Below are 112,916 nucleotides of genomic sequence, written 5' to 3' on the forward strand. Positions count from 1 at the left end.
GAGAAGAAGCTCGTTGTCAGCTGCGCGGAGGCGGGCCAGTACAAGGCCTTCAGCGCCCAGTGCACCCACGCCGGCTGCGTCCTGGACAAGATTGTCGAGGGCGAGGGCAACTGCCCCTGCCACGGCAGCCGCTTCGACGTGACCACGGGCAAGGTGCTGCGCGGCCCGGCCACCGAGCCGCTGCCGGAGGTCCCGGTGAAGGTCGAGGGCGGCAACCTCGTCGCGGGCTGACGGGCGGGAGCGCCGCACCGGGCGCTCACTCCCAGTCCCACCCGATCCCCAGGATCCCGCGCCGCACCCCCTGCTCCACCAGGTGCACGGCCCGGTACGGTCCGCTCGGGTTCAGGTCCACGAGCCGCCCGCGCGGCGCGTCCGCCCCGCTGCGCGTGAAGCGGCGGCAGCGCACCGGCAGCGCGGCCTCGTCGAAGCGGACCTGGAGCACGTACTGCCCGCCCGTGTAGCTGAAGCCGCGCACGTACTCGGTGCTGCGGCCGGCGGTGCCGTCCTCGAAGCCGTAGCCGAAGACGTAGGTGTCCCCGGCGCGCAGCCGGGCGTCGAAGAGCAGCTCGGCGACGACCAGCTCGGCTTCGGGGTGGCGGCGGATCCGCCCGGTCCGGCAGTTCTCGACGGCCCGTACCCGGATCCGCCGCGGATCGCAGCCCGGGTCGCCGTGGTGCACGGCGACGTACCGGTCGACCCCGTCGCGGTGGGCCCGTACGACGTGCTGCGATTCGCGGCCGAGCATTTCCCCGGCGGGTCCGATCCACACCCGCTCGTGATGGCCGACGGTGTGCAGGCCGCCGTCCGCGGGCAGTTCCATGCCGGCCAGCAGCCCCTCCACGGTCGCGCCCACGCTGAACAGGGCCCGGTACGAACGCGCGGGCGGCCGGGCCGTCCCGGGCGTGGCGGCATCCGGCGCGGCCAGCAGCCGCAGCAGGGCCCCCTCGGGCAGTTCCAGGATCTGTTCCAGGGCCCGTACGGCCTTCAGCGACTCGGGGCGGCCCGGCCGCCGGGCGCCCTGCTGCCAGTAACTGAGGCTCGTCACCCCGAGCTTGATGCCACGGGCGGCGAGCCGGTGCTGCACCCGGTGCAGGGGCAGACCGCGGGCGGCGAGGGCGGCGCGCAGCGCGAGGTGGAAGGGGCCTTCGCGCAGCAGGCGCGGCAGCTCCCGGGCGCCGTCCGCGCGGGCACCGTCCGCGGCGGCGCCGTCCGCGGGGGCACTGTCCGGGAAGGCGCCGTTCGCGCTCGACCGCATGGCGGCTCCTCCTGTGAACGTTCACGCGACGGGGTGCGGGCGGTCCGGCGGGCGGCGCCCGCGGCCCCGGTGGGTCCAGGTGGGTCCGGGTGGGGTGAGGGCGGACGTTCACACTCTGGCCCCACCGTTCACACCGCGATGTCACGCCGTATTGAAGCGTGTTGACCTGTTCCCGACAACACCCCGATGCTCCTCCACAGCGTCCGGACGCGCTCCTCCATCCCCGCTCCCCACAACGGGAGGAACGCGATGCGCCACCGCAACCGGCGGCTTTCCCTCGCCGCCTTCGTCACCGCCCTGCTCCTCGCCTTGCCCACCGCTGCCGCCACCGCCGCCGATGCCGCCGCCGGTACGGGCACCACCACCGCCACCGCCACCACCACCGCCACCACCGCCGCCACCACCGCACCCGCCGGGAGCACGGCCCTGGCGTCCAAGCGGCTGAACATCACCATGCAGGCCCAGCAGAAGACCAACTGGTGCTGGGCCGCCGGCGGCAACACCATCGCCACCTGGTTCGGCCGCAGCTACAGCCAGAACCAGTTCTGCAACGCGGCCTTCAACCGCCAGCAGGGCTACGACTGCCCCAACAACCAGGCCACCCTCGGCAATGTGCAGACAGGCCTGCGCTGGGCCGGCATCAACTCCGGCTCCTACGTGAACGGCTGGCTCCAGTACTCCACCGTCCAGACCGAGATCAATGCCAACCGCCCGATCGAGACCCGCATCCAGTGGTCCAACGGCGGCGGCCACATGCACGTGATCTACGGCTACGACACCGCGAACAGCTGGGTGTACTGGGGAGACCCGTGGCCCTCCAGCGACCGCTACAACTGGGCCTCCCACGCCTGGTACGTGGACAACGGCACCTTCTCCTGGACCCACTCGCTCTACCGGATCGGGGCGTGACCTCATGAATCCCCGTGATCTCGTGCCCCTTCGTGACCTCATGAAGGCCCGTCTCGCCGCCGCGGCCGTCGCCGCGACCGCCGTAATGGCCCTGGCCCCCGCCCAGGCGTCCGCGGCGCCCGTACCGCAGCCCCAGGCCGCCACCGCCGAGAACCTGGCCGCCGCCGGGCGGACGGCGGCGGCCCCCGACACCCTCGCCACCCTGTCCCGCTTCTTCGCCCGCGAGGGCAAGGTCTCGCTCGCGGCCGCGCGGCCCCGCATCGAGGGCGAGAGCGTTCCCGTGCACTACCTCTCCCCGGAGTTCGTCGCCGGGAAGGCGGGCGCGAGCGTGGCCCGGCTGGAGTTCCTCGCCAGCAAGGCCGTCTCCTCGGACGGACAGCAGGCCGCCCTGTGGACCGCGAAGACCGAAGCGGGCTGGCAGGTGGTGAACATCGCCACCGGCGACGACGAGTTCCGCTACGCACGGCTCGGCGCGGCGAAACTCCCCGGCGGGACCGTGTTCCGCGAACCGCAGATCGACGCCTGGTACGTGGCCGGCGGCGACCGGGTGCTGCCCCTGGACGAGGACGCGGGCACGGCCGTCGGCGCGCAGGGCACGAGCCTGGCCGCCTACCGGACCCGGGTCGTCAAGGCCTACGGGGACAAGCTGCCGGGGTCCGCCTACGGCAAGGCCGGCAAGGCCGGTGGCTTCGCCCCCACGGAAGCCACGGCAGCCACGGAGGCCACGGAAGCCACGGCAGCCACGGAAACCACCGCGGCCTCCGCCACGTCCGGGCCCGACTCCGCCGGGCTCCCGATGGCCGCCGGAGCCCTGGCTCTGGCGCTGGGCGCGGCCGGCGCCGTGGCCGCGCGGCGCGCCCGGCGGCAGCGGGTGGTGCGGGCGTAGCCACCCGGGGGTCCGGCCGCCCGGCCGCCTGCCGGGCGGCCGGACCCTGCCGTGCGCCGGGACCCCGCGGGGCTGAGGTTGTCGGCGGGCGACAGTAGGGTGGTTGGCATGGCCGACCCTTCCAGCTACCGCCCCGAGCCGGGACAGGTCCCCGACTCCCCGGGGGTCTACAAATTCCGCGACGAGCACCGCCGGGTGATCTACGTAGGGAAGGCCAAGAGCCTGCGCCAGCGGCTGGCCAGCTACTTCCAGGACCTCGCCGGACTGCACCCGCGCACCGCCACCATGGTGACCACGGCCGCCTCCGTCGAGTGGACCGTGGTCTCCACCGAGGTCGAGGCGCTCCAGCTCGAATACTCCTGGATCAAGGAGTTCGACCCCCGGTTCAACGTCAAGTACCGCGACGACAAGAGCTACCCCTCGCTCGCCGTCACCATGAACGAGGACTACCCGCGGGTCCAGGTCATGCGCGGACCCAAGAAGAAGGGCGTGCGCTACTTCGGCCCGTACGGGCACGCCTGGGCCATCCGCGAGACCGTCGACCTGATGCTCCGGGTCTTCCCCGTCCGCACCTGCTCCGCCGGTGTGTTCAAGCGGTCCGCCCAGATCGGCCGCCCCTGCCTGCTCGGTTACATCGGCAAGTGCTCCGCGCCCTGCGTCGGCCGGGTCACCCCCGAGGAGCACCGCGAACTCGCCGAGGACTTCTGCGACTTCATGGCCGGCCGCACCGGCACCTACCTCACCCGCCTCGAACAGCAGATGCACGAGGCCGCCGAGGAGATGGAGTACGAGAAGGCCGCCCGGCTGCGCGACGACATAGGGGCCCTGCGCCGGGCCATGGAGAAGAACGCGGTCGTGCTCGCCGACGCCACCGACGCCGACCTGTTCGCGGTCGCCGAGGACGAGCTCGAAGCGGCCGTGCAGATCTTCCACGTCCGTGGCGGCCGGGTCCGAGGCCAGCGCGGCTGGGTCACCGACAAGGTCGAGGCCGTGGACACCGCCGGACTCGTCGAGCACGCCCTCCAGCAGCTGTACGGGGAGGAGAAGGGCGAGGCCGTCCCCAAGGAGGTACTGGTCCCGGCGCTCCCCGAGGACACCCCGGCCCTGAGCCAGTGGCTCGCCGAGCGGCGCGGTTCTCAGGTCAGCCTGCGCATCCCGCAGCGCGGGGACAAGAAGGCGCTGATGGAGACCGTCCACCGCAACGCCCAGCAGTCCCTCGCCCTGCACAAGACCAAGCGCGCCGCCGACCTCACCACCCGCTCGCGGGCCCTGGAGGAGATCGCCGAGGCCCTGGAGCTGGACGGCGCGCCGCTGCGCATCGAGTGCTTCGACATCTCCCACCTGCAGGGCGACGACGTCGTGGCCTCCATGGTCGTCTTCGAGGACGGGCTCGCGCGCAAGGGCGAGTACCGGCGCTTCCAGATCAAGTCCTTCGAGGGCCAGGACGACGTCCGCTCCATGCACGAGGTGGTCTCCCGGCGCTTCCGCCGCTACCTCCAGGAGAAGCTGAAGACGGGGGAGTGGTCGCCCGAGTCCCCTGGGTCGCCGGGTTCCCCCGGGGCCGCCGCGGGCGGGGAAGTCGACCAGGACGCGCCCGAGGACGACGGACGCCCCAGGCGCTTCGCGTACCCGCCGCAGCTCGTCGTGGTCGACGGCGGGCAGCCCCAGGTGGCCGCTGCCAAGCGGGCCCTGGAGGAGCTGGGGATCGACGACGTCGCCGTGTGCGGCCTCGCCAAGCGCCTGGAGGAGGTCTGGCTGCCCGGGGAGGACGACCCGGTGGTGCTGCCCCGCAGCAGCGAGGGCCTGTACCTGCTCCAGCGGGTCCGTGACGAAGCCCACCGGTTCGCCATCCAGTACCAGCGGGGCAAGCGGGGCAAGCGCCTGAAGGCCGGCCCCCTCGACGAGGTCCCCGGGCTCGGCGAGAGCCGCAGGCTGGCCCTGATCAAACACTTCGGTTCGGTGAAAAAGCTGAGACAGGCGACAATCGACCAGATCTGCGAGGTCCCGGGCATAGGCCGCAAGACGGCCGAGACCGTGGCCGTGGCCCTCGCCCAGGCGGTTCCCGCCGGTCCCGCCGTCAATACGGCGACCGGGGAGATCATTGAGGATGAGACCCCCGCGTCCGCGGGAGCAGCATCCGATCGGGGGACCGAGCAATGACCGAGCACGAGACCCGCCGTGACCGAGGATCCGAGCAGGATTCCGGAAGTGGCACCGCAGACACCGCAGACATCGCATCCGAGTACGACCGAGACGGAGCACAGGTGAGTACGGGCACGACAGTGGAGCCCGGAGATACCGCCGAGGCGGCCATCCCCGAGCTGGTGATCATCTCCGGTATGTCCGGGGCCGGCCGCAGTACGGCGGCCAAGTGCCTGGAGGACCTCGGCTGGTTCGTCGTCGACAACCTCCCGCCCGCGCTGATCACCACCATGGTGGAACTCGGCGCCCGCTCGCAGGGCAACGTGGCGCGCATCGCCGTCGTCGTCGACGTCCGCGGCCGCCAGTTCTTCGACGCGCTGCGCGAATCCCTCGCCGACCTGGAGACCCGCGGGGTCACCCGGCGGATCGTCTTCCTGGAGTCCTCGGACGACGCCCTCGTCCGCCGCTTCGAGTCGGTCCGCCGCCCGCACCCGCTCCAGGGCGACGGCCGCATCGTCGACGGCATCGCCGCCGAGCGCGACCTGCTGCGCGAGCTGCGCGGGGACGCCGACCTCGTCATCGACACCTCCAGCCTGAACGTGCACGAGCTGCGCGCCAAGATGGACGCCCAGTTCGCCGGGGACGAGGAGCCCGAGCTGCGGGCCACCGTCATGTCCTTCGGCTACAAGTACGGGCTCCCCGTCGACGCCGACCTCGTCGTCGACTGCCGCTTCATCCCCAACCCGCACTGGGTCCCGGAGCTGCGCCCCTTCACCGGTCTGAACGAGGAGGTGTCGGGCTACGTCTTCAGCCAGCCCGGCGCCAAGGAGTTCCTCGACCGCTACACCGAGCTGCTCCAGCTCATCGCCACCGGCTACCGCCGCGAGGGCAAGCGGTACGTGACGATCGCGGTCGGCTGCACCGGCGGCAAGCACCGCAGCGTCGCGATGTCGGAGAAGCTCGCCGCCCGCCTCGCCTCCGAAGGAGTCGAGACCGTCGTCGTCCACAGGGACATGGGGCGCGAGTGACCGGACGTACCATGCGGCTCCGCCGCCTGCGCCGCCTCACCACCGGCAAGGGTGAGGACGGCGCGGGCCGTACGGGCCTGCGCCGGGGCGAGGCCTCCGAGGTGGCGGCGCCCAAGGTCGTGGCGCTGGGCGGCGGCATGGGCCTCTCGGCCTCGCTGACCGCCCTGCGCCGGATCACGGGCGAGCTGACCGCCGTGGTCACCGTCGCGGACGACGGCGGCTCCAGCGGCAGGCTGCGCGAGGAGCTCGGCGTCCTGCCGCCCGGGGACCTGCGCAAGGCGCTGGCCGCGCTGTGCGGCGACGACGACTGGGGCCAGACCTGGGCGCGGGTCATCCAGCACCGCTTCCAGTCCCAGGGCGACCTGCACGAGCACGCGGTCGGCAATCTGCTGATCGTCGCCCTGTGGGAACAGCTCGGCGACCCCGTCCAGGCCCTGGACCTCGTCGGGAAGCTGCTCGGCGCCCAGGGCCGGGTGCTGCCGATGTCGGCGGTCCCGCTGGAGCTCCAGGCCCTGGTCAAGGGCCACGATCCGGCCCGCCCCGAGGACGTGGACACCGTGCGGGGGCAGGCCACCGTGGCGCTGACCCCCGGCGAGGTGCTCTCCGTCCAGGTGGTGCCGAGCGACCCGCCGGCGGTGCCGGAAGCGGTCGCGGCGGTGCTCGACGCGGACTGGGTCGTGCTCGGTCCGGGGTCCTGGTTCTCCTCGGTGATCCCGCACCTGCTGGTGCCCGAACTGCTCGACGCGCTGGTCGAGACGAAGGCCCGCAGGGTGCTCTCGCTGAACCTCGCACCACAACCCGGCGAAACAGAGGGCTTCTCTCCGCAGCGTCATTTGGAGGTTTTGGCCCGACACGCCCCTAAACTCGCCCTGGACGTGGTGCTGGCCGATCTGGCTGCCGTGCCCGATCGCGAGTCCCTCGCCGATGCCGCAAAACGGTTCGGCGCCGCGGTCGAGCTGGCGCCGGTCGCCCGGCTGGACGGCTCTCCGAAGCATGATCCGGAGCTGCTGGCCGCCGCGTACGACCGTATTTTTCGGATGCATGGAAGGATCGGCCCATGGCGATGACGCCCGCGGTGAAGGATGAGATCGCCCGCCTGCCTGTCACCCGCACCTGCTGCAGGAAGGCGGAGGTCTCGGCGATCCTTCGGTTTGCGGGCGGGCTGCACCTGGTGAGCGGCCGGATCGTCATCGAGGCGGAACTGGACGCGGGGATCGCGGCCCGCCGCCTGCGCAAGGACATTCTGGAGATCTTCGGGCACTCCTCGGATCTCGTGATCATGGCTCCGGGCGGCTTGCGCCGGGGCAACCGGTACGTGGTCCGCGTGGTCGCCGGCGGCGACCAGCTCGCCCGCCAGACCGGCCTCGTGGACGGCCGCGGCCGTCCGATCCGGGGTCTCCCCCCGCAGGTGGTCTCCGGGGCCACCTGTGACGCCGAGGCGGCCTGGCGCGGGGCCTTCCTGGCCCACGGCTCGCTGACCGAGCCGGGGCGCTCCTCCTCCCTGGAGGTCACCTGCCCCGGTCCGGAAGCCGCCCTGGCCCTGGTCGGCGCGGCCCGCCGGCTCTCCATCGCCGCGAAGGCCCGTGAGGTCCGCGGCGTGGACCGGGTCGTCGTACGGGACGGGGACGCCATCGGCGCCCTGCTGACCCGGCTCGGCGCCCACGACTCCGTGCTGGCCTGGGAGGAGCGGCGGATGCGGCGCGAGGTGCGCGCCACCGCCAACCGCCTGGCCAACTTCGACGACGCCAACCTGCGCCGCTCGGCGCGGGCCGCGGTGGCCGCCGGAGCGCGGGTCCAGCGCGCCCTGGAGATCCTCGCCGAGGAGGTCCCCGAGCACCTCGCCGCGGCCGGCCGGCTGCGCATGGAGCACAAGCAGGCCTCCCTGGAGGAGCTGGGCGCGCTCGCCGACCCGCCGCTGACCAAGGACGCGGTCGCGGGCCGGATCCGCCGCCTGCTGGCGATGGCCGACAAGCGGGCCCAGGACCTCGGGATCCCGGGCACCGAGTCGAACCTCGACCTCAGCGACAGCGAGGAGCTGGCCGACAACATGGTTGGCTGAGCAGGAAGCCCGGGCGGAAAGAACGCCTCCGAAAGGGGCTCGCGCGATCACTCGTGCGGGCCCCTTTCCGGTATGCCCCATTGACATGAGCATGTGCCGGTCGTGAGCCTGTCGTCCGAAGCTTTCGTGGCAGACGGGAGCTTTCGTGGCAGACGACGCCCAGGGGGGCACATGAGGCACCGCGCGAGATCGATCCTCGCCGCAAGCGCATTCGTCTTCGGCACCACACTGGCCGCACTACCCGCGGCGGCCCAGCCCCAGCCCGGCGCGGCGGACACGTCCGCCGCCGACGAGGTGCGGGTCTACGACGCCGACATCACCAAGGAGCAGGTCCCGCTGGTCCTGGCGGCCGGCCAGGACGCGCACGAGCTCTCCGAACGCGCCCCGGAGACCGGGACCGCCAAGGTCGAGCTCTTCCTCACCGGCGGTCAGGCCAAGGACCTGTCGGCCCAGGGGATCAAGCTCGCCGAACGCAAGGTCGCGGCCAAGGCCGCGGCGCGCACGCAGGCGGCCGGCGACGGGGTCTTCCGCCCGTACAGCGGCAAGGGCGGACTCCAGGAGGAGATCCTGCGCACCGCCCAGGAGAACCCGGGCCTCACCAAGGTCGTCTCCATCGGCAAGACCGTCCAGGGCAAGGACATCCTCGCCCTGAAGGTGTCCAAGAACGCCAAGAAGACCAGGGACGGCGCCAAGCCCTCCACGCTCTTCATGTCGAACCAGCACGCCCGTGAGTGGATCACCCCCGAGATGACCCGGCGGCTGATGCACCACACGCTCGACAGCTACGGCAAGGACCCGCGGATCACCAAGCTGGTGGACTCCACCGAGCTGTGGTTCCTGCTCTCCGCCAACCCCGACGGCTACGACTACACCTTCGCCCCCGACGGCCAGCGGCTGTGGCGCAAGAACCTGCGCGACAACAACGCCGACGGCAAGATCACCACGGGCGACGGCGTCGACCTCAACCGCAACTTCACCTACAAGTGGGGCTACGACAACGAGGGCTCCTCGCCCAACCCGTCGAGCGAGACCTACCGCGGCGCCAAGGCCTCCTCGGAGCCCGAGACCGTCGCCCTCGACGGGTTCCAGAAGCGCATCGGCTTCGACTACGGCATCAACTACCACTCCGCGGCCGAACTGATCCTGTACGGCGTGGGCTGGCAGGTGGCCACCCCCACCCCCGACGACGTCGCCTACGAGGCGCTCGCCGGCACCCCGGAGAACCCGGCGGTCCCCGGCTACTACCCGCAGGTCTCCTCCGAGCTCTACACCACCAACGGCGAGGCCGACGGCCATGCCGCCAACGCCAACGGCATGATGATGTTCACGCCGGAGATGACCACCTGCCAGACGGCCTCCGCGATCGACCCGGCCGACCAGTGGAAGCCCGAGGACTGCGCCTCCGGCTTCAACTTCCCGGACGACGAGAAGCTCATCCAGGCCGAGTTCGCCAAGAACATCTCCTTCGCGCTCTCCGTGGCCGAGAGCGCCGAGCGCCCGGACCAGCCGAAGTCCTCCCTGGGCCTGACCGCCGCGGACTTCACCCTGGACCCCTTCACCACCTCCTACGCGGCCCGGGGCGAGGACCAGGAGGTCGCCGTCACGGCCCGCAAGGCGCTGAAGGACAAGGAGCTCAACTACCGGATCAACGGGGGCCGTACCCACGACGAGGACCTCGAGGCCTGGAAGGGCGGCGAGACCTACGGCGGCGAGGACAACAACTGGTTCGACGAGTACCGCGCCGAGGTCGAGGGCGCCAGGCCCGGCGACAAGGTCGAGGTCTGGTTCACCGGCCGCGACCGCGGCAAGCAGGTCTCCAGCGAGCACTTCACGTACACGGTGGCCGCACGGCCCCGCGCCGACGTGCTGGTGATCGCCGAGGAGGGCGCCCCGGCGCAGCACGCGCAGGAGTACGTGGAGGCCCTGAAGGCCAACGGCAAGAGCGCGGCGGTCTGGGACGTGGCCGTCCAGGGCGCCCCGCACCACCTCGGAGCCCTCTCCCACTTCCGTACGGCCGTCCACTACACCGGGGCCAAGTCCCCGGGCGGCGACACCCAGCTGGCGGTACGCGACTTCCTCAACGAGGGCGGCAAGCTGATCGAGGCCGGGGAGCTGGCGGGCGGCAACGCCCAGGTCGGCCGCGCCGTGACCAACGACTTCAGCCAGTACTTCCTCGGCGCCTACGGCCGCGCGGGGGTCACCGGCCCCACCGGCTTCACCGGCGCGGGCTCCCTGAGCGGAGCCAAGGGCGCCCTCGGTGACGCCACGGGCAACCCGCTCGACCGCCCGGGCTCCTACACGGTCACCTCCGACACCCTGCCCGCGGCGCAGTTCCCGCAGTTCAAGAGCGCGCAGGCGGGCCAGTACGCCGGAGTCGTGAACCCGTACGCCCCTTACGCCGGCGCCTCGATGGCCTCGGCCACGCACGCAGACGACGACTGGAAGCGCCTCACCCGCACCATCGACCTCACCGGGGTCACCGCGGCCGACCAGCCGAAGCTCAAGATGGCGCTCAACTGGAACACCGAGGAGGGCTACGACCACGCGGTCCTGGAGTCCCGTACCGCGGGCGGCGACGACTGGACCACGCTGCCCGACCTGGGCGGCCTGACCACCACCACCGTTCCGGAGGAGTGCGGGGCCGGGTTCTTCATCAACGGCCACCCGTTCCTGCGCCGCTACCTCACGCTCGACGCGGGCGGCTGCGCCCCGCAGGGGACCAGCGGCACCTGGAACTCCTTCACCGCTTCCTCCGGCGGCTGGAAGCAGGTCTCCTTCGACCTGAGCGCGTACGCGGGCAAGACCGTAGAGGTCTCCCTCGCCTACATCACTGACCCGGGCTCGGGCGGCCGCGGGGTCTTCGCGGACGAGGCCCGCGTCTCGATCGGCGGCGCCGACCAGGCGGCCGAGGGCTTCGAGTCCTCGTTCGGCGTCTGGACCGCCCAGGGCGCACCTGCCGGAAGCCCCGATGTTCCGGGCGATTGGTCCCGGTCGGGCGAGCTGTTCAAGTCCTACGCCTCGGTCACTACGCGTGACACCGTGCTCTTGGGCTTCGGCCTCGAACACGTGCCGGCCGCGGCGGACCGCGCCGTACTCGTCGGTAAGGCGCTCCGCTCGCTGAACCACTGATCAGAGGCCCTGACCGCGCTCACCGTGAGTGACCGGGCACAAAGTCCCCGAGGTCCCGTACTCGTCCTGTAGTGCGGGGCTTCGGGGCGTGTCACAGGATGGCCGATGTCACTCCGAAGCTCACGGAGAGGTAGTGTCGTAAGCGGTCGGGGACATCCCATACAGCTCGCTGGCGGACAGGCCGGCGCACCAACGAGGAGATCGGTTCGTGACGATCCGCGTAGGCATCAATGGTTTTGGCCGAATTGGCCGCAACTACTTCCGGGCGCTCCTGGAGCAGGGAGCGGACATCGAGATCGTCGGTGTCAACGACCTGACTGACAACGCAACCCTGGTTCACCTCCTCAAGTACGACACGATCCTGGGCCGTCTCAAGGCCGAGGTCAGCCACACCGACGACACCATCACCGTCGGTGGCAACACCTTCAAGACCTTTGCCGAGCGCGACCCCGCGAACCTCCCCTGGGGCGAGCTGGGCGCCGACATCGTCATCGAGTCGACCGGCATCTTCACCAAGAAGGCCGACGCCGCCAAGCACATCGCGGCCGGCGCGAAGAAGGTCCTCATCTCGGCTCCGGCCAAGGACGAGGACATCACGATCGTGATGGGCGTCAACCAGGAGAAGTACGACGCGGCCAACCACCACGTCATCTCCAACGCCTCCTGCACCACCAACTGCGTGGCGCCGATGGCCAAGGTCCTCCTGGAGAACTTCGGCATCGTCAAGGGCATGATGACGACGGTCCACGCGTACACGAACGACCAGCGCATCCTGGACTTCCCGCACTCGGACCTGCGCCGGGCGCGCGCGGCCGCCGAGAACATCATCCCGACCACCACCGGTGCCGCCAAGGCCACCGCGCTGGTCATCCCGGAGCTGGCGGGCAAGCTCGACGGCATCGCGATGCGCGTCCCGGTCCCCACCGGTTCCGTGACCGACCTCGTCATCGAGCTCGAGCGCGAAGTCACCAAGGACGAGGTCAACTCGGCCTTCCAGAAGGCCTCTCAGGGCCAGCTGAAGGGCATCCTGGACTACACCGAGGACGCGATCGTCTCTTCCGACATCGTGAACTGGCCGTACTCCTGCACCTTCGACTCCTCCCTGACCATGGTCCAGGGCAAGAGCGTCAAGGTCATCGGCTGGTACGACAACGAGTGGGGCTACTCCAACCGCCTCGTCGACCTGACCGTGTTCGTCGGCGGTCAGCTCTAAGCACCAAGGCAGGCACCACGATGTGAGCACCGGGGCTCGGGCAGCGCGATGAAGCGCTGTACGGGCCCTGTTGCTTGTCTCGTACCCCTCTCGTCCCGCACGGGTAAAGTCCTGGGCTGGGAAAAGGAGTAGAAAACAGCATGAAGACGATCGACGAACTTCTCGCCGAGGGCGTTTCCGGCAAGCGTGTCTTCGTACGCGCCGACCTCAACGTGCCCCTCTCGAACGGTGAGATCACCGATGACGGCCGCATCCGCGCCGTGCAGCCCACCATCGCGAAGCTCGCCGAGGCCGGCGCCCGCGTGATCGTGGCCTCGCACCTGGGCCGCCCCAAGGGCGCCCCGGACCCGGCCTTCTCGCTGGCGCCCGCCGCCGCCCGCCTCGGCGAGCTGCTCGGTACGGACGTCGCGTTCGCCACCGACACCGTCGGCACCTCCGCCAAGGAGACCGTCGCGGCCCTCGCCGACGGCCAGGTCGCCGTCATCGAGAACCTGCGCTTCAACGCCGGTGAGACCGCCAAGGACGACGCCGAGCGCGGCGCCTTCGCGGACCAGCTCGCCGAGCTGGCCGACGTCTACGTCGGCGACGGCTTCGGCGCTGTCCACCGCAAGCACGCCTCGGTCTTCGACCTCCCCGCGCGCCTCCCGCACGCGGCCGGCTACCTCATCGCCACCGAGGTCGGCGTCCTGAAGAAGCTGACCGCCGAGGTCAAGCGCCCGTACGTGGTCATCCTCGGCGGCGCCAAGGTCTCCGACAAGCTCGCCGTCATCGACGAGCTGCTCGGCAAGGCCGACCGCCTCCTCATCGGCGGCGGCATGGCGTACACCTTCCTCTACGCCAAGGGCTACGAGGTCGGCATCTCCCTGCTCCAGAAGGACCAGGTGGACGTCGTCAAGGAGTACATGGAGCGCGCCGAGAAGAACGGTGTCGAGCTGGTCCTCCCGGTCGACATCCTCGCCTCCAAGGACTTCCCGGACCTGAAGACCAAGGCTCCGGCGGACTTCATCACCGTCGACGCGGACAAGATCCCCGCCGACCAGGAGGGTCTGGACATCGGTCCCAGGACCCGCGAGCTGTACGCCTCTAAGATCGCCGACGCCGAGACCGTCTTCTGGAACGGCCCCGTGGGCGTCTTCGAGCACCCCGACTACGCCGGCGGCACCAGCGCCATCGCGCAGGCCCTCGTCGACAGCAACGCCTTCACCGTCGTCGGCGGTGGCGACTCGGCCGCCGCCGTGCGCACGCTCGGCTTCGACGAGAACGCTTTCGGCCACATTTCGACCGGTGGCGGCGCCTCCCTCGAGTACCTCGAGGGCAAGACGCTCCCCGGCCTCGCCGCACTGGAGGTCTGACCCTTAATGTCTGAGAACACCGCCGGCCGTACCCCGCTCATGGCGGGCAACTGGAAGATGAACCTCAATCACCTCGAGGCCATCGCCCACGTCCAGAAGCTCGCCTTCGCCCTGGCCGACAAGGACTACGACTTCGTCGAGGTCGCGGTCCTGCCGCCCTTCGTCGACCTCCGTTCGGTCCAGACCCTGGTCGACGGCGACAAGCTGAAGATCAAGTACGGCGCCCAGGACATCTCGGCCCACGACTCGGGCGCCTACACCGGCGAGATCTCCGGCCCGATGCTCTCGAAGCTGAAGTGCGCCTTCGTGGCCGTCGGCCACAGCGAGCGCCGCCAGTACCACGGCGAGAGCGACGAGATCTGCAACGCCAAGGTCAAGGCCGCCTACAAGCACGGGATCACCCCGATCCTGTGCGTCGGCGAGGGCCTGGACATCCGCAAGGCCGGCCAGCAGGTCGAGTACACGCTGAAGCAGCTCGACGGCGGCCTCAAGGACGTCCCGGCCGAGCAGGTCGAGTCCATCGTGATCGCGTACGAGCCCGTCTGGGCGATCGGGACCGGCGAGGTCGCCACCCCCGAGGACGCGCAGGAGGTCTGCGGTGCCATCCGCGTGCGCCTCGCGGAGCTGTACTCGCAGGAGCTGGCCGACAAGGTCCGCATCCAGTACGGCGGCTCGGTCAAGTCCGGCAACATCGCCGCGATCATGGCCCAGCCCGACGTCGACGGCGCCCTGATCGGCGGCGCGGCGCTGGACGCGGACGAGTTCGTGAAGATCGTCCGGTTCCGCGACCAGTGACGTTCATCGTGAGTATGCGGTAGGGCGGATCCGTCGTACCCTTGCGGGGGCCGAGCAGGCTGAACCAGCTGCCGGCCCCCGTGCTCGTAATCGGCACTGCGGGAACGCCGGAAAGCCAGTAAGCCAGGAAAGTAGGAATCAGCCGTGATTATGGGGTTCGAGATCGCCTTGGTCGTCTTCAGCGCCCTGCTGATGCTGCTCGTGCTGATGCACAAGGGCAAGGGCGGCGGTCTTTCCGACATGTTCGGCGGCGGTATGCAGTCGTCGGTCGGCGGCTCCTCGGTCGCGGAGCGCAACCTCGACCGCATCACCGTGGTGGTCGGACTGCTCTGGTTCGCCTGCATCGTCGTGCTCGGTCTGCTCGTGAAGGCGAGCGGCTGAACCGTTCTGGCCATTCCGGCAGTCCGGTCGGCTCCCCCCGGCCTATCATGAGGTCCGGCGTCCTTGTCTGGAATGGGTAACTCCATTCCTGGACGGGCGTCCCGCCTTACGTAGACTTGGGCGCCCGCGACGGAATCCACTCACGCTTCGCGGCACCATCACGCAGGGAGTTACGACCGTGGCAAGTGGCAACGCGATCCGTGGTAGTCGGGTCGGAGCGGGGCCGATGGGTGAGGCCGAGCGCGGCGAGTCCGCGCCCCGCCTCCGCATCTCCTTCTGGTGCTCGAACGGGCACGAGACGCAGCCGAGCTTCGCCAGCGACGCGCAGGTACCGGACACCTGGGACTGCCCGCGCTGCGGGTTCCCGGCCGGCCAGGACCGGGACAACCCGCCCGCGCCGCCGCGCACCGAGCCGTACAAGACGCACCTGGCGTACGTACGGGAGCGGCGCACCGACGCCGACGGCGAGGCGATCCTCGCCGAGGCGCTCGCCAAACTGCGCGGCGAGATCTGACGCGTTCCCACCGAACGACCCACGTGCCATCCGGCCCGGCCCGCAAGAGACTTGTCTCTTGCGGGCCGGGCCGCTTTGTGTCGGTTGTGCCGCTTCCCATCCCTTAGGTTGGAACCGGCGGGGCACGACAGGACAGGAAGTGGGTTGATGTCCGAGATGAACGCAAACCAGGCCGCCGCGCGAAGCGCGTCAAGCGAGGGTGGTGGTGGGCGACGGGAGGGCCGTATGAGGCTCAATCGGACGGCCGAGTGGCACGCACTCGGCAAGCACCGGGACGAGTTGGGGCAGACGCATCTGCGGGAGCTGTTCGAGGCGGATCCGGGCCGGGGAACCGGCTACACCCTGCGGGTCGGGGACCTGCACATCGACTACTCGAAGCACCTCGTGAACGACGAGACGCTGAGACTGCTGCGCGAACTGGCCGCGGCGACCGGCGTGGCCGCGCTGCGCGAGGCCATGTTCCGCGGCGAGAAGATCAACACGACCGAGGACCGGGCGGTCCTGCACACCGCGCTGCGCGCACCGGCCGACGCGGTCGTCGAGGTGGACGGGGAGAACGTCGTCCCCGCGGTGCACGCGGTCCTCGACAAGATGGCGGCCTTCGCCGACCGGGTCCGGTCGGGGGAGTGGACCGGCTTCACCGGCAAGCCCATCAAGAACGTCGTCAACGTCGGCATCGGCGGCTCCGACCTCGGCCCGGCGATGGCGTACGAAGCGCTGCGCGCCTTCTCCGACCGGGGCCTGACGGTCCGTTTCGTGTCCAACGTGGACGGCGCCGACCTGCACGAGGCCGTGCGCGACCTCGATCCGGCCGAGACGCTGTTCGTCATCGCGTCGAAGACCTTCACGACGATCGAGACCATCACCAACGCCACCTCGGCGCGGGAGTGGCTGCTCGCGGGCGTCGGCGGCGACGAGGCGGCCGTGGCACGGCACTTCGTGGCGCTCTCCACCAACGAGGAGAAGGTCTCCGCGTTCGGCATCGACACGGCCAACATGTTCGAGTTCTGGGACTGGGTCGGCGGACGCTACTCCTTCGACTCGGCCATCGGGCTCTCGCTGATGATCGCGATCGGCCCGGACGCCTTCCGCGAACTGCTCGGCGGATTCCACGCCATGGACGAGCACTTCCGCACGGCGCCCGCCGAGGAGAACGCCCCGCTGCTGCTGGGCCTGCTGGGGATCTGGTACGGCGCCTTCTTCGACGCCCAGTCGCACGCGGTGCTCCCGTACAGCCACTACCTCTCCCGGTTCACCGCGTACCTGCAGCAGCTGGACATGGAGTCCAACGGCAAGTCGGTGGACCGCGAGGGCAATCCGGTGGACTGGCAGACCGGGCCGGTGGTGTGGGGCACGCCCGGCACCAACGGCCAGCACGCCTACTACCAGTTGATCCACCAGGGCACCCGGGTGATCCCGGCGGACTTCATCGGCTTCGCGCGGCCGGTCGGCGAACTGCCGCCCGCGCTGGCGGCCCAGCACGACCTGCTGATGGCGAACTTCTTCGCGCAGACGCAGGCCCTGGCCTTCGGCAAGACGCCGGACGAGGTCCGGGCGGAGGGCGTCGCCGAACCGCTGGTCCCGCACAAGACCTTCGCGGGCAACCACCCGACGACGACGATCCTGGCGACCGAGCTCACTCCGGCGGTCCTGGGCCAGCTGATCGCGCTCTACGAGCACAAGGTGTTCGTCCAGGGCGCGGTGTGGAACATCGACTCCTTCGACCAGTGGGGCGTGGAGCTCGGGAAGGTACTGGCCAAGCGGGTCGAGCCGGCGCTGACCGACGGCACGGAGGTACCGGGCCTGGACGCGTCCACGCGCGCGCTGGTGGCCACGTACCGCTCGCTGCGGGGCCGCTGACCCCGGCCCGGCGAACGGCGACAGGGCCCGCTCTCCTCGGGGAGGGCGGGCCCTGTCGTGTTCCGCGTCTACGGGGTCAGGCGGAGGCCGGGGGGTACATGGCCGGCGGGAGCTTCGCCGCGGCCGCGCGGTCGAGGAGCCACAGGGTCCGGGAGCGGCCGTACGCGGCGGCCGCCGGTGCCTGGACCTCGCCCGCGCCGCCCAGGGCGATCGCCACGGCTCCGGCCTTGTCCTCGCCGGCCGCCAGCAGCCAGACCTCGCGGGCCGCCCGGATCGCCGGGAGGGTGAGCGAGATCCGGGTCGGCGGGGGCTTGGGCGCGCCGTGGACGCCGACGACGGTGCGCTCGCTCTCGCGGGACGCCGGGTGCTCGGGGAAGAGGGAGGCCACGTGCGTGTCCGGGCCGACGCCCAGCATCAGGACGTCGAAGCGGGGGACCGGTCCGTGGTCCTCGGGGCCGGAGGCCTTCCGGAGCTCCGCCGCGTAGGAGGCGGCCGCCGCGTCCACGTCGGCCCCGTACGGGCCGTCGGAGGCGGGCATGGCGTGGACCCGCGCGGGGTCCACCGGAACGGAGTCCAGCAGGGCCTCACGGGCCTGGACGTGGTTGCGCTCGGGGTCGTCGGCGGGCACGTAGCGCTCGTCGCCCCACCACAGGTCGATGCGCGACCAGTCGACGGCGTCCCGGGCCGGGGCCGCGGCCAGTGCGGCGAGCAGGCCGTTGCCGTTGCGGCCGCCGGTGAGGACCACCGACGCGGTGCCGCGGGCGGCCTGTGCGTCGACGATCTTCGTGATCAGCCGGGCGGCCGCGGCCTGGGCCATCAGCTCCTTGTCCCGGTGGACGACGACCTGGGGAGTCGTCATACCCATGTGCTGCCGCCTTGTCGGTAGTTCTGAGTCTTGTGGTGCGGGTACGAACGCCGCTGCGCGGGGCTGTTCCCGAGTGGGGGACAGCTCCGCGCAGCGGGGCCGTTACTTCGCCGCGGCCTTCTTGGCCGGCTTCGCCGGAGCGGGCTTCGCCGCCGGGGCGTCCGCCTTGGCCGGGGCGTCCGCCTTGGCCTCCGCCTTGGCGGGAGCCGGCTTCGCGGGCGCCGGCCCGGCCGTGGGGGCCAGTCGGGCCACGCCGAACTTCAGCGAGGCCTCGTAGGTGTTGTCCGGGTCCAGGCGGCGGAGTTCCTCCGCCAGCAGCTCGGCCGTGTCGCGGCGCTTCAGCGCCACCGCACGGTCGGGCTGCCCCGGCATGCACAGCGTGGCCAGCGCCCCGTCCGCCCGGTCCAGGACGATCTCGCCGTCCTTGGTCTCCAGACGGACCGCGGTGAGCCCGGGGCCCGCCGAGGAGGTGCGCTTGACGGGGACCTGGAGCCGGTCCGCGAGCCACATCGCCAGCAGCTCGCAGCTCGGGTTGTCGTCCTCGCCCTCGACCGTCGCCAAGGACACCGAGTGGACCTGCTGGTCGAGCGCCGCCGCCAGCATGGAGCGCCACGGGGTGATCCGGGTCCAGGACAGGTCCGTGTCCCCGGGCGCGTACGCCGCCGCCCGGCTGCCGAGCGCCTCGATCGGGTCCTCGGCGGAGTAGGTGTCCGTGATCCGGCGCTGGCCGAGCGAGCCCAGGGGGTCGCCCGCCAGGTCCTGGGGAGCACCCTCCGGCCACCAGACGACGACGGGCGCGTCCGGGAGCAGGAGCGGGAGAACCACCGACTGGGCGTGGTCGACCAGTTCGCCGTGCAGGCGCAGGACAACCGTTTCGCCGGTGCCCGAGTCCGTCCCGACGCGGACTTCCGCGTCGAGACGGGCGTCGCGGCGGCTGCGCGGCGAGCGGCTGACCCGCTTGATGACGACGACGATCCGCGAAGGGTGTTCGCGGGACGCGTCGTTCGCCGACTTGAGCGCGTCGTACGCGTTCTCCTCGTCGGTCACGATCACCAGCGTGAGCACCATCCCGATGGCCGGCGTGCCGATGTCCCGGCGCGCCTGCACCAACGAGGCGTTGATCTTGCTGGAGTTGGTCTCCGTGAGGTCGATCTTCATGGCCGGCGCCAGCTCCGTCCGTCTCGTGCGAGCATCTCGTCCGCCTCGACCGGTCCCCAGGTGCCCGACGGGTACTGGGCGGGCTTGCCGTGCGTGTCCCAGTACCGCTCGATCGGGTCGAGGATGTTCCAGGACAGCTCGACCTCCTGGTGGCGCGGGAACAGGTTCGCGTCACCCAGCAGCACGTCGAGGATCAGCCGCTCGTAGGCCTCGGGGCTCGACTCCGTGAAGGACTCGCCGTAGGCGAAGTCCATCGTCACGTCCCGGACCTCCATGGAGGTGCCCGGAACCTTGGAGCCGAAGCGCACCGTCACGCCCTCGTCCGGCTGGACCCGGATGACCAGGGCGTTCTGCCCCAGCTCCTCGGTCGCGCCCGATTCGAACGGCAGGTACGGGGCCCGCTTGAAGACGACCGCGATCTCGGTCACCCGGCGGCCCAGGCGCTTGCCCGTCCGCAGGTAGAACGGGACGCCCGCCCAGCGGCGGTTGTTGATCTCCAGGCGGATCGCCGCGTAGGTGTCGGTCTTCGACTTGGGGTCGATGCCGTCCTCTTCGAGGTACCCGACGACCTTCTCGCCGCCCTGCCACGCCGCCGAGTACTGGCCGCGCACGGTGTGCTTGCCCAGGTCCTCGGGCAGCTCCACGGCGGTGAGCACCTTGAGCTTCTCGGCCACCAGCGCCTTGGGGTGGAAGGAGCCGGGCTCCTCCATCGCGGTCAGCGCCAGCAGCTGGAGCAGGTGGTTCTGGATGACGTCGCGGGCCGCGCCGATGCCGTCGTAGTAGCCGGCCCGGCCGCCGATGCCGATGTCCTCGGCCATGGTGATCTGCACGTGGTCGACGTACGACCGGTTCCAGATCGGCTCGAACATCGTGTTGGCGAAGCGGAGCGCCAGGATGTTCTGGACGGTCTCCTTGCCCAGGTAGTGGTCGATCCGGAAGACCTCGTTGGGCGGGAAGACGTCGTGCACGAGCTGGTTGAGCTCCTGTGCACTGGCCAGGTCGTGCCCGAACGGCTTCTCGATGACCGCGCGCCGCCAGGATCCTTCCTTCTGCGCCAGCCCGTGCTTCTTGAGCTGGGCGACGACCTTGGGGAAGAACTTCGGCGGGACGGACAGGTAGAAGGCGAAGTTGCCGCCGGTGCCCTGCGCCTTGTCCAGCTCCTCGATCGTCGACTTCAGCGTCTCGAACGCCTGGTCGTCGTCGAAGTCGCCCTGGACGAAGCGGCAGCCCTGCACCAGCTGCTGCCACACCTCTTCACGGAAGGGCGTGCGCGCGTGCTGCTTGACCGCGTCGTGAACCTCCTGCGCGAAGTCCTCGTCCTGCCATTCGCGTCGGGCGAACCCGATCAGGGAGAAGCCCGGCGGGAGCAGGCCGCGGTTGGCGAGGTCGTAGACGGCAGGCATCAGCTTCTTGCGCGACAGGTCACCCGTAACGCCGAAAATGACCAGGCCGGACGGCCCCGCGATGCGCGGGAGCCGCCGGTCCTGTGCGTCACGAAGCGGGTTCGCTCCGTTTACAGACAAAGTGTTCAGGCCTCCGTGGGGGCGAGGCGCTCAAGCTCCGCCTCGGTCGACTTCAGCAGGTCGTTCCAGGACACCGCGAACTTCTCGACGCCCTCTTCCTCGAGCAGCTGCACCACATCGTCGTACGAAATGCCCAGCTTCGCGACCGCGGCGAGCTCGGCGCGCGCCTGCTCGTACGTGCCGCGGATGGTGTCGCCCGACACCTCGCCGTGGTCGGCGGTGGCTTCGAGGGTGCCCTCGGGCATGGTGTTCACGGTGCCGGGGGCGACCAGGTCCACCACGTACAGGGTGTCCTTGTACGCCGGGTCCTTGACGCCGGTCGAGGCCCAGAGCGGACGCTGCTTGTTGGCGTGCGCCTTGTCCAGGGCGGCCCAGCGCTCGGTGGTCTGTGCGGACTTGTCGGCAGAGCCGAACACCTCTTCGTAGGCCTCGTAGGCCAGACGGGCGTTCGCGAGCGCCGCCTTGCCCTTGAGGGCCTTGGTCTCGTCGGTGCCGACGGCGTCCAGGCGCTTGTCGATCTCGGAGTCCACGCGGGACACGAAGAAGGAGGCGACCGAGTGGATCTTGGAGAGGTCCAGGCCCGCGGCCTTCGCCTTCTCCAGGCCCGCCAGGTACGCGTCCATGACCTCGCGGTAGCGCTCCAGCGAGAAGATCAGCGTGACGTTGACGCTGATGCCCTTGCCGATGACCTCGGTGATCGCCGGCAGGCCGGCCTTGGTCGCCGGGATCTTGATGAGCGTGTTCGGGCGGTCCACCAGCCACGCGAGCTGCTTGGCCTCGGCGATGGTCGCCGCGGTGTTGTGGGCCAGGCGCGGGTCGACCTCGATCGAGACGCGGCCGTCCTGGCCCTCGGTCGCGTCGTACACCGGGCGCAGGATGTCGGCGGCGTCGCGGACGTCCGCCGTGGTGATCATGCGGATGGCCTCTTCGACGGTGACCTTGCGGGCGGCCAGGTCCGCGAGCTGCTGCTCGTACCCCTCGCCGCCGCTGATCGCCTTCTGGAAGATCGCCGGGTTGGTGGTGACACCGACCACGTGCTGCTGGTCGATGAGCTCGGCCAGGTTGCCGGACGTGATGCGCTTGCGGGACAGGTCGTCCAGCCAGATCGCCACGCCCTCGTCGGAAAGGCGCTTCAGTGCGTCTGTCATGGGAATTGCATCTCCTACTGGTCTGGGTGCGGGAGTCAGCGTGCGGCGGCGGCGAGCGACTCGCGTGCGGCGGCGGTCACGGCCTCGGCGGTGAGGCCGAACTCGCGGTACAGGACGGCGCCGTCGGCCGAGGCACCGAAGTGCTCCAGCGAGACGATCCGGCCCGCGTCGCCGACGTAGCGGTGCCAGGTCAGGCCGATGCCGGCCTCGACCGCGACACGCGCCTTGACCGAAGGCGGCAGGACGCTGTCCTTGTACTCCTGGGACTGCTCCTCGAACCACTCGACGGACGGCATCGAGACGACCCGGGCCGGGACGCCCTCGGCCTGCAGCGCCTCGCGCGCCGCGACGGCGAGCTGGACCTCGGAACCGGTGCCGATGAGGACGACCTGCGCGGGGCCGCCTTCGGCCTCGAAGAGCACGTACCCGCCCTTGGCGGCGTCCTCGTTGCGCTCGTAGGTCGGCACGCCCTGGCGGGTCAGGGCCAGACCGTGCGGGGCGCCCTTGCCGAAGACCTTCGTGTGGCGGCGCAGGATCTCGCGCCAGGCGATGGCCGTCTCGTTCGCGTCGGCCGGGCGGACCACGTTCAGGCCCGGGATGGCGCGCAGCGCGGCGACGTGCTCCACCGGCTGGTGGGTCGGGCCGTCCTCGCCGAGGCCGATGGAGTCGTGCGTCCACACGTAGGTGACGGGCACGTGCATCAGCGCGGAGAGGCGCACGGCGTTGCGCATGTAGTCGGAGAACACCAGGAAGGTGCCGCCGTAGATGCGGGTGTGGCCGTGCAGGGCGATGCCGTTCATGGCCGCGGCCATGGCGTGCTCGCGGATGCCGAAGTGGATGGTGCGGCCGTACGGGTCGGCCTCCGGCAGCGGGTTGCCCACCGGCAGGAACGAGGAGTTCTTGTCGATGGTGGTGTTGTTGGAGCCGGCCAGGTCGGCCGAGCCGCCCCACAGCTCCGGGATGACCGCGCCGAGCGCCTCGAGGACCTTGCCCGAGGCGGCGCGGGTGGCGACGCCCTTGCCGGCCTCGAAGACGGGGAGCTTGTCCTCCCAGCCCGCGGGCAGCTCGTTGGCGTTGATCCGGTCGAACTCGGCGGCGCGCTCGGCGTTGGCGGTGCGCCAGGCGGAGAACTCCTTCTCCCACGCGGCGCGGGCCTCGCGGCCGCGGTCGCCCAGCGCGCGGGTGTGCGCGATGACCTCGTCGGAGACCTCGAAGGTCTGCTCCGGGTCGAAGCCGAGGACGCGCTTGGTGGCGGCGACCTCGTCGTTGCCGAGGGCCGAGCCGTGCGAGGCCTCGGTGCCCTGGGCGTGCGGGGCCGGCCAGGCGATGATCGAGCGGGCCGCGATGAAGGAGGGGCGCTCCGTCTCGGCCTTGGCGGCCTGCAGCGCGGCGAACAGCGCCTTCGGGTCGAGGTCGCCGTTCTCCTGCTGCGCGACGCGCTGGACGTGCCAGCCGTACGCCTCGTAGCGCTTGAGGGTGTCCTCGGAGACGGCCGTCTCCGTGTCGCCCTCGATGGAGATGTGGTTGTCGTCCCACAGCAGCACCAGGTTGCCGAGCTTCTGGTGGCCGGCCAGCGCGGAGGCCTCGTGGGAGATGCCCTCCTGGAGGCAGCCGTCGCCCGCGATCGCGTAGATCATGTGGTCGAACGGGGAGGCGCCCGCGGGGGCCTCGGGGTCGAACAGGCCGCGCTCGTAGCGGGCGGCCATGGCCATGCCCACCGCGTTGGCGATGCCCTGGCCCAGCGGGCCGGTGGTGGTCTCGACGCCCGCGGTGTGGCCGTACTCCGGGTGGCCCGGGGTCTTCGAACCCCAGGTGCGGAAGGCCTTCAGGTCGTCCAGTTCCAGGCCGAACCCACCGAGGTACAGCTGGGTGTAGAGGGTCAGCGAGGAGTGACCCGCGGAGAGCACGAAACGGTCGCGGCCGACCCACTCCGGGTCCGCCGGGTCGTGCCGCATCACCTTCTGGAAGAGGGTGTACGCGGCGGGGGCCAGGCTCATCGCCGTACCGGGGTGGCCGTTACCGACCTTCTGGACCGCGTCGGCGGCCAGGATCCGTGCGGTGTCGACAGCACGCTGGTCCAGTTCGGTCCAGTCGAGCTCTGTGGTCGTCGGCTTGGTGCTCACCGTGGGTCAGGGCTCCTCTCCACATGTCTGGTTCCCGGTGACGAACGGTGCACCGGCGCGATTCCGAGCCTACCCCCGCCACAGCGTGCAGCTATTCGAGTACCCGCGGTCCGCGCGTGACGTCTCAGCGCCGATCGGACCAACACGGGGCGACCGGGGGCGACCCCCGCGCGGGACGAGCCAATGGCTACGTCTAGAGTGGCGTGGTACGCGCAAGCCTTTACGCGACCTTCATGTTTAAAAGGTTCACGTCGGAGCTTGCTGGATTCTCTGTCAGGGGTGTGCGTGACGGCCGTCGAATCCCGTCCAGCGGGGGTGCTCGGGACGAGCCCCGGTCACCGGCCGTTCGGGGCCCGGGCCATGGCTTTCGTGGCACTGACCAAGCCGCGGATCATCGAGCTTCTGCTCATCACGACCGTGCCGGTGATGTTCCTCGCCGAGCAGGGCGTGCCCTCGCTGTGGCTGGTCCTCGCCACCTGCTTCGGCGGTTACCTGTCCGCGGGCGGCGCCAACGCGCTGAACATGTACATCGACCGCGACATCGACGCGCTGATGGACCGGACCTCGGGACGCCCGCTGGTGACCGGCATGGTCAGCCCGCGCGAATGCCTGGTCTTCGGCATCACGCTCGGCGTCCTGTCCACCCTGTTCTTCGGGCTGCTGATCAACTGGCTGTCGGCCGCGCTCGCGCTCGGCGCGCTCCTCTTCTACGTCGTCGTCTACACGATGCTGTTGAAGCGGCGAACCTCGCAGAACATCGTGTGGGGCGGCATCGCGGGCTGCATGCCGGTGCTGATCGGCTGGTCGGCCGTGAAGAACGAGGTCTCCTGGGCCGCCGTCATCCTCTTCCTCGTCATCTTCTTCTGGACGCCGCCGCACTACTGGCCGCTGTCGATGAAGGTGAAGGACGACTACGCGCGGGTCGGCGTGCCGATGCTGCCGGTCGTCGCGGGCAACAAGGCCGTGGCCAAGCAGATCGTCCTCTACAGCTGGGTGATGGTGGCGGTCTCGCTGCTGCTGACCCCGCTGGGGTACACCGGCTGGTTCTACACCTCGGTCGCGCTGGTGGCCGGCGGCTGGTGGCTCTGGGAGGCGCACGGGCTCAACGCGCGCGCCAAGTCGGGCGTGACGGGCGCGAAGCTCAAGGAGATGCGGCTGTTCCACTGGTCGATCACCTACGTGTCGCTGCTCTTCGTCGCCGTGGCCGTGGACCCCTTCCTCCGCTGATCTTTCGCCGGGTCCTTCGGCAGCCGGTCCTTCCTCCGCTCGTTACCGGCCGGTAGCATGCCCTCCATGGCAGACACCGAGGAGACCGCCGCCACGGCGGACAAGAAGCAGGACCGTACGGCCGCGAAGCTGGCCAAGCAGATCGGCGCGTTCGCCAAGCTGCACGGCGGCGCCGAGGGCCACCTCGCGCACATCGGCCAGGCGGGCACCCGGATCGTCCTCGTCGGCACCGACGGCGAGTGGGGCGATCTGGTCGCCCCGGCCTACGGCACCGCGCGGCTCGCGGCCGGGAAGGCCGGGCTGACCCTCCACGAGGAGTTCGACGGCGAATTCGCCGCGCGGGTGCGGACGGGGCCGTACGAGTGGTCCCGGATGGCCGGAATGCAGCTCGGCGGAACCGCGAATCCCGCGGCCTGATCCGGTCGATCTTGGCTTGATCATTGACCTGATCGTTTCCGCGTCACCCGCTCGGTCAACAGCGCGAGCAACACCTCACACCCCGCTCACCCGTTAGGACGTGTGGAAGCCCCTTCCTCACGTCCGCAACGGGATGCCCGGATGATCGAAACGCCGCCCCTGGTGGACCAGTACTGCCAGGGAGTGCTCCGCACGGAGCTGGGCCTCGCCACTTTCGAGGCCCAGCTGATCCCCTCGGCCGGCCCGCCCGCCGCCGGCACCACCTTCTTCGACACCCAGACCGGCTTCGCGGTGCGCCGCTGGTGCCCGCCGCTGCTCGGGCTCGAACCGCACTGCGCCCCCGCCCGCTACCTCGCCCGGCGGCGCGAACTGGGCGCCGCCGAGTCGGCCCGCCGGCTGCTGCGCGGCTGCGGGGTCGGGGCCCGGCTCGTCGACACCGGGGTGCCCGGGGACCTCACCGGGACCAAGGAACTGGCCCTGGCGGGCGGAGCGGAGGCCTTCGAGCTGGTGCGGCCGGAGCTGCTGGCCGAGCGGGCGGCGGACACCGCCGGGACCGTCGCCGCCTTCCTGGCCGACCTCGCCGGAGCGGTCCACCGGGCCGCCGCCGGGGCCGTGGCCTTCAGCTGCGGGGCCGGGGAGGAGGGGCGCGCCTGGGCGGCGGCCCTGGAAGCCGCGCCCGAGCCGCCCGGTCCGGGCGAGGTGCGGGGCGCGGCCGGGCGCTGGCTGGCCGGGCGGGCCGGGGGCGGGGCCGTACGGGATCCCGTACTCCTGCGGCACCTGGCGTGGAGCGCGGTGTCCTCGGGGCTCCCGCTCCAGCTGCACACGGGCGGGGATTCGGGGGAGCCGGAGCGGCTGACCGGGTTCCTGCGGGCGACCGAGGGGCTGGGGGCCCGGCTGGTCCTGCTCGGCGGGTACCCGCACCACCGGCAGGCGGCGGGGCTGGCCGCGGCCTTCCCGCACGTCCACGCCGACCTCGGCGCGGCGCTGGGCTCCACGGGGGCGCGGGCGGCCGCGGTCCTGGCGGAGTGCCTGGAGACCGCGCCGTTCGGGAAACTGATGTTCTCCGGCGGCGGACGGCAACTGCCCGAACTGCACGCGGTGGGCGCGCTGGCCTTCCGGGAGGCGCTCGGCCGGGTGCTCGGCGGCTGGGTCGCCGACGGCTCCTGGTCCTGGCGGGACGCGGAGCGGGTGGCGGCGATGGTCGCGGCGGGCAATGCCCGCCGCGTCTACCGGCTGGACGAACGGGGCTGACGGGACGGGGCTGACGGGACGGGACCCGCGCGCGGGTCCCGCCTCCGGAGGGTCAGACCGCCGCGAGCCGGGCGTCGTCGTCCTGCGCCGGGATGCCGGCCCGCTCGGACGGACGCTCGCGCAGGCTCAGCACCACGCGGAGCACCGAGATCCACACCAGGCAGGAGCCGAGCATGTGGGCGGCGACCAGGGCCTCGGGCACCTCGGTGAAGTACTGGACGTAGCCGATGGCGCCCTGGGAGAGCAGCACGATTAGCAGGTCGCGGGCGCGCGCCCGGGTGTCGACGGGGGCGTCGACCACGCGCAGCACCAGCCACATGGCGACGGCGAGCGCGCAGACCACCCAGGCCGAGATCGCGTGCACGTGGGCGGTGGCCGACCAGTCGAACGGCATCCGCTTGATCTCGCTGCTGTCGCCGGCGTGCGGGCCGGATCCGGTGACGACCGTGCCGGCCGCGATCAGGACGACGGTGGCCGCGGTCAGCGCCCACGCGAGCTTGCGCACCGGGGCGGGCACGCGCGGCCGGGCCGGGCCGTCACCCTCGCGGGTGCGCTGCCAGGTGATCGTCGTCACGGTGATCAGCGAGGTGGCGAGCATGAAGTGCCCGGCCACGCTGTAGGGGTTGAGACCCGTCAGGACGGTGATGCCGCCGAGGACCGCGTTGCCCATCACGATGGCGAACTGGAGCCATCCGAGCCGGGTCAGCGACCTCCGCCACGGCTTGGCGCAGCGGGCGGCGGTGATCGCCCAGCCAACGGCCGCGCAGAGCACGTACGTCAGCATGCGGTTGCCGAACTCGATGGCCCCGTGGAAACCCTGCTCCTGGGTCACGATCAGGCTGTCGCTCGTGCACTTGGGCCAGGTGTCGCAGCCGAGTCCGGATCCGGTCAGCCGCACCGCGCCGCCGGTGACGACGATGACGATGCTCATGAGCACGGCCGCCAGCGCGGCCCGCTGGACGGTCCGGGGTGAGGGAGTCCAGCGGCTGGCGAGGTATGAGAGGGGGGTCAACACGGCACTTATCGTACGCGGACACTTGTGCAAAGTTTCACGAGGGGGTGGCGGTCGTTCCGTCAGGGCCGATGACCAGCCGGAACAGGGCTCCGGCCGGGTCGCCTTCGGTGTGCCACCACACGCGGATGCGCCAATGCGCGGCCTCGCCCGGGTAGTCGGCCGAAGCCGCGAAGCCGTGTACCAATTCGACCCCTACGTCCTCGGCTGTCCTGTTTCGCACTTCCGCCCCGCTGTGCCAGGGATGTGGCTGCGCGTTCCACAGCCCGTCGGAGCCGCGGACCTCGACGCGCCACACCGCGACCCAGGGGGTCACCTCCAGCATCGTGTGGACCTGGTCGGGGTCCAGGCCCAGCCTCGCGGCGATCTCCTCCTCCGGGGCGCCCTGGATCCGGGCGCCCACCACGGCCTGGGGCAGCAGCCGTTCGGGCAGCAGCCCGCGCGTGCGCAGGCCCACCAGGGAGGCGAAGGGCAGGAAGCGCAGCCGCAGTTCGAGCTGGCGGCCGATGTGGTCCAGGGCCTCTTCGGCCTCCTGCGACTCGTCGGAGCCGGGATCGGCGAGCAGGAGCCGCCGGAAGGAGCCCTCGGCGTCGACCGCCCAGGCCACGGACTCCTCGGCCAGCCCCAGCTCCGCGAGCCGGTCGCCGAGGAACACCTTCGCCTGCGCGAGGCCCCGCTGATTGACCGGATCCTCCTGGTCCAGGGCCGCCCAGACCTCCACCGCGCCGTGTGTCAGGTCCCTGGCCCGATCGCCGGCGGCCTGCTCCATGGGAGTCGGGCCGCTCTCGGAGCCCGGGCCCAGCGGGTGCTTCGGCAGCCGCTCCCCGTCGCTGAGGGGCCAGGACAGCCAGACCCCCTGGTTGATCAGGCCCCGGGCGTACCAGCGGGCGTACTCGGCCGCGTGCCCGGCCGCCTGCTGCGAGAACCGCAGCCCCTCCTCGATCGCGGCCAGTGCCCCGGCCCTGTCCCCGTCGGCGAACCGGCGGGCCGCCAGGTCACCGAGGCGCAGACCCAGCCGGGCCGCGCACTCGGGGTCCGCGCGGGCCGGCTCGCGCAGGGCTCCGATCAGCTCGGCGAGCAGGGCGTCGGCCTCCGCCGGCTCCGCGTGCGCCGCGCCCGACCGGATCCGTGCCCACTGTTCGTCCAGCCGCAGAACGGCCTCCCGCTGCGCCATGCCGCCCCCCGGCGTCTGTGGTGCGCTCCCCTGTGGAGGCGACCATCCTCCTGCCAGGGGAACGCACGGGGGAAGGGATTCACTCCCAGCGGAACGTGCGCGCCGCGGCCCCCAGGCCGAGTACCGCCCAGACCGCCAGGATCGCCGCGTCGCCCCACGGCAGCGCGGCCCCGTGCTGGAGCACCTCGCGCAGCCCGTCCGAGAGGGCGGTGATCGGGAGCAGGCCGAGGACGGACTGCACCGCGCCGGGGAACTTCTCCATCGGCACGATCACCCCGCCGCCGACCAGGAGCAGCAGGAAGACCAGGTTGGCCGCGGCCAGGGTGGCCTCCGCCCGGAGGGTGCCGGCCATCAGCAGGCCGAGCCCGGAGAAGGCGGCGGTGCCGAGCAGGATCAGCGCGGCGACGGACAGCGGGTTCCCGTGCGGGGACCAGCCCAGGGCGAAGGCGATCACCGTCAGCAGGGCGATCTGCAGCACCTCGGTGACCAGTACGGACAGCGTCTTGGCGGCCATCAGGGCCCAGCGCGGCAGCGGGGAGGCCCCCAGCCGCTTGAGGACCCCATAGCGCCGGTCGAAGCCGGTGGCGATGGCCTGGCCGGTGAAGGCGGTGGACATCACGGCCAGCGCCAGGATCCCGGGGGCGAGGAAGTCCACCGACTTGCCCGAGCCGCCCTCTTGAACAGGCACAGTGACGATGTCGACGGCGGAGAAGAGGGTCAGCAGCAGCGCCGGGATGATCACGGTCAGCAGGAGCTGCTCGCCGTTGCGCAGCAGCATCCGGGTCTCCAGCGCGGTCTGCGCCAGGATCATGCGGGACACGGGCGCGGCCCCCGGGCGGGGGGTGAACGTACCGGCGCTCATGCGCGCAGCTCCTTGCCCGTGAGTTCGAGGCCGTGTCTTCCCGGGGGACAACCCCCGGACCCCCGGCGGGGGTCGGTGGCGATCGGCGTCATGAACGCAGCTCCTTACCGGTGAGCTCCAGAAAAACGTCTTCGAGGGTGTGCCGCTCCACCGAGAGGCTGTCGGGCATCACCCCGTGCTGCGCGCACCAGGAGGCGACGGTGGCCAGCAGCTGGGGGTCGACGTCGCCGGTGACCCGGTAGACGCCGGGGAGGAGCTCGGCGGCCCGGGTGCCGTCGGGCAGGGCCTTCAGCAGGGAGCCGACGTCGAGGGAGGGGCGGCCGGTGAAGCGCAGGGTGTTCTCGGCGCCGCCGCGGCACAGGGCGTCGGGGGTGCCGTGGGCGATGACCTTGCCGGCGTCGACGATGGCGACCTCGTCGGCGAGCTGCTCGGCCTCGTCCATGTGGTGGGTCGTGAGGACGACGGAGACCCCGTCGGCGCGCAGTTCCCGTACGAGTTCCCAGGTCGCGCGGCGGGCCTGCGGGTCGAGGCCGGCGGTCGGCTCGTCCAGGAAGACCAGCTCGGGGCGGCCGACGACGGCCATGGCGAGGGCCAGGCGCTGCTGCTGGCCGCCGGAGAGCCGGCGGTAGGCGGTGCGGCCGCAGCCGCCGAGGCCGAGGCGTTCCACCAGGGCGGGGACGTCCAGGGGGTCGGCGTAGAGCTTGGCCATGTGGCGCAGCATCTCGACGGCCCGGGCGCCGGAGTAGACGCCGCCGGACTGGAGCATCACGCCGATGCGCGGGCGCAGGGACTCGGCCTGGGTGACGGGGTCGAGGCCGAGGACGCGAACGGATCCGGCGTCGGGGCGGCGGTAGCCCTCGCAGGTTTCCACAGTGGTCGTTTTGCCCGCGCCGTTGGGACCAAGGACTGCGGTGACCGAGGCCCTCCGGACGGTGAGGTCCAGGCCGTCCACCGCGGTTTTGGGGCCGTACCGCTTCACCAGTCCGCGGATTTCCACGGCGGGGTCGTTGCTCATGGGGAGTGAGTCTACGGAGCCGTGGGAGGTGACCGGGGTGGGGTCGTAGGTCCTGCCCCCGAAGGGTCACGGACCTGCGCATTCGTGACTTTATCGTCCGTCCGGGAGCGGGGCCGGGGCCTAACGTCGGATGGTGGACAGCATCGCTCAGAACATCGAAGCCACCTCGGGGCAGGCCGAGCACAAGGCCCATGACCTCGGGCATCCGCCGCGCTACTTCGTGTCGGCGATGCTCGCGGGGGCCTACATCGCGATCGGCGAGGTGCTGCTCCTGGTCGCGATCTCGCCGTTCGTGGCCAAGGGCTCGCCGGCCGTGAAACTGCTGGAGGGCGCGGTCTTCCCGATCGCCCTGACCATCGTGATGTTCGCCGGCGCCCAGCTCTTCACGAGCAATGTGATGGTCATGCTGGTCGGCGCCCTGTCGGGGCGGACCGGCCCCCGGGACCTGATCCTCTCCTGGACGCTCTCGCTGGCCGGGAACCTGGTCGGAGCGTTCGCCTTCGGGGCCATGGTGCACGCCTCGGGCGTGGCCTCCTCGCCCTCGGCGCGCTCCATGCTCACCGAGATGGTGCACGGGAAGATGGCGCTGAGCGGCGGGCAGCTGTTCTGGCGCGCGGTGCTCTGCAACATGCTCGTCTGCCTGGCCATCTGGATGTTCACCCGGGCCCGCGGCGATGCCGCCAAGATTTTCGTCCTGTGGCTGCCCGTGGCTGTTTTTGTCGCCGTCGGATTCGAACACTGTGTAGCGAACATGGCTGTTTTCAGCCTCGCGATCCTGGATGGCTCAGCGGGGTTCGGTGATCTTTTCCGCAATTTGATGTTCACCGTGCCCGGGAACATCGTGGGCGGAGGATTGCTGGTGGGAGCCGTGTACTGGTTCACCGGCGGGGCCCTGCGGGAAGGCGGAGAGTCCACTTCCGCTTAACGCTCCGTAGATAAATAAGGTAACCCTTAGTGATGGAGGCCACCAGAGGTGGCCTCCATCACGGCTTGTCGGGGCCCGGCTAATTACGCAACAATGGCGTTGTGAAATACGGCGAACGGATGAGCGAGGCCCCCCAGGGCGAACTCGCGACCGGGGAGCGGTCAACCCGCAACCGGGTCGCGCGGTCGATCCTGGACCACGGCCCTTCCACCGTCGCCGACCTCGCCCAGCGCCTCGGCCTCACCCAGGCCGCCGTCCGCCGCCACCTGGACACGCTCGTCACGGACGACGTGGTCGAACCCCGTGAGCAGCGCGTGTACGGGGCGCGGACACGAGGCCGGCCCGCCAAGGTCTTCGCGCTGACCGACTGCGGTCGTGACGCCTTCGACCAGTCCTACGACTCGCTCGCCGCCGACGCCATGCGCTGGATCGCGCAGGCCGCCGGGGGCGGGGAGCAGGGCGAGGCGGCCGTGGCCGCCTTCGCGAAGGCCAGGCTGACGGCGCAGGCGGAGACCTACCGCGAAGCCGTGGAAGCGGCCGGCCCCGAGGGGCGCACCGAGGCCCTTGCCAAGGCGTTGACCGGAGACGGGTACGCTGCTACGGCGAAGAGCGCTCCCGGTCCGCACAGCGGTGAACAGCTCTGCCAGCACCACTGCCCGGTCGCACACGTCGCCGAGCAGTTCCCGCAGCTCTGCGAGGCGGAGACCGAGGTCTTCTCCCGCCTGCTCGGGACGCACGTGCAGCGTCTCGCCACGATCGCCCACGGCGACGGGGTGTGCACCACGTTCATTCCACGCAGTGGGAACGGCGTCGGTGCCACAGGCGCCACACAGACCGACACATCAGTATCTGCAAGTACGGCCGGGAGGAACCCCGCATGACCACGGAGACTGCTCACCCTGAGCTCGATGGCCTGGGCACCTACGAATACGGATGGGTCGACTCCGACGCGGCCGGTGCGGTCGCCAAGCGAGGCCTGTCCGAGGAGGTCGTCCGCGACATCTCGGCGAAGAAGTCCGAGCCGGAGTGGATGCTGAACCTCCGTCTCAAGGGCCTCAAGCTGTTCGGCAAGAAGCCCATGCCCAACTGGGGTTCCGACCTCTCGGGCATCGACTTCGACAACATCAAGTACTTCGTGCGTTCCACCGAGAAGCAGGCCGCTTCGTGGGAGGACCTGCCGGAGGACATCAAGAACACGTACGACCGGCTCGGCATCCCGGAGGCGGAGAAGCAGCGCCTCGTCGCCGGTGTCGCCGCCCAGTACGAGTCCGAGGTCGTCTACCACCAGATCCGTGAGGACCTGGAGGAGCAGGGCGTCATCTTCCTCGACACGGACACCGCGCTCAAGGAGCACCCGGAGCTCTTCCAGGAGTACTTCGGCACGGTCATCCCGGTCGGCGACAACAAGTTCGCCTCGCTGAACACCGCCGTGTGGTCGGGCGGCTCGTTCATCTACGTCCCCAAGGGCGTCAAGGTCGACATCCCGCTCCAGGCCTACTTCCGTATCAACACGGAGAACATGGGCCAGTTCGAGCGGACGCTGATCATCGTGGACGAGGACGCCTACGTCCACTACGTCGAGGGCTGCACCGCCCCGATCTACTCCTCGGACTCGCTGCACAGCGCCGTGGTCGAGATCATCGTGAAGAAGGGCGGCCGCTGCCGCTACACGACGATCCAGAACTGGTCGAACAACGTCTACAACCTGGTCACCAAGCGCGCCGTGGCGTACGAGGGCGCGACCATGGAGTGGATCGACGGCAACATCGGTTCCAAGGTCACCATGAAGTACCCGGCCGTCTACCTGATGGGCGAGCACGCCAAGGGCGAGACCCTCTCCATCGCCTTCGCGGGCGAGGGCCAGCACCAGGACGCCGGCTCCAAGATGGTCCACATGGCGCCGAACACCTCCTCCAACATCGTCTCGAAGTCGGTGGCCCGAGGCGGCGGCCGCACCTCGTACCGCGGTCTGGTCGAGATCGGCGAAGGCGCCCACGGCTCCAAGTCCAACGTGCTGTGCGACGCGCTCCTGGTCGACACCATCTCCCGCTCGGACACCTACCCCTACGTGGACGTCCGCGAGGACGACGTGTCCATGGGCCACGAGGCGACCGTCTCCAAGGTCTCCGACGACCAGCTCTTCTACCTGATGAGCCGCGGTCTGACGGAGTTCGAGGCCATGGCGATGATCGTGCGCGGCTTCGTCGAGCCGATCGCCCGTGAGCTGCCGATGGAGTACGCGCTGGAGCTGAACCGGCTGATCGAGCTGCAGATGGAAGGCTCGGTCGGTTAGTCCCGGCCCGCCCGACGTCCCGCAGTAGATTCTTTAAGGAAGAGAGCAACACGACAGCCATGGCTGAGGCTCAGAACGCCCCCAAGGACCTGACGGTCCAGGGAGGTACCCCCGCGGCGGGTTCCACCACCGCCGGCGCGATCGCGGTGGCCGCCGAGTCGACCGTCGCCACCCGGATGAGTGCCCCCCCGTCCTTCGACGTGGCGGACTTCCCCGTGCCCACCGGCCGCGAGGAGGAGTGGCGCTTCACGCCGCTCGCCCGCCTCAAGGGTCTGCACGACGGCACCGCGGTCGCCAACGGCACCATGAAGGCCCAGATCGACGCGCCCGACGTGGTCACGATCGAGTCCGTGGAGCGCGGCGACGCGCGCATCGGCAAGGCCGGCACCCCGGTGGACCGGATCGCCGCCCAGGCGTTCTCGTCCTTCGCCAAGGCCACGGTCGTGACCGTGCCCAAGGAAGCGGTGCTCACCGAGCCCGTGCGCGTCACGCTGCACGGCGAGGGCGGCACCACCTTCGGTCACACCGTCTTCGACGTGAAGGCCTTCGCCGAGGCCGTCATCGTCATCGACCACACCGGTGACGGTGTGCGCGCCGCCAACGTGGACTTCCTCGTCGGCGACGGCGCCAAGCTCACCGTGGTCTCCGTGCAGGACTGGGACGACACCGCCGTCCACGTGTCCCAGCACAACGCGCTGATCGGCCGCGACGCGACCTTCAAGTCGATCGTGGTCACCTTCGGCGGCGACCTCGTACGCCTGCACCCGCGCGTGAACTACGCGGGCCCCGGCGGCGAGGCCGAGCTCCTCGGCCTGTACTTCACGGACGCCGGTCAGCACCAGGAGCACCGCCTCCTGGTCGACCACAAGGCCCCGCACTGCAAGTCGCACGTGGTCTACAAGGGCGCGCTCCAGGGCCAGGACGCCCACGCCGTCTGGATCGGTGACGTGCTCATCGAGAAGACCGCCGAGGGCACCGACACCTACGAGATGAACCGCAACCTCGTCCTCACGGACGGCGCGCGGGTCGACTCGGTGCCGAACCTGGAGATCGAGACCGGCGAGATCGTCGGCGCCGGCCACGCCTCCGCGACCGGCCGCTTCGACGACGAGCAGCTCTTCTACCTGCAGTCCCGCGGCATCCCGGCCGACGAGGCCCGCCGCCTGGTCGTGCGCGGCTTCTTCGCCGAGCTCGTCCAGCAGATCGGTGTCGACGACATCGAGGAGCGCCTGCTCGCCAAGATCGAGACCGAGCTCCAGGGTTCCGTCTGATGACTTACGTCAAGGCCTGTGCGCTGAGCGAGCTGGAGGAGAACGCCCCCAAGAGGGTCGAGCTCGACGGCACGCCGGTGTCCATCGTCCGCGCCGAGGGGGAGGTGTTCGCGATCAACGACATCTGCTCGCACGCGAACGTCTCGCTCTCGGAGGGCGAGGTCGAAGACTGCATGATCGAGTGCTGGCTGCACGGCTCGGCCTTCGACCTGCGCACCGGCAAGCCGTCCGGCCTGCCCGCGACGCGCCCCGTCCCCGTATACCCCGTAAAGATCGAAGGAGACGACGTGCTCGTCTCCCTCACCCAGGAGTCCTGAGGTATCCATGGCAACGCTTGAAATCCACGACCTGCACGTCTCCGTCGAGGCCGAGCACGGCGCCCGCGAGATCCTCAAGGGCGTCGACCTCACCATCAAGCAGGGTGAGACGCACGCCATCATGGGTCCGAACGGCTCCGGCAAGTCCACCCTCGCCTACGCGCTGGCCGGTCACCCGAAGTACACCATCACCAAGGGCACCGTGACCCTCGACGGCGAAGACGTCCTGGAGATGTCCGTCGATGAGCGCGCCCGCGCCGGCGTCTTCCTCGCGATGCAGTACCCGGTCGAGATCCCCGGCGTCTCGGTCTCCAACTTCCTGCGCACCTCGGCCACCGCCATCCGCGGCGAGGCCCCGAAGCTGCGCACCTGGGTGAAGGAGGTCAAGTCCGCGATGGAGCAGCTCCAGATGGACACGGCCTTCGCCGAGCGCAACGTCAACGAGGGCTTCTCCGGCGGTGAGAAGAAGCGCCACGAGATCCTGCAGCTGGAGCTCCTGAAGCCGAAGATCGCGATCCTCGACGAGACCGACTCCGGCCTCGACGTCGACGCCCTGCGCCAGGTCTCCGAGGGCGTCAACCGCGTCCGCAACACGGGCGAGGTCGGCACCCTGCTGATCACGCACTACACGCGGATCCTCCGCTACATCAAGCCCGACTTCGTCCACGTCTTCTCCGAGGGCCGCATCGTCGAGTCCGGCGGCGCCGAGCTCGCCGACAAGCTGGAGGCGGAAGGCTACGAGTCCTACAGCACGAAGGGTGGCGCGACCGCGTGACACAGCTGCCTGGCCTCCTCGTCGACATCGAGGCGATCCGCAAGGACTTCCCCCTTCTGGATCGTGTGGTCCACGACGGGAAGAAGATCGTTTACCTGGACAACGCTGCGACCTCGCAGAAGCCGCGCCAGGTGCTCGACGCGCTGAACGAGTACTACGAGCAGCACAATGCCAACGTCCACCGCGGCGTGCACGTGCTCGCCGAGGAGGCCACGGCGCTGTACGAGGGCGCCCGCGACAAGGTCGCCGCCTTCATCAACGCGCCGAGCCGCAACGAGGTGATCTTCACCAAGAACGCCTCGGAGTCGCTCAACCTGGTCGCGAACATGCTCGGCTGGGCGGACGAGCCCTACCGGGTCGACCGCGAGACCGAGATCGCCATCACGGAGATGGAGCACCACTCCAACATCGTGCCGTGGCAGCTGCTCTCGCAGCGCACCGGCGCGAAGCTGAAGTGGTTCGGCCTCACCGACGACGGCCGGCTCGACCTGTCCAACATCGAAGAGGTCATCACGGAGAAGACGAAGATCGTCTCCTTCACGCTGGTCTCCAACATCATGGGCACGGTCAACCCGACCGAGGCGATCGTCCGGCGCGCGCAGGAAGTCGGCGCGCTGGTGCTGATCGACGCCTCGCAGGCCGCACCGCACATGCCGCTCGACGTGCAGGCGCTCGGCGCCGACTTCGTGGCCTTCACCGGCCACAAGATGTGCGGCCCGACCGGCATCGGCGTCCTCTGGGGCCGCCAGGAGCTGCTCGAGGACCTGCCGCCCTTCCTGGGCGGCGGCGAGATGATCGAAACCGTCTCGATGCACTCCTCGACCTACGCCCCGGCGCCCCACAAGTTCGAGGCCGGTACGCCCCCGATCGCCCAGGCCGTAGGCCTCGGCGCGGCCGTGGACTACCTGACCGCGATCGGCATGGACAAGATCGCCGCGCACGAGCACGCGATCACCGAGTACGCGATCAAGCGCCTCGCGGAGGTCCCGGACCTGCGCATCATCGGCCCCACCACGGCCGAGGACCGCGGCGCCGCGATCTCCTTCGTGCTCGGCGACATCCACCCGCACGACGTCGGCCAGGTACTGGACGAGCAGGGCATCGCGGTCCGCGTGGGACACCACTGCGCCCGCCCGGTCTGTCTCCGGTACGGAATTCCGGCGACGACGCGAGCGTCTTTCTATCTGTACTCCTCTCCGGCCGAGGTCGACGCACTGATCGACGGGCTGGAGCACGTGCGGAACTTCTTCGGATAAGACGAAGCGACGAAGGTGACGAGGGCGCAGTGAAGCTGGAATCCCTGTACCAGGAACTGATCCTGGACCACTACAAGCACCCGCGCGGGCGAGGCCTGCGCGACGGCGACGCCGAGGTGCACCACGTCAACCCGACGTGCGGTGACGAGATCACCCTGCGCGTGAAGTACGACGGCGAGACCCTCACGGACATCTCGTACGAGGGCCAGGGCTGCTCCATCAGCCAGGCCGGCGCGTCGATACTGAACGAGCTGCTCGTCGGCAAGGAGCTGGGCGAGGCGCGGAAGATCCAGGAAGTCTTCCTGGAGCTGATGCAGTCCAAGGGCAAGATGGAGCCCGACGAGGCCATGGAGGAGGTGCTGGAGGACGCGGTCGCGTTCGCCGGCGTCTCCAAGTACCCGGCCCGGGTGAAGTGCGCCCTGCTGAGCTGGATGGCGTGGAAGGACGCGACCGCCCAGGCACTGGGCGACGCCGAGAGGAAGACGGCATGACCGAGAACGCGACGCCCGAGGCGTCCATCAAGCCGGCCACCGAGGAAGAGGTCCGCGAGGCCCTCTACGACGTGGTCGACCCCGAGCTGGGCATCGACGTGGTCAACCTGGGCCTGATCTACGGCATCCACGTCGACGACGCGAACATCGCGACCCTCGACATGACCCTCACCTCGGCGGCCTGCCCGCTGACGGACGTCATCGAGGACCAGGCGAAGTCGGCCACGGACGGCATCGTCAGCGAACTGCGCATCAACTGGGTGTGGATGCCGCCGTGGGGCCCGGACAAGATCACGGACGACGGTCGCGAGCAGCTGCGCGCGCTCGGGTTCAACGTCTGATCGACGCCTGCCCCGTATGACCCTTCACGACGGCCGTCCGACGGCCGGGTGAACGAACGACCCCCGGCACGGGTGTGCCGGGGGTCGTCTGTTTTCCCGTCGGACCGCCCGCGTGCACCGGGAGTTGGCCACGGTGGCCGAATCTTCTCGACGGCCGTCACGACGTGACGGCGTACACGAGAGGACCCTCCGTTGACCGTTCGCCTTTCGCCGGCACGCCGCCTCGGTGCCGTGGGAGCCGCCGGGGCCGCCGCCCTGCTCGCCGCAGGACTGGCCGCGCCCGCCCACGCCGCTCAGGAAGCCGCCGCCGAACCGAGCATCGCGCTCTCCGCCGGGCACCTGTCCGGGGCCGTCGGCGCGATCGGCGACCCGGCCGTCACCGTGGACATCGCGCAGGAGGGGATGCCCGCCGCCTTCCTGAAGGTCGAGGTCCTCTCCTCCAGCAACCCGGCGGTCGCCGGGCCCGGCGACGTGCGCATCGCACGGACCTGGCAGGGCGACCGCCAACTGACCGTCCACCCGAAGGCCCAGGGTTACACCGACCTGACGCTCCGGGTGACCGGCCGCGGCGGCAAGACGGCCACGGCCACCCTCTCCTACGCCGCTTCCGCGCGAGTGGGCACCGGCGCCTTCACCACCCGCTACCTCACGGGCTCCGCCGACTCCTCGGCCGCCGTGGACGTCGGCGGCGGCTACGCGCTGGTGGCCGACGACGAGACCAACGTGCTGCGCCTGTACGACCGGCTGCGCTCGGGCGCCCCCGTGAAGACCTGGGACCTCGGCCCCGCGCTCGGCATCAAGAAGGAAGCCGACATCGAGGCCGCCGCCCGCGTCGGCGACACCGTGTACTGGACGGGGTCGCTCGGCAACAACAAGGACGGCAAGTACAAGGCCGAGCGCAACACCGTCTTCACCACCCGGCTCACCGGGTCGGGCGCCGACACCGAGATCACCTTCGGCTCCGCCTACAAGGGCCTGCGCGAGGACCTGATCGCCTGGGACACGGCGAACGGGAACCGCTACGGCTTCGCGGCGGGCACGGCGGCCGGCAAGATCCCCAAGAGCATCGACGGGTTCAACGTGGAGGGACTGGAGTTCGCTCCCGGTTCCGCCACCACCGCCTACCTGGGCTTCCGCGCCCCGCTGGCGCCCGCCGTGCCCGGCGGCAAGGCACTGGTCGTGCCCGTCACCAACATCGACCAGGTCGTAGCCGGCGCGGCCAAGGCGGTCTTCGGCGAGCCCGTGGAGATGGACCTGGGCGGGCTCGCGATCCGTGACATCCGCAAGAACACGGCGAACCAGTACCTGATCCTGGCCGGTTCCTGGGCGGCGGACGACAACTCCGACCCCTACGCCCTTTACCAGTGGGACGGGATCGCGGGCCACGCCCCGGTCAAGCGGACCGACCTGCCGACCACCGACCCCGGCGGCTGGGAAGCCATCGTGGCCGTGCCCGACCTGCGGGTCCCCGGCGCTCCCGTCCAGCTGATCACCGACAGCGGCTCCGCCGACCTGTACGGCGACGGCACCGAGGCCAAGGACCTCGACCACCCGGAGTGGAAGAAGTCCCGCGCGGCCTGGTTCACGCTGAACTGAACTCCCCTGATCGCGCCGACTGCCTGGTGAGCTCCCGTGCCAGGTCCTCGCGGCGGATCCGCCGGTCTGCGTAGAGCAGGCCGGCGGTGAGCTGCGGGAAGCAGAGCAGCAGTGTCTGCGCGAGCATCCCGCCGAGGGCGGTGAGGGCCGCGTGCACGAAGCCGCCGTCCAGCGCCGGGATCAGGCTGAGCGCCCCGGCGAAGGCGAAGGGCAACTGGACGGCGTACGCCGCCGCGAGCGCGATCGCGGCGGCGAGAGCGGTGAGGCCGAGCGTGCGCCACCAGGCCCCGCGCACCAGGCGGGCCGAGCGGCGCAGGGCGCCGAGCGGGCCGAGCCCCTCGCAGGCCGCGACCGTGGGCGCGAGCGCGAACAGGACCCCGCATCCGAGTGCGGCCGGCAGGGTGGCCGCCGCCAGGAGCGGGGGCAGCCCGGCGGCCAGGACGGCGGCGCCCGGTCCGGCCACGGCTCCGAGGACCAGGAGCTGGGTGCCGAGGACGGCCGCGCAGCGGGGGGCGGCGGCGCGCAGCAGCGTACGGGCGGTCGTGGGGCGGCCGAGTACCGCCGGGCGGAGCACGGCGCCCGTCAGGGCGGAGGCCAGGGCGCAGGTCGCCAGGGTGGCCAGGGCCGCGGCGGGAACCAGGGCGTCGACGGGCCGGGCGTGCAGCGCGAGCGCGGTCAAGGCGGCCGTGGCGACCAGCAGCAGCGCGGCGAGCTGGCCGAGGAGCATGGCGGTGGCGAGGCGGACCCCGTAGCGGGCGAGGGCGGCGAAGGCGCCGCCGAGTATCTCGGCGGGGGTGAGCGGCCGCAGGGACATCACCCCGGGCCGGGGAGCCTGCGGGGGCAGCCAGCCGCCGCCCCAGGGCGTCCACCGCGACCCGTCCCCCACTCCGTCCCCCGCTCCGTCCTGGGTCATGCGGGTCTCCCGTCCCCCGGTGCGCGCGCCCCGGTGCCGCCGCGCCGACACCGTAGCGGCCGGGACCGGGGAAGTCCCGGGGGACACGCGGATATGTACGCCCGTCCATAACGATGTGTACTGTCGTACGCATGCCCTACATACTGCTCGCCGCCGCCATCGCCGCAGAGGTCGCCGGCACCACCGCCATGAAGTTCAGCGAGGGCTTCACGAAGCTGTGGCCCTCGCTGATCACGCTGGTGGGCTACGTCATCGCCTTCACCCTGCTCGCGCAGACGCTGAAGTCGATGTCGGTGGGGACGGCGTACGCGATCTGGGCCGGCGTCGGCACGGCCGCGATCGCCGCGATCGGCATGGTCTTCATGGGGGAGGCCGCGTCGGCCGCGAAGATCGGCGGCATCGCGCTGGTGATCGCGGGGGTCGTGCTGCTGAACCTCGGGGGGACGACGCACTGACGGCGTGCCGGCGCGCCGCCCCCCCCGGCGGCCCGGCGGCCCGGAGATCTGAGGGCAGGCCGGCGGACCGTCGGACCGGACCGTCCCCTACTGGACGTCGACGAAGTCCTCGCGACTCGCGGCCGCGAAGTGGTCGGGTGCGACCTGCTCGTAGCGGGCCTTCCAGGTTCCGTCCTTGCCGGCCGTGAAGACCCTTGTGAACGTGCCGTCGGACCGGGTCGTGGTGGTGCCCATCAGCTTCCACGTGGTGGTGCCGCTCGCACGGAAGTAGACGCCGACCTGCTGGCCGGCGTACTTGCTCCAGAACGCGCCGTACGGCTGCTTGTGGGCGAGCTTGCCGGTGACGGTGACCGGCTGGCCGGCCTTGACCGGCTCCGGGGTGGCGTTGAACTCCGGGAAGGCCGTCATCGACCGGGCCACGGGGCCGGACGCCTGTGCGGCCGGCCCGGCGGGGATCGCAGGGGTTCCGGCGTACCGCAGCCGCCAGGTGCCGGGGCCCGGGTAGGGCAGCGCCGTCGCCGTGACGACGCCCGTGCTGTCACCGGCCGGGGCGGCGCTGTCCACGGTCGCCTTGGTGATCCACGGCGATGTGCCGCCGGGGCTGAACTCGACCAGGACCTTCAGGTTGGTGGGAGCCGGCATGTCGTACCGGGAGAGCCTGCCGGTGACGGTGACCTTCTTGTCCGCGCTGACGTCGGCCGTCACCGGCTGGTGGAAACCGGCGCTGGTCGAGGGGTCCACGGGCACGCTCGTCCGGGTCGACTGGAGCCAGGCCGACCCGGAGATGGTCAACAGCCCGGACCTCCTGCCGTCGACCTGGACCTGTCCGGTGAACCGGCCGTCCCTGCCGGTCTTCACGCGCCCGTTCCCGGTGTCGACCGGAGTGCCCGCGGGCACCGGCTTCATGGTGCCGTCGTCGCCCTTGAAGGTGATCCGGCCGCTCAACGGTGCCTCGCCGCCGTCCGGTCCGGTCACCTTGGCGGTGTCCAGGGTGATACTCGCCAGGGGGCGCAGGACCTGGACATCGCGCGTCTGGCCGAGCGGACTGTTCTTGAGCTCCCCCTCCGGCCGGAGGGTCACCTGGACCCCCGCGTGGTACTTCCCCTCGTTCTTCTCGGTACCGGTGAAGGTGAACGGCGTCTCGATGTGCCCCGAGGCGTCGGTGGCCACCGGGGTGGCGGCCCCCGATGTTTCCAGGACCAACTTGCCGTTGGGCAGCGGCTGATCGACGTCGTTGCGGGGGTCTCGGGCCACCGCGTCGGCCTTGACGGTGACCGTCCGGTGCTCGATCTGCGGCGTCCCGACCACCTCAAGGGCGGTGACCATGGGGATCAGGCGGTACTCGAGGGTGCTCTTGTTCTTGTGCAGGATCGTTTCGCCCAAGGTTCCGTCGTACTCGACGTCCACGCTGTACGTACCGAGGTCCGCCAGCCGCAGCGGCGTGGACCGGATGCCCGATTCGCCCTCGTCCTCCTCGCAGGAGGGCATGCACGGGTCCTCGTCATCCATGAACTCGAACGAGGTGACCGTGGCGACCCGCGTGTCCGTGCCGTGCTTGCGCAGGTGCACCTTGAGGTCCTTCGGCAGCGCGGTGCTGCCGAAGTCCAGGTAGAGCCGCGTCCGGTCGGTCCAGGCCTTGAAGCCGGACGGGTGGGAGTCGGCCGCCAGAGCGGCCGTGGGAATCGCCAGTACGGCCCCGAGTGCCGTGACCGTGCAGAGTGCAGCCAGGCTGCGCTTCCTCATGTGTGCCCCCGATGGTTCGGTTTACGTGCAAGATCGAGACGGCAGACCCGCCACTCGGGCAGAAGGTTGTACGGGGCGCCGGACCGCGCCGGGTGCGACCGGCCGCGCGAGGCCGTGTGTACTGTCGTACGCATGCCTTGCCAGCCGCCCCCCGCCGCCGTCATCGCCGTCGCGGGAGCAGCCCGCTGATGGCCGGCTCGGTGCGCCGCTACGACCCGGACCGGCGGGACCGGATCATCGCCGCGGCCATCCGGGTGGTGGGCGCCCGGGGCATCGCCGGGCTCAGTCACCGCAGCGTGGCCGCGGAGGCCGACGTGCCGCTCGGCTCCACGACGTACCACTTCAAGACCCTGGACGACCTGCTGGTCGCGGCGCTGCGGCAGGCCAACGAGGGTTTCGCCCGTGCGGTGGCGGAGTCCGCGGCGCTGGCCGATCCGGGTGCGGACCTGGCGGGAGCCCTGGCCGTCCTGCTGGGCGAGTTCCTGGGGGCGGACCGGGCGCGGGCGGAGCTGGAGTACGAGCTCTACCTGGCCGCCCTGCGCCGACCCGCGCTGCGCCCCGTCGCGGCCGAATGGTGCGAGGCCGTCTCCACGGCCCTGTCCGCGCGGACGGACCCGGCCACGGCGCGGGCGCTGGTGGCGGTCATGGACGGGATCAGCCTGCAGGTGCTGCTGACGGGGGCGGAGTACGACCGGGCGTACGCCTGCGAGGTCCTGCGGCGGGTGCTGCGGGCCTGACGCCGGCCTCTGGGCGGCTGCCCGGGTGGTGAAGCGGGCGGCTGCCCGGGTGGTTTCCCGGGTGGTGACCCGGGCGGAGCCCGGCCCCGGCTACCCGCCGCGGACCGCCGCCAGGGCGGCGGCCACGCTCGCCTCGATGTCCTGGACCGGGTAGAACCTCGCGGACGGTCCGGTCGTGGTCCACGACCGGCGTCAGGCGCTTCAGCCGATCCGTGTGAGTGCGTCCCTCCGGACTGGCCGACTGGCCCGTCAGGGTCCGCCGGGGAGGGTGCGCGGCGTCGCCTGGGCACCGCGCGTGCAACCTCAACAGTATGGACCTGTCGACGAGCGAGCTGATCCCTGTTAGGGCACACCATCGGGGGACAGTCCACCGATTCCACTGCCCGTCCACGCGACGCCTGGTACAGGCGTTCCGGCGGCGCCGGCTAGGCGGGCGGGGCGGTGCTGTGGATGTCGGTCCGGGTGGCACGGGGGCCCGTGCCGGGGCCCGTGGAAGACCCGGTGCGGCACGACCCGCGCCCGGCACATGAGACCGGTTCGCGACCGCGGGCCGTCGCCGGTTAGGTTTCGGGCATGACTGCTACGCGTACCACCGGCGCCGTCGCCGCCGGCCTTGCCACCATCACCGCCGACGGCACCGTCCTCGACACCTGGTTCCCCGCCCCCCAGCTGGTCGCCGAGCCCGGCCCGGCCGGCACCGAGCGCCTCACCGCCGAGCAGGCCGTGGAGCTGCTGGGGGCCACCGCGCCCAAGGCGATCCGCCAGGACGCGGTCCGCGGCGTCGAGGTCGTAGCCGTCCGCACCGTGATCGCCTCCCTGGAGGACAAGCCGCTGGACGCGCACGACGCGTACCTGCGCCTGCACCTGCTCAGCCACCGCCTGGTCAAGCCGCACGGCCAGAACCTGGACGGCGTCTTCGGCCTGCTGGCCAACGTCGCCTGGACCTCGCTGGGCCCGGTCGCGATCGACCAGGTCGAGACGGTCCGCCTGAACGCCCGCGCCGAGGGCCTGCACCTCCAGGTCACCTCGATCGACAAGTTCCCGCGGATGACGGACTACGTCGCCCCCAAGGGCGTGCGCATCGCCGACGCGGACCGGGTCCGCCTGGGCGCGCACCTCGCCGAGGGCACCACCGTCATGCACGAGGGCTTCGTCAACTTCAACGCCGGCACCCTGGGCACCTCCATGGTCGAGGGCCGGATCTCCGCGGGCGTCGTGGTCGGCGACGGCTCCGACATCGGCGGCGGCGCGTCCACGATGGGCACCCTGTCGGGCGGCGGCAAGCAGATCATCTCGATCGGCGAGCGCACCCTGATCGGCGCCGAGGCGGGCATCGGCATCGCCCTGGGCAACGAGTGCGTGGTCGAGGCGGGCCTCTATGTCACCGCGGGCACCCGCGTCACCCTGCCGGACGGCCAGGTCGTCAAGGCCCTGGAGCTCTCCGGCGCCGACAACATCCTCTTCCGCCGCAACTCGGTCACCGGCGCCGTCGAGGCCCGCCCGTACAAGGCGGCCTGGGGCGGCCTGAACGAGGTCCTGCACAGCCACAACTGACCGACCCCGGTCCGGTCACGCACAACGCCCTCCCACCCCGACGGGGGTGGGAGGGCGTTGTGCGTGGTGAGAGCCCTCCCGCCCCGAGCGGGGGAGGGACTCCGCGCACGCGGGGTCCGCGCGGGCCGGGGATCCGGCCGCGGCGTCAGTGCAGGGGGATCGTGCGGACCAGGCCCGCGAAGGCCTGCTGCTCCGCTTCGGTCAGTTCCACCGACTCCATCGGGTGGACCGAGGTACCGCGCTGGGCGGGGATGACCGAGAGACCTTCGAAGGCGCCTGGTTCCGGGTGGTGGAAGCGGCTGTCCCACAGCATGTGGCCGAGGCCGATCAGCCAGACGGCGGCGGCCACGAGCAGGACGGCGATGCCGATTTCCTGAGCGAGGGAAATGGAGGGGAACACGCGGTCCTCCAAAGGAGTGCTGGAGTGCGGTACAAGATCGGGCGTGGGGACACTCAACACCAGAACCGCCCGAATGGGTAGGGATGTGCCGAGCGTCACGCCAGGGCCAAAGGTCCCGTCCTGGGCTCCCGACCGTCCCGGTCAGGTCAGGCCAGGTCAGACCAGCGGCAGCTTGAAGCCCTCGTGGCTCCGGGTGTAGCCCAGCCGCTCGTAGAAGCGGTGCGCGGCGGTGCGCCGCTTGCTGCTGGTGAGCTGGATCAGGCCGCAGCCGCGCTCGCGGGCCCGGTCCGCCGCCAGCTCCATCAGGCGGGCCCCGAGCCCCCCGCCCCGCCGGTCCGCGCGGATCCGTACCGCCTCCACGAGGGCCCGCTCCCGCCCGCCCTGGCCGAGACCCGGGATGTACGTCAGCTGCAGGCAGCCGAGGAGCACCCCGCCCTCCTCCAGGATCAGCATCTCGTTGCGCGGGTCCGCCTCGATCGCGGCGAAGGCCAGCTCGTGGGCCTCGGAGACCGGCTCGCGGGCCGGCTCGGGGGGCCCGGCCGCGGCCGGGCCGTCATCCTGGGCCAGCAGGGCGAGTACGGCGGGCAGGTCCTGGCGCGTCGCGGGGCGGAAGATCATGCCGGGATCATGCCAAAGGGGCCGGGCGGCGGTGCGGCCCGGCCCCTTCGGCGCCGCCGCTACGGGCGGAAGCGCACGACCTGCGGGTCGTGGTCGCTGTTCTGGTCGGCGAACTCCGCGTTGATGTGCACGCTGTCGTAGCTGAACTGCTTGATGCCGGGGCTCGTCAGGATCTGGTCGAGGACCTGCGCGTTGCCCTGGAAGACGTACGAGTAACGCTCCGGCTTCGGCAGCGACTTGATCGCCGCGTACAGCGCCCCGCCGTCCTCCAGCGCCTTCGTCGTGTTCGAGAACTCGAAGTCGTTGATGTCGCCGACCACGAGGACCGAGGCCTTCTTCTCCACCGCCAGGATGTCCTTCACGAACCCGTTGACGGCCTGTGCCTGCAGCAGCCGCTTGGCCTCGGAGGAGCGGACCGGAGGCTGGATCGAGGAGGTCAGGCCCTGGTCGCCGCCCTTCGAACCGAAGTGGTTGGCGATCACGAAGACCGTCTTGCCGCGGAAGACGAACTCGCCGGCCAGCGGCTTGCGGCTGTCCACCCACGCCGGGTTCGCCGGGTCGATCCGGCCGGGGGAGTGGGTCAGGGCGGCCTTGCCGGCCTCGTTCACCACGCCGGTCGCCGTCACGGCGTCGCCCGGGGCGCGCTCCGTGAAGGACACCCGCGCCGGGTTGAAGAGGAACACCTGGCGGATGTTGCCGCCGGGCTCGCCGCCGTCCTTCTTGTCCTCCGGGTCGATGCTCCGCCACTGGTAGGCCGGGCCGCCCGCGGCCGTGATGGCCGCGGTGAACTTCGTCAGGGTGGCCCCGGCCGAGACCGTGCCGTCGTTCTTGGCGCCGTTGTCGTCCTGGATCTCCTCCAGGGCGAGGATGTCGGGGGAGGCGAGGTTCTCGACGACGGCCTTCGCCAGGTTGTCGAACTTCGCCTGCGGGTCGGACGGGTCGAGGTTCTCCACGTTGTACGTGGCCACCGCGAGTTCCTTCTCGGCCTGCGGCTTGGTCTTCTCGGGGGCGAGGGTGCCCGCCTTGACCGTGCCGAGGGTGCGGGCCACCAGGGTGTAGCCGCCGAACTGGTTGAAGTCCAGGGGGCCTTCGGTGGGGCCGGTCAGCTTGTCGCCGACGTTGGCCACCGGGAACGGCTGCTGCGCGAGGGGCGCGAGCTGCTGGATCTGGAGGCGGCCGGTGTTCTGGGAGTCGTACGAGCCGTAGACCGTGCCGCCGCGCTTGGTGTTGTTCTCCCAGCCCTTCACCGTCACCCACATCGCGGCGTACGGGTCGGTGGCGCCGACCACGCGCGAGGTGCCGATCGCGATGTTCATGCCCTCCAAGGACTCGTAGTAGTCCAGGGCGTAGCGCGAGGGCTCCAGGGTCAGGCCGTTGATGCTGCCGGCGGCGGCCGGGTCGCCGTCCGCGGTGTACGCGCAGGGGACCGAGTACTCGTTGACGGCGGTGGCCGCGGGCACCGCGTTGCCGGAGGAGACCACGGTCACGACGGGCTTGGAGATCTGCGTGACCGACTGGTTGCCGGAGGCGACGCCGCCGGGGATGTACTCGCCGACCAGACCGGAGACCGTGACGGCGTCGCCGACCGCGACGGTCGGTACCGAGCTGGTGAAGACGAACACGCCCTCGCTGGTGGCGTCGTCGTCGTCCGTGTCGGGGTCCTGGATCCAGAAGCCGCGCGAACCGTACGTACGGACGCCCGTGACGATGCCCGCCACGTCGGCGACCTGCTTGCCGGCCAGCGGGGATATCCGGGTCGTGCCCTGGATGTCGTGGATGCGTATCGGATCGGCGGACACGGCGCCTTCGGCCGCGTCGGCGGTGCCCGCGAGCAGGCCGGTGGCCAGCGCGGTGGCGACGAGGGCCGCGACGGCGGCGGAACGGGGATGCGAGGAGCGCATGGGCGGGAACTCCGGTGTGTGGAGGAGGAAGCAGATATCTACGCGCGTCAATTTCCTTCGTGCCCGGCAAAGTTGTCAAGCCCTACAGGGAATACGGGGGTTGACTGTGGGATGAACCAAAGGGGAGAGACCGCCGGGACCGCCCGAAATGCGTCTACTCTGGGGCGCCGTACCACCCGTACCCGAACCACCCGAACCACCCGTACCAGTACCGCCCCAACCACCCGTAGCCGTACCACCCGTGCCCGCGAGGAGAACCGCCCCATGTCCGCAGACTCGCACCCGACGCTGCCGCCGGTACGGCTGCTCCCCGACGCGGAACTGGCCCGCGAGGCCCTGGCCGCGCCGCTGTTCGCCCGCGCCGTGCGCCTCGCCCGGTGGGCCGGACCGGACACCCGCGTGGACACCGGTGGCGAGCTCGTCCCCGGGCAACTGCCGCAGGCCGTGGCCCTGCTGGGCCTCGACCCCGCCGACGAGGACTCCGCCGCCCACGCGAGCCAGGCCTGGCGGGTGGCCGTCGACACCGGCCTCGTCGACGTCACCGAACCGGAGGAGCACGGAGCCGGCTCCGGGGAAGCGGACGGGGACGCGGACGGGGACGGGGAAGCGGACGGCGACGGGGACGGCCGGGAGTTCGGCACCGCCGAGCCCGGCGAGGACCTGGCGCTGGTGACCGGCGGAACCCCCGGCGACGTGCTCGACCTGTGGCTGGCGGCCCTGGACACCGTCCTCGCGGACGCGGCGGTGCCCGCCCTGGACGACCTCGTCGACGCCCTCGACGCGGGTGGCGAGATCGACTTCGACCAGCTCGACTGGAACCCGCGCCGCGAGGCCGACTTCCTCGACGGGGTCCTCGCCAACCTCTACCTGCTCGCCGTGGCCGAAGGCGGCACGGCCGACGGGCCGGTGCCGCTCCCGGTGCTCGCCGCCTCGATGGTGGTGCCGGACGACATGGGCGATCCCACCGACGCCGTCCTGGAGCAGGTCTCGGACGCGATGATGCGCCTCGACGACCAGTTCCGGCAGCTGGAGCCGATCGGGCTGGTCGAGTTCCGCCCCGTCGACGAGGAGCTGATGGCGGAGGCCGAGGACGAGGATTTCCTCGCGGCCGGCGAGGGCTCCGGCTCGGCCCCCGACGAGGAGGACGTCTCCCGGTACGGTCTGGTCCGTCTGACCCCGCTCGGGCTGTACGGCATCCGGGCACGCATGCTGGAAGCGGGCGTCGAGGCCCCGGCCGTCGGCGAACTCGCCGGCAAGGGCGCGGACGTGCTGCTCGACGTGGTCTCCCACTACTCCGAGGCCGCCGCCGAGGCCGAGATCGAGCAGTGGCTGGCCGGCCGCCCCGTGCCCGAAGCCGCCGCGGAGCTGCTCGCCGCCGCACGCGGGGCCGACGCGGGCGGCCCGCTGCGCCGGCTGCGCTGCCAGCAGGCCCTCGCCCCGGCCGGAGCGGAGGCCGAGCCGGCCGTCCGCGCGGTACTGGACGACGCGGAGCTCGGCGGGCTCGCCCGGGTCTGGCTGGCCGAGCGCGGGGTGGCCGACGTACCGGCGCCGGACGAGGAGATGGTGTTCTGGCTGACGGTCGACACGATCGCGGCGCAGCTCGCGACGGGCGGTGCGGACGGCGGGGGAGCCGGGGCCGGGGAGGGCGCCGAGGCGGAGCTGCCGCTCCTGATCCAGTCGCTGACCGCCCACCACGCCGGGTTCTTCGAGCAGGCCTGGCGGGTGGAGCACCCGGCGACGGCCCACGTGCTGGAGGCGATGGGGCGGCTGCACCCCGACAAGAAGGCCGCCAAGGAGGCCCGGAAGGCCGCGTTCAAGGCCCGTTCCCGGGGCGTGTGAGGCGCTGGTAACCGGCCGTTCCCGAAAGGGAGTCGGCCAACCGTGACACCGGTCAAGGGGTCGATTCGTTTTCCCGGGTAGTTCAGTCGGCGTTCACGTGCGGGCGGGAGCGTGTGCGCCGACGACCGCACGACAGGCGCAGCACCTCCCCACCCCTGGAGACCCGATGCCGCTCAGCCGCAGAGATTTCACCACCCGCACCGCACTCGCGGGTGCGGGAGTCGCGCTCACCGGAACGGTCGGGGCACTCGCCACCGCCCCCGGCGCCCTCGCCGCGGACGACGGCGCGCTCCAGGACGCCGACCTGAAGCACGGCCACGGGCACGGCCACGGGCACGGCCCCGGCCCCGGCTACGGTCCGCTCGTCGCCGACCCGGCCGGCATCCTGGCCCTCCCCGCCGGATTCACGTACCGCGTGATCACGCACAGCGGTGTCACCACCCTCGACTCGGGCGAGAGCACCCCCTCCAACCACGACGGCACCGCCGCCTTCGAGGGCCACCGGGGCGTCACCCTCCTCGTCAACAACCACGAGCTGAAGGGCCCCCGCTCGAACTGGACGCACCCCGTCCCGCTGGCCGAGGGCCTCGTCTACGACCCGGGCGCGTCCGGCGGTTGCACGGTCGTCGAGGTCCGGCGCGGCGGCGAGGTCGCCGAATGGGTGGGCATCGCCGGTACGTCGACCAACTGCGCGGGCGGCTCCACCCCCTGGGACACCTGGCTGACCTGCGAGGAGAACTCGGACCTCGCCGGGAAGAACGGGATGACCAAGGACCACGGCTACGTGTTCGAGGTCGATCCGCACGACCGTCGCGCCAACCTCGACCCGAAGCCGATCAAGGCCTTCGGGCGTTACGACCACGAGGCCGTGGTCATCGACCCGCGTCAGGGTCACGCCTACCTCACCGAGGACGCCTCCAACCCCAACGGGCTGCTCTTCCGCTGGACCCCGCCGAGCGGCTTCCGCCACGGGCGCGGCAAGCTCCGTACCCTCGCCGACGACGCCGGTGTGCTGGCGGCCGCCAAGTGCTTCGACAGTGCGGGACGGTTCGTGGACGACCTCTCGCGGGCGACGAGGATCGGGACCACCTACGGGGTCGACTGGATTCCGGTCCCGGACCGCGACGCGCGCACATCGGCGGTGCGCAAGCAGTTCGGGGAGTCGGCCGTGACCCGCGCGCGCAAGCTGGAAGGGATGTGGTGGGCCGACGGCGGGGCGTACTTCGTCTCCTCCTACGCCCGCGAGGAGAGCCCGGGCGCGGCCCACGACGGTCAGGTGTGGTTCTACGACCCCAAGCGGCGCACGGTGCGGCTGCAGGTCCTGCTCGGGGTGAACGCCGACCCGTCGGTGGAGGGCGGGTACGACGGCCCGGACAACATCACGGTCTCCCCGTACGGCGGTCTGATCATCGCCGAGGACGGCTCGGGGCTGCAGCACCTCTTCGGGGCGACCGAGTCGGGGCGCACGTACCCGCTGGCCCGCAACGAGATGAACACGGGGACGGCGCAGGAGCCGGAGTACTCGGAGTTCACGGGCGTCTGCTTCTCCCCGGACGGGCGGACCCTGTTCGTCAACATCCAGGACCCGGGCATCATGCTGGCCGTCACGGGACCGTGGCGGCGCGGGCGCTGATCCGGGAGCGGTGACATGAGAAGAGCCGCCGGGCCCGCGGGCCCGGCGGCTCTTCTCGTCGTCTCACATGTTCGACTGTTCGGCGCTTCTTCTGTTTCTTCTGTTTCGTCTACTGAGCTTCGGCGCGGCTGGCCGCGGCCCACTCTTCGAGGAGGAACTCGTACGCCTCGGAGGGCCACTCGCCGTCCACCCGGCTCTCGACGAGCTGCCGGATCGCCTCGTTCGCCTCGGCGGCGGACGGGCGCGCGGGGCCCGCGGGCTGGAGTGTCTGGTGCATGGTTCCAAGGCTACGGGCGGCCACTGACAGCCACCTCCGTATTAAGGGTGGAACAGATCACCCGGGACGGGCCTCCGTCGCTCCATGTGCCCGCCCACCTGCTCAGAGTGCCTGTGCGGCCGGTTTGACCATGCCCCGCACTGTGCGCGACTTCACAAACTCGCCCATGGCCGTCATCTCCCATTCGCCCGAGAACTGCTTGATCAGCTTGGCCATCATCACGCCGGTCTGCGGCTCGGCGCTGGTGAGGTCGAAACGGACCAGCTCCTCGTTGGTCGCGGCGTCGATGAGGCGGCAGTAGGCCTTCGCCACCTCGGTGAACTTCTGGCCGGAGAAGGAGTTGACCGTGAAGACGAGGCCCGTCGCGTCCGCGGGCAGCCGGCCGAGGTCCACGACGATCACCTCGTCGTCGCCCGCGCCGTCGCCGGTCAGGTTGTCGCCGGAGTGCTTGACGGAGCCGCCCAGGATGGAGAGCTTGCCGAAGTAGCAGCTGTCGATGTGGTTGCGCTGCGGGCCGTAGGCGATGACCGAGGCGTCCAGGTCGATGTCCCGGCCGCGGAACGCGGGCTCCCAGCCGAGGCCCATCTTGACCTGGGAGAGCAGCGGGCGGCCGCCCTTGACCAGGGAGACGGTCTGGTTCTTCTGGAGGCTGACCCGGCCCTTGTCGAGGTTGATCTTCCCGGCGCCGGGTGCGGGGGAGGCGGCGGGAGCCGCGACCGGTGCGGGGGCGACCGGTGCGGGGGCCGGGGTCGCCCCGGGGGCGCCGCTGGTCAGCCAGGGGGAGGCCGCGTACGTGGGCGGCGCCGGGGGAGCCGGGGGCGCGGGCGGTGCGGGCGGGGCGACGGGGGCCGGGGCGGCGGCCGCCGGAGCCGGCTCGTCCTCCACCGAGACCCCGAAGTCGGTCGCGATGCCGGCGAGGCCGTTCGCGTACCCCTGGCCGACCGCGCGGACCTTCCACACGCCGCCGCGCTGGTAGACCTCGACGACGACCAGGGCGGTCTCCGCGCCGAGCTGCGGCGGGGTGAAGGAGGAGATCACCGCACCGCCGCCGGCGTCCCGGACGGTGGCGGTGGGCTCGATGCCCTGGAAGGTCTGGCCCGCGGCGTCCGGGCTGGCGGTGATGACGATCCGCTCGATGTCGGGCGGGACCGAACCGGTGTCCACGGTGATCGAGTCCGGCGCCGTGCCGCCGCCCGAGCGGTAGGTGACGCCGGGGCCGGACGGCTGGTTGAAGAAGATGAAATCGGCGTCGGAACGCACCTTGCCGTCGGCGGCGAGGAGCAGCGCGGACACGTCGAGCCGCACCGGGGCAGCCACGTCGACCGTCACCCGGACGGCATTGAGCGGCAGGTTGGAACCAGGGGTCATAGCGGTCATGCCGGGAGAACGACCGAGGCGGCTTTGCCGTTCCCTTACTTTCACCCGGTTTCCCGGTTCTTCACCCGCGTCCCACACATCCCTCAGACCCGGCCCCGGTTGCGGGGGTGGTTCCTGGCGGTCCGCTCGTTGCCGAATTTGTAGGAGCCGGTCCAGCGGGCCATGACGAGCTGGGCGTCGCCGGCTTCGACCTCGGCCAGGAACGCGGCGGCCCGCCCGCCCCGGAGGGTGGCCGCGGACCGGCCCTGGTGGGTGATGACGACGCTCTGGTCGCCCCGCTGTTCGTACGAGAATCCGTGAGGTTTCGGCATGGGCCGAGGGTGCCGTCCCCGGCTGTGGGCTGCAACGCAATTTGCCCCGGGCGGGCTCCGGTCCGGCCCCCGCCCCGCCTCGCCCCGCCTCGCGATGCGGTGTCAGCTCCGCCGAGTAAGATCCCTTTTGCGGTGATTTCTTGCGCTACGGAAGAGGTTCTGCTCATGCCTGCTGGTGCAGCTCTTACGGCCGAATCGATCGGCCCGGTGGACGTCGCCGTGGTCGCCTTCGACGGCAATCGGTTCAACGGTGATGTCGCCCCGGCCCTGCGCGAGCTGCAGGAGAGCGGAGTGGTGCGCATCCTCGACCTCACCTTCGTCCGCAAGGAACGGGACGGCGCGGTCTCCGTGGTGGAGCTCGCCGACTCCGAGGTGGCCGATCAGTTCGAGCGGATCCTCGGCGAGGAGTTCGACCTGCTGAGCGACGAGGACCTGGAGACCGTGGCGCAGGGCCTCGCTCCGGAGTCCTCCGCGCTCGTGGTGGTGTGGGAGAACGCCTGGGCCACCCGCCTGGCCTCGGCGGTACGGGAGTCCAACGGGCAGGTGCTCTTCATGGAACGCGTTCCACGGGACGGCGTCGAACGAGCCGTCGCCGCCCTGACCGAGAAGTAGGAGGAGAGACATGCGCCGACGCATGGGGCGTCCGGGTCTGCTGGGCGCGATGGCCCGCACCGCGGTCGTGGCGGGTACGGCCACCGCCGTCTCGGGCAGGATGCAGCGGGGCCAGGCCGAACGCAGCGCGCAGGCGCAGGCCGCGGCGGACGCCGAGCAGCAGGCCCTCGTCAACCAGGCCGCGGCCCAGGCGGCCGCGCAGCAGCAGGCCTGGCAGGCGCAGCAGGCCCAGCAGCAGCCCCCGCAAGCCGCCGCCGCGCCGGCCGCCGCGGTCGACAGGGTCGGCCAGCTCACCGCACTGGCCGAACTGAAGGCCCAGGGCCTGCTCACCGACGAGGAGTTCGCCGCCGAGAAGGCCCGGGTCCTGAACGGCTGACAGGCCCTGCGGGCCTCGTCCGGATCCCGATTCCGATCCGGATCTGGATTCTGATCAGCATCAGCATCAGCATCAGCATCCGCATCCGGATGCGCATCCGGACGGCAGCCCCTAGCCTCCCGTGACCCGTCGCGGGAGGTTCAGGGGGTTGGCCTCGCGGAGTTCCGCCGGGAGCAGCGCGTCCGGCACCGACTGGTAGGCCACCGGGCGCAGCCAGCGCTCGATCGCCGTGCCGCCGACCGAGGTGGAGTGGGAGGTCGCCGCCGGGTAGGGGCCCCCGTGGTGCTGGGCCGGGGCCACCGCGACACCGGTCGGCCAGCCGTTGACCACGACCCGGCCCGCCAGCGTCGTGACCTGGGAGATCAGCTCCGCCGCCGGACCCGGGCCGCCGTCCGCCTCGGCGGCCGACAGCTGGAGGGTCGCGGTGAGGTTCCCAGGGAGCCGCCCGAGCACGGCGGCGGCCTCGTCCTGGCCGGCGTACCGGACCAGCACGGTGACGGGGCCGAAGCACTCCTCCAGGAGCGCCTCGTAGGGCCCGCCCTCCAGGAGGGTCCGCGCCGGCACGCTCAGGTAGCCCGCGCCGACGGTGTGCTCGCCGCCCGCGCCGGGCGTGACGGGTGCGTCGACCCCGGGCAGGGCGGCGCGTTCGCGGACTCCGGCGACGAAGTTCTCCCGCATCCGGTGGTCGAGGAGCACCCCGGGCTCCGTCTCGCCGAGCGCCTTGGCCAGCGCCCCGGCGAGCCGGTCCCCGTCCGCGCCCTCGGGTACGAGGACCAGGCCCGGCTTGACGCAGAACTGGCCGACGCCGAGCGTGACCGAGCCGGCCAGCCCGCCGCCGATCTCCTCGGCGCGCTCGGCGGCGGCCGCCGGGGTGACCACGACGGGGTTGAGGGAGCCCAGTTCGCCGTGGAAGGGGATCGGTACGGGCCGTGCGGCGGCGGCGTCGAACAGGGCCCGCCCGCCCCGGATGGAGCCGGTGAACCCGGCGGCGGTGACCAGCGGGTGCCGGATCAGCTCCAGGCCCGCGTCGAACCCGTGGACCACGGCGACGACCTCGGCCGGCAGCCCCGCGGAGACGGCGGCCCGGCGCAGCAGCGAGGCGCACAGTTCGGAGGTGGCCGGGTGGTCGGGGTGCGCCTTGGCCACGACCGGGCAGCCCGCGGCCAGTGCGCTGGCGGTGTCGCCGCCGGGCACGGAGAAGGCGAGGGGGAAGTTGGAGGCGGCGTAGACCGCGACCACGCCCAGCGGCACCTTGTAGCGGCGCAGTTCCGGGCGGGGCGGGGCGGTGGTGGGATCGGCGCGGTCGATGCGGACGTCGAGGTAGGAGCCCTCGTCCACGGCGTCGGCGAAGGCGCGGAACTGGCCCGTGGTGCGGGCGAGCTCGCCGGTGAGCCGGCCGGGGCCGAGCGCCGTCTCGGCGTCGGCGGCCTCGATGACGTGGGAGGCGGCCCCGTCGAGCAGATCGGCGGCGGCGCGCAGGAAGGCGGCGCGCCTCCCCGCGTCGGCCAGCGAGCCGCGGGCGGCGTGGGCCGCGCGCACGGCTTCGTCCAGCTCCCGGGGTGTGGCCTCCACCGCAACCTGCTCGCGGTGCTTCCCGGTGCGGGGGTCCACACTCCAGACTGGTGTTGCTGCCATGGCGAACTGCCTCCTGGATCTACGCTGACCCGCGCGGATGCGTTCAGTATTGTGAACGCTGTTCCGTTGGATGAATGATCACATCCACCGTGGACTCTATTTCCGTGTCTTCCGGGTTGACAAGAGACAGCAAGAGACAGAGGGGCGCGAAGGCGGATGACCACCACAGCTGAGCCGGGGGGCTCGGGAGCGTCGGCGGCCGTCAAATCGGCGGTACGCACGGTCCTGTTGCTGGAGCACTTCGCCTCCCGGCCGGGGCTGCACAGCCTCGCCGACATCCAGAGCGACCTCTCCCTGCCCAAATCCAGCCTCTACATGCTGCTGCGCACCCTGGTGAACCTGGGCTGGGTGGAGACGGACGCGACGGGCACGCGGTACGGCATCGGCGTCCGGGCCCTGCTCGTCGGCAGCTCGTACATCGACGGGGACGAGGTGGTGGCCGCGGCCCGGCCCACGCTGGACCGGCTCTCCGACGACACGACCGAGACGATCCACCTGGCCCGCCTGGACGGCACGAGCGTGGTCTACCTGGCCACCCGGCAGTCCCAGCACTACCTGCGCCCCTTCACCCGCGTCGGGCGGCGGCTGCCGGTCCACTCGACGGCGCTGGGCAAGGCGCTGCTGGCCACGCACACGGACGAAGAGGTACGCGCACTGCTGCCGCGCCGGCTCGAAGCCGTCACCGAGCACACCATCACCGACCGGGAGCGGCTCATCGAGGACCTGGCCCTGGTACGGGAGCAGGGGTACGCGGTGGACCGGGAGGAGAACACGCTCGGACTGCGCTGCTTCGGGGTGGCGGTGCCGTACCGGACTCCGGCGCGGGACGCGGTGAGCTGCTCGGTACCGGTGGCGAGGCTGACGCCGGGGCACGAACGGGGCATCAAGGCGGCGCTGTTCGCGGCGCGCGACCAGCTGTCGGTGGTGACGCGGCGGATGTAGCCGTCGGCGCCGTGGTGGACGGTGCTGGGGCGGACGGTGCTGGAGCGGAGGGTCTGGTTCCTCCCCCGGGCGGGGGAGGCGGTTCCCCTTCAAGGGGGAGGTGGCGGCGGGACGGACGCGGGACCGTTGGGTCATGACCACACGAGCGGTACACAGCAACGATGTGACGGACGCGGTGCGGCCGTCGGAGCCGTTGACGCCGGCGGCCCCCGCGCCGGGGACCGGGCGGCGGATCCTGCGGGCGGTGGCCCTGATCTCCACCCTCCCGTACCTGGCGATGAAGGCCGCCTGGCTGGGCGGGAGCCGGATCGGCATACCGGACGGCAGCGTGCTCCTGGAGCGCGGGCCGTTCTTCACCGTGGCGAACGCGGTCACGCTGGTCATGGACGCCACCGTGATCCTGCTCGTGCTGGTGCTCACCCGCCCCTGGGGCATGCGGGTGCCGTCGTGGCCGTTGATCGTCCCGGCCTTCGTCGCGACCGGGCTGCTGATCCCGATCTTCACCGCGTTCCCGGGCCAGATGGCCGTGAAGGCGCTGGGCATGGGGGCCGACGAGGCGGCTCAGGCGGCTCAGGAGCCCTTCCTGGACCCGTGGGTGTCCAACGTCGTCTACATCGGCTTCATGCTTCAAGGACTCGCTCTGGCCGGGCTGTTCGTGCCCTATGCGCGGGAGCGCTGGGGCACGCGCTGGCAGGGCGTGCTGGGGAAGAGGCTCCCGCCGTCCACGGGGGTGGTGGCGGGAGCCTCGGCGGTACTGGGCCTGGCCGTGACCGCGGTGCAGCTGTACTGGGCGTTCGGAGGCACGGCCGGGCTCAGCGCGAAGCAGGTCGCGGTGTACTCCGCGGAGACGGGCGTGGTCAACGCGGTCCACGCGATATGCGTCCTCGTGGCCGTCGCCGGGGTGCTGCTGCTGGCCGGGGGCGGGCAGCGGGCGGCGCGTTGGCCGCTGGTCCTCGCGTGGACCGGGTCGGCGGCGGCGCTGAGCTGGGGCGCGTGGCTGCTGATCGCCGTGCTGGGACCGGACGCTGTCGGCGGACAGCCCTCCACGATGATCCATCTGACCTACGCTGGCCAGATGGTCACCGGAATGCTCGGCGCGGTCGTTCTCACCCGGTTCCTCGCCTCCCGCCGTACGGCCTGACGCGGATGGGGGCCAGGGCCGGTCTGGGCCGGCCGCTGGGGGCGCGGGCCAGGATGCGCTGGCTCCATCTGATCCTCGGTGGCGCCCTGCTGATGCCGTACTTCCTCCTCACGGAGGTGATGGTCGGTGTCCTCGCGGGCGGGAGCAACGCACGCGCGTCCCTGCCGCTCAGCCTCGCCGCCTACGCCGCCGCCCTGCCGCTCGTCGCCGTGACCGGGCTGTCCGGACTGGTCCGGCCGATGTCGGTGGCCGCCGCGCGCGCCCTGTGCGGGGTGCCGGGGGAGCGGTTCGCCGAGGGGCGGGCCCGGAGCTGGGCGGCCCGGGGGCGGGCCTCGGCCTGGTGGACCCTGCACCTGGGGGTCGGAGCCCTGGTCAGCGGAGCGAGCCTGGCGGTACCGCCCATGGCGGTGGTGCTGCTCGCCCTGCCGTTCGTGAGCGCGCTGCGGGAGTTCCCGGTCACGCTCGGCTGGTTCGACGCGCGGGCCCAGCCGTACGTGGCCCCCTTGCTCGGGATCGGGCTGCTGGCCGGGCTCGTCCTGTGCGCAGCCGGGGCGGGGGCGCTGCTGGCACGGCTGGCGCCGGTCCTGCTCGGGCCGACGGCGGCGGACCGGCTGGCGGCCGCCGAGGAGCGTGCGGCGGACCTGGCGGTCCGCAACCGGCTGGCCCGGGAGCTGCACGACGCCGTCGGGCACGCCCTGAGCGCGGTCACCCTCCAGGCGAGCGCCGCCCGGCGGGTGCTCGACAGCGACCCCGGCTTCGTCCGGGAAGCACTGGCCGCGATCGAGGACACCACCCGGCGCACGGTGGGGGAGCTGGACGCCGTCCTCGGCCTGCTGCGCGAGGGCGACGGAGCGGGCGCCGGGGGCGGCGCACTGCCCGCCGCCCCGACGCTCGCCGCAGACCTCGACGGGCTGCTGGCCCGCAGCCGGACCTCCGGGACCCCGATCACCGCCCGTCAGGACCCGGGCCCCTCCGGGGACTGGGGGAGGCTTCCGGCGATCGCCTCCCGGGAGGCGTACCGGATCGTGCAGGAGGGACTGAGCAACGCCCTGCGGCACGGGACGGGCCCGGTCGATCTGCGGATCCTCGTACGGGTGCGGGGGGAAGAGGGCGGACCGGGCGGCCCAGGTGGACAGGGGCTGGAGCGCGGCGGGCACGGGGCGCCCGGCGGGCACGGGGAACCGGGTCGGCGCGGGGAGCCGGGTGGATACGAGGAACTGGAGATCGTCATGACGAACGAACCGGCGGTGGCGGCCGAGGCCGCTCCGCGGGCCCGCACCACCGGGGGCCGGGGCCTGCACGGCGCCGCCGAGCGGGCCGCGCTGCTCGGCGGGCTGGTCGAGGCGGGCCCGCACGAGGGCCGGTGGCGGCTGCGCGCCGTCCTCCCGCTCGGCGAGGGCACCCGATGAGCCCGCCCGAGCCGCAGACGCCGCCCGACGACCCGGCGGCGACCGCGCGGACGGCCGAGCGGACGGCCCCGCCGACGGCTGAGCCGCCGACCGCGACCGCGGAGGCGGCCGCGCCCGGAACCAGCGAGACGACTCCACCCGTGGCCCCGGCCCCGGCTCCGGTCTCGGTCTCGGCTCCGCCTCCGGCCCCGGCCCCCGCCCCGGCTCCGGCTCCGGCCGTGGGGCCGCTGGTGGCCGGGGCGGCTCGGCTGCCGTTGCGGGTGGTGGTGGCCGATGACGAGCGGATGGTCCGTACCGCCCTGCGGGTCATCCTCGACGCCGAGCCCGATCTTGAGGTCGTCGGGGAGGCGGCCACCGGGGCCGAGGCCGTGACCGTGGTCCGGGCGCTCGCCCCGGACGTGGTGCTCATGGACGTGCGGATGCCGGAGATCGACGGCATCCGGGCCACCGAGCGGATCCTCGCCACCATGGCCGAGCCGCCCCGGATCGTGGTGGTCACCACCTTCGAGAACGACGCCCACGTGTACGACGCGCTGCGCGCGGGAGCGTCCGGGTTCCTCCTCAAGCGGGCCGACCCCGACGAGCTGACCGCCGCGGTCCGGCTCGTGGCGCGCGGGGACTCGCTGCTCTTCCCCGCCGCCGTCCGTTCCCTGGCCGCCACCCACACCCCGCCCGGGGCCGGGCCGGCCGCCGCGCCCTGGGTCGCCCGGCTCACGGACCGGGAGGCCGACGTACTGCGCCTGATGGCCGCCGGGCTCTCCAACCACGAGGTGAGCGAGCGGCTCGGAGTCGGCCCGCAGACGGTCAAGACGCACGTGGCCGCGGTGCTGGCCAAGACCGGCTCCCGGGACCGGACCCAGGCGGTCATCGCGGCGTACGAGGGAGGCTTCCTTATGAAGAAAGGCTGAGAACTCCGCCACAATCGGGGCAGAGCGGAACGCCCGGGACGGCTGGGGCGTCCTTCTGGGGGATGAACAAGACGATCAGGCGTGCGTCGGTCTTCTGTCTGCTTCTGGTGCTGGCCCTTTTGGTGCGGGTCACCTGGGTGCAGGCGTACCAAGGCCGGGCCCTCGCAGACGACAAGAACAACCGGCGCAACCTCATCGGGCAGTACGAGAACCCGTTGGGGAACATCATCGTGGGCGGGCAGGCGATCACCGGCTCCAAGGACACGGGCGGCAAGGACTTCCGGTACAAGCGGACCTACACCGACGGACCGCTGTACGCGCCGATCACCGGCTACAGCTCCCAGGCCTTCGGGTCGAGCATGCTGGAGGGCGTCTACAAGAACGTCCTCAACGGCTCGGACAACCGGCTCAAGACGATCATGGACACGCTCACCGGCAAGCGGGCGGCCCCGGGCAACGTGCTGACCACGATCGACAAGGACGTCCAGAAGGCGGGCTGGGACGCCCTCCAGGGCAAGCAGGGCTCGGCCGTGGCCATGGACCCGGCGACGGGAGAGATCCTGGCCGTCGTCAACAACCCCTCCTACGACCCGGGCAGCATCGCCGGCGCCGGCGACGCGGACCAGAAGGCCTGGGACGCGCTCAACCAGGACAAGGGCAAGGCCATGGAGAACACGGCCCTGCGGGGGCCGCAGGCGCCCGGATCCACCTTCAAGCTGGTCACCCTCGCGGCGGCCATCGAGAACGGCCTGGTCAAGAACATCGACACGCCGACCTCGGTTCCCGGCGACTACACGATCCCCGGGACGAGGACCAAGCTGCGCAGCGAGGTGGACGACTCGCTCTGCAACAACGCGACCCCCCGCAACGCGCTGAAGCTGTCCTGCAACAACGTCTTCGCCGACCTCGCCCACAAGCTCGGCCAGGACAAGATGCGGGCCATGGCGGAGAAGCTCGGCTTCAACGTGGTGCAGAAGCTCCCCGTCTGGACCGACCCCACCAGCAAGTACCCGACGAAGAAGATGTCGGTCGACCAGGTCGCCCAGACCGGAATCGGCCAGTTCGACGTCCAGGCCACCCCGCTCCAGATGGCCATGGTGACGGCCGCGATCGAGAACGGCGGGAAGCTGGTCTCCCCTCACATGGTCTCCGAGGTCACCGACTCCAACGGCAACGTGCTGGAGAGCTTCAAGGACCCGAAGTCCCAGCAGGTGATGAGCGAGAAGACCGCGTCGATGGTCCGGGACGCCATGAAGACGGTCGCCACCGAGGGCGGCGGTAAGAACGTCCAGATTCCGGGCGTCGAGTCGGGAGCCAAGACCGGTACCGCCCAGCGCGGCGTGAACAACAGCCTGCCGCCGTTCGCGTGGTACACCACGTACGGCAAGGCGGGCGGCAAGCAGATCGCGGTCGCCGTCGTGATCGTCGGCTCGGACACCGACCGTTCGGAGATCGGGGGCGGCAAACTCGCCGCGCCCATCGCGCAGAAGATGATGAAGGCCTGGCTGAAGAAGTAGCCCGTGCCGGGAACCGGCAGGGGCTCCCGGCACGTTCTCCATCCCATGATCCGGACCGCGCAGCCCGAAGACCTCGACGCCATCGCCGCCCTCCACACCCGGGCCCGCGCCACCTACTACCGGGGCCGGATACCCGAGGAGGCCTACGGCGGCGCCGCCGAACTGGCGCGCACCCGGGAGGGCTGGTCCCGGGCGGTGGCCCGGGCCGAGGCCGACGGCGGCGTCCTCTGCGCCGAGCGCGACGGCGAGCTCACCGGGGTGGCGGCCTTCCGCACCGCCGAGGGCGAGACCACCCTCACGCAGCTCCACGTGGACCCCGTCCACTGGCGCCGCGGCACCGGGGCGGCCCTGCACGCCGCCTGTCTCGACGCCTGGCGCCGCGCGGGCGTGCGCAGGGTCCGCCTGGAGGTCTTCGAGCACAACCTCCGCGCCCAGGCCTTCTACGCCGCCCACGGCTGGCTCCCGGATCCCGAAGGGGCCCGCGCCGCGGGCTCCCACCGCATCCTGTGGCTCACGGTGGGAGACCGGGTGGCCATGGGTGGGCCGTCCGGGGAATGAGACGCGGGGCCGGATGGTTGAACACGGAACAGTTGATTCCGTGGAGGGAAGAAGGAACATGCGCGTCGAGATCTGGAGCGACATCGCCTGCCCGTGGTGCTACATCGGCAAGGCCCGGTTCACCGAGGGGCTGGCCGGCTTCGCACACCGCGAGGAGGTCGAGGTGGTCTACCGCTCCTTCGAGCTCGACCCGAACGGCCCCAAGGGCGAGGTGGCTCCGGTCGTGGAGATGCTGGCCAAGAAGTACGGCCGCACCCTGGAGGAGGCCCGCGGCATGGAGGAGCACGTCGCCGCGAGCGCCCGCGCCGAGGGGCTGACGTACCGCACCGAGGGCCGTGACCACGGCAACACCTTCGACATCCACCGCCTGCTGCACCTGGCCGCCGCCCGCGGCCGCCAGGAGGAGCTGCTCGACCTCGCCTACCGCGCCAACTTCGGCGAGGAGCGCTCCGTCTTCGACGCCGACGTGCTGGTCGCGCTCGCCGTCGAGGCCGGACTGGACGGGGCCGAGGCGCGCGCGGTGCTGGCCGACGAGTCCGCGTACGCCGCCGAGGTGCGGGCCGACGAGCGCGAGGCGGCCGAACTGGGCGCCAACGCCGTACCGTTCTTCGTGCTCGACCGGCGCTTCGGGATCTCCGGGGGACAGCCCGCGGAGGTGTTCACCCGGGCGCTGGAACAGGCCTGGGCCGGCCGTGAGGTCACCCCGCCCGCCGCCCCCGAGGGCGAGGCGTGCGAGCCCGACGGGGCGTGCGCGGTACCGCGCCCGTAAGGCCTCGACATAAGTAGTCCTTTGGTGTGGTGCGGGAAACCCGGCAATGGACTTTGGGTTGGTCCTGGCTCAGAGTGAAAGTCATGGACCTCTTTGCGCCCGAGACCGTCCGCGACGAGTTCGCGCACTCCATCACCTATCTCAACACCGCCAACTACGGGACCCTCCCGCGGGCCGCCGTCGCCGAGGTGCGGCGGCTCGCCGAGACGGCGGGGGCCGGACTCCCGGAAGGCTTCGGGGACTTCGGCCGCGTCGAGCGGGTCCGGGAGGCGTTCGCCCGCCTGGTCGGGGTCCCCGCGGATCGCGTGGCCGTCGGCTCGGCCGTCTCCACCCACGTCGGCCTGATCTCCGCATCCGTCCCGTCCGGATCCGAAGTCCTGTGCCCGGAGGGTGAGTTCGCCTCCGTCATCAACCCCTTCGTGGTGCGCGGCGACCTCAAGGTCCGCTTCGCCCCGCTGGAGTCCCTCGCCGAAGCCGTCGGCCCGGACACCGCGCTGGTCGCGCTGAGCGCCGTACAGTCCGCCGACGGGCGCACGGCGGACCTCGCGGCCGTCCGCGCCGCGAGCACCGCGTACGGGGCGCGGATGCTGGTCGACGCCTCGCAGGCGGCGGGCTGGCTGCCCTTCGACGCGAGCCCCTACGACTACACGGTCACCGCCGGGTACAAGTGGCTGCTGGCCTCGCGCGGGGTCTCCTACCTCACCGTCTCCCAGGAGGCGCAGGACACCGTGACCCCGCTGCACGCCGGCTGGGTGGCGCTCGCCGACATGTGGGACGCCATCTACGGCCCGCTACGGGAACTGGCCCACGGAGCCCGGCGCTTCGACGAGTCCCCGGCCTTCCTGGCCTACCACGCCGCCGAGCCCTCGCTGGCCCTGCTGGAGCGGATCGGGATCGGCGCCGTCCACGCCCACGACACCGCCCTGGCCGCCCGCTACCGGGCCGGCCTCGCCCGCCTGGGCCACGAGCCCGTGCCGGGCCGGTCCCCGATCGTCTCGGTGCCGGGCCTGGCCCACCGTCAGAGCGCCCTGCTCGCCGCGGGCATCTCCACGTCCGCCCGCGCGGGAACCCTGCGGGCCTCCTTCCACCTCTACAACACCGAGGCCGACGTGGACCGGCTGCTGAACCTCCTGGAGGGCTGACCCCCGGCGGGCCGACACTCGAGCGCCCGCCCGGGCGCGCCCGCCCGGACGCGCGGGCCCGCTCAGGCGGAGGGCAGGGCCGCCGACCAGGCCGAGCCCGCCGCCGCGAGGGCCCCGGCCGGATCCACCGACAGGGCCCCGGCCAGGGCCGTCAGACAGGCCCCGACGGTGGCCGGGGAGGCCGCCGTGCCGTAGTGGTTGACCCGGACCATCTCCCGGGCCAGCGCGCCGCCGCCCGCCGCGAGGGGGGCCGCCGGATCCACCGCGAGGGCCTTCGCCACCACCAGCGAGGCCTCCGGGACCCGAAGGGTGGTGGCCACCGGGGCCGCCGCCTCGTCCCGGCCGACGTACGGGGCGAGGCCCAGCGCCACGGCGCCCGCGCGGGTCGCCGCCGCCGCGGCGGCGTGGCGGGCCGTCACCGACGTGAGCCCCTCGGCCGCGATCCGGTCGAGACAGGCCTCCAGCGCCAGCATCTCCAGCTGCGCCGGCGCGTGCGGCAGCGCCGTGCGCCCGCCGTCGATCCAACGCTCCTTCCAGTCCAGCAGGGAGAGGTACGAGCGGCGCGGCGCCGAGGCGTTCTCCGCGAAGCGGGCCCACGCGCGCTCGGAGACCGACACCGCCGAGACGCCGGCCGGTCCGCCCATCGCCTTCTGCGCGCCGATCACGCACAGGTCCACGCCCCAGTCGTCCGGCAGCAGCGGCTCCGCGCCCACCGAGGCCACCGCGTCCAGCATGAACAGCGCCCCGTGGGCCCGTACGGCCTCGCCGATCTCCGCCACCGGGTTGGTGTTGCCGGTGGCCGCCTCCGCGTGGACGAGGGAGACGAAGTCGATCTCCGGGTGCTCCGACAGGGCCCGGTCCACCTGGGCGGCGGACACCGCGGTGTCGAAGGGGACCTCCAGGTCCACGACGCGCGCCCCGCAGTCGCGCAGCCAGTTGCCGAAAGTGGTCCCGTAGGGGCCGGTCACCACGTTCAGCGCGGTCGAGCCGGGCCGGGCGCCCGACCGGATGCACCCCTCCAGCGGCAGCAGTGCCTCGCCCTGGGTGATCACCACGTCGGCCCGGGTCCCGAGCAGCTCCGCGACCCCCCGCTCGATCGACGCGAAGCGCGCGGCGGTCAGGGGCGGAAGGTCCAGGAGGGGGTGGTTCACGGCGCCGCTCTCTTCGTTCGCTCGGGTCGGGGTCGTTCGTCCGGATAAGTCCGGACCGACCTGGAGAGCCTACCGAGCCCCCACATAGAGTGCCGCCATGAGCGACGAGGTCAACGGCGACAGCGCACGGTCGGGTCTGCTGCACGTGAAGGGGCGGGTGCTGGTGGGCCCCGAGGAGGTCCGCGACGAGCTCTGGGTCGTGGGCGGCCGGATCTCCTACGAGCGCCCGCGCGGCGCCCGGGAGGTCACCGAGGTCACCGGATGGGTGCTGCCCGGGCTGGTGGACGCGCACTGCCACGTCGGGCTCGACGCCCACGGGCCGGTGGACGCGGACACCGCCGAACGGCAGGCCCTGACCGACCGGGACGCGGGCACCCTTCTCATCCGCGATGCCGGGTCCCCGTCCGACACCCGCTGGATCGACGGCCGCGAGGACCTGCCGAAGATCATCCGGGCCGGCCGGCACATCGCCCGCACCCGCCGCTACATCCGCAACTTCGCCCACGAGATCGAGCCCGCCGACCTCGTCGCGTACGTGGGCCGCGAGGCGAGGCGCGGCGACGGCTGGGTCAAGCTGGTCGGGGACTGGATCGACCGCGAGGCCGGTGACCTGACCGCCTGCTGGCCGCGCGCCGAAGTGGAGGCGGCCATCGCCGAGGCCCACCGCCTCGGGGCGCGGGTCACCGCGCACTGCTTCGCCGAGGACTCCCTGCGGGACCTGGTCGAGGCGGGCATCGACTGCGTCGAGCACGCCACGGGGCTCACCGAGGACACCATCCCGCTGTTCGCGGAGCGCGGGGTGGCCATCGTCCCGACCCTCGTGAACATCGCGACCTTCCCGAAGATGGCGGCGGGCGGCGAGGCCAAGTTCCCGCGCTGGTCCGCGCACATGCGCAGGCTGCACGAGCGGCGCTACGACACCGTCCGCGCCGCCTACGACGCGGGCATCGGGGTCTACGTCGGCACGGACGCGGGGGGTTCCCTCCCGCACGGCCTGGTCGCGGCCGAGGTGGGCGAGCTCGTCAAGGCCGGGATCCCGCCGCTGCAGGCCCTCTCGGCGACGGCCTGGGGCGCGCGCGAGTGGCTCGGCAGGCCCGGCCTGACCGAGGGCGCCCCCGCCGACCTCGTGGTCTACGAGGCCGATCCGCGGGCCGACGTACGGGCACTGGCGCAGCCGCTGCGGGTGGTGGTGAACGGGGCGGTGGTGGCCTGAGGGCAGCGGCCGTACGGGAGTTGACGGGGCGTGACGTCGGCGGCGGCGCGGTCGTTGTGTACGCCCGACACGGGCCCGACACGGGCCCCACACGGGTCCGGCGCGGCCCGGGCGGCCGGGATTCCCGGGATGGGAGGGAACTCCCGTTCCGGGTGAGGCGCATGTAATCGAACCTATGCCTGGAAACCACCCTTTGGGGTGAACTCACTTCGGGTTCACCCCCGTTCACTCTCAGTGCGTAAAGATTCCGGGGTCGAGGCCGTCTGCGCGCGCAATGTCCCCCATTGGCGCCGCGACGGCTCCCATCTCCCTGGGGGTTCCACCACCTTGAACAGCAACACCTTCCGCATGCCCGTGGCCGCGCTCGTCGCCACGGGAGCGGTTGCCCTGCTCGCCGCACCGCCCGCCTTCGCCACCGGCTCCGCCCCTTCCACCGGATCCCGCCCGGCCGGGGGCAAGGCCAGTGCCGTCGTCCTGCGCACCACGCTGGACGTGGGCCTGCTCAACAAGACCGTGCACATCCCGCTGAACGCGACCCTCAACGAGGTCAGCGCCCCGGCGGACGCCGCGAAGACGGCGCTGACCGTCACCCTCGACGGGGTGGAGGGCGGAGCGCCGGTCAGCGTCCTGCGCGCCGACGTCGCCACCTCCAAGGCCACCGTCGACGGCGGCCGCGCCGCGGCGGAGGCGAACCTCGCCAAGGCCCGGATCCACGTGCCGGGCCTGCCCCTGCTGTCCGTGATCGAGCTGGAGAAGGTCACCTCCAAGGCCGTCTGCGAGGCGGGCCGGAAGCCGGTCGCGAACTCCAACGTCCTGGGCGCCGTGACCGTCCTGGGCAAGAAGGTCACCCTCTCGGCGGGCGGCCCCACCAAGGTGGAGGTCCCCAAGGTCGGCCTGGTGGCCCTGGAGCTCTCCACCGCCCGGACCACCTCCACCACGGCCGCCGCGACCGCGCTGCGGCTCAAGGTGTCGGTGAACCCGCTCGATCTGAACGTCGCCGAGGTCGAGGGCGAGATCGTGCTCGCCGAAGCCCGCTGCGAGTCCCCGGCCGCCCCCGCCCCCAGCCCCGCTCCTTCGAAGCTGCCCGACGTCAAGCCGCAGACGGCCACCACCGGCGGCACCGGGACCCAGGCCGACCTCGCCGAGACCGGAGGCGGCTCGCTCACCCCGTACGTCACGGGCGGTGCGCTGCTCCTGCTCGGCTTCGGCGCCGCCGCACTGGTCGTGACCCGGCGCGGCAGGGCCTCGTAGGGCCTACTTCGTCGCGCGGGTCAGCCCCTGCTCCGCGGCGCCCCGTGACATCACGGCCTTCGTCACCTCGCGGTCGGCCGCGGCGTACGTGCTGTCGGCGGAGGAGGAGGCGGCCTCGCAGGAGGTGCAGACGACGCGGAACGGCGGCCGCATGTCCGAGAACTGCGTGAGGTACTCGGCCTTCACCACCTCCCAGCGGCCCGGACGGCCGGCCGCCGGGGCGAAGGTGAAGCGGGGGACCGAGGACATGTTGCCGCGGGCCTTGTCGGCCTCGTAGAAGCTCGCCACCTGGTCGCCCATGCCGTACACCACCCAGGTGCCGTTGACCTTCTCGTACGGCTGCGGCACGTGGTTGTGGGTGCCGAGGATCAGGTCGATGTCGGGGAGCCCGTCCGCCGCGCGTGAGGCCGTCAGCGTCCGGGCCAGCTCCAGTTGCTGCTTGTCCGGGGCCGTCTGCCACTCGGAGCCCCAGTGGACGCTGAGGACGACGACGTTCGCGCCGGCCGCGCGCGCGGCGCGGGCGTCGGCGATGATCCGCGCCGGGTCGATCAGGTTCACGGCCCAGGGCTTGTCCGCGGGGAGCGGGATGCCGTTCGTCCCGTACGTGTAGTCCAGTTGCGCGACCTTGGCCCCGCCCGCTTCGAGCAGGGCCGGGGCCTTGGCCTCCTCGGGGCCGCGGGCCGAGCCGACGTGGCGGATGCCGACGCGGTCGAGGTGGTCCAGGACGCGGACGAGACCGTCGTACCCGTCGTCCAGGGTGTGGTTCGAGGCGGTCGAGCAACTGTCGTAGCCGGTGTCCTTGAGGGCGTCGGCCAGTTGGTGCGGGGCCTTGAAGAGGGGGTATCCGGTGTAGGGGCCGCCGGGTCGGCCGTACGGTATCTCGTGGTGGCATATCGCCAGGTCGGCGGCCGAGACGACGGGCTTGACCCCGGCGAGTATCTTCCGGAAGTCGTGGCCGCCCTTCGCCGCGGAGTCGTCGGCGGCCCGCTGGATGATCGACGGGTACGGGATGATGTCGCCGGTGCCGACGAGGGTGAACGCCTTCCCGGCGGGCGGGGCCGGGGCCGGGGCCGTCGCTCCGGCCGCGGCGCCTCGGCCGGGACCCGCGGTCGCCCCCGGCTCCGCCCCCAGCCGCTGACCGGCCGCCGCGCCGGCGTCCTCGCCCGCCAGCCGCGTCACGCCGAAGACGGCGCCTCCCACCACGGCCAGGCCGGCCACGGCCGCGCCCATCCTGCCGATTGCCTTCATCCCCGTACCCCCGGTGTCGCATGGTCGGTGCCTGCGGAGATACTCGCGCACCCGTGCGAGCCCCGCCATGCGCGGTCGGCGCAAACGCGCCATTGGGGTGAGGCCCGCGCACGCCGGGCCCCACCCGCGTGGCGGGCCCCGCCCGCATGCCGGGCCCCACCCGCGTGGTCAGCGCGCGGCGAGGGCCACGTCGAGGGCCTGGAGGAGGCGGCCCGTCGTCGCACGGTCGCGGACCGCCAGCCGGAGCCAGGAGCGGTCCAGCCCGGGGAAGGTGTCGCCGCGGCGCACGGCGAAGCCCAGCGCGCGCAGCCGGATGCGGATCTCCGCCGCGCCCTCGATCCGGATCAGCACGAACGGCCCCGCCGCCGTACCCGCCACGGATATCTCCTCGAACTCCGCGAGCCCCGCGAGGAGGTGCTCCCGGTCCACCGCGATCTGCCGGGCCGCGGCCTCCGCCTCGGCCAGCGCCGCGGGGGAGACGCACGCCTCGGCCGCCACCAGCGCGGGCGTGGAGACCGGCCACAGCGGCTGCGCCGCCGCCAGCTTCGCGATCACCCCGGGCTCGGCCAGTACGTAGCCGATGCGCAGCCCGGCCAGCCCCCAGGTCTTGGTCAGGCTCCGCAGCACCACCAGGCCCGGTACGTCCGTCCGCCCGGCCAGGGCCTCGCGTTCGCCGGGGACCGCGTCCATGAAGGCCTCGTCGACCACCAGGATCCGCCCGGGCCGGGCCAGCGCGGCCAGGGTCGCCGCCGGGTGCAGCACAGAGGTCGGATTGGTCGGGTTCCCGACCAACACCAGGTCGGCCTCCTCCGGTATCGCCGCCGGGTCCAGCCGGAAGCCGTCCGCGGCCCGCAGCACCACCCGCTCCACCCGGTGGCCCGCGTCGCGCAGGGCCGCCTCCGGCTCGGTGAACTGCGGATGCACCACCACGGGCCGTACGGCGCCCAGCGCCCGCGCGATCAGGACGAACGCCTCCGCGGCGCCCGCGGTCAGCAGCACCCGCTCGACCGGTAGCCCGTGGCGCAGGGCCACGGCCGTGCGGGCGGCGCGGCCGTCGGGGTACGCGGACAGGCCGTCGAGCGAAGCCGCGATCCTCTCCTTCAGCCACCGCGGCGGCGTGTGGGACCGTACGTTCACCGCGAGATCGATCAGCTCCGCGCCCCCGTCCGCGACCTCCGCGTCCCCGTGGTGGCGCAGATCGTGCGTGTGGGCCGTGGCGACGGCGCAGGTCGCCGCCACCGACCGCCGTTTGGGTACGAGGAGTTCCCCGCCCCCGGCGAGCGCGGCGGCCTCCGCCACCGACGCGGTGCCGGCGGCCTCGCGGGCGGCGTCCGAGGGGTGCGGCACCGGGATCGCGGCCAGGCGCTCGGCGGGATAGCTCAGCAGGGGCACGCCGAAACGTTCCGCCGCACCCGCGATCCCCGCCTCCAGGACCTTGCCCTCCACGGTGGCCAGGGCCGTCACCGAACCCGACGCCAGCCCGGCGCCGCGCAGGGTCTCCTCCACCAGCGCGCACACCTCGGCCACGGACACGCCCGCGCGGCCTCCGACCCCGACGACCAGTTGCGTCGCGTACTCGCCCAACAGGTTCACCCGTTCTCCGTCGTGGTGTGCGTGGTGTTCGTCGTGTTCGTGGACCGTCCGTGCGGCGGCCCCGTCAACTCTCCGTGGTCCGCCACCCGGGCGCGGAAGTGCGCGGGCGGCGCGGAGTCGGTATGCAGGGGCACATGGCCGTGATCGTGGCGTTGGGTGCGTTCCTGATGACCCTGGCAGGCGGATGGACGGCGCAACGCGTCACCGACCGCCGCCACCTCGTGCTGGGTCTGGCCGGCGGGCTGATGCTCGGCGTCGTGGGCCTCGACCTGCTCCCGGAGGCCATGCACGCAGCCGGCGACGAACTCTTCGGGGTCCCGCTCGCGCTGCTGCTCTTCGTCGGCGGGTTCCTCGCCGCCCACTGCGTGGAACGGCTCCTGGCCGTCCGTCAGGCCTCCCACGGGGCCAGGAACGGCGACGGGGACCCCGAGCACGGGCAGCGGGTCCCCCAGGTCGGCCTGACGGCCGCCGCCGCCATGGTCGGCCACAGCCTCGCCGACGGGGTGGCCCTCGGTGCCGCGTTCCAGGTCGGCGGGGGGATGGGCGTGGCCGTGGCGCTGGCCGTCATCACCCACGACTTCGCCGACGGGTTCAACACGTACACGCTCACCCGGCTGTACGGGAACGCCCGCCGCAAGGCCCTGCTCATGCTCTTCGCGGACGCGGTGGCCCCCGTCGTGGGCGCGGCGTCCACTCTGCTGTTCACCCTTCCGGAGGAACCGCTCGGGGCCTACCTCGGCTTCTTCGGCGGCGTCCTGCTGTACCTGGCCGCCGCCGAGATCCTGCCCGAGGCCCACCACAAGCACCCCGCGCTGTCCACCCTGATGTGCACTGTGGGCGGGGTGGCGGGGATCTGGCTGGTGGTGGGCCTGGCGGAGTGACGCGGTGGCCGGTCCCGGGCGTCTCGGGCTCACCGATGCGCTGCCGCGGCCTCGGCGAACAGCAGCGCCACGGAAGGCTCCGCCGCCCAGTGCGTGTGCAGGTAGCTGGCGTGCACCCCGTCGGCCACGAAGCCCTCGACCCGGCGTTCCGGATGCGTGAAGCCCCACGCCGGTGTGCTGCCGGCGCCCGGCTCGATCACCGTCCGGTGGAACTCGTGCCCGCGCAGCCGGGTCCCGGCCGGCGCGAGGACGCTGTCGGAGACGGCCACCGCCTCGCGGTAGCCGAGCGTGAGCCGCTCCGACATCCGCGCGTCGGCGTCGAGCACCCCGCACATGGGCTTGCCGTCCAGCGAGCGGGCCAGGTACAGCAGCCCGGCGCACTCCGCGGCCACCGGGCCACCGGCGGCGGCGAACGCGGCGACGGCCTTGCGGAGCGGCTCGTTGGCGGACAGCTCGGGGGCGTACACCTCGGGGAATCCGCCGCCGATCACCAGGCCGGTGGTTCCCTCGGGCAGCGCCTCGTCGCGCAGCGGATCGAAGGTGACGACCTCCGCGCCCGCGGCGCGCAGCAGCTCCGAGTGCTCGGCGTACGAGAACGTGAAGGCGGCCCCGCCCGCGACGGCGATGACGGGTGCGGAGCCGCCGCCGGGGATCCGCCCCGGACCCCGCGCCTCAGACGCAGGCGAGGCTGCATCGTGCCGCTGCGCGGCATCCTCCCGCCCGTCCGGCGTTCGAGGACCGGGTCCGGGCAGAGCCCGGTTTCGGGAAGGGGCGGGGTGGGGGAGCAGAGCCTGTTCCGGAGCCCAGGCTTGGCAGTCCAGCGGCGGGGCCGTCCGGGCCAGGGCCATCAGGGCTTCCAGATCGCAGCCCGCCCGGACCTGGTCGGCCAGCGCGGCGACGGAAGACACCGCGTCCGCCCGCCGCTCGGCGACCGGCACCAGCCCCAGGTGCCGCGAGGGCGCGGCCACCTGCGGAGCCCGCCGCAGGACGCCGAGCACCGGCATCCCCGCCTCCTCCAGCGCCTCCCGCAGCATCACCTCGTGCCGGTCGGAGCCGACCTTGTTCAGGATCACGCCGCCGAGCCGCACCTGCGGGTCGAAGGAGGCGAAACCGTGCACCAGCGCCGCCACCGACCGCGACTGCGAGGACGCGTCGACGACCAGCACCACCGGCGCCCGGAGCAGCTTCGCGACCTGCGCCGTCGACGCCAGTTCGCCCCGCCCCGCGGCCCCGTCGTAGAGCCCCATCACGCCCTCGATGACGGCCAGATCGCATCCGGCCGCCCCGTGCGCGAACAGCGGGGCCACCAGCTGCGGCCCGCACATGAACGCGTCGAGGTTCCGCCCCGGACGGCCCGTGGCCAGCGCGTGGTAGCCCGGGTCGATGTAGTCCGGCCCGGCCTTGTGCGGGGACACGGCGAGGCCGCGCTCCGAGAAGGCCGCCATCAGGCCCGTCGCGACGGTGGTCTTGCCGCTGCCGGAGGAGGGCGCGGCGATGACCAGTCTCGGTATGTTGAACGAGGTCACCACTCGATGCCCTTCTGGCCCTTCTGGCCGGCGTCCATCGGGTGCTTGACCTTGGTCATCTCGGTGACGAGGTCCGCGAACTCCACCAGCTTCTCCGGTGCGTTGCGCCCGGTGATCACCACGTGCTGGGTTCCCGGACGGGTCCGCAGCACCTCGACGACCTCGTCGACGTCGATCCAACCCCAGTGCATCGGGTACGCGAACTCGTCCAGCACGTACAGCTTGTGCGTCTCGGCGGCCAGATCGCGCTTGACCTGCTCCCAGCCCTCCTTGGCCGCCTGCTCGTTGTCGAGCTGCGCGTCGCGCTGGACCCAGGACCAGCCCTCGCCCATCTTGTGCCAGACGACGGAGCCGCCCTCGCTGGAGGCGCCGAGCACCTTCAGCGCGTTCTCCTCGCCGACCTTCCACTTCGCCGACTTGACGAACTGGAACACCCCGATCGGCCAGCCCTGGTTCCAGGCGCGCAGCGCCAGACCGAAGGCCGCCGTCGACTTGCCCTTGCCCGGCCCCGTGTGGACGAAGACGAGCGGGCGGTTGCGGCGCTGACGCGTCGTGAGTCCGTCGTCCGGAACGACGGACGGCTGTCCCTGCGGCATTACGCGGCCCTCCTGAGGGTCGGGGATGGAGTACGTACGCTTTTGACGAGCCCGGCCAGCGAATCGGCCCGCAGCCCGTCGAGGGAGACGGCCGGGCCGCCCAGATCGGCGGCCAGTACCCCGGCCAGCCCGAGCCGGACCGGACCCGACTCGCAGTCCACGACCACGGAGGCGACCCCGCCGGCCGCCAGCAGCCGGGCGCTGCGCGCCGAAAGGGCGCGGGGATCGCCGCCCACGGAGCCGGCCGAGGTGGCCCGCCCGTCGGTGACGACCACCAGCAGCGGCCGCCGGCTCGGGTCCCGCAGCCGCTCGATCCGCAGCACCTCGTGGGCCTTGAGCAGCCCGGCGGCGAGCGGGGTGCGCCCGCCGGTCGGCAGCTTCTCCAGCCGGGCCGCGGCGGCGTCCACGGAGGAGGTGGGCGGCAGGGCCAGCTCGGCCGAGGAGCCCCGGAAGGTGATCAGGCCCACCTTGTCCCGGCGCTGGTAGGCGTCGAGCAGCAGGGACAGCACCGCGCCCTTGACCGCGCTCATGCGCTGCCGGGCCGCCATGGAGCCGGAGGCGTCGACGAGGAACAGGACGAGGTTGCCCTCGCGGCCCTCCCGGGTCGCCTGCCGCAGATCGTCCTTGCGGACGATCAGCCCGCGCCCGGTGCGCCCGCGCGCCTTCTGGTGCGGGGCGGCGGCGTGGACGGTCGCCGCCAGGTGCAGTTTGGTCAGCTGGCCCCGGGGGCGCTGGGCGCCGGTGGTGCGGCCGTGCGCGGTGCGGGCGCGCGAACGCCGGCCCGACGCGCCCTCGCCGAGGCCCGGGACGCTGAGCATCTTGGTGCGGAAGGGCTCGGCGGCCCGCACGGGTGCCTGCTCGGCCGGACCGGAGGCAGCCTCGTTCTCCTGGGAGGAGGGCTGCGTCTCGGGCTGCTGCCCGGGCGCGTCGGGGGCCTGCGCCTCCGGCTCCGCCCCGGGCGCGTCGTCCGGTCCGGAGCCCTGCGGGGGCACGCCGCCCCCGCCGTCGGGGCCGTCGGTGCCGCCGCCGTCCGGGCCGTCGTCCTGCGGACCCTCGCCCGGCCCCTCCGGCTCGGGCTCGGGGTCCGGCTCCTCGTCCGGGAACCCGTCCAGGATCCGGTCCAGCTTCTCCTCGTCGAGACCCGGTGCGTCGAAGGGGTTGCGGCGACGGCGGTGGGGGAGCGCGAGCAGGGCGGCCTGCCGCACGTCCTCCTTGCGCACCTCGGTCCGCCCGGCCCAGGCGGCGAGCGCGGTCGCGGTACGGGCCATCACGATGTCGGCGCGCATGCCGTCGACCTCGAAACCGGCGCAGGTCGCGGCGATCTGCAGCAGCGAGGTGTCGCCGAGGCGCACCTGCGGGAGCAGGGCACGCGCGGCCACCACCCGGGCGCGGACCTCCTCCTCGTCCCCGGACCAGCGGCCCGCGAACCCCGCGGGGTCGTCCTCGTAGGCGAGCCGGCGCCGTACCACCTCCACCCGCTGGAGCGGCTCGCGGGAGGCGGCGACCTCGACGGTCAGCCCGAACCGGTCGAGCAGCTGCGGGCGGAGCTCGCCCTCCTCGGGGTTCATCGTGCCGACGAGCAGGAAGCGGGCGGCGTGCCGTACGGAGACCCCCTCGCGCTCCACGTAGGAGGCGCCCATCGCGGCGGCGTCGAGGAGCAGGTCGATGAGGTGGTCGTGGAGCAGGTTGACCTCGTCGACGTACAGGATCCCGCGGTGCGCGTCGGCCAGCAGGCCGGGCTCGAAGGCCTTCACGCCCTCGGAGAGGGCCCGCTCGATGTCCAGGGCGCCGACGAGCCGGTCCTCGGAGGCCCCGACGGGCAGCTCCACCATGCGGGCGGGCCGCGCGGCGGCCGGTCCCGCCTCGTGGGGGCCGTCGGGGCAGGCGGGGTCCGGGGCGGTGGGCGCGCAGCTGAACCGGCAGCCGGGGACCACGTCCACCTGAGGCAGCAGGGTGGACAGGGCGCGGACGGCGGTGGACTTGGCGGTCCCCTTCTCACCGCGCACGAGGACACCGCCGACCGCGGGGCTCACGGCGTTGAGCAGCAGCGCGAGGCGCAGGTCGGTCTGGCCGACCAGTGCGGTGAACGGGTAGGGCGTGCTCATGCGGTGGCCCCTTCTTGTATGGGTGTACGGGTACGCGTGCGCGGGCGGGCTTGGACGGCGGGGCCGGTGCGGGGCGCCGCTGCGCGGGGCGAAGTTCCCCGACCCTCCCCCAGACTCTGTCCGGGGGGACCCCCGGTTCGCCCGTTCCCTGGGGCTCCGCCCCAGACCCCGCGCCTCAAACGCCGGCGAGGCTGATTTTTGCCGCGCAGCGGCAAATCCAGCCCGTCCGGCGTGTGAGGACCGGGTCCGGGCAGAGCCCGGGGAACGGTGGAAGGGTGGGTAGGGGACTGGCCCCGCAGGGCTGCGCCGCTCACGGCGCGCCCGGGGGGAGGAAGGGGAGGCCCGTCGGGGCTCCGGTCTCGATCAGCCGGAGCAGCGCGTCCGTGTCCGCGTGCTCCGCGATCAGGTCTCCCAGCAGGTCGAGCTGTTCCTCCCGGAGGGAGGCGAAGGAGGTGTCCGGGGCCGGGACGAAGCGGCGGCCCGCCGCCGAGGCGACCTCGCGGAGGAAGGCCCGGCGGAAGCCGTCCGACTCCAGCGAGCCGTGCCAGTGCGTGCCCCACACCGCCCCGACCCGGCACCCGTCCAGGAAGGGGGTCCCGCCCAGGACTTCGGCCACGCCGTGGTGGATCTCGTACCCCTCCACCGGCTCGCCCAGCGCCGAACCCACCGGCCGCGCCAGGGTCTTCTCCCGCTCGAAGCGGACCCGGACGGGAAGCAGCCCGAGCCCCGGCACGGAGCCGGCCTTCGACTCGACCTCGTCCTCGATGTGTTCGCCCAGGACCTGGAACCCGCCGCAGATGCCCAGCACCGGCCGGCCCTCCGCGGCCCTCCGGGCCAGCGCGTCCGCCAGTCCCCGCTCGCGCAGCCAGGCCAGGGCCTTGACCGTGCCGCGGGTGCCGGGGACCACGACCAGGTCCGCGTCGGCCAGTTCCTCGGCCCGGTCCACGAACCGCACGACCACGCCCGGCTCCGCCGCCAGCGCGTCGACGTCCGTGAAGTTGGACATCAGCGGCACCGCGCACACCGCGACCCGCAGCACGTCCTCGCCCACGGGCGGGGCGACCACGGATTCGCGTACCGCGCCGCGCAGGGAGACCCGCAGGCCGTCCTCCTCGTCGATGCCCAGCCCGTGCTGGAAGGGGAGCACCCCGTACGTCGCCCGCCCGGTCAGACCGCGCAGCATTTCCATGCCCGGTTCCAGCAGGGTGACGTCGCCGCGGAACTTGTTGACCAGGTAGCCCGCGATCAGCGACTGGTCCTCGGAGGAGAGCAGCGCCGTCGTACCGAAGAAGGACGCGAAGACCCCGCCCCGGTCGATGTCGCCGACGACGACCACCGGGAAGCGCGCGGCCCGCGCGATGCCCATGTTCACGATGTCGGTCCGGCGCAGGTTGATCTCGGCCGGGCTGCCCGCCCCCTCGCAGATCACGGCGTCATACGTGCCCCGCAACTGCTCCAGGCAGTCCGTGACGATGCCGAGCAACTGCTCCTGCCGGCCTCCGTGGTAGCCGCGCGCGCTCATCTCGCCCACCGGCTTGCCCAGCAGCACCACCTGGCTGCTCTGGTCACTGCCGGGCTTGAGCAGCACCGGGTTCATCAGCGCGGTGGGCTCCACGCGGGCCGCCTGGGCCTGCATGGCCTGGGCGCGGCCGATCTCGGCGCCCTCCCGCGTCACGAAGGAGTTCAGCGACATGTTCTGCGCCTTGAACGGGGCCACCTTCACGCCCTGCCGGGCCAGCCAGCGGCAGATGCCCGCCGTGACCACGCTCTTGCCCGCGTCCGAGGTCGTACCGGCGACGAGGAGCCCCCCGCCGCGCTTCGCGCCGCCGCTCATGCGCGCCGCCCCTTCTTGGTAGTACGGGCGACCAGCGTCCGGGAGACCAGCGTCCGGGCGGCCACACAGGCCCCCAGGGCCACCCAGGTCACCTGGCGCGACAGCCGCACCGCGCGTTCGATGTCGGCGACCTCCACGGGCCGCCCAGCCGCTCCGTTGAGCACGGCCCGGTGTTCGACCCGGCCCGCGTAGGCCAGGGTCCCGCCCAGCCGTACGCCGAGCGCCCCGGCGAAGGAGGACTCCACGGGCCCCGCGTTGGGGCTCGGGTGCTTGACGGCGTCCGCGCGCCAGGCCCGTACGGCTCCCCGCCGGTCGGGCCCGGCCAGTACGGCGGCCAGGGCCGTCAGCCGGGCGCCCGGCCAGCCGGCGACGTCGTCGAGCCGGGCCGAGGCCCAGCCGTAGCGCAGGTGGCGGGGGGACTTGTGGCCGACCATCGCGTCCAGGGTGTTCACGGCGCGGAAGGCCAGCAGCCCGGGGACGCCCGCGACGGCGCCCCACACCAGGGCGCCGACCACGGCGTCGGAGGTGTTCTCGGCGACCGATTCGACGACCGCGCGGGCCATCTGCTGCTCGTCCAGCGCCTGCGGGTCCCGCCCGCACAGGTGGGGCAGCCGTTCGCGGGCCACCTCGGCGTCCCCGGCGGCGAGCGCACCGCCGATGGCGCGGGCCTCCCGGCCCAGCGAGGTGCCGCCCACGACGGCCCAGGTGGCGGCGGCGGTGAGGGCGATACGGGCGGCCGCGGGCCGGGAGCGCACGGCGCGGGCGCCCAGCGCGCCGACGGCGGCCGCGCCTCCGGCGCACAGCAGGGTGTGCAGGACGCCCCGCGCGCGGTCGTCGCGCCACAGGGCGCGTTCGACGGCGGCGGCGGCTCGTCCGAAGGCGGCCACGGGGTGCCCTCGGCGCGGATCCCCGAGGATCCGGTCGCCGATCAGGCCCGCCGTGACGCCGTACGCGAAGACGCGATCGGCACGCATGGTGGCAGGTATGTCCTCACTCAGGGTCCGCGCCCTGGTTCGACGTGTCCGGCGGCGAGAGTTCCTGGCTCCCGGCCGCACACGGGGTCCGCGTGCGCCGGTGACAGTGGCGGGACCGCGCCGGATTCGCACCGGACTTCCTCTCCATGCCGCCGTAATGGCTCGGGCAGTCCACCACGCAGCGCGAAGGCCCGTCAACTCGCGGTTGACCTGCGGTGGGGTGGCGGTGAATGCGCCCCCGGGCACGCGAAAGCTCCCTCCGGGACGAACCCGGAGGGAGCCTTCGTACGTGCCGTCCCGCGCCTCAGGCGACGATCAGGTAGATCCCGTAGGCCACGGCCGCCGCGCAGAGCGCGAAGCAGGCGTACGCACCGCTGCGGGCCAGGGTGGCGGCGCCGCCCTGTTCGGTGGCGGCCTCGTGCTTCGAGAGCCCCATCAGCCCCAGGGTGAACAGGGTCACCAGGACGACGGTGGCGGAGAGGCTGACCCCGAAGACGGAGCCGAGTGCTTCCCAGTCGATCTTCATACCGCTGAATCCTCTGTCGTTCTCGGGCTCGGGCCGGTCAGACCGCCGCGGCCGGGGCCGCGGGGGTCGTCGCCGTGGCCGGGATGGTGGCCTTCAGTTCCTCGTCCGTCACCGCGGCGGTGCTGCCGACGGCGGTGGCCGTGACCGCGACCGGCGGGACGCTGACGGCCGCGATGGCCGTGGTGACGACACCCGGCTCCTCGGCGGCGGCCGGCGCGACCTCGTTGACGTTGGTGTGGTCGACGACCTGACGGCGGGAGATCAACCAGATGGCGACGCAGGAGGCGACCAGGAAGACCGTGACGCCGGCGACGCCGATGTCCCCGGTGCGCATGACCAGCTCGGCGACGGCGGCCACGAGGCCCGCGGCCGGGAGGGTCAGGCCCCAGGCGATGAACATGCGGGAGGCGGTGGACCAGCGGACCACGCCGCCCTTGCGTCCCAGACCCGAACCCATGACGGCGCCGGAGCACGCGTGGGTGGTGGAGAGGGAGAAGCCGAGGGAGGAGGAGGCCAGGATGACGCTGGCGGCCGAGGTCTGGGCGGCGAAGCCCTGCTGCGGCTGCAGGTCGGTCAGGCCCTTGCCCATGGTGCGGATGATGCGCCAGCCGCCCAGGTAGGTGCCCATCGCGATGGCCAGGCCCGCGGAGACGATGACCCACACCGGCGGGTTGGAGCCGGGCGCGAGGGCGCCGCCGGCTACGAGCGCCAGGGTGATGATGCCCATCGTCTTCTGCGCGTCGTTGGTGCCGTGCGCCAGCGAGACGAGGCTCGCGGAAGCGATCTGGCCCGCGCGGTAACCCTTGGCCGAGGTCTTCTTGCCCATGCCGTCGCCGACCTTGTACGTGACCTTGGTGGCCAGGTACGCGGCGAAACCGGCGACCAGCGGCGCCGCGATCGCGGGGATCAGCACCTTGGTGACGACGACGCTGCCGTTGACGGCACCCATGCCGGCGGAGGCCACGGCCGCACCGATCAGGCCGCCCATCAGGGCGTGCGAGGAGCTCGAGGGCAGGCCGACCAGCCAGGTGACGAGGTTCCAGAGGATCGCGCCGACCAAGGCGGCGAAGATGACCTCCGGCCGGATGCCTTCCTCGTTGACCAGTCCCTTGGAGATCGTCTTGGCGACCTCCACGGACATGAAGGCGCCGATGAGGTTGAGCACGGCGGACATGGCCACCGCGGTCTTGGGCTTGAGGGCGCCGGTCGAGATGGTGGTGGCCATCGCGTTGGCCGTGTCGTGAAAACCGTTCGTGAAATCGAACACGAGAGCGGTGATGATCACGATCCCGAGGAGAAGCGTTATGTGCTCCATTTACCCAGGCTTCTGTTTGACGTCAGTGGTTCGTGGACCGTAGGCAACCTGGATGAACGGAAGGTGAACTGCCAGGGATCATGCGGTGTATCGGCTCGGCACCCGATCGGGACCTTCGTCCCGGGAAGCACGTTGATATGTCGATTAACGCATGTCACGGCAGGGTGTCCGGATGTTTCGGGGCCGGGACTTCCGGAAGGTGCTCCGATGCGCCCGGGGCCCCGAAGAGATCTAGATCACCTCCCGCGCCACCCCTTCGGGGTGCCGACCGGAACGAATCCCTCCGGTGGCCCGCCGGCCGGTCCGGCTCGACACTGGAGCGGTGCGTACCGCTACAGCGACGGCAGCGGCCGTCACCACGACCCTGCTCGGCGCCGGCGCGGCCGCCGTCACCGCCGCCGCGCTCGCCGGCCGGTACGCCGCCGACGCGGCCCTGCGGTCCGAGCCCGGCCGCCCGCTTCCCGGCAGCCCCCGGCTCACCGTCCACTCCACCGCGGCGGGCCGGGTCGAGCTGACCCGATCCCTCGCCTCCCTGCGCGACGGCACGTACGGGCTCACCGCCCCCGGGGTGCACGCCGTGGTCGGGCCCGTCCTCCCCGACGCCCCGCACGGCCCCGACACCGTGGTGCGCCGGCTCCTCGCCGTCACCCACGGCAGCCTCGACCCCGGAACCCGCGTCACCCTCACCCCCCAGGTCCACCTGGGGAACCCGGGCACCGCCCTCGGGCTGGACCACGCCGACGTGGACGTCCCCGGGGAGCTCGGCGCGCTGCCCGCCTGGTTCGTGCCCGGTGCCCGCGACACCTGGGTGATCACCGTCCACGGGCTCGGCGCCACGCGCGAGCACCCGATGGTGGTGATGCCCTTCCTCCACGGCAACAAGCTCCCCGTCCTGGACCTCGGGTACCGGGGCGACCTCGGCGCCCCCGAGTCGCCGGACGGCCTCGGCCACCTCGGCGAGTCCGAATGGCGCGATCTCGACGCCGCCATCCGCTACGCCCTGCGCTACGGCGCCCGCCGCGTGGTCCTGCACGGCTGGTCGACCGGCGCCACCATGGCCCTGCACGCCGCCGAGCGCTCGGCGCTGGCCGACCGGATCTCCGGGCTCGTCCTCGACTCGCCCGTCCTGGACTGGCACGCCACCCTGCGCGCCCTCGCCGCCGCGCGCCGCACCCCGGCCCCCCTGCTCCCGTTCGCCGTCAAGGCCGCCGAGAGCCGTGCGGGCCTGCGGGCCGACCGGCGGGCCCCGGGGTCGGATCCGGCCGCGCTGAAGGTCCCCGTACTGATCTTTCACGGCCCCGACGACACCCTCGCCCCCTGGGGGCCCTCGCGGCGGCTCGCGGCGGGCCGCCCCGACCTCGCCACCCTGCACTCCGTTTCCGGCGCCGCCCACGGGGCCATGTGGAACGCCGACCCGGCCGGCTACGAAGAGGCGCTGCGCCGCTTCCTGACCCCTCTTATGTGACGGGCCGGGGGAGGGTCCGGGGAAGGGTCCGGGGAAGGGTGCGGGGAAGGGTCCGGGGAAGGGTTCGGGAGCCGGGCGGGGTGACGGACCGTCGGACGAGCTGTCCGAAGACCGTGGGACGGGCGGGGCAGGGAGGGTGAGTTGTCCCCTTCTGTCCTCTCGGGCACTTGTGGCAATGGCCGGTTCCGTTTGGGCTTTCGGCCAGTGACGGGCGAGACTGCTCACGTGACGTCCCGAAAGCCTGATGAGCAGTTGGCTCGCGACTCCAGACTCCGACTCGTCGCCCCGCGGTCCGTGGCCACGGCACGCAAGGCGGTGACCGACCGGCGCACCCGGACCGCCCAGCGGCCTCCGGCGGGCACGCCCGCCACGGCCGACCTCGCGAACAGGGCACGCGCCTCCCTCTCCGACGCGGTACGGCTCGCCCGCTGGGCCGAGCTCCACCTCGGCGCGGCGGACGGCGCGGGGCCCGCCCCGGCGGGTGCCCTGCCCGTCGCCGAAGCCGAACGCGCCGCCGACCGGCTGAGCCTGACGCCGGGGCAGATCCGGGTCGGCTGGGACCGCGCCCGGCTCGCCGGACTGATCGAGATGCACGGCGGGCACGCCCGGCCGGGCTGGCGCCTGCGCGCGTGGGACCGTGACGACACCGCCGTCCTGCGCGGCTGGGTCGCCCTCTTCGACGCCTGGTCGCTGGTCCACCCGGCCCCCGCCGACATCGCCCCCACGGCCGTCGCCGAGGTCGTCGAGGCCATGCCTCAGCTGCTCTCCCTGCTCCAGCTCTCCGCCGGTCCCGTGACCGTCCCCGATCTGCTGGACCTGCTCCGGCAGCGCGTCGAGGAACTGCGCGACGAGCGGTGCGAGGTCCCCTACGAGTCCACGGCGCAGCCCGGGACTCCGTCCGCGGACTCCGTGCCGTCCGTGAACCCCGTGCCGTCCGCGGACTCCGAGCCGTCCGGTCCGGCGCCGTCCGGCTCCGAGGCGGCCGCGCCTCCCGTCCCGCTCGCCCGGCTGCTGCGCTGGGCGCTCGGCGGGCTCGCCGCCGTGGACGCCGTCACCCTCGGCCCCGCCCGGGCCACCCTCACCCCGCTCGGGAGCTGGGCGGTCTGGGTCAAGCTCGAACAGATCTGCGTCGCCGCGCAGAGCCCGGCGGGCAACATCGAGCAGTCCGCCGCCGCCATGCTCCACGGCTGCGCGCGGCTCACCCCCGGCCCGGCCCGCGCCGAATACCTGGCCTGGCTGGCCGCCCGGCCCGTCGGCCACGCGGTCTCCGAGCTGCTCCACGCGGCCCGCGGCGAGGACGCCCTGCTGCGCGGGCTCGCCTTCGAAGCCCTGCGCGTCGTCGGAGCCCCCGCCGAGCCCGAGGTGCGCAGGGCCTCCCGCGAGGCCGCGCTGCGCCCGTACGCCCTGCTCTGGCTCGCCGAGCACGACGGGGTCGACCCCGACGAGGCGCAGGACGTGCTCACCGCCGAGGAGCAGACCTGGCTCTGGGTGGACACCGCGGCCGCCATCGCCGACCACGGCGAGGCCGAGCTGCTCGCCCGCCACCTCGACTCGGCGGTGCGGACCACGGTTCCCAGGCTGCTGGACGAGGTCCGCGCGGTGGGGCACCCCCGCACCGTGCAGGTGCTGGTCGCCCTGGCCGCCGCCCATCCCGATCCCGCCCTGGCCAAGGCGGTGCGCCGGGCCGCCTTCCAGGTGCACACCGGCGGCGCGTAGCACCCGTACGGGAGTCGCGTACGCGCCGCCGGTCCCTCAGACCTGCGGCGCGTACGTCCCGAAGCTCCAGATGTTGCCCTCGGCGTCGCGGGCCATGTAGTCCCGCGAGCCGTAGTCCTGGTCGGTCGGCTCCATCACGATCTCCACGCCGTGCTCCACGGCCCGGCGGTGGTGGGCGTCCACGTCGTCGACGAGCACGTAGACCCCGGCCGGGCCGGCCGTCTCCATCGCCTTGTCGAAGGGGCCGCCGGTGCCCCTGCTGCCGAGCATCACCATGCCGTTCCCGTAGGACAGCTCGGCGTGCGCCACCGCGCCGTCCTCACCCTCGTACGCCGCGACCTGGGTGAAGCCGAAGGCCTCGGTGAGCAGCTGGATGGCGGCCTTGGCGTCGGTGTACAGCAAGGTCGGACAGATGGACGGAACGCCTGCCATGACGATCACTCCCTCTCGTGCCGCGGGTGCACGGTCCATGGGTGGACCGTGAGCCACGTCACAGCATGGCAGGCGTCGCGGGAAGTCAGCGGAAGGTGTTGCACTGGGCCATGTCGCCCGTGCGGTAGCCCTGGTAGAACCACTGCTGGCGCTGCTCGGCCGAGCCGTGCGTCCAGGACTCGGGGGAGACCCGGCCCTGGAACTTCTCCTGGATCCGGTCGTCGCCGACCGCCGCCGCCGCGTCCAGGCCGTCCCTGATGTCCTGGTCGGTGAGGCTCGTGATCAGCGGCTTGCCCGTGGACTCGTCCGGGGTCTTCGTCGCGTTGTGGGCCCACACCCCGGCGTAGCAGTCGGCCTGCAGCTCGACCCGCACCGCGTTGCTGTTCGCGCCCTGCCGCCCGTCCTGGGCCTTCTGCAGGGTGCCGGTCAGGTTCTGGATGTGGTGGCCGTACTCGTGGGCCACCACGTACGCCTGGGCGAAGGGGCCGCCGTTCGCGCCGAACTTGGTGCGGAGCTCGTTGAAGAAGCCCAGGTCCAGATAGACCTGCCGGTCACCGGGGCAGTAGAACGGGCCGACCGCCGAGGTGGCCGCCCCGCAGGCGGTGCCCACCTTGCCGGTGAAGAACACCGTCTGGGCCGGGGTGTACCGGGCGCCGCGCTTGGCGAACTCCTGCTTCCAGAAGTCCTGGGTGCTGTTGATCACCGCCACCAGCCGGCAGTCCTCCTTGGCGTTCGCGTCCGCGCCGGTCTTGCAGCTCTGCTGCACCTGGGCGGCGGAGGAGGAGGTCGACGCGGGCTCCGGGCTGCCGTCGGACAGGCCCAGCTGCTCCGGGCCCACCCCGAACAGCAGACCCATGATCAGCGCGATGAAACCGATGATGCCGCCGCCGATCGTGGCCTTCCCGCCGGGGATGCGGCTGCCGCGTACGTCCTTGACCTCGGAAGTGTCCAGATTGGCGTTGTCGTCGAACTGCATCCCGCACCGCCCTCCATTCCTGACCGGGGGTGCGTGTCAGCCCCTGCGGCGAGTATCAACCCGTTCATCCTCATACGCCCCTCGGCCCACAGGCGTGTTCCCTGGGCCGAACGGGGGACGGGGGGCAGGGGCCGGAGCCGGTCCCGCGCGGGGTGGCCGGGCCCGAAAGTAGTTGCGGGCCACCGGTAGAATGACTCCCATGGCAAATCTCCTCGCGGATTAGCGGCGTAGAAGCATCGCGTCCTGCCCCCCTTCCGCCGTCCCGACCCGCCCTGGAGTATTTCCGTGATCACCGCCACCGGCATCGAGCTGCGCGCCGGCGCCCGCATCCTCATCGAGAACGCCTCCTTCCGCATCGCCAAGGGCGACCGCATCGGCCTCGTCGGCCGCAACGGAGCAGGCAAGACCACCCTCACCAAGTGCCTCGCGGGCGAGGGAACCCCGGCCGGCGGCAGCATCGCCCGCTCGGGCGAGGTCGGCTACCTCCCGCAGGACCCGCGCACCGGCGACCTCGACGTGCTGGCCAGCGACCGGATCCTGTCCGCGCGCGGACTCGACGTCCTGCTCAAGAAGATGCGGATGAACGAGGAGCGCATCTCCTCCGGCTCCGGCGCCACCCGCGAGAAGGCGATGCGCCAGTACGAGCGCCAGGAGACCGAGTTCCTCACCAAGGGCGGGTACGCGGCCGAGTCCGAGGCCGCGACCATCTCCGCCGCCCTCGGCCTGCCCGACCGGGTGCTCGGCCAGCCGCTGCACACCCTCTCCGGCGGTCAGCGCCGCCGCGTCGAGCTCGCCCGGATCCTCTTCTCGGACGCCGACACCCTGCTCCTCGACGAGCCGACCAACCACCTCGACGCCGACTCGATCGTGTGGCTGCGCGATTACCTGAAGACCTACCGCGGCGGCTTCATCGTCATCTCCCACGACGTGGACCTGGTCGAGACGGTCGTCAACAAGGTGTTCTACCTGGACGCCAACCGCGCCCAGATCGACGTCTACAACATGGGCTGGAAGCTCTACCAGCAGCAGCGGGAGGCCGACGAGAAGCGCCGCAAGCGCGAGCGCCAGAACGCCGAGAAGAAGGCCGCGGCGCTGAACTCGCAGGCCGACAAGATGCGCGCCAAGGCCACCAAGACCGTCGCCGCCCAGAACATGGCCAAGCGCGCCGACCGGCTGCTGGCCGGCCTGGACGCCGTCCGCGTCTCCGACAAGGTCGCCAAGCTGCGCTTCCCGGACCCGGCGCCCTGCGGCAAGACCCCGCTGACCGCCGAGGGCCTGTCGAAGTCCTACGGCTCGCTGGAGATCTTCACCGACGTCGACCTGGCCATCGACAAGGGCTCCCGCGTGGTCATCCTCGGCCTCAACGGCGCCGGCAAGACCACCCTGCTGCGCCTGCTGTCGGGCACCGAGAAGCCCGACACCGGCACGGTCGTCCCCGGTCACGGCCTCAAGCTCGGCTACTACGCCCAGGAGCACGAGACCCTGGACCCGGAGCGCTCGGTCCTGGAGAACATGCGCTCCTCGGCGCCGGACCTGGACCTGGTCTCCGTACGCAAGACGCTGGGCTCCTTCCTCTTCTCCGGCGACGACGTGGACAAGCCCGCGGGCGTCCTGTCCGGTGGCGAGAAGACCCGTCTGGCGCTCGCGACGCTGGTCGTCTCCTCGGCCAACGTGCTGCTGCTCGACGAGCCCACCAACAACCTCGACCCGGCCAGCCGCGAGGAGATCCTGGGCGCCCTGCGCACCTACAAGGGCGCCGTCATCCTCGTCACCCACGACGAGGGCGCGGTCGAGGCGCTGGAGCCGGAGCGGATCATCCTGCTCCCCGACGGCGTCGAGGACCTGTGGGGCCCGGACTACCGGGACCTGGTGTCGCTCGCCTGAGGCCCTTCCGCTTCCGTGATCCTTTGCTTATGGATCATTCGGCTCAGACGTGATCCATCATCTGAGTGAGACGGTCTCATACCGATCCGTGTGCGACGAAGGCCCCGGCCGCATCTCCCAGGATGTGCGGCCGGGGCCTTCCGTTTCTGCGCTCCAGCCCCTGACCTGGCGATTCATAGGACTCGAGCGGAAATGTGACGGAGGTCATGCAGCGGAAGGGGAGATTCCGTTCTGCTCGTGTGTCCACCGCTGAAGAAATGCCGCCGTACCACCTTGCCGAATGGGTGGCCAGGAAGCCGGGGAGGGGTGATCATGAGAAGTCAGAGCGCACTTCCCATGAGGAGGCACGGGTGGCCGAAACTCTGAAGAAGGGCAGCCGGGTAACCGGCGTCGCGCGCGACAAGCTCGCGGCAGACCTGAAGAAGCAGTACGACTCCGGTGCGAGTATCCGGGCGCTGGCCGAATCGACCGGCCGGTCCTACGGATTCGTCCATCGGATGCTCAGCGAGTCCGGAGTCACGCTGCGTGGTCGCGGTGGCGCGACGCGCGGCAAGAAGGCGGCTACGGCCTGACCATTTGGTTCCTCATTGGTTCCAACGGTTTTCCGTAATCAGCTTCACGGTTCCAGTTCCACCGTCCTTCGGTGACCCCCGGTCGGTTCCATGACCGGCCGGGTGGTTACTGTGCAGTCACTTAGGCCGATTTCGCGGCTCAGCGACGGCACGACCACCGGAGGCACAAGATGGCTCTGCTCGACAAGGACGGCGTACGGCTCACCGTCGACGACACGGTCGCCACGGTGACACTGACCAATCCGGCCAAACGAAACGCTCAATCCCCCGCGCTCTGGCGGGCGTTGACGGAGGCTGGAAGGTCGTTGCCGGGCACCGTCCGGGTCGTCGTGCTGCGCGGCGAAGGGCAGTCCTTCTCCGCAGGGCTCGACCGGCAGGCATTCACCCCCGAAGGCTTCGAGGGCGAGCCGTCGTTCCTTGACCTGGCGCGCGGTTCGGAGGAACTGCTCGACTCCACCATCGCCGAGTACCAGGAGGCGTTCACCTGGTGGCGGCGCAACGACATCATCTCCGTCGCCGCAGTTCAGGGGCACGCGATCGGTGCCGGTTTCCAGCTTGCCCTCGCGTGCGATCTGCGCGTCGTCGCGGACGACGTGCAGTTCGCCATGCGCGAGACCGGGCTGGGCCTGGTGCCCGACCTCGGCGGCACCCAGCCGCTGACCTCGGCGGTGGGCTATGCCCGCGCGCTCGAAATCTGCGCGACGGGCCGTTTCGTGCGCGCCGAGGAGGCGGAACGGATCGGCCTCGCGAACCTGGTCGTCCCCGCGGGCGAGCTCGACGCGGCGGTCCAGGACCTCACCACCGCGCTGCTGGCTCCGCCGCGGGACGCGGTGACCGAGACGAAGGCGCTCCTGCGCGGTGCGGTGTCGCGCCCCTACGAGGACCAGCGTGCGGCTGAGCGCGCCGCCCAGGCCCGCCGCCTCCGCGACCTGGCCGGCCTCTCCGACTAGCCCCGCGGGGTCATCACCCGCAGCCGCGTCGGGACGGGCGGCGGGGCGGGTCCCGACTTACCGTGGTCGGGAGCCCACCGTGCGAAGGGATCCGCCATGACCGAATCCGCCGCCACAGGCAGCACCGCCAAGCCGCCCGCCGACCGTGGGAGGACGAGCATCGCCGATGGCGTCGTCGAGAAGATCGCCGGCCTGGCCGCCCGCGAGGTGGTCGGCGTCCACGCCATGGGCAGCGGCAGCGGACTCTCCCGTACCTTCGGCGCCGTCCGCGACCGCGTCCCCGGCGGGGCCAAGTCCACCGTCAGCCGGGGTGTGAAGGCGGAGGTCGGCGAGGTCCAGACCGCCCTCGACCTGGAGATCGTCGTGGATTACGGCGTGTCGATCCGGGACGTGGCCCGGGCCGTCCGTGAGAACGTCGTCTCGGCGGTGGAGCGGATGACCGGCCTGGAGGTCGTCGAGGTCAACATCGCCGTCAGCGACGTGAAACTGCCGGACGAGGACGACGAGGAGCCGGAGTCCCGACTGCAGTAGAGGAGCCCGCATGAGCATGTCGGTCGTCGGCCTCGTGGCCGGCATGGCACTGGGGTTCGCCGGGTACTTCGGCGGCTTCGGGGCCTTCCTGCTGGTGGCCGCGCTCGGCGCCATCGGCTTCGTCGTGGGCCGGTTCCTCGACGGGGACCTGGAACCCGGCGACTTCTTCCACCCAAGGGGCCGCCCCGGGGACCGGGACCGGGACCGGGACCGCGGCCGTGACCGTGACCGCGACCGCCCCCGGGACCGTGACCGATGAGCACCCCCCCGGCCCACCCCGCCCCGGGTGCCCGCCGCCGAGCGGGGAGCCACCCGGATCGCCGACCGGGTCGTCGCGAAGATCGCGGCCCGGGCCGCCCGGGAGGCGCTGACCCGCCCCGCCCCGGACGCCGCCCCGCCGCACGCCACCGTCACCGTGCACCACGACATCGCCCGCGTACGGGTGGCCCTGGAGCTGGCCTACCCCTCCGACCTCGCCGCCCAGTGCGCTGCCGTACGCCGCCAGGTCGCCCTGCGCGTCGAGGAGTGCGCGCAGATGGCCGTACCCGAGGTGGACGTCGACATCGAGCACCTGCGCCCCGCGCGGGGACGCCCCGCCCGGCCGGACCGGCGGGTCCGGTGAGCGCCCGTTTCCGGTCGACCCGGCGGTTGCCGGCCGCCGTGGGGGCGTGCGCCGTCCTCGGGGTGGCGGGGCTGTTCCTGTACGACCTGGCGGCGGTACGGGCCCACCGCCCGGGCATGCGCTGGCGCGACGAGCTCTCCCGCGCCCTGGAGCGGCACACCCCGGCCGACCCCGGCGTGCTGATCGGCGGCGCCGTCCTGGCCGTCGCCGGGGCCGCGCTGCTGCTGTACGCCCTGACCCCGGGCCTGCGCGGGATCCTCCCGATGGCCTCCGGGCATCCGGAGGTCCGGGGCGGACTGGAACGCAAGGCCGCCGCGCAGGTGCTGAGGGACCGGGTCATGGAGGTGGCCGGGGTGCGGTCGGCGCGGGTCAGGGTGGGCCGGGCCGCCATCGGGGTCCGGGCCGTGTCGCACTTCCGCGATCTGGACGACGTACGGGCCGATCTGGACGCGGTGCTCGCCGTCGGCCTCGACGAGCTGGGGCTGGCCCACGCGCCGCGGCCGCGGGTACGGGTGAACCGCCGGTGACCCTCGGCACGGTGAACCGGGTCCTGCTCGCGCTGCTCGGACTGGTCCTGCTGGCGGCGGGGGCGTCGGTGCTGACCGCGTCCGGGCCGTTCGAGGGCCGCCACGAACCCCTGCTGGCCCCGCACGGGCCGGGCTGGCCGGCGCCGTGGTGGGTGGCGCCGTGGTGGGTGGTGCTCGCCGCACTCGGGGTGTGTGTGGTGCTCGCCCTGTGGTGGCTGCTGTCCCAGCTGCGCCGGGCCCGGCTCGCGGCGGTGCTCGTGGACAGCGGGGACGGGGCGTTCGCCGTACTGCGCGGGCGGGCGCTGGAGGAGGCCGTCGAGGCCGATGTCCAGGAGGCCGTGGAAGGCGTGGCACGGTGCCGGGTCACCCTGCGCGGGCGGCGCGGGGCCCCGGCCCTGCGGGTCGCCCTGGAACTGGAGCCGCACGCGGTGCCGGCCGATGTACTGGCGGCCCTCGCCGGCCCGGTACTGGGCCGGGCCCGCGCCTCGGCGGCGCTCGCGGCCCTCCCGGCGGAGGCCCGCCTCCACGTCACTCCCCGCCGGGCGCGGCGGGTGACGTGATGCGGAGCCGGGGCGGGCGGCTCAGAAGCCGTGCCGGGAGCCGCCGTCCACCGGGAGCATGACGCCGGTCAGGTAGGAAGCCGCCGGGGACAGCAGGAACGCCGCCGAGCGGCCGAACTCCTCCGGGGTGCCGTACCGCCGCAGCGGGATGCCCGCCTCGTTGCGCGTACGGGCGAGGTCCGCGTCCCCGGACAGGGCGTCGAGCTCGCGGACCCGGTCGGTGTCGATGCGGGCGGGCAGCAGGCCGACCACCCGGATGCCGCGCGGGCCCAGTTCCACGGAGAGGGACTTCGCGAAGCCGGCCAGGCCGGGGCGCAGGCCGTTGGAGATGGTGAGGCCGGGGATCGGCTCGTGCACGGAGCCCGACAGGACGAAGCCGATGACCCCGCCGTCGTCAAGCTCGGCGGCCGCCGCCCGCGCGAGGCGGACCGCGCCGAGGAAGACCGACTCGAAGGCCGCGGCCCACTGTTCGTCGGTGTTGTCGGCCGCCGAACCGGGCGCCGGGCCGCCGACGCTGATGAGGATGCCGTCGAGGCGGCCGAAGTGTTCCCGGGCGGCGGCGACGAGCCGGGAGGCGGCTTCGGGGTCGGAGTTGTCGGCGGCCACACCGACCGCGTTCGGGCCCAGCGCCTTGGCCGCGGCCTCGGCGCGCCCCGCGTCCCGGCCGGTCAGCACCACCTTGGCGCCGTCGGCGGTCAGTTCGCGGGCGGAAGCGTAGCCGAGGCCCCTGGTGGCGCCGGTGACGACGTAGACACGGTCCTTCAGTCCAAGATCCATGCCCGACACGCTACGCGGTCGCCGCCGGCTCCCGCTCGGAAGCGGCGGTCCCCGCGGCGGCCGCCGCCTCGCGGTCGCGCTTCTCGCGCCGTACGAGCACGATCCAGCCCACCGGCACCGCCAGGGTGAACAGCCACCACTGGATGGCGTAGGCCATGTGCGCCCCGATCGAGTCGTGGTCGGGCTCGGCGATCACCTCGGGCTTGTCGTCGGCCGGTACGGGCGCGGTGAGTTCCAGGTAGCCGCCGAGGACGGGCTTGCCCAGGTACTCCGCCTGCCGGGTGCTGTTGATCAGCATCACCTGGCGGTCCGGCAGGCCCTTGCGGTCCTTGATGCCGCTGCCGCCGCTGGTCTCGTCGGCCTTCAGCCGCCCGGTGACCGTGACCTCGCCGGTGGGTGCGGCCGGCACCGGCGGGTAGGCGCGCGGGTCGTCGCCGCCCGCGATCCAGCCGCGGTTGACGAGCACGACGCGGCCGTCTTCCAGGACCAGCGGGGTGAGGACGTGGAAGCCGACCTTGTCGTCGTTGTCGGTGCGCATGCGCACCACGACCTCGTGCGCGGAGTCGTACGTACCGGTGGCGGTGACGGCCCGCCAGTAGTCGGCGCGCGGAACCACGTGGCCGGGGGAGGTGACCTCGGTCATGGGGACCGGCTTCGCCCGCAGGTTCGCGTCGATCAGCTGGTTCTGCGCGACACGGTGCTCATGGCGGTGGAACTGCCAGAACCCCAGCTTGATCATCGCGGGGATCAGGGCAAGGCCGATGAGGGTGAGGCACACCCACTGCCGGGTCAGCACAAAGCGGTACACGCCCACGACGGTACCCCCAGCGGCGAGGACCCCGGCGGCCGGGTGGCCGTCCGGGGTCGTGGCGGAGGGGGAGGGGGAGGGAAGGGGGAAGGGGGAGGGAGGAGAGCGCTGGGGGCGGTACGGGAATCAGACGCGGTCGGTGATGCCCACCTTCCCCTCCGCGCGGGCGCAGTGCCCTCCGCAGAACCACTGTCCCTCGACCTCGACGCCCTGCCCGATGATCTGGACCCGGCAGTGCTCGCAGATGGGCGCCATGCGGTGAATGGCGCAGGAGAAGCAGTCGAAGACGTGCACAGCACCCTGTGCGTGGACTTCGAAGGACATGCCGTAATCGTTCCCGCAGACTTCGCAACGTGCCATGCGCGGCATGCTGCGCAGGCCGGCCCGCCGGAACAAGATCCACCGGGGTGACTCGCGGAGCGTGCACCCGGCCGGCCCAACGGGCGGTGCGACGGGCGGCCCAACGGGCGGCCCCGAACCTCCCCCCCCCCGGGTGCTCAGTCCCCCGCCGGAGCCACGTCCCGCAGCAGCTGGGTGAAGGCGGCCTCGTCGACGACGGGGGTTCCGAAGGACTTCGCCTTCACCGTCTTGGAGGTCGAGGAGTCCGGATCGTTCGTCACGAGCAGGCTCGTGAGCCGGGACAGGCTCGTCGCGACGTGCAGGCCCGCCTCGACGGCGCGGTCCTCCAGCAGCTCCCGGTCCACGGAGGTGTCGCCGGAGAACGCGATCCGCATGCCCTGCTTGAGCGGGGTGCCGTCCGTCCACCGCCCCGGGTTCGGGTACGGGCACGCCGGCCGCTTGCGCGAGGGCCGCCAGCTGGAGCTCGCACCGTACGAGGCCTGGTACCCGACGCGCGGGGCGGCCGGGGTGTCCGACCACTCCGTCAGCGGCCTGCATTCCAGCAGGGGCAGCCGTACGTTGTCCCGCGCGGCGGCGTGCAGGGACGGACGGAACGCCTCCGCGAGGACCCGGGCGTCGTCGAGCGCGTGGTGGGCGCGCTGCTGGACTACGCCGAAGTGCGCGGCGAGCGACTCCAGCTTGTGGTTGGGCAGCGGGAGGTTCAGTTCCTTCGACAGGGCGATGGTGCACAGCCGCTGGCGCACCGGGGCGACGGCCTCGGCCCGCGCGTACTCGCGGGCGATCATCTGCCAGTCGAAGATCGCGTTGTGCGCGACCAGCACCCGGTCGGCGAGCCGGCCGGCGAACTCCGCGGCGATGTCCTTGAAGAGCGGTGCGTCCTGGAGCATGTCGCTGGTCAGGCCGTGGATCCACACGGGGCCGGGGTCCCGGAGCGGGTTGACCAGCGTGTACCAGTGGTCCTCGACGTTGCCCTGGGCGTCGAGCCGGTAGACGGCGGCGGAGATTATCCGGTCGTCGCGAGCGAGCCCGGTGGTCTCCACGTCGACGACCGCGTACCCCTGTGGGTACGCGGTCGGCCACATCGTCTCTGCGGTCGTACGGTCGGCGAGCATGGTCACAGAGGATATCGGCCCGCGCCGACACTCGAAGCCCTACGGCCTTTCAGCTCGGCCCGGCCTCGGCCCGGCTCAGCTCGGCCAGGAGGTCCCCGGCCGTCACCCGGGCGAAGGACCCGGGTACTTCGGCAGGTCCGGGGAAGAGCCGGTAGACCGTCCCCGAACCTCCTTCGGGGGCCACGCTCGCGCAGGTCAGTGCGAGGAACGCGCGCTTCCCGGCGGCCAGTTCGGCCGCGTCCGCGTCGGCGTCCGCAGGGACCCGGCGCTCCTCCGGCGGCTCCAGGGCGCCGATCCGGTCGGCGAAGGCGGCCGCGTCCTCGCCGGCCGCGGCCCGGTAGAGCCACACCTCGTCGGAGACCGAACTCTCAGTGGCCCGCCGGATCACCGCCACCTCCCGGGTACGGACCGCCGCCCGCCACACGGTGAGGTCCCACAGGGTGGTGCGGGTGCCCGAGGTGAAGTGCGCCCACACGTCCGAGGCCACGGCCGCGAGCCGGTCGCCGTGCGAGGCGACGCTCTGGAAGCCCCCCGACGGGGGCAGGTGGACGTCCGCCCACAGCGCCCGCCGTGCGGCCAGGTCCACGACCATCGGCATGCAGGCCCGGGAGGCGCCGCTCAGGTCGAACCGCTGGCGGACCGTGCGCGGATCGTACGAGGAGTCGCGCGGGCCGTCCGCCGGCAGGGTCATGAACCCGGCGAAGGCGTCGTCCAGCTCCTCGAAGAGCACGTTGTTGAAGCTGAACACCAGCGGGACCGCGTACGCGTCCCCCTGATGGGCGAGCTTCGCCAGGTCCAGGTCCACGTACTCGGTGGCCCCCTCCGGGGCCGGCGCCGAGGTGAGGTCGCCCGAATGCACGGCGGCCCTCCCCGCCCCGTACGTCAGACGGGTGTAGTCGCACAGGCCCGTGAACTTCCAGTCGGCGTCGAAGAAGGCCACCGACAGGTCCAGGTCGGTCACCTGGTCGGCGGGCTCGGTCCAGTGCAGGAACAGACGCAGCACCTCGCCACGGGGCAGCACCTCGCCACGGGGCAGCACCTCGCCACGGGGCAGCACCTCGCCACGGGGCAGCACCTCGCCACCGGGCAGCGCCAGGGCGCTGCCCCGGGGGACCGCGACCAGCGACCTCGCGGAGGAGCGCTCCCCGAAGGGCACGGGCAGCTCCGCGAGCCCGGAGTCCAGGACGGCCAGCTCGTACGGGTCCCCTTCCGCCCGGGCGAAGCGGCGCCGCACCTCCGCCTCCAGCACGGCCACGGCGGCCCGGGCGAGCGGCGCGGGCAGCGGCGGGCGGTCCTCCGTCACGGACCGGGCCCGGGTGACCCGCCCCTTCGGGAAGAACACGCGCCGGGAGCCGGTCCGGTCCGTGGAGCGCACCCGCAGCGCTCCGAGCGCCGACAGCAGCGGGCCCGCGCCGACGGCGGGAAGCCCGTGTACCAGCGCCTTCGTCAGCTCCGGCACCAGGACGTCGCCGGCGTGCAGGCGCAGCAGGTGGTCGAGGCGGCGTACGAGTTCGCCCGGGCGCTCGGCGGCCGTCTCGGCGGCGGCCGCCGGCTCCCCCTCGGCCAGGGCCCGCTCCATGCGCCCGGCCCAGGTCACGGGCAGGATCCGGTCGCCGTCCACGCGTACGGCGTCCGGATGCGCGGCGGCGGTCGCCCGCAAGGCCGAACCCAGGGCGCCGGACAGGGCGGTGCCCCGCAGTGCGGCGAAGGCCAGGGCGGCCCGGGGGTGGCGGGCGTGCCCCTCGAAGGGGTGCAGGGTCTCGGCGGCCCGCTTCCAGGCGGTCGGATGCCGCAGCAGGTCCTCGACGAGGTATGCCGCGGGCAACGCGTCGAGCACGCCGAGCAGTTCGCGGCGCAGCGGCCGGGAGAGGGAGCGGAAGCGCGACACCGGCGGCAGCTCCGCGTCGCCTCCGGACAGCGCGCCGAGGAGCCGCAGCACGTCGGTGGCGGTGGTCAGCCGCCCCGCGAGCTGTGGCCGTACGGCCTCGTGCGTGGCGGGGCCGGTGAGCAGGGCGGCGAGGACCAGCGCCTTGGTCTCCCGTGCGGGGATCTCCCCGGGGAGCCAGTCGAGTCCGGCCGGGGCCAGCCGGACCAGCAGGTACACGTCTTCGCGGTCCTCCGGCGAGAGGGGGGTCGGCCGGGCGAGCAGCGAGGTCAGCAGCCGGGCCGAGTCCGCCGCCGGGTCGGTGCCGAGCCGGAGCAGCCGCAGCGGCCCGGGCGGGTTCCCGGCCTTGGTCTTCCCGCCCTTCCCGGGCGCGTGGTCCTCCGTACGCAGGAAGGGGTCGGCCGGGTCGACGCGGCGGTGGCAGACCGGGCAGCCGGTGTAGTCGGCGCCGTCCCAGCAGGAGCGGCAGACCAGGTGGGCGCACGGCGAGACCGGGTGTACGGAGCCGGTCTCGGCGCAGAGCACGCACGGCTGGCCGGGCTCCTGGAGCAGCAGGGAGAAGACGCGGTCGACGTACCAGCGCTCGGTGTCGCGCGGGATGGAGAAGGGGAACCGGCGGAAGAGCGGCTTGTGCACCCGGTCGGAACCCATGAGCTCGTCCACGAGTGCCAGCAGGCGCGAGCGTTCGACGGCGAGATCGGTCGGCGCGAGGACGGTCAGGGCGGCGTACAGCTCCCGGCTCATGGCGTGGCCGCGTTCCAGCAGCTCGCCCTCCAGCGGGCGGACCCCTTCGGTGCCGGGTGAGGCGGCGGCCGGCGGCTGGTCGACGTAGACGGTCTGGAGCCGGCGCAGCATGAGCGAGTCGACGGGTCGGACGGCAGGCACGGTCGGCACGGTTGTGGGGTTCCCTCCGCAAATGGAAACGGGGGCGGAGAGTGGGCGCGCGGGGTCTTTCCGAAAGGGTGAGAAGGATGCACGCCGGGGAGCCGCCCCCGTGGAGCAGATCCCATCACGGGCGGCCGCGCGGCGGCAACCCGGTTACCCGGCCGGCGGCGCCAGCAGGGCCCGTACCAGGGCCCTCAGGGTCAGCTGGAACAGCCGCTCCGGATCCACCGGCCGGGCCAGCGCGCGGGCCAGCGGCGGGTCGTGCGGGGCGTCGGCCGGGTCCCAGAGTTCGCTCTCGGCGGGGGACTGGGCGGGGGAGCGTTCGCGATTGCGCTCGACCAGGACGAAGCCGATGATCTGGAACTGGATCGCCCGCACCGCGTCCGCGGCCCGGGCCCCGCGCAGGCCCGCCGCGTGCACCTCGTGGACCAGGGCCTGCTGGGCGGGCAGGAACATCCGGTCGGTGAGGCCGCGCTCGTGGACCATGGCGATCAGGTGCGGGCGACCGCGCAGCTCGCGGCGCAGGGTCCGGGCGACCGAGAGGATGCGGTCGCCGGGAGTGCGGCCGACGGGCCGGATGGCGCCCACCTCCTCCACGGTCCGCTCCACGAGGGCGTCGAGCAGCGATTCGCGGTTGCCGACGTGCCAGTAGATGGAGGTCACCGCGGTGCCCAGCTCGGCGGCGAGCTTGCGCATGGTGAGGGCGGCCGGGCCGTGCTGCTTGACCAGGGACGCGGCGGCGTCCAGTACCTCCGCGCGGGTCAGCGTGGTTCTGGCCATCGTGTCCGTCCCAACTTTCTGTCGATCCGTCAGATCGGTTACGTGCACGGGTCTTTACCCTTCATCGGCGGCGGTGTAACTGTGTTACAGAACCAGCTGCGTCAGAACCGACTGCCTCACAACCGACTGCGTCCCAGACGAAGGATGGTGCGAGAGATGGCACGCGTACGGTACGGAGCGCGCACCGAGGCCGAGATCGCCGCTTCGCGCGAGAAGAGTTCCAAGCTCCCCGACATCTGGTCCACCGGCGTGGTGGCCGTCTGGGAGACCGACCCGGACGTGGTGGCGGCGGTCCTCCCGCCGCCGCTGAAGCCCACGGAACGGCCCCTGGTGCGGGCCAACATCAGCAAGGTGGACCTGCCCGGCTACCCGCTCGGCGCCGGTTCCGTGGCCGTCGCCGCCCAGCACGACGGGGTCGAGGGCTGGTACCCGCTGGTCATGCCGATGAGCATGGAGCGCGCCCTGATCGGAGGCCGCGAGGTCTTCGGCGAGCCGAAGAAGCTCGGCGAGATCACCGTCGAGCGCGAGGGCCTGGTCGTCCGGGCCTCCCTCGCCCGGCACGGGATCGCCTTCGTGGAGGTGCGCGGGGCGGTGGACCGCGTGCTGCCGCTGCCCGAGCCCACCGTGAAGACCGACTTCTACTTCAAGTTCCTTCCCGCGGTGGATGGTTCCGGCTTCGACGCCGATCCGGTGCTGGTGCACTGCACCCGCAACGAGAAGGTCCGCAAACTGGAGCACATCACCGGCGACGTGGTGCTCCGCGAGTCGATGTTCGACCCCATCGCCGACCTCCCCGTACGCCGCCTCGTCGAGCTCACCATCGGCGAGAAGACCACCGACCAGCGGGGCAGGGTCGTCGAGCGGGTCAGCGCCCAGGCCCTGCTCCCGTACATCCACCAGCGCTACGACGACCCGATGCAGATCCTCGACGGACCGCCCGAGGGGAGCGTCTGATGCGACTCGAACCGGGACAGGTCGCCGTGGTCACCGGAGCCGCGAGCGGCATCGGCCTCGCCATGGCCCGCCGCTTCGCCGCCGAGGGGCTGAAGGTGGTCCTCGCCGACGTGGAGGAGGGCGCCCTGCGCAAGGCCGCCGACGAACTCGCCGCCGACGGCGCCGAGGTGCTCGCCAAGATCGTCGACGTCAGCGACCGGGACTCCGTGATCTCGCTGGCCGACGCGGCGTACGAGACCTTCGGCGCCGTGCACGTCCTCTGCAACAACGCGGGCGTCGGCTCCGGAGCCGAGGGACGCATGTGGGAGCACGAGCCCAACGACTGGAAGTGGGCCTTCTCCGTCAACGTCTGGGGCGTCTTCCACGGCATCCAGGCCTTCGTCCCCCGCATGATCGCGGCCGGCGGCCCCGGCCACATCGTCAACACCTCCTCCGGCGACGGCGGCATCGCCCCGCTGCCCACCGCCTCGGTCTACGCGGTCACCAAGGCGGCCGTGGTCACCATGACCGAGTCGCTCTACGCCCACCTCAAGGCGGAGGGCGCGGCCATCGGCGCCTCGGTGCTCTTCCCCGGACCGCACATGCTGCGCACCGGCCTGTGGGAGTCGCACCGCAACCGGCCCGACCGGTACGCCAAGGAACGCCCGCGCAAGTCCCCGTACCGCAGCCTCGACCAGTACGAGGCGGCCATGAAGAAGGCCGGCCACGAGGTGAACTTCACCCCGGTCGAGGACGTCGCGGACCACGTCGTGGACGGCATCCGCGCGGACCGCTTCTGGATGCTGCCCGACAGCGAGCACAGCGACCGGCAGATCCGCGCCCGGTCGCGGTCGATGCTCGACCGCGCCAACCCCGCCTACCTGGAAAGCTTCATCCTCGACTGAGGAGCCTCAACGTGAGTGCGTACGAAGACCCGTACCTGATCATCTCCTCCGACTGCCACGCGGGACTGCCCACCGAGCAGTACCGCCCCTATCTGGACAGCGCCTTCCACCCGCAGTTCGACGAGTTCCTCGGCCAGCGCGACGCCCGCCGCGCCGAGGCCACCAAGCTGGGCGTGCGCAACGAGGCCTTCGCCGAGAAGTGGTTCCACGACCACGAGGAAGGCCTCAAGGGCGGCTGGGACGTCACGCAGCGGCTGAAGGAACTCGACGGCGACGGCGTGGCCGCCGAAGTCGTCTTCCCCGACGCCGACGCCGTGGACAGCCAGACCGCCGCCCCCTTCGGAGTGGGCCTCGGCCTCTCCGGAGACCAGGACCCCGAACTCGGCATGGCCGGCGCCCAGGCGCACAACCGGTGGCTCGCCGAGTTCGTCTCGGAGCACCCCGAGAGGCACTGCGGGGTCGCCCTGCTGCCCATCACCGGCGAACCCGACAAGGTCGTCGCCGAGATCCACCGCGCCAAGGCATCCGGGCTGGGCGCCCTGATGATCCCGGCCATGTGGGTGGACAAGGCTCCGTACCACGACCGCCGTTACGACCCGGTGTGGGCGGCGGCGGCCGAGACCCGGATGCCGATCGTCACCCACTCCGGCTCCTCGCCGCGCCACGAGTACGGGGACCACCTGGGCATCTTCGTCTCCGAGGTCACCTGGTGGCCGGCCCGCCCGCTGTGGTTCCTGCTCTGGTCCGGGGTCTTCGAGCGGCACCCGGGGCTTAAGTTCGGCGTCGCCGAGTCGGGCTGCTGGTGGCTGCCCAACCAGCTCTGGTTCATGGACCGGCTCTACCTCGGCGCGCACGGCGGCAAGAAGCTCTCGCCCTTCGAGGAGCTGAAGCGGCCGCCGAGCGAGTACCTGGACCGGCAGGTGTTCATCTGCGCCACCAACACCAAGCGGCGCGAGCTGGCCCAGCGCTACGAGATCGGCGTGGACAACATCCTGTGGGGCTCGGACTTCCCGCACCCCGAGGGGACCTGGCCGAACACCCGGAACTGGCTGAAGAACACCTTCCACGACATCCCCGTCGAGGAGACCCGCCGGATGCTGGGCCTGGCCGCCGCCGAGGTCTTCGGCTTCGACACCGGCAAGCTGGCGCCGATCGCCCGCCGCATCGGCCCCACCCCCGCCGAGCTCGGCCAGAGCGCGGACCAGGCGGCCGTCGAAGCCTCCTGGTCGCGCTCGCGCGACGTGGGCCGGCACTGGCTGACCGACAACGACTTCCCGGTGCTGGGGGCGAACTCATGAGCTCCGAGGACCGCTACACGGTCATCTCCGCCGACTGCCACGCGGGCGCCGACCTGCTGGACTACAAGCCGTACCTGGAGAAGCGCCACCACGCGGAGTTCGACGCCTGGGCCGCGACCTACGTCAACCCGTACGAGGACCTCCTCGCGGACACCGCCGACCGCAACTGGAACTCCCAGCGGCGCCTGGCCGAGCTCGAAGCCGACGGGATCGTCGCGGAGGTGCTCTTCCCGAACACCATCCCGCCGTTCTTCCCCAAGGCCTCGCTGATGGCCCAGCCCCCGACGGCCGCCGAGTACGAGATGCGCTGGGCCGGGCTCCAGGCCCACAACCGGTGGCTGGCGGACTTCTGCGCGGACGCGCCGGGCCGCCGGGCGGGCGTGGCCCAGATCCTGCTGAACGACGTGGACGCGGCGGTCGAGGAGATCCGCCGCACCCGGAACGCGGGACTGACCGGCGGCATCCTGCTGCCCGGCGTCCCGCCCGGCTCCACCGTTCCCGAGCTCTACTCGGAGGTCTACGACCCGATCTGGGCCGTCTGCGACGAGCTGGACGTCCCGGTCAACCACCACGGCGGCTCCGCCTCGCCGCCCCTGGGCGACGAACCGGCGGCGCGGGCCGTCTTCATGGTGGAGACCACCTGGTTCTCCCACCGGGCCCTGTGGCACCTCATCTTCGGCGGGGCCTTCCGCCGCAACCCCGGGCTGAAACTGGTCCTGACGGAGCAGGGCTCCGGCTGGATCCCCGGCGTGATCGAGATGCTGGACTACTACCACGGCCGCCTGGTGGCGGCCTCGGCCACCGCCGAGGCCAAGTTCGGCGCCGGGCTGGCGGAGTCCATGGGCAAGGGGCCGAGCGAGGTCTGGCGGGAGAACTGCTTCGTGGGAGCCAGCTTCATGCGCCCCCACGAGGTCCCGCTGCGGGACCGGATCGGCCTCGACAAGATCATGTGGGGCAGCGACTACCCCCACGACGAGGGCACCACGCCCTACTCCCGCGAGGGCCTGCGCATCGCCTACGCGGGCCTGCCCCGCGAGGAGGTCGCCGCCATGGTCGGCGGCAACGCCGCCCGGGTGTACGGCTTCGACCTCGCCCTCCTCGACGCGGTGGCCGCCAAGCACGGCCCCCTCGTCTCGGAGGTGGCGCAGCCCCTGACGGAGGTCCCGGCGGCCGCCACCAGCCCGGCCTTCGCCCGAGGGGGCTCGGTCCGGGTCTGGTAGCACCCGCGCCCCGCGCCCCGCCCCGGGCCGGCCCGCGTCGCCGGCCCGGGGCGCCCGCCGGAGCGGCTCAGTCCCTGCGGACGAGCCGCTCCGGCGGGATCAGCTCCGCACCCCTCACGTGAGTGCCCCGGCGCAGCTCGATCACCAGCCGCTCCACGGGCGCGAGCGGAGACAGGTCCACGGTCCCCAGGCATTCGCTCAGCACGAGCCGGCGCAGCTCCGGGAACTCGCGCAGCGCCTCCAGCGACCCCTCCAGCGCGCATCGGATCAGCACGAGCCGGCCGAGGCGCTCGTACGGCAGGAGCGCCCCGGCCGATACGGGCGCCGCGTGCCGGATCTGCAGGGCGGTCAGTCCCCTGAGCGGCAGCGAGCGCACCAGCTGCCGGTACTGGCCGCTGCCGGCGACCGTCAGCTTCTCCACGCGCGGCCACCGCTCGATCCCGTCGAGCGTCATCCGGCGGGCCCCCTGCCACAGGTGCAGCGCGGTCAGCGAGTCCGCGGCGGGCACGTCCCCGATCCGCCGCTGCTCCGGCTCGAAACCGATGATCAGGGAGCGCAGGTCCGCCGCCCCCGCGAGGGGGGCCAGCGAGAGGTCGTCCCGGAGGTAGCCGAAGGCCAGGCTGTCCGCCCGCAGTTCGGTCACCACCTCGATCCCGGTGACCTGCGGGCAGTCCAGGACGCCCAGGTGCCGCAGCGTGGACTGCCCGGCCAGCGGGGACAGATCGGCCAGCCCCGGATTGCGGTGCAGGGTCAGCGACTCCAGGTCCCGCCGCCCCGCGATCTCCGGCGGCACGGGGCCGTCCCAGGTGACGTGCAGCCGGCGGACGTGCCGGAGCCGGTCCAGGGCCCGCAGCTGTCCGGGCGTCCGTACGTGCAGGTGGGCCGTGGTCATGGGGGCGTCCGCGAGCACCGTGTCCGCGTACGCCTCCACGGGGAACCGCCCCCAGGCGTCGGAGAGTTCGCGTGCCGTCTCATAGCGGTCGTCCCTCCGGAAGCCCGCGATCACCCGGAGCGCCCGGTCGCCGCCGACGAGCGCCGCCGTACGGATCGTCGCGGCCGCCTCGGCCTCGACGAGCCCGGCCGGCTCCGGCAGCAGCTCCAGCACCAGTTCCCCCGCCTTGGCCAGTTCCTCGGCCTGGCCCGGGGAGCGCGGGGGCAACAGGAGCGCCGTCCGGGCCGTCACCTCGCGCCGGACCTCCGGATCCAGCTCCGGCGCGTGTTCCAGACAGGCGGCCGCGAGCAGCACCAGCCGGCTGCGGTAGGGCTCCGACCGGTCGGCTCGCTCCAGCAACTGGCGCAGCAGGTAGGCGCGTTCGTCGGGACGGGCGTGTCCCACGGCCATCCGGACCACGTTGTCCCAGGTGTACTCGTGGGCGTTGCGCACCAGGACGCCGAAGTCCCGTGCCTCCACGGCCGCCTTGGCGCCGAGGTAGTCCTGGAAGGTCTGGTGGACGAACAGGACCGAGCCCGGGACCGGCTCGCGGAGCAGCCCGCTGCGGATCAGCAGGTGCCGGAACACCGTCCGCGCCCCGCCCTGCGCCTTGACCTGGGGCATGGAGTCGAGCGATTCGGCGATCATCCCGATCGCCTCCTCGGCGGAGGCCTCCACCTGCCCGTTGCGGATCAGCCAGTACGCGAGGCGCTGGAGCAGCAGGGTCTGCTCGTCCCGGCTGAGGTAGACCCCCTCGACCCCGGAGATGTCCCGTTCGCTGTCGCGGCGGATCAGCAGCATGTCCAGAGCCGTGTCGTAGAGCTCCTTGCGGGCCCGGGGCAGATGCATCCGGCGGTCCCGGTTCAGCGCGCACAGCAGGGCGCACATGAGCGGGTTCGTCGCCATCCTGCCCAGGTCCCGGCGCGATCCCACGGCCTCCAGGAGCGCCGCCTCGTACCGGTCGAGCAGTTCCCGCTCCGGCCCCCCGTCTTCGCCGTCCGCCTCGCCCCGGGCGGAGGCGTGCCAGTGCGTGATGAAGGCGCCGACGTCGTCGCGGTCCATCGGCAGCAGGGCGAGCGAGGTGAAACCGTGGGCGGTCAGCCAGTCCTCGGGTACGGCCGAGTGCCGGGTGGTGACGACGAAGCGGGCCGTCGGGTACGCGGTGAGCAGGTCCCGCAGCCAGGACTCGGTCCTGTCGCGCAGCCGCGGCGGCACCTCGTCCACGCCGTCGATCAGCACCAGCGCCCGCCCGGAGGTCAGGAGCCCGGTGATCCAGCCTTCCGGGGGCAGCAGCGGGACGCCCGTCGCGCCGAGCCAGTCCTGCGGCCGGGGCAGTCCGGCGGGGGAGTTGAAGGAGCGCAGCGGCAGGACGAAGGGGACCAGGCCGTTCCAGTCCGGCAGCTGGGCCGTGAAGCTGCTGCGGGCCGCGTTGAGGGCCAGCCATTTCACGAGGGTGCTCTTGCCCGAGCCGGCCGGGCCGCGCAGCAGCACCCGCTCCGTCGAGTTCAGCGCCACCTCGGCCTTCACGGAGCTCCGCAGGCCGGGTTCTTCGAGGAACTCCCCGCCGCTGACCGCGAGACTGATGTAGGCACGGTCCAGCGACCAGTCCTGGCGGGCCTGGCTGAGCGTCAGCCCGTACAGCTGGACCCGCCCCTGGGCCCCGGCGACGTACTGGGCGTACCGCTCCTCGAAGGCGGAGAAGCCCTCGGCGCTCTCGGCGCTCTCGGCGGCCCCGGCGGGGTGGCCGGCCTCGGCGGGCCGAGCTGCCGCGGCGGCCCCGGCGGCCTCCCCCTCCGGCGAGCCGGCGTCCGCCTCGTCGAAGGCGGCCGCCTCCGCCTCCGCCTCCGCCTCCGCCTCCGCTGCGGCCCGGGGGCCGTCGCCCGGCGGGGAGGAGCCCCGGTCCGCGGCCGCCCGGCCGTCGAGGCACAGGACGAACAGTTCCCGGTAGGCGGCCCGCGCCGCGGGGCCCAGCTCCCCGGGCGGCGGGGGCACGGGCACGGCCGAGGGGCCGGCGGCGGCCAGGAGGAGGATCCCGGTCTCCTTCGGGCTGAGCGCGGCGAACGCCACGCGGACCGCGTCCACCGCGTTCTCCCGGTCGGCTCCGTCCAGTCCCGCGCTCGCTTCCGTCAGCAGGCCGACCAGCCTGTGCGCGCGGCGCAGCCGTTCGCGGACGTCCTCCCGCACCGGCCTGAACCGGGGCGCCCCCGGCGGCCGGGCCCGCATCACCGTCCGCGCCACCTCGTCCGCCGCCGCTAAGGCGATCTCCTCGAAACCCGCTCCGTGCGCCATCTCCCACGCCCTCCCCTTGGCCCGGACACCCTCACCCGGAAGCATCTCGTGAACCGTCGGTAACACCGATGGATACCGATCGGTAACAACCCCTAGCCGAGCCCCCGAACCCGCCTCTATGGTGCGGACATGCCGAACCTGCCCGATGTCGTGCTGTGGTCCATACCCGCCTTCGTCCTGCTCACCGTCATAGAGCTGGTGAGCTACCGCATCCATCCCGACGAGGACGCCGCCGGGTACGAGACCAAGGACGCCGTCACCAGCCTCGGCATGGGGATCGGCAGCCTCGGCTTCGACTTCCTCTGGAAGATCCCGATCGTCGCGATCTACACCGCGGTCTACGAGCTCACCCCGCTGCGCGTCCCCGTCCTGTGGTGGACCATCCCGCTGATGCTGCTCGCCCAGGACTTCCTCTACTACTGGCAGCACCGCGGCCACCACGTCATCCGGATCCTGTGGGCCTGCCACGTCGTCCACCACAGCAGCCGCAAGTTCAACCTCACCACCGCCTTGCGCCAGCCCTGGACCAGCGCCACCTCCTGGCCGTTCTACCTCCCGATGATCGCGCTGGGCGTGCACCCGGCGGCCATCGCGTTCTGCTACTCGGTCAACCTCGTCTACCAGTTCTGGATCCACACCGAGCGCATCGACAAGCTGCCCCGGCCGATCGAGTTCGTCTTCAACTCCCCCTCCCACCACCGAGTCCACCACGCCTCCCAAGGCGGCTACCTGGACCGGAACTTCGGCGGCATCCTGATCGTCTGGGACCGGATGTTCGGCTCCTGGGTCGGTGAGACCGACAAGCCCGTCTTCGGCCTCACCAAGAACATCGGCACCTACAACCCGCTGCGCGTCGCCACCCACGAGTACGCCTCCATCGCCCGGGACGTACGCGGGGCCACCACCTGGCGCGAGCGCGCCGGACGCGTGTTCCGCGGCCCCGGCTGGCAGCCCGCGCAGGCCTCGCAGACCGCCCCGGCCGAGACGGCCGCGCCCGCGCCCGCCCCGGAGCACGCCGCGTGAGCGCCGCCGGATCCACCGAACGCGCGCGGTCCCGTACGCCGTCCTGGGCGCGCCCCGCCTTCCCCCCGGGCTCCGGCTCCGCCGGCCGGGTGCTGCTCGCCGCCTTCGCCGTCGCCACCGCCCTGGACCTCGGATCCCTGCTGGCGGGCTGGCACACCGGGCACCTGATCGCCAAGCCGCTGCTGATGCCGCTGCTCGTCGCCTACGTCGTCACCCGCCGCGCCCCCCGGCTGCTCGTCGCGGCCCTGCTGTTCGGCTGGGGCGGGGACCTGGCCCTGCTCTTCGACGCCGACATCGCCTTCCTGATCGGCATGGGCTCCTTCGCCGCCGGGCACGTCTGCTACCTCATGCTTTTCAGAGGGCGCAGCCTGTTCGGCCGCCGCCGTACGGGCCCCCTGCTCGGGGCCGCGTACGCCGCCGCGCTGCTGTCCACCGTCACGCTGCTCTGGGGCGACCTGCCCGCGGAGCTGCGGATCCCGGTCGCCGGGTACAGCCTGCTGCTCACCGCCATGGCCTACCGCTCCAGCGCCCTGGGAGCGCGGGCCGGGCTCGGCGGGGCGCTGTTCCTGATCTCCGACACGCTCATCGCCACCGGGGTCGCCGAGTGGCCGCAGCTGCCCCGCCCGGACTTCTGGGTCATGGCCACGTACGTGGCGGCCCAGTACCTGCTGGCCACGGGAGCGCTGGCCCCGGAGCGGGCGTACGGTAGGGAGGCCCTACAGGGCTCCACCGTTTCCTAGCCGGAGGACTGCACCACCATGCGCGCCACCGTCATCCACGCCCCGCACGACATCCGCGTGGAGGAGGTGCCCGACGCTGCGATCCAGCGCCCCGAGGACGCCGTCGTCCGCGTCCTGCGGGCCTGCATCTGCGGCAGCGACCTCTGGGCCTACCGCGGCGAAGCCAAGCGGCAGCCGGGCCAGCGGATCGGCCACGAGTTCCTGGGCGTCGTCGAGGAGACCGGCTCCGCCGTCTCCGGCCTGCGCGCCGGAGACCTCGTCGTCGCCCCCTTCATGTGGTCCGACGGCACCTGCGCCTACTGCGCCGAGGGCCTCTACACCTCCTGCGAGCACGGCGGCTTCTGGGGCTCGGTCGGCCACGACGGCGGCCAGGGCGAGGCCGTCCGCGTCCCGCACGCCGACGGCACGCTGGTGAAGCTGCCCGCCGACGCCGTCTCCGACGACCACCTGCTGACCGCGCTGCTCGCGCTGTCCGACGTCATGGGCACCGGCCACCACGCCGCCCTCGGCGCGGGGGTCCGGAAGGGCTCCACGGTCGCCGTGGTCGGCGACGGCGCGGTCGGCCTGTGCGGGGTCCTTGCGGCCAAGCGGCTGGGCGCCGACCGGATCATCGCACTGGGCCGGCACGCCGTCCGTACGGACATCGCCAAGCTCTTCGGGGCCACCGACGTGGTCGCCGAGCGCGGCGAGGCGGCCGAGGCGGCCGTGCGCGAGCTGACCGGCGGCCAGGGCGCGCACTCCGTCATCGAGGCCGTCGGCACCGAGATGTCCATGCGCACCGCCGTGAACATCGCCCGCGACGGCGGGGCCATCGGCTACGTCGGCGTCCCGCACGGCAGCGGCACCGGCCTCGACCTCGGTGTCATGTTCGACCGCAACCTCACCCTGCGGGGCGGGGTCGCGCCGGTCCGCGCGTACATCCCCGAACTGCTCGCGGACGTGCTCAGCGGTGCGATCGACCCGTCGCCCGTCTTCGACCGCGCCGTCACCCTGGACGAGGTCCCGGAGGGCTACCGGGCGATGGACGACCGCAGCGCGCTGAAGGTCATGATCAAGCCCTGATGGCAGGACCGTAGGACCGCAGGAACGCAGCAACGCGAGGAAGGGCCGGGCGGGATGTTCCCCGCCCGGCCCTTCCCCAATTCAGCGGATTACTTGACGGCCTTCAGCGCGTCGACCACGCCGTAGCCGTAGTAGCCCGTCTGGCCCCAGCCGCTTTCGCAGGTGGTGGCGTCGATCAGGGTGCCCGCGGCGTTGAAGATCTGCGACGGGCAGGCCGTCTTGGTGGCCTGGCCCTTGAGCATCGCCTGGATGATCGCGGGCGAGGCGTACGGGTGGGCGCTCTTGAGGAGCGCCGCGACGCCGGCGACGTGCGGGGCGGCCATCGAGGTGCCCTGCTTGTAGCCGTAGCCGCCGCCCAGGACCGTCGACAGCACGCGGCCGTTGGCGTCCGGGGTGGCCGGGATCTGCCACTTGTCGCCACCGGGGGCGGCGACGTCGACGACTCCGAGGCCGTAGCTGGAGTAGTACGAGCGCAGGCCCTTGTCACCGGTCGCCGACACCGTGACCACGCCCGGGAGCTGGGTGGGCAGGTCGAAGCAGACGCTCGGGTCGATGGTGCGCGGCACCGGGGTGGTGTCGTTCGGGCTGGTGTCGTCGGCGATCGAGTCGCCGGCCAGGTCGTGGTTGGAGTTTCCGGCCGAGGCCACGTGCAGCGTGCCCTTGCGCTCGGAGTACTTGGTGGCGCGGCCGATGGCCTCCACCAGCGCCTTCTGGTCCTCGTCGGCCTTGCAGTTGTAGAGCCAGGGGTCGACGTAGTAGCTGTTGTTGGTCACCTCGATCCCCTTCTCGGCGGCGAACATGAAGCCGCAGACGACCGCCTCGGTGTAGAAGAGGCTGGTGCCGGGCTCGCTCACCTTGATGCCGGCGACCTTGACGCCCGGCGCGACACCGCTGATGCCGAGGCCGTTGCGCGGGGCCGCGATGGTGCCGGCCACGTGCGTGCCGTGGTCGCTGCCGTCCGCGTACGGACGCCAGGCGCCCTCGCTGGTGTCCGCGACGCCGCCGACACAGTTGGCCGACTGCTCCTTGGAGAAGTTCGGCGCGATGTCGGGGTGAGTGTCGTCGACACCCGTGTCGATGACGCCCACAGTGACGTCCTGGCTGCCATCGTTGATCTTGTGAGCCTGATCGGCCTTGATCGTCCGCAGGTCCCACTGGTTGGACTCCAGCGGCTCCTGGCCCTCCTGGGCCGACGCTGCCGCCTTGGCGGCGTCCGCCGCGCTCAGCTGCTGCGTCGCGCCCTCTTCGGTGGTCTGCACCGCCGAGAGGGGGGCCGTGCGGGTGGCGCCGACCGAGTCGAACAGACCGCGGTTGGCGCGCAGCTGCTTGGCGAAGTCGGGGTTCTGGGAGTGCGCGACGACGACACCTATCTGCTCATAGGCCGTCACCACCGTTCCACCGGCCCGCTCGATGGCCTTCTTCGCCGCCGTCACCGTGGCATAGGTCTTCAAGTTCGCCACGTACGACAGCTTCGGGCCGGTCGTCCCGGCCGTAGAGGTCGCAGCCGCGTCCGCCGTGATGCTCAGCGGTGCGGCTGAAGCCGCGACCGAGGGCAGGAAGGCGAGCGAGGCGGTGAGCGCCAGGCCGACCGGTACGGCGAGAGCACGCCGGCGGCCGGATCCCAGATGAGCCATGGGTTCTCCAGATCATCTTTGAAAAGCCGTCCGGTCGCGGTCGCGCCGGACGGGTTCATGACAGGCGAACTTAGCGTTTCCGTTCCCCTCTGCGCCATTAGTTCGAGGAATCAGTTCCCAAAGAAACAAACAGGTGTTGAACCACCCCGACGCGCCGGACGTGCCGTTGACAGGGGGATCGGCACCACCGTCCCCCCCACGGAGGTTGTTTTGTCCGTCATCCCCACCGCCCCCGCGTCACAAGGAGAGTCCCCCGTGACAGCCGAAACAGCGCCGCCCCCGGGCAGCACGGGAACGCCGCCGGCGAGTCCCGGGCCCGAAGAGTTCGCACGCGTCCAGCAGAGTGCGGAGTTCGCCGAACTGCGCCGCGCCCACCGCTCGTTCGCCTTCCCGCTGACCGTGGCGTTCATCGCCTGGTACCTGCTCTACGTCCTGCTCTCCAGCTACGCGGGCGGCTTCATGGGGACGAAGCTCTTCGGCAACATCAACGTCGCCCTCGTCCTGGGCCTCGGCCAGTTCGCGACGACCTTCCTCATCGCCTGGCTGTACTCGCGCCACGCGGCGACCCAGCTCGACCCCAAGGCCTCGGCCATCAAGGCAAGGATGGAGGCCGGCGAATGAGCGCCCCGCTGTACGTGGCTCTCGCCGGGTCGGCCACGGCGGGTACGACCACCGCCGCGGGCGCCTCCGAGCACCGTCCGCTGATCATCGCCCTGTTCGGGGCGTTCGTCGTCGCCACCCTGGCCATCACCATCTGGGCCGGACGCCAGACCAAGGACGCCGCAGACTTCTACGCGGGCGGCCGCCAGTTCACCGGATTCCAGAACGGCCTGGCCATCTCCGGCGACTACATGTCCGCCGCGTCCTTCCTCGGCATCGCCGGAGCCATCGCGCTCTTCGGCTACGACGGCTTCCTCTACTCGATCGGCTTCCTCGTCGCCTGGCTGGTGGCCCTGCTCCTGGTCGCCGAGCCGCTGCGCAACTCCGGCCGCTACACGATGGGCGACGTGCTCGCGTACCGGATGCGCCAGCGCCCCGTACGCACCGCCGCCGGCACCTCCACCATCGTGGTCTCGATCTTCTACCTGCTCGCCCAGATGGCCGGCGCCGGCGTGCTCGTCTCGCTGCTCCTCGGCATCACCAGCGACTTCGGCAAGGTCGTGATCGTCTCGCTGGTCGGTATCCTGATGATCCTCTACGTCACCATCGGCGGGATGAAGGGCACCACCTGGGTCCAGATGATCAAGGCCGTGCTGCTGATCGCGGGCACCCTGCTGATCACCTTCCTGGTCCTGTGGAAGTTCAACTTCAACATCTCCGACCTGCTGGGCAAGGCCGCCGACAACAGCGGCCAGGGCGTGAAGTTCCTGGAGCCGGGCCTGAAGTACGGCAAGGACTCGCTCTCGAAGCTGGACTTCCTCTCGCTGGGCCTCGCCCTGGTCCTGGGCACCGCCGGCCTGCCGCACATCCTGATCCGCTTCTACACGGTCCCCACGGCCAAGGCCGCCCGTAAGTCCGTGAACTGGGCCATCGGCATCATCGGCGCCTTCTACCTGATGACGATCGTCCTCGGCTTCGGCGCCGCGGCCCTGCTCAACCGGGCCGACATCATCGCCTCCAACAAGGCCGGCACCACCGCGGCCCCGCTGCTCGCCCAGGAGATCGGCGGCGGCGCGGGCTCCACCGGCGGAGCCGTCCTGCTCGCCGTGATCTCGGCGGTGGCCTTCGCCACGATCCTCGCGGTCGTCGCGGGCCTGACCCTGGCCTCCTCCTCGTCCTTCGCGCACGACCTCTACGTCAACGTGATCCGCAAGGGCAAGGCCACCGAGAAGGAAGAGGTACGGGCGGCCCGCTGGTCCACCGTGGTCATCGGAGCCGTGGCCATCGGCCTCGGCGCCCTGGCCCGCGACCTCAACGTGGCCGGCCTCGTCGCCCTCGCCTTCGCGGTCGCCGCCTCCGCCAACCTGCCGACCATCCTCTACAGCCTCTTCTGGAAGCGCTTCACCACCCAGGGCGCCCTGTGGTCGATCTACGGCGGCTTGATCTCATCGGTCGTCCTGGTGCTCTTCTCGCCGGTCGTCTCCGGCAAGCCCACCTCGATGTTCAAGGGCGCCGACTTCTACTGGTTCCCCCTGGAGAACCCCGGCATCATCTCCATCCCGCTCGGCTTCCTGCTCGGCTGGCTGGGAACGGTCCTGTCCAAGGAGAAGGCCGACCCGCAGAAGTTCGCCGAGCTTGAAGTCCGCTCCCTCACCGGAACCGGCGCGCACTGACACCCTGCGCCTCAGCGAATCAGTACGAACACCCAGCGTGGCCGTGTCGTATTTCCCTACGACACGGCCACGCCCCGTCTCGTTCATTCGGGCACCCCTACATGTCACGGGTGTCGCGTAGGCTCTTTGATAGCGCTCGTACTCTCATCCATCACGGCGCAAACCTCTACAAACCGGACAGGGGAGGGGGCTTACAGTGCTTCTCGACACCTACGGCCGCGTA

103 protein-coding genes, 1 pseudogene and 1 riboswitch (2 of these 105 only partly in view) are annotated in these 112,916 nt (G+C 72.2%); of the genes and pseudogenes, 65 read left to right on the plus strand and 39 right to left on the minus strand.

The window, feature by feature from the left end; genetic code table 11:
- A protein-coding gene (locus ACIQV3_RS05170; RefSeq protein WP_403709892.1) for a Rieske 2Fe-2S domain-containing protein crosses the window boundary here: on the plus strand, positions 1-231 show its 3' portion. 201 nt of this gene lie to the left of the window's left edge; the window shows 231 of its 432 coding nt (coding positions 202-432); the start codon falls outside the window, past its left edge; its stop codon occupies positions 229-231.
- A 25-nt stretch (positions 232-256) separates the two neighbouring features.
- On the opposite strand, the gene ACIQV3_RS05175 is transcribed toward ACIQV3_RS05170, so the two are convergent.
- On the minus strand, positions 257-1,255 hold the full coding sequence (locus tag ACIQV3_RS05175) for a hypothetical protein (protein WP_403709894.1): 999 nt from the start codon (positions 1,253-1,255) through the stop codon (positions 257-259).
- Between the two features lie 249 nt (positions 1,256-1,504).
- Between ACIQV3_RS05175 and ACIQV3_RS05180 the strand changes: the two genes are divergently transcribed.
- The 13 genes from ACIQV3_RS05180 (at position 1,505) to pgi (ending at position 17,523) form a co-directional block, all read left to right on the plus strand.
- Entirely contained in the window at positions 1,505-2,164 is a 660-nt protein-coding gene (locus ACIQV3_RS05180) for a papain-like cysteine protease family protein (protein WP_403709896.1), read from the plus strand.
- 40 nt (positions 2,165-2,204) lie between these two features.
- Positions 2,205-3,050, plus strand: a complete 846-nt coding sequence (locus tag ACIQV3_RS05185) for a hypothetical protein (RefSeq protein WP_403709898.1) — start codon at positions 2,205-2,207, stop codon at positions 3,048-3,050.
- A gap of 108 nt (positions 3,051-3,158) precedes the next feature.
- Complete coding sequence (uvrC, locus tag ACIQV3_RS05190) at positions 3,159-5,210, plus strand: excinuclease ABC subunit UvrC (protein WP_403709900.1); 2,052 nt, start codon at positions 3,159-3,161, stop codon at positions 5,208-5,210.
- Positions 5,207-6,220, plus strand: coding sequence for an RNase adapter RapZ (rapZ, locus tag ACIQV3_RS05195; protein WP_403709902.1), 1,014 nt, complete (start codon positions 5,207-5,209; stop codon positions 6,218-6,220). The genes uvrC and rapZ overlap by 4 nt, the downstream gene beginning before the upstream one ends.
- Positions 6,217-7,287, plus strand: a complete 1,071-nt coding sequence (gene yvcK, locus ACIQV3_RS05200; RefSeq protein ID WP_403709904.1) for a uridine diphosphate-N-acetylglucosamine-binding protein YvcK — start codon at positions 6,217-6,219, stop codon at positions 7,285-7,287. The genes rapZ and yvcK overlap by 4 nt, the downstream gene beginning before the upstream one ends.
- Positions 7,278-8,279, plus strand: a complete 1,002-nt coding sequence (gene whiA / locus ACIQV3_RS05205) for a DNA-binding protein WhiA (RefSeq protein ID WP_403709906.1) — start codon at positions 7,278-7,280, stop codon at positions 8,277-8,279. Before yvcK ends, whiA begins: the two co-directional genes overlap by 10 nt.
- 171 nt (positions 8,280-8,450) lie before the next feature.
- Positions 8,451-11,408, plus strand: a complete 2,958-nt coding sequence (locus ACIQV3_RS05210) for a M14 family zinc carboxypeptidase (RefSeq protein ID WP_403709908.1) — start codon at positions 8,451-8,453, stop codon at positions 11,406-11,408.
- 208 nt (positions 11,409-11,616) lie between these two features.
- Positions 11,617-12,621: a type I glyceraldehyde-3-phosphate dehydrogenase gene (gene gap / locus ACIQV3_RS05215; protein ID WP_243338363.1), complete on the plus strand. Its 1,005-nt coding sequence runs from the start codon at positions 11,617-11,619 to the stop codon at positions 12,619-12,621.
- Between the two features lie 140 nt (positions 12,622-12,761).
- Positions 12,762-13,973, plus strand: a complete 1,212-nt coding sequence (locus tag ACIQV3_RS05220; protein WP_403709910.1) for a phosphoglycerate kinase — start codon at positions 12,762-12,764, stop codon at positions 13,971-13,973.
- Positions 13,974-13,979: 6 nt separating this feature from the next.
- Positions 13,980-14,768 (plus strand): triose-phosphate isomerase, encoded by a 789-nt coding sequence (gene tpiA / locus ACIQV3_RS05225; protein WP_403709912.1) that lies wholly within the window; start codon positions 13,980-13,982, stop codon positions 14,766-14,768.
- A 144-nt stretch (positions 14,769-14,912) separates the two neighbouring features.
- Positions 14,913-15,149, plus strand: coding sequence for a preprotein translocase subunit SecG (gene secG, locus ACIQV3_RS05230; RefSeq protein ID WP_403709914.1), 237 nt, complete (start codon positions 14,913-14,915; stop codon positions 15,147-15,149).
- A gap of 178 nt (positions 15,150-15,327) precedes the next feature.
- Positions 15,328-15,663, plus strand: coding sequence for an RNA polymerase-binding protein RbpA (locus tag ACIQV3_RS05235; RefSeq protein WP_007263454.1), 336 nt, complete (start codon positions 15,328-15,330; stop codon positions 15,661-15,663).
- A 225-nt stretch (positions 15,664-15,888) separates the two neighbouring features.
- Positions 15,889-17,523, plus strand: coding sequence for a glucose-6-phosphate isomerase (gene pgi / locus ACIQV3_RS05240; RefSeq protein WP_403709916.1), 1,635 nt, complete (start codon positions 15,889-15,891; stop codon positions 17,521-17,523).
- A 76-nt stretch (positions 17,524-17,599) separates the two neighbouring features.
- On the opposite strand, the gene pgl is transcribed toward pgi, so the two are convergent.
- The 5 genes from pgl to tkt form a co-directional block, all read right to left on the minus strand.
- Complete coding sequence (pgl, locus tag ACIQV3_RS05245; protein ID WP_403710156.1) at positions 17,600-18,382, minus strand: 6-phosphogluconolactonase; 783 nt, start codon at positions 18,380-18,382, stop codon at positions 17,600-17,602.
- Positions 18,383-18,490: 108 nt separating this feature from the next.
- Positions 18,491-19,546, minus strand: coding sequence for a glucose-6-phosphate dehydrogenase assembly protein OpcA (gene opcA, locus ACIQV3_RS05250; RefSeq protein WP_403709918.1), 1,056 nt, complete (start codon positions 19,544-19,546; stop codon positions 18,491-18,493).
- The gene (gene zwf / locus ACIQV3_RS05255) at positions 19,543-21,069 is read right to left on the minus strand and encodes a glucose-6-phosphate dehydrogenase (protein WP_403709920.1); all 1,527 of its coding nucleotides are present in this window, start codon (positions 21,067-21,069) and stop codon (positions 19,543-19,545) included. Before zwf ends, opcA begins: the two co-directional genes overlap by 4 nt.
- 5 nt (positions 21,070-21,074) lie before the next feature.
- Entirely contained in the window at positions 21,075-22,217 is a 1,143-nt protein-coding gene (tal, locus tag ACIQV3_RS05260; protein WP_403709922.1) for a transaldolase, read from the minus strand.
- A 35-nt stretch (positions 22,218-22,252) separates the two neighbouring features.
- Positions 22,253-24,340, minus strand: coding sequence for a transketolase (gene tkt, locus ACIQV3_RS05265; protein WP_403709924.1), 2,088 nt, complete (start codon positions 24,338-24,340; stop codon positions 22,253-22,255).
- A gap of 279 nt (positions 24,341-24,619) precedes the next feature.
- Here tkt and ACIQV3_RS05270 point away from each other — a divergent pair, with 279 nt between their 5' ends.
- The 3 genes from ACIQV3_RS05270 to ACIQV3_RS05280 all read left to right on the plus strand — a co-directional run bounded on the left by ACIQV3_RS05270 (position 24,620) and on the right by ACIQV3_RS05280 (position 27,235).
- Positions 24,620-25,567 carry a heme o synthase gene (locus ACIQV3_RS05270; protein ID WP_403710158.1) on the plus strand — a complete coding sequence of 316 codons (948 nt, stop codon included), beginning with the start codon at positions 24,620-24,622 and terminating at the stop codon, positions 25,565-25,567.
- Between the two features lie 66 nt (positions 25,568-25,633).
- A complete protein-coding gene (locus tag ACIQV3_RS05275; protein ID WP_403709926.1) occupies positions 25,634-25,984 on the plus strand; it encodes a hypothetical protein in 351 nt (116 codons plus the stop codon).
- Between the two features lie 141 nt (positions 25,985-26,125).
- The gene (locus ACIQV3_RS05280; RefSeq protein ID WP_403709928.1) at positions 26,126-27,235 is read left to right on the plus strand and encodes an amidohydrolase; all 1,110 of its coding nucleotides are present in this window, start codon (positions 26,126-26,128) and stop codon (positions 27,233-27,235) included.
- Between the two features lie 52 nt (positions 27,236-27,287).
- Here ACIQV3_RS05280 and ACIQV3_RS05285 read toward each other — a convergent pair whose 3' ends face one another.
- The 4 genes from ACIQV3_RS05285 to ACIQV3_RS05300 all read right to left on the minus strand — a co-directional run bounded on the left by ACIQV3_RS05285 (position 27,288) and on the right by ACIQV3_RS05300 (position 31,298).
- A complete protein-coding gene (locus ACIQV3_RS05285) occupies positions 27,288-28,259 on the minus strand; it encodes a heme A synthase (RefSeq protein WP_403710160.1) in 972 nt (323 codons plus the stop codon).
- Positions 28,260-28,284: 25 nt separating this feature from the next.
- The gene (locus ACIQV3_RS05290) at positions 28,285-29,421 is read right to left on the minus strand and encodes a hypothetical protein (RefSeq protein ID WP_403709930.1); all 1,137 of its coding nucleotides are present in this window, start codon (positions 29,419-29,421) and stop codon (positions 28,285-28,287) included.
- Between the two features lie 79 nt (positions 29,422-29,500).
- The gene (locus ACIQV3_RS05295) at positions 29,501-30,283 is read right to left on the minus strand and encodes an ABC transporter permease (RefSeq protein WP_403709932.1); all 783 of its coding nucleotides are present in this window, start codon (positions 30,281-30,283) and stop codon (positions 29,501-29,503) included.
- Positions 30,284-30,371: 88 nt separating this feature from the next.
- A complete protein-coding gene (locus ACIQV3_RS05300; RefSeq protein ID WP_403709934.1) occupies positions 30,372-31,298 on the minus strand; it encodes an ABC transporter ATP-binding protein in 927 nt (308 codons plus the stop codon).
- A 133-nt stretch (positions 31,299-31,431) separates the two neighbouring features.
- Here ACIQV3_RS05300 and ACIQV3_RS05305 point away from each other — a divergent pair, with 133 nt between their 5' ends.
- From ACIQV3_RS05305 to ACIQV3_RS05350, 10 genes are all read left to right on the plus strand, one after another.
- Positions 31,432-32,223, plus strand: a complete 792-nt coding sequence (locus tag ACIQV3_RS05305; protein WP_403709936.1) for a formate/nitrite transporter family protein — start codon at positions 31,432-31,434, stop codon at positions 32,221-32,223.
- Between the two features lie 101 nt (positions 32,224-32,324).
- Positions 32,325-33,104 (plus strand): helix-turn-helix transcriptional regulator, encoded by a 780-nt coding sequence (locus tag ACIQV3_RS05310; RefSeq protein WP_403709938.1) that lies wholly within the window; start codon positions 32,325-32,327, stop codon positions 33,102-33,104.
- The gene (gene sufB, locus ACIQV3_RS05315) at positions 33,101-34,516 is read left to right on the plus strand and encodes a Fe-S cluster assembly protein SufB (protein WP_243338403.1); all 1,416 of its coding nucleotides are present in this window, start codon (positions 33,101-33,103) and stop codon (positions 34,514-34,516) included. Before ACIQV3_RS05310 ends, sufB begins: the two co-directional genes overlap by 4 nt.
- Before the next feature lie 59 nt (positions 34,517-34,575).
- Complete coding sequence (sufD, locus tag ACIQV3_RS05320; RefSeq protein ID WP_403709940.1) at positions 34,576-35,787, plus strand: Fe-S cluster assembly protein SufD; 1,212 nt, start codon at positions 34,576-34,578, stop codon at positions 35,785-35,787.
- Positions 35,787-36,104, plus strand: a complete 318-nt coding sequence (locus ACIQV3_RS05325; protein ID WP_250742308.1) for a bifunctional 3-phenylpropionate/cinnamic acid dioxygenase ferredoxin subunit — start codon at positions 35,787-35,789, stop codon at positions 36,102-36,104. The genes sufD and ACIQV3_RS05325 overlap by 1 nt, the downstream gene beginning before the upstream one ends.
- 7 nt (positions 36,105-36,111) lie before the next feature.
- The gene (gene sufC / locus ACIQV3_RS05330) at positions 36,112-36,879 is read left to right on the plus strand and encodes a Fe-S cluster assembly ATPase SufC (RefSeq protein WP_403709943.1); all 768 of its coding nucleotides are present in this window, start codon (positions 36,112-36,114) and stop codon (positions 36,877-36,879) included.
- Positions 36,876-38,135, plus strand: coding sequence for a cysteine desulfurase (locus tag ACIQV3_RS05335; protein WP_403709945.1), 1,260 nt, complete (start codon positions 36,876-36,878; stop codon positions 38,133-38,135). Before sufC ends, ACIQV3_RS05335 begins: the two co-directional genes overlap by 4 nt.
- 29 nt (positions 38,136-38,164) lie before the next feature.
- Complete coding sequence (gene sufU / locus ACIQV3_RS05340) at positions 38,165-38,626, plus strand: Fe-S cluster assembly sulfur transfer protein SufU (RefSeq protein ID WP_327307360.1); 462 nt, start codon at positions 38,165-38,167, stop codon at positions 38,624-38,626.
- Positions 38,623-38,967: a metal-sulfur cluster assembly factor gene (locus ACIQV3_RS05345; RefSeq protein ID WP_073913993.1), complete on the plus strand. Its 345-nt coding sequence runs from the start codon at positions 38,623-38,625 to the stop codon at positions 38,965-38,967. The genes sufU and ACIQV3_RS05345 overlap by 4 nt, the downstream gene beginning before the upstream one ends.
- 192 nt (positions 38,968-39,159) lie before the next feature.
- Positions 39,160-40,563 (plus strand): hypothetical protein, encoded by a 1,404-nt coding sequence (locus ACIQV3_RS05350; protein ID WP_403709948.1) that lies wholly within the window; start codon positions 39,160-39,162, stop codon positions 40,561-40,563.
- Here the strand turns inward: ACIQV3_RS05350 and ACIQV3_RS05355 are convergent.
- Positions 40,550-41,476 (minus strand): hypothetical protein, encoded by a 927-nt coding sequence (locus tag ACIQV3_RS05355; protein WP_403709950.1) that lies wholly within the window; start codon positions 41,474-41,476, stop codon positions 40,550-40,552. The two genes, ACIQV3_RS05350 and ACIQV3_RS05355, sit on opposite strands and share 14 nt — an antisense overlap.
- Before the next feature lie 131 nt (positions 41,477-41,607).
- Between ACIQV3_RS05355 and ACIQV3_RS05360 the strand changes: the two genes are divergently transcribed.
- A complete protein-coding gene (locus ACIQV3_RS05360; RefSeq protein WP_403709952.1) occupies positions 41,608-41,931 on the plus strand; it encodes a DMT family transporter in 324 nt (107 codons plus the stop codon).
- An 87-nt stretch (positions 41,932-42,018) separates the two neighbouring features.
- Here the strand turns inward: ACIQV3_RS05360 and ACIQV3_RS05365 are convergent, their stop codons facing one another.
- Complete coding sequence (locus tag ACIQV3_RS05365; RefSeq protein WP_403709954.1) at positions 42,019-43,674, minus strand: hypothetical protein; 1,656 nt, start codon at positions 43,672-43,674, stop codon at positions 42,019-42,021.
- Between the two features lie 188 nt (positions 43,675-43,862).
- Between ACIQV3_RS05365 and ACIQV3_RS05370 the strand changes: the two genes are divergently transcribed.
- Entirely contained in the window at positions 43,863-44,411 is a 549-nt protein-coding gene (locus ACIQV3_RS05370; protein ID WP_403709956.1) for a TetR/AcrR family transcriptional regulator, read from the plus strand.
- Between the two features lie 573 nt (positions 44,412-44,984).
- Entirely contained in the window at positions 44,985-45,965 is a 981-nt protein-coding gene (gene dapD / locus ACIQV3_RS05375) for a 2,3,4,5-tetrahydropyridine-2,6-dicarboxylate N-succinyltransferase (RefSeq protein WP_327307364.1), read from the plus strand.
- A gap of 145 nt (positions 45,966-46,110) precedes the next feature.
- Here dapD and ACIQV3_RS05380 read toward each other — a convergent pair whose 3' ends face one another.
- From ACIQV3_RS05380 to ACIQV3_RS05390, 3 genes are all read right to left on the minus strand, one after another.
- Complete coding sequence (locus ACIQV3_RS05380; protein ID WP_266876878.1) at positions 46,111-46,365, minus strand: hypothetical protein; 255 nt, start codon at positions 46,363-46,365, stop codon at positions 46,111-46,113.
- Positions 46,366-46,521: 156 nt separating this feature from the next.
- Positions 46,522-46,983, minus strand: a complete 462-nt coding sequence (locus ACIQV3_RS05385) for a GNAT family N-acetyltransferase (RefSeq protein ID WP_403709959.1) — start codon at positions 46,981-46,983, stop codon at positions 46,522-46,524.
- A gap of 59 nt (positions 46,984-47,042) precedes the next feature.
- Positions 47,043-48,884 (minus strand): endonuclease/exonuclease/phosphatase family protein, encoded by a 1,842-nt coding sequence (locus ACIQV3_RS05390; RefSeq protein WP_403710162.1) that lies wholly within the window; start codon positions 48,882-48,884, stop codon positions 47,043-47,045.
- 264 nt (positions 48,885-49,148) lie between these two features.
- Here ACIQV3_RS05390 and ACIQV3_RS05395 point away from each other — a divergent pair, with 264 nt between their 5' ends.
- Together ACIQV3_RS05395 and ACIQV3_RS05400 are read left to right on the plus strand one after the other, a co-directional pair.
- On the plus strand, positions 49,149-50,723 hold the full coding sequence (locus ACIQV3_RS05395) for a hypothetical protein (protein WP_403709961.1): 1,575 nt from the start codon (positions 49,149-49,151) through the stop codon (positions 50,721-50,723).
- A gap of 166 nt (positions 50,724-50,889) precedes the next feature.
- On the plus strand, positions 50,890-52,356 hold the full coding sequence (locus ACIQV3_RS05400; protein ID WP_403709963.1) for an alkaline phosphatase PhoX: 1,467 nt from the start codon (positions 50,890-50,892) through the stop codon (positions 52,354-52,356).
- Positions 52,357-52,465: 109 nt separating this feature from the next.
- Here ACIQV3_RS05400 and ACIQV3_RS05405 read toward each other — a convergent pair whose 3' ends face one another.
- The 3 genes from ACIQV3_RS05405 to ACIQV3_RS05415 all read right to left on the minus strand — a co-directional run bounded on the left by ACIQV3_RS05405 (position 52,466) and on the right by ACIQV3_RS05415 (position 54,321).
- The gene (locus tag ACIQV3_RS05405; RefSeq protein ID WP_243338429.1) at positions 52,466-52,633 is read right to left on the minus strand and encodes a hypothetical protein; all 168 of its coding nucleotides are present in this window, start codon (positions 52,631-52,633) and stop codon (positions 52,466-52,468) included.
- A gap of 102 nt (positions 52,634-52,735) precedes the next feature.
- Positions 52,736-54,001 (minus strand): TerD family protein, encoded by a 1,266-nt coding sequence (locus ACIQV3_RS05410; RefSeq protein WP_403709965.1) that lies wholly within the window; start codon positions 53,999-54,001, stop codon positions 52,736-52,738.
- Between the two features lie 92 nt (positions 54,002-54,093).
- Entirely contained in the window at positions 54,094-54,321 is a 228-nt protein-coding gene (locus tag ACIQV3_RS05415) for a hypothetical protein (protein WP_383942642.1), read from the minus strand.
- A 165-nt stretch (positions 54,322-54,486) separates the two neighbouring features.
- Here ACIQV3_RS05415 and ACIQV3_RS05420 point away from each other — a divergent pair, with 165 nt between their 5' ends.
- Together ACIQV3_RS05420 and ACIQV3_RS05425 are read left to right on the plus strand one after the other, a co-directional pair.
- Complete coding sequence (locus tag ACIQV3_RS05420; protein ID WP_403709967.1) at positions 54,487-54,933, plus strand: DUF6325 family protein; 447 nt, start codon at positions 54,487-54,489, stop codon at positions 54,931-54,933.
- A gap of 10 nt (positions 54,934-54,943) precedes the next feature.
- Positions 54,944-55,309, plus strand: a complete 366-nt coding sequence (locus tag ACIQV3_RS05425; RefSeq protein ID WP_403709969.1) for an SHOCT domain-containing protein — start codon at positions 54,944-54,946, stop codon at positions 55,307-55,309.
- A 111-nt stretch (positions 55,310-55,420) separates the two neighbouring features.
- Here the strand turns inward: ACIQV3_RS05425 and ACIQV3_RS05430 are convergent, their stop codons facing one another.
- A complete protein-coding gene (locus tag ACIQV3_RS05430) occupies positions 55,421-56,944 on the minus strand; it encodes an aldehyde dehydrogenase (NADP(+)) (RefSeq protein WP_403709971.1) in 1,524 nt (507 codons plus the stop codon).
- A gap of 156 nt (positions 56,945-57,100) precedes the next feature.
- Between ACIQV3_RS05430 and ACIQV3_RS05435 the strand changes: the two genes are divergently transcribed.
- From ACIQV3_RS05435 to ACIQV3_RS05470, 8 genes are all read left to right on the plus strand, one after another.
- A complete protein-coding gene (locus ACIQV3_RS05435; protein WP_403709972.1) occupies positions 57,101-57,886 on the plus strand; it encodes an IclR family transcriptional regulator in 786 nt (261 codons plus the stop codon).
- Positions 57,887-58,019: 133 nt separating this feature from the next.
- Positions 58,020-59,027 (plus strand): hypothetical protein, encoded by a 1,008-nt coding sequence (locus ACIQV3_RS05440; RefSeq protein WP_403709974.1) that lies wholly within the window; start codon positions 58,020-58,022, stop codon positions 59,025-59,027.
- A 5-nt stretch (positions 59,028-59,032) separates the two neighbouring features.
- Positions 59,033-60,436 carry a sensor histidine kinase gene (locus ACIQV3_RS05445; protein ID WP_403709976.1) on the plus strand — a complete coding sequence of 468 codons (1,404 nt, stop codon included), beginning with the start codon at positions 59,033-59,035 and terminating at the stop codon, positions 60,434-60,436.
- 254 nt (positions 60,437-60,690) lie between these two features.
- Positions 60,691-61,344: a response regulator gene (locus ACIQV3_RS05450; RefSeq protein ID WP_403710164.1), complete on the plus strand. Its 654-nt coding sequence runs from the start codon at positions 60,691-60,693 to the stop codon at positions 61,342-61,344.
- A gap of 62 nt (positions 61,345-61,406) precedes the next feature.
- Positions 61,407-62,861 (plus strand): peptidoglycan D,D-transpeptidase FtsI family protein, encoded by a 1,455-nt coding sequence (locus ACIQV3_RS05455; RefSeq protein WP_403709978.1) that lies wholly within the window; start codon positions 61,407-61,409, stop codon positions 62,859-62,861.
- Between the two features lie 45 nt (positions 62,862-62,906).
- Positions 62,907-63,419: a GNAT family N-acetyltransferase gene (locus tag ACIQV3_RS05460; RefSeq protein ID WP_403709980.1), complete on the plus strand. Its 513-nt coding sequence runs from the start codon at positions 62,907-62,909 to the stop codon at positions 63,417-63,419.
- Positions 63,420-63,477: 58 nt separating this feature from the next.
- Entirely contained in the window at positions 63,478-64,188 is a 711-nt protein-coding gene (locus tag ACIQV3_RS05465; protein ID WP_403709982.1) for a DsbA family oxidoreductase, read from the plus strand.
- Positions 64,189-64,271: 83 nt separating this feature from the next.
- The gene (locus ACIQV3_RS05470; RefSeq protein ID WP_403709984.1) at positions 64,272-65,330 is read left to right on the plus strand and encodes an aminotransferase class V-fold PLP-dependent enzyme; all 1,059 of its coding nucleotides are present in this window, start codon (positions 64,272-64,274) and stop codon (positions 65,328-65,330) included.
- Between the two features lie 62 nt (positions 65,331-65,392).
- Here ACIQV3_RS05470 and ACIQV3_RS05475 read toward each other — a convergent pair whose 3' ends face one another.
- Positions 65,393-66,481 carry a pyridoxal-phosphate-dependent aminotransferase family protein gene (locus ACIQV3_RS05475; protein WP_403709986.1) on the minus strand — a complete coding sequence of 363 codons (1,089 nt, stop codon included), beginning with the start codon at positions 66,479-66,481 and terminating at the stop codon, positions 65,393-65,395.
- 97 nt (positions 66,482-66,578) lie between these two features.
- Between ACIQV3_RS05475 and ACIQV3_RS05480 the strand changes: the two genes are divergently transcribed.
- Both ACIQV3_RS05480 and ACIQV3_RS05485 read left to right on the plus strand, forming a co-directional pair.
- A complete protein-coding gene (locus ACIQV3_RS05480) occupies positions 66,579-67,694 on the plus strand; it encodes an amidohydrolase family protein (RefSeq protein WP_403709988.1) in 1,116 nt (371 codons plus the stop codon).
- Positions 67,695-68,021: 327 nt separating this feature from the next.
- Positions 68,022-68,945 (plus strand): SCO1860 family LAETG-anchored protein, encoded by a 924-nt coding sequence (locus ACIQV3_RS05485; protein ID WP_403709990.1) that lies wholly within the window; start codon positions 68,022-68,024, stop codon positions 68,943-68,945.
- Between the two features lie 3 nt (positions 68,946-68,948).
- Here the strand turns inward: ACIQV3_RS05485 and ACIQV3_RS05490 are convergent, their stop codons facing one another.
- On the minus strand, positions 68,949-70,193 hold the full coding sequence (locus ACIQV3_RS05490; RefSeq protein ID WP_403709992.1) for a CapA family protein: 1,245 nt from the start codon (positions 70,191-70,193) through the stop codon (positions 68,949-68,951).
- A gap of 168 nt (positions 70,194-70,361) precedes the next feature.
- Complete coding sequence (cobC, locus tag ACIQV3_RS05495) at positions 70,362-71,786, minus strand: Rv2231c family pyridoxal phosphate-dependent protein CobC (protein WP_403709994.1); 1,425 nt, start codon at positions 71,784-71,786, stop codon at positions 70,362-70,364.
- A 134-nt stretch (positions 71,787-71,920) separates the two neighbouring features.
- Between cobC and ACIQV3_RS05500 the strand changes: the two genes are divergently transcribed.
- On the plus strand, positions 71,921-72,667 hold the full coding sequence (locus tag ACIQV3_RS05500) for a ZIP family metal transporter (RefSeq protein ID WP_403709996.1): 747 nt from the start codon (positions 71,921-71,923) through the stop codon (positions 72,665-72,667).
- Positions 72,668-72,696: 29 nt separating this feature from the next.
- On the opposite strand, the gene ACIQV3_RS05505 is transcribed toward ACIQV3_RS05500, so the two are convergent.
- The 7 genes and pseudogenes from ACIQV3_RS05505 to ACIQV3_RS05535 form a co-directional block, all read right to left on the minus strand.
- Positions 72,697-74,196 (minus strand): cobyrinate a,c-diamide synthase, encoded by a 1,500-nt coding sequence (locus ACIQV3_RS05505; RefSeq protein ID WP_403709998.1) that lies wholly within the window; start codon positions 74,194-74,196, stop codon positions 72,697-72,699.
- Positions 74,190-74,789: a cob(I)yrinic acid a,c-diamide adenosyltransferase gene (cobO, locus tag ACIQV3_RS05510; protein ID WP_403710000.1), complete on the minus strand. Its 600-nt coding sequence runs from the start codon at positions 74,787-74,789 to the stop codon at positions 74,190-74,192. Before cobO ends, ACIQV3_RS05505 begins: the two co-directional genes overlap by 7 nt.
- Positions 74,789-76,894 carry a putative cobaltochelatase gene (locus tag ACIQV3_RS05515; protein ID WP_403710002.1) on the minus strand — a complete coding sequence of 702 codons (2,106 nt, stop codon included), beginning with the start codon at positions 76,892-76,894 and terminating at the stop codon, positions 74,789-74,791. Before ACIQV3_RS05515 ends, cobO begins: the two co-directional genes overlap by 1 nt.
- A gap of 215 nt (positions 76,895-77,109) precedes the next feature.
- A pseudogene (locus ACIQV3_RS05520) lies at positions 77,110-78,728 on the minus strand (cobyric acid synthase); the annotation flags it as partial.
- Positions 78,725-79,702: a cobalamin biosynthesis protein gene (locus ACIQV3_RS05525; protein ID WP_403710004.1), complete on the minus strand. Its 978-nt coding sequence runs from the start codon at positions 79,700-79,702 to the stop codon at positions 78,725-78,727. The gene ACIQV3_RS05525 and the pseudogene ACIQV3_RS05520, both read right to left, overlap by 4 nt.
- A gap of 58 nt (positions 79,703-79,760) precedes the next feature.
- Positions 79,761-79,846, minus strand: a riboswitch (cobalamin riboswitch).
- A 160-nt stretch (positions 79,847-80,006) separates the two neighbouring features.
- Entirely contained in the window at positions 80,007-80,228 is a 222-nt protein-coding gene (locus tag ACIQV3_RS05530; protein ID WP_243338472.1) for a hypothetical protein, read from the minus strand.
- A gap of 37 nt (positions 80,229-80,265) precedes the next feature.
- The gene (locus ACIQV3_RS05535; protein ID WP_403710007.1) at positions 80,266-81,543 is read right to left on the minus strand and encodes an anion permease; all 1,278 of its coding nucleotides are present in this window, start codon (positions 81,541-81,543) and stop codon (positions 80,266-80,268) included.
- Positions 81,544-81,865: 322 nt separating this feature from the next.
- Here ACIQV3_RS05535 and ACIQV3_RS05540 point away from each other — a divergent pair, with 322 nt between their 5' ends.
- Together ACIQV3_RS05540 and ACIQV3_RS05545 are read left to right on the plus strand one after the other, a co-directional pair.
- Positions 81,866-83,008: an alpha/beta hydrolase family protein gene (locus ACIQV3_RS05540; protein WP_403710009.1), complete on the plus strand. Its 1,143-nt coding sequence runs from the start codon at positions 81,866-81,868 to the stop codon at positions 83,006-83,008.
- A 225-nt stretch (positions 83,009-83,233) separates the two neighbouring features.
- The gene (locus ACIQV3_RS05545; protein ID WP_403710011.1) at positions 83,234-84,724 is read left to right on the plus strand and encodes a hypothetical protein; all 1,491 of its coding nucleotides are present in this window, start codon (positions 83,234-83,236) and stop codon (positions 84,722-84,724) included.
- A 36-nt stretch (positions 84,725-84,760) separates the two neighbouring features.
- Here ACIQV3_RS05545 and ACIQV3_RS05550 read toward each other — a convergent pair whose 3' ends face one another.
- Both ACIQV3_RS05550 and ACIQV3_RS05555 read right to left on the minus strand, forming a co-directional pair.
- A complete protein-coding gene (locus ACIQV3_RS05550; RefSeq protein ID WP_403710013.1) occupies positions 84,761-85,156 on the minus strand; it encodes a VOC family protein in 396 nt (131 codons plus the stop codon).
- Between the two features lie 85 nt (positions 85,157-85,241).
- Positions 85,242-86,132, minus strand: coding sequence for a neutral zinc metallopeptidase (locus ACIQV3_RS05555; RefSeq protein WP_403710015.1), 891 nt, complete (start codon positions 86,130-86,132; stop codon positions 85,242-85,244).
- 285 nt (positions 86,133-86,417) lie between these two features.
- On the opposite strand from ACIQV3_RS05555, the gene ACIQV3_RS05560 reads away from it, so the two are divergent.
- The 8 genes from ACIQV3_RS05560 (at position 86,418) to ACIQV3_RS05595 (ending at position 91,778) form a co-directional block, all read left to right on the plus strand.
- A complete protein-coding gene (locus ACIQV3_RS05560; protein WP_403710017.1) occupies positions 86,418-88,016 on the plus strand; it encodes an ABC-F family ATP-binding cassette domain-containing protein in 1,599 nt (532 codons plus the stop codon).
- Positions 88,017-88,366: 350 nt separating this feature from the next.
- On the plus strand, positions 88,367-88,588 hold the full coding sequence (locus tag ACIQV3_RS05565) for a helix-turn-helix domain-containing protein (protein ID WP_327307398.1): 222 nt from the start codon (positions 88,367-88,369) through the stop codon (positions 88,586-88,588).
- A 170-nt stretch (positions 88,589-88,758) separates the two neighbouring features.
- Positions 88,759-89,538: an enoyl-CoA hydratase/isomerase family protein gene (locus ACIQV3_RS05570; RefSeq protein WP_403710019.1), complete on the plus strand. Its 780-nt coding sequence runs from the start codon at positions 88,759-88,761 to the stop codon at positions 89,536-89,538.
- A gap of 96 nt (positions 89,539-89,634) precedes the next feature.
- On the plus strand, positions 89,635-90,069 hold the full coding sequence (locus ACIQV3_RS05575) for an Asp23/Gls24 family envelope stress response protein (protein ID WP_243338485.1): 435 nt from the start codon (positions 89,635-89,637) through the stop codon (positions 90,067-90,069).
- 10 nt (positions 90,070-90,079) lie between these two features.
- Entirely contained in the window at positions 90,080-90,328 is a 249-nt protein-coding gene (locus tag ACIQV3_RS05580; protein ID WP_403710021.1) for a hypothetical protein, read from the plus strand.
- 27 nt (positions 90,329-90,355) lie between these two features.
- On the plus strand, positions 90,356-90,691 hold the full coding sequence (locus ACIQV3_RS05585) for a hypothetical protein (protein WP_403710023.1): 336 nt from the start codon (positions 90,356-90,358) through the stop codon (positions 90,689-90,691).
- Entirely contained in the window at positions 90,688-91,218 is a 531-nt protein-coding gene (locus tag ACIQV3_RS05590; RefSeq protein ID WP_403710025.1) for a DUF6286 domain-containing protein, read from the plus strand. Before ACIQV3_RS05585 ends, ACIQV3_RS05590 begins: the two co-directional genes overlap by 4 nt.
- A complete protein-coding gene (locus ACIQV3_RS05595; RefSeq protein WP_403710027.1) occupies positions 91,215-91,778 on the plus strand; it encodes an alkaline shock response membrane anchor protein AmaP in 564 nt (187 codons plus the stop codon). The genes ACIQV3_RS05590 and ACIQV3_RS05595 overlap by 4 nt, the downstream gene beginning before the upstream one ends.
- 21 nt (positions 91,779-91,799) lie before the next feature.
- On the opposite strand, the gene ACIQV3_RS05600 is transcribed toward ACIQV3_RS05595, so the two are convergent.
- From ACIQV3_RS05600 to ACIQV3_RS05625, 6 genes are all read right to left on the minus strand, one after another.
- Positions 91,800-92,555 carry an SDR family oxidoreductase gene (locus tag ACIQV3_RS05600; protein ID WP_403710029.1) on the minus strand — a complete coding sequence of 252 codons (756 nt, stop codon included), beginning with the start codon at positions 92,553-92,555 and terminating at the stop codon, positions 91,800-91,802.
- A gap of 10 nt (positions 92,556-92,565) precedes the next feature.
- Positions 92,566-93,363 carry an SURF1 family protein gene (locus ACIQV3_RS05605; protein WP_403710031.1) on the minus strand — a complete coding sequence of 266 codons (798 nt, stop codon included), beginning with the start codon at positions 93,361-93,363 and terminating at the stop codon, positions 92,566-92,568.
- 126 nt (positions 93,364-93,489) lie between these two features.
- Positions 93,490-93,723, minus strand: a complete 234-nt coding sequence (locus tag ACIQV3_RS05610; protein WP_112453882.1) for a hypothetical protein — start codon at positions 93,721-93,723, stop codon at positions 93,490-93,492.
- 137 nt (positions 93,724-93,860) lie between these two features.
- Complete coding sequence (locus ACIQV3_RS05615; RefSeq protein ID WP_403710033.1) at positions 93,861-94,841, minus strand: DEDDh family exonuclease; 981 nt, start codon at positions 94,839-94,841, stop codon at positions 93,861-93,863.
- A 43-nt stretch (positions 94,842-94,884) separates the two neighbouring features.
- Entirely contained in the window at positions 94,885-97,575 is a 2,691-nt protein-coding gene (locus ACIQV3_RS05620) for an MXAN_6230/SCO0854 family RING domain-containing protein (protein WP_403710166.1), read from the minus strand.
- Positions 97,576-97,758: 183 nt separating this feature from the next.
- Positions 97,759-98,385 (minus strand): TetR/AcrR family transcriptional regulator, encoded by a 627-nt coding sequence (locus ACIQV3_RS05625; RefSeq protein WP_403710035.1) that lies wholly within the window; start codon positions 98,383-98,385, stop codon positions 97,759-97,761.
- Positions 98,386-98,541: 156 nt separating this feature from the next.
- On the opposite strand from ACIQV3_RS05625, the gene ACIQV3_RS05630 reads away from it, so the two are divergent.
- The 4 genes from ACIQV3_RS05630 to ACIQV3_RS05645 are packed head-to-tail and all read left to right on the plus strand — an operon-like array spanning position 98,542 to position 102,741.
- Positions 98,542-99,339, plus strand: a complete 798-nt coding sequence (locus tag ACIQV3_RS05630) for an acetoacetate decarboxylase family protein (protein WP_403710037.1) — start codon at positions 98,542-98,544, stop codon at positions 99,337-99,339.
- On the plus strand, positions 99,339-100,223 hold the full coding sequence (locus tag ACIQV3_RS05635) for an SDR family NAD(P)-dependent oxidoreductase (RefSeq protein WP_403710039.1): 885 nt from the start codon (positions 99,339-99,341) through the stop codon (positions 100,221-100,223). The genes ACIQV3_RS05630 and ACIQV3_RS05635 overlap by 1 nt, the downstream gene beginning before the upstream one ends.
- Before the next feature lie 11 nt (positions 100,224-100,234).
- A complete protein-coding gene (locus tag ACIQV3_RS05640; RefSeq protein ID WP_403710041.1) occupies positions 100,235-101,521 on the plus strand; it encodes an amidohydrolase family protein in 1,287 nt (428 codons plus the stop codon).
- Positions 101,518-102,741, plus strand: a complete 1,224-nt coding sequence (locus tag ACIQV3_RS05645; RefSeq protein WP_403710043.1) for an amidohydrolase family protein — start codon at positions 101,518-101,520, stop codon at positions 102,739-102,741. The genes ACIQV3_RS05640 and ACIQV3_RS05645 overlap by 4 nt, the downstream gene beginning before the upstream one ends.
- 67 nt (positions 102,742-102,808) lie before the next feature.
- Here ACIQV3_RS05645 and ACIQV3_RS05650 read toward each other — a convergent pair whose 3' ends face one another.
- Positions 102,809-105,961: an NACHT domain-containing protein gene (locus ACIQV3_RS05650; RefSeq protein WP_403710045.1), complete on the minus strand. Its 3,153-nt coding sequence runs from the start codon at positions 105,959-105,961 to the stop codon at positions 102,809-102,811.
- A gap of 129 nt (positions 105,962-106,090) precedes the next feature.
- Between ACIQV3_RS05650 and ACIQV3_RS05655 the strand changes: the two genes are divergently transcribed.
- Genes ACIQV3_RS05655 through ACIQV3_RS05665 form a run of 3 tightly spaced genes read left to right on the plus strand, consistent with a single transcriptional unit; the run spans position 106,091 to position 108,786 of the window.
- Entirely contained in the window at positions 106,091-106,984 is an 894-nt protein-coding gene (locus tag ACIQV3_RS05655; RefSeq protein WP_403710047.1) for a sterol desaturase family protein, read from the plus strand.
- Complete coding sequence (locus ACIQV3_RS05660; RefSeq protein ID WP_403710049.1) at positions 106,981-107,724, plus strand: lysoplasmalogenase; 744 nt, start codon at positions 106,981-106,983, stop codon at positions 107,722-107,724. The genes ACIQV3_RS05655 and ACIQV3_RS05660 overlap by 4 nt, the downstream gene beginning before the upstream one ends.
- An 18-nt stretch (positions 107,725-107,742) precedes the next feature.
- Positions 107,743-108,786: a zinc-dependent alcohol dehydrogenase family protein gene (locus tag ACIQV3_RS05665; RefSeq protein WP_403710051.1), complete on the plus strand. Its 1,044-nt coding sequence runs from the start codon at positions 107,743-107,745 to the stop codon at positions 108,784-108,786.
- Between the two features lie 89 nt (positions 108,787-108,875).
- Here the strand turns inward: ACIQV3_RS05665 and ACIQV3_RS05670 are convergent, their stop codons facing one another.
- Positions 108,876-110,420 carry a S8 family serine peptidase gene (locus ACIQV3_RS05670; protein ID WP_403710053.1) on the minus strand — a complete coding sequence of 515 codons (1,545 nt, stop codon included), beginning with the start codon at positions 110,418-110,420 and terminating at the stop codon, positions 108,876-108,878.
- Between the two features lie 255 nt (positions 110,421-110,675).
- Between ACIQV3_RS05670 and ACIQV3_RS05675 the strand changes: the two genes are divergently transcribed.
- The 3 genes from ACIQV3_RS05675 to moaA all read left to right on the plus strand — a co-directional run.
- Positions 110,676-111,041 (plus strand): DUF485 domain-containing protein, encoded by a 366-nt coding sequence (locus ACIQV3_RS05675; protein ID WP_403710055.1) that lies wholly within the window; start codon positions 110,676-110,678, stop codon positions 111,039-111,041.
- Complete coding sequence (locus ACIQV3_RS05680; RefSeq protein WP_403710057.1) at positions 111,038-112,693, plus strand: cation acetate symporter; 1,656 nt, start codon at positions 111,038-111,040, stop codon at positions 112,691-112,693. Before ACIQV3_RS05675 ends, ACIQV3_RS05680 begins: the two co-directional genes overlap by 4 nt.
- A gap of 196 nt (positions 112,694-112,889) precedes the next feature.
- Positions 112,890-112,916, plus strand: partial view of a GTP 3',8-cyclase MoaA gene (gene moaA, locus ACIQV3_RS05685; protein WP_403710059.1) — the 5' portion only. Its footprint extends 963 nt past the window's final position; only the first 27 of its 990 coding nucleotides appear in the window; it begins with the start codon at positions 112,890-112,892; its stop codon lies off the right edge, out of view.

The sequence above is a fragment of the Streptomyces sp. NPDC099050 genome (genome assembly GCF_044759865.1).
In the GTDB taxonomy this organism is placed as follows: domain Bacteria; phylum Actinomycetota; class Actinomycetes; order Streptomycetales; family Streptomycetaceae; genus Streptomyces.

Bases quoted from the DNA above. Each gene is read 5' to 3' on its own strand.
- ACIQV3_RS05550 (WP_403710013.1), bottom strand. From the start codon at position 85,156: ATGGCAGGCGTTCCGTCCATCTGTCCGACCTTGCTGTACACCGACGCC.
- ACIQV3_RS05290 (WP_403709930.1), bottom strand. From the start codon at position 29,421: ATGGCGCAGCGGGAGGCCGTTCTGCGGCTGGACGAACAGTGGGCACGG.
- ACIQV3_RS05530 (WP_243338472.1), bottom strand. From the start codon at position 80,228: ATGAAGATCGACTGGGAAGCACTCGGCTCCGTCTTCGGGGTCAGCCTC.
- ACIQV3_RS05405 (WP_243338429.1), bottom strand. From the start codon at position 52,633: ATGCACCAGACACTCCAGCCCGCGGGCCCCGCGCGCCCGTCCGCCGCC.
- pgi (WP_403709916.1), top strand. From the start codon at position 15,889: ATGAGGCTCAATCGGACGGCCGAGTGGCACGCACTCGGCAAGCACCGG.
- ACIQV3_RS05610 (WP_112453882.1), bottom strand. From the start codon at position 93,723: ATGGCACGTTGCGAAGTCTGCGGGAACGATTACGGCATGTCCTTCGAA.
- ACIQV3_RS05395 (WP_403709961.1), top strand. From the start codon at position 49,149: ATGTCCGCAGACTCGCACCCGACGCTGCCGCCGGTACGGCTGCTCCCC.
- ACIQV3_RS05580 (WP_403710021.1), top strand. From the start codon at position 90,080: ATGAGCATGTCGGTCGTCGGCCTCGTGGCCGGCATGGCACTGGGGTTC.
- ACIQV3_RS05465 (WP_403709982.1), top strand. From the start codon at position 63,478: ATGCGCGTCGAGATCTGGAGCGACATCGCCTGCCCGTGGTGCTACATC.
- ACIQV3_RS05180 (WP_403709896.1), top strand. From the start codon at position 1,505: ATGCGCCACCGCAACCGGCGGCTTTCCCTCGCCGCCTTCGTCACCGCC.
- ACIQV3_RS05490 (WP_403709992.1), bottom strand. From the start codon at position 70,193: ATGAAGGCAATCGGCAGGATGGGCGCGGCCGTGGCCGGCCTGGCCGTG.
- ACIQV3_RS05665 (WP_403710051.1), top strand. From the start codon at position 107,743: ATGCGCGCCACCGTCATCCACGCCCCGCACGACATCCGCGTGGAGGAG.
- pgl (WP_403710156.1), bottom strand. From the start codon at position 18,382: ATGACGACTCCCCAGGTCGTCGTCCACCGGGACAAGGAGCTGATGGCC.
- ACIQV3_RS05425 (WP_403709969.1), top strand. From the start codon at position 54,944: ATGCGCCGACGCATGGGGCGTCCGGGTCTGCTGGGCGCGATGGCCCGC.
- ACIQV3_RS05535 (WP_403710007.1), bottom strand. From the start codon at position 81,543: ATGGAGCACATAACGCTTCTCCTCGGGATCGTGATCATCACCGCTCTC.
- ACIQV3_RS05360 (WP_403709952.1), top strand. From the start codon at position 41,608: ATGCCCTACATACTGCTCGCCGCCGCCATCGCCGCAGAGGTCGCCGGC.
- ACIQV3_RS05370 (WP_403709956.1), top strand. From the start codon at position 43,863: ATGGCCGGCTCGGTGCGCCGCTACGACCCGGACCGGCGGGACCGGATC.
- ACIQV3_RS05220 (WP_403709910.1), top strand. From the start codon at position 12,762: ATGAAGACGATCGACGAACTTCTCGCCGAGGGCGTTTCCGGCAAGCGT.
- ACIQV3_RS05525 (WP_403710004.1), bottom strand. From the start codon at position 79,702: ATGCGTGCCGATCGCGTCTTCGCGTACGGCGTCACGGCGGGCCTGATC.
- sufC (WP_403709943.1), top strand. From the start codon at position 36,112: ATGGCAACGCTTGAAATCCACGACCTGCACGTCTCCGTCGAGGCCGAG.
- ACIQV3_RS05210 (WP_403709908.1), top strand. From the start codon at position 8,451: ATGAGGCACCGCGCGAGATCGATCCTCGCCGCAAGCGCATTCGTCTTC.
- ACIQV3_RS05430 (WP_403709971.1), bottom strand. From the start codon at position 56,944: ATGGCAGCAACACCAGTCTGGAGTGTGGACCCCCGCACCGGGAAGCAC.
- ACIQV3_RS05620 (WP_403710166.1), bottom strand. From the start codon at position 97,575: ATGCTGCGCCGGCTCCAGACCGTCTACGTCGACCAGCCGCCGGCCGCC.
- ACIQV3_RS05295 (WP_403709932.1), bottom strand. From the start codon at position 30,283: ATGAGCGCCGGTACGTTCACCCCCCGCCCGGGGGCCGCGCCCGTGTCC.
- ACIQV3_RS05645 (WP_403710043.1), top strand. From the start codon at position 101,518: ATGAGCTCCGAGGACCGCTACACGGTCATCTCCGCCGACTGCCACGCG.
- ACIQV3_RS05440 (WP_403709974.1), top strand. From the start codon at position 58,020: ATGACCACACGAGCGGTACACAGCAACGATGTGACGGACGCGGTGCGG.
- ACIQV3_RS05420 (WP_403709967.1), top strand. From the start codon at position 54,487: ATGCCTGCTGGTGCAGCTCTTACGGCCGAATCGATCGGCCCGGTGGAC.
- ACIQV3_RS05680 (WP_403710057.1), top strand. From the start codon at position 111,038: ATGAGCGCCCCGCTGTACGTGGCTCTCGCCGGGTCGGCCACGGCGGGT.
- ACIQV3_RS05435 (WP_403709972.1), top strand. From the start codon at position 57,101: ATGACCACCACAGCTGAGCCGGGGGGCTCGGGAGCGTCGGCGGCCGTC.
- ACIQV3_RS05460 (WP_403709980.1), top strand. From the start codon at position 62,907: ATGATCCGGACCGCGCAGCCCGAAGACCTCGACGCCATCGCCGCCCTC.
- ACIQV3_RS05185 (WP_403709898.1), top strand. From the start codon at position 2,205: ATGAAGGCCCGTCTCGCCGCCGCGGCCGTCGCCGCGACCGCCGTAATG.
- ACIQV3_RS05480 (WP_403709988.1), top strand. From the start codon at position 66,579: ATGAGCGACGAGGTCAACGGCGACAGCGCACGGTCGGGTCTGCTGCAC.
- ACIQV3_RS05390 (WP_403710162.1), bottom strand. From the start codon at position 48,884: ATGCGCTCCTCGCATCCCCGTTCCGCCGCCGTCGCGGCCCTCGTCGCC.
- rapZ (WP_403709902.1), top strand. From the start codon at position 5,207: ATGACCGAGCACGAGACCCGCCGTGACCGAGGATCCGAGCAGGATTCC.
- whiA (WP_403709906.1), top strand. From the start codon at position 7,278: ATGGCGATGACGCCCGCGGTGAAGGATGAGATCGCCCGCCTGCCTGTC.
- ACIQV3_RS05410 (WP_403709965.1), bottom strand. From the start codon at position 54,001: ATGACCCCTGGTTCCAACCTGCCGCTCAATGCCGTCCGGGTGACGGTC.
- ACIQV3_RS05445 (WP_403709976.1), top strand. From the start codon at position 59,033: ATGGGGGCCAGGGCCGGTCTGGGCCGGCCGCTGGGGGCGCGGGCCAGG.
- ACIQV3_RS05400 (WP_403709963.1), top strand. From the start codon at position 50,890: ATGCCGCTCAGCCGCAGAGATTTCACCACCCGCACCGCACTCGCGGGT.
- ACIQV3_RS05415 (WP_383942642.1), bottom strand. From the start codon at position 54,321: ATGCCGAAACCTCACGGATTCTCGTACGAACAGCGGGGCGACCAGAGC.
- ACIQV3_RS05625 (WP_403710035.1), bottom strand. From the start codon at position 98,385: ATGGCCAGAACCACGCTGACCCGCGCGGAGGTACTGGACGCCGCCGCG.
- ACIQV3_RS05575 (WP_243338485.1), top strand. From the start codon at position 89,635: ATGACCGAATCCGCCGCCACAGGCAGCACCGCCAAGCCGCCCGCCGAC.
- ACIQV3_RS05515 (WP_403710002.1), bottom strand. From the start codon at position 76,894: ATGAGCACGCCCTACCCGTTCACCGCACTGGTCGGCCAGACCGACCTG.
- ACIQV3_RS05670 (WP_403710053.1), bottom strand. From the start codon at position 110,420: ATGGCTCATCTGGGATCCGGCCGCCGGCGTGCTCTCGCCGTACCGGTC.
- ACIQV3_RS05600 (WP_403710029.1), bottom strand. From the start codon at position 92,555: ATGGATCTTGGACTGAAGGACCGTGTCTACGTCGTCACCGGCGCCACC.
- ACIQV3_RS05385 (WP_403709959.1), bottom strand. From the start codon at position 46,983: ATGATCTTCCGCCCCGCGACGCGCCAGGACCTGCCCGCCGTACTCGCC.
- uvrC (WP_403709900.1), top strand. From the start codon at position 3,159: ATGGCCGACCCTTCCAGCTACCGCCCCGAGCCGGGACAGGTCCCCGAC.
- ACIQV3_RS05570 (WP_403710019.1), top strand. From the start codon at position 88,759: ATGGCTCTGCTCGACAAGGACGGCGTACGGCTCACCGTCGACGACACG.
- dapD (WP_327307364.1), top strand. From the start codon at position 44,985: ATGACTGCTACGCGTACCACCGGCGCCGTCGCCGCCGGCCTTGCCACC.
- ACIQV3_RS05355 (WP_403709950.1), bottom strand. From the start codon at position 41,476: ATGACCCAGGACGGAGCGGGGGACGGAGTGGGGGACGGGTCGCGGTGG.
- sufB (WP_243338403.1), top strand. From the start codon at position 33,101: ATGACCACGGAGACTGCTCACCCTGAGCTCGATGGCCTGGGCACCTAC.
- ACIQV3_RS05555 (WP_403710015.1), bottom strand. From the start codon at position 86,132: ATGCAGTTCGACGACAACGCCAATCTGGACACTTCCGAGGTCAAGGAC.
- ACIQV3_RS05455 (WP_403709978.1), top strand. From the start codon at position 61,407: ATGAACAAGACGATCAGGCGTGCGTCGGTCTTCTGTCTGCTTCTGGTG.
- ACIQV3_RS05655 (WP_403710047.1), top strand. From the start codon at position 106,091: ATGCCGAACCTGCCCGATGTCGTGCTGTGGTCCATACCCGCCTTCGTC.
- tpiA (WP_403709912.1), top strand. From the start codon at position 13,980: ATGTCTGAGAACACCGCCGGCCGTACCCCGCTCATGGCGGGCAACTGG.
- ACIQV3_RS05275 (WP_403709926.1), top strand. From the start codon at position 25,634: ATGGCAGACACCGAGGAGACCGCCGCCACGGCGGACAAGAAGCAGGAC.
- ACIQV3_RS05470 (WP_403709984.1), top strand. From the start codon at position 64,272: ATGGACCTCTTTGCGCCCGAGACCGTCCGCGACGAGTTCGCGCACTCC.
- opcA (WP_403709918.1), bottom strand. From the start codon at position 19,546: ATGAAGATCGACCTCACGGAGACCAACTCCAGCAAGATCAACGCCTCG.
- ACIQV3_RS05280 (WP_403709928.1), top strand. From the start codon at position 26,126: ATGATCGAAACGCCGCCCCTGGTGGACCAGTACTGCCAGGGAGTGCTC.
- ACIQV3_RS05650 (WP_403710045.1), bottom strand. From the start codon at position 105,961: ATGGCGCACGGAGCGGGTTTCGAGGAGATCGCCTTAGCGGCGGCGGAC.
- sufD (WP_403709940.1), top strand. From the start codon at position 34,576: ATGGCTGAGGCTCAGAACGCCCCCAAGGACCTGACGGTCCAGGGAGGT.
- ACIQV3_RS05630 (WP_403710037.1), top strand. From the start codon at position 98,542: ATGGCACGCGTACGGTACGGAGCGCGCACCGAGGCCGAGATCGCCGCT.
- cobO (WP_403710000.1), bottom strand. From the start codon at position 74,789: ATGCCGCAGGGACAGCCGTCCGTCGTTCCGGACGACGGACTCACGACG.
- ACIQV3_RS05500 (WP_403709996.1), top strand. From the start codon at position 71,921: ATGGCCGTGATCGTGGCGTTGGGTGCGTTCCTGATGACCCTGGCAGGC.
- ACIQV3_RS05635 (WP_403710039.1), top strand. From the start codon at position 99,339: ATGCGACTCGAACCGGGACAGGTCGCCGTGGTCACCGGAGCCGCGAGC.
- ACIQV3_RS05345 (WP_073913993.1), top strand. From the start codon at position 38,623: ATGACCGAGAACGCGACGCCCGAGGCGTCCATCAAGCCGGCCACCGAG.
- ACIQV3_RS05365 (WP_403709954.1), bottom strand. From the start codon at position 43,674: ATGAGGAAGCGCAGCCTGGCTGCACTCTGCACGGTCACGGCACTCGGG.
- ACIQV3_RS05325 (WP_250742308.1), top strand. From the start codon at position 35,787: ATGACTTACGTCAAGGCCTGTGCGCTGAGCGAGCTGGAGGAGAACGCC.
- ACIQV3_RS05175 (WP_403709894.1), bottom strand. From the start codon at position 1,255: ATGCGGTCGAGCGCGAACGGCGCCTTCCCGGACAGTGCCCCCGCGGAC.
- tal (WP_403709922.1), bottom strand. From the start codon at position 22,217: ATGACAGACGCACTGAAGCGCCTTTCCGACGAGGGCGTGGCGATCTGG.
- ACIQV3_RS05300 (WP_403709934.1), bottom strand. From the start codon at position 31,298: ATGAGCAACGACCCCGCCGTGGAAATCCGCGGACTGGTGAAGCGGTAC.